Genomic DNA, 99,428 nt, shown 5'->3' with positions numbered 1-99,428 from the left:
CTGAATTTTTTAATATCTTTCGATATTGAATTGACTGTGCCGAAGCAACTTATAAATAAGTTACTTCTGTTGGTCACTCAGTTTTCAATTGAGACTCTAATTTGTTTGCCTCGCTACCTAAGTAGCTTAGCTGTTAGAACTCAATCTGTACGAGTGCCCACACAGATGATTGCTTTATATTGTTAAAGAACGTTGCGATTATAAAGTTGAACTTTATCTCGCTAGGGCTGCGCATATTACGCTTTCCTATTTTTTTGTCAACACTTAAATTTAAACTTTCTAAAAAGATTCAATCTAAGTTTTACTTAACACCCTGAGTTGTTCGTGCTTCGCTATGCGTTGCTGTTTCCCGTCTCAGTGGGGTCGCATTATAGGGAGATCCGAAAACAGATCAACCCTTTTTTGAAGAAAACTTGAAATAATGTGCTGTTCGCTGAGTATTTGAGCTAAACGCTCAAAAACACAACTAAACCTCCTGTATTGAGGGGTTTAAAGAGGTATTTAAAGTCAAAGTTATGGTAACTAGTGATCAGTAGAGACATATTTGGATCATCAATGCTGAAAAAGCCAACCAATAAGTTAAGAGTCGTGTTACTAAAATCATTTGAAATAGTCAAAAGCTGAGATTTAAATTCATTGGGCTATATTTTTATTTGAGAAGTGAGTTTACTAAGGCCCCAATGGTTAGCTTTACTATGAGGTTCTTAGTACCGGTATATAGATAAGAGAGCGACCCCATATATCTTCTGAGCAGCTCTAATCACTAAAAACTTCGTTAGGGATTGCTTAATGGTAGTTAAATTCGAAGTGCTATTATTAATAATTGTAAATTACTATATAAAGTGAAAATACTCTTTAACTAAAACCGGATAGGCTATTTTGGATGAATGGTAAGTAAAGGTAACTAGGCTAAGTTATTAAAACAGCAGTCGAAACAACCTATCGATTCAGAATCTATGAGTCGATGCACATAATAGAAGGTAATTACTGGTTCATATAGTTTGACAAATTTTAGGCAAGAAAAAGCCGAGCATAAGCTCGGCTTTTAGGTTTCTTTAAGACTTACTCTGCAGACTGTGCGTCTTCTTGAACTGCTTCGCTAGTCGCTGGGCGACCAACTAGTTCAATATAAGCCATTGGTGCATTATCACCAGTACGGAAGCCACACTTAAGAATACGAGTGTAACCACCTGGACGATCCGCGTTACGTGGACCGATTTCACTGAATAATTTACCAACAACTTCATTATCACGCGTGCGAGCAAACGCTAAACGGCGATTTGCTACACTGTCAGTCTTAGCCAGTGTGATTAAAGGTTCAATTACACGACGTAACTCTTTCGCTTTTGGCAAAGTAGTTTTGATGATTTCATGTTTCACCAAAGAACCTGCCATATTGCTAAACATCGCTTTACGATGGCTACTGTTACGGTTTAATTGACGACCACTCTTACGATGGCGCATGACCCTATCCTTCTAACTAAACTAATATAGTGATTTAGATTATTCAGCTAAGCTTGCAGGTGGCCAATTTTCTAGGCGCATACCTAGAGAAAGTCCACGTGAAGCTAGCACGTCTTTAATTTCAGTTAGAGACTTCTTACCTAGATTAGGCGTTTTAAGAAGCTCAACTTCAGTGCGCTGAACTAAATCACCGATATATTGAATTTGCTCGGCTTTCAAACAATTTGCTGAGCGTACTGTTAATTCAAGATCATCAACTGGACGAAGTAGAATAGGATCGAATTCTGGCTTCTCTTCTTTCTCTTCTGGCTCAGTTACATCACGTAAATCTACGAATGCATCTAATTGCTCAGCTAAGATAGTAGACGCACGGCGGATCGCTTCTTCTGGATCTAAAGTGCCGTTTGTTTCCATATCAATGATTAACTTGTCTAAATCTGTACGTTGCTCAACTCGAGCTGATTCAACCGAGTACGCAATACGTTCAACTGGGCTAAATGATGCATCAAGCAACAATCTACCAATTGGACGCTCATCGTCATCAGAGGATAAACGACTAGATGCCGGCACATAACCACGACCACGTTCAACACGAATACGCATGCTGATCTCGCTGTTATTTGTAGTTAAATTACAAATAACGTGATCTGGATTAGCAATTGTTACATCGCCATCGTGCTGAATATCAGCCGCAGTAACAGGGCCTACACCAGATTTAGTCAGGGTCAGAAAAACTTCATCTTTGCCTTCTAACGTTACTGCTAAACCTTTAAGGTTTAATAGTATTTCAATGATGTCTTCTTGAACGCCTTCTTTCGCGCTGTACTCATGTAATACACCGTCGATTTCAACTTCAGTTACTGCACATCCAGGCATAGATGAAAGTAATATACGGCGTAAAGCATTACCCAGAGTATGGCCAAAGCCACGCTCTAATGGTTCTAAAACTATTTTAGAACGCGTTGGGTTGATAGCGTCGATGTCGACTAACCTTGGTTTTAGAAATTCTGTAACAGAACCCTGCATTTTATCCTCTCTTAACTCTTAACTTTACTTAGAGTAAAGTTCGACGATTAGTTGTTCATTAATGTCCGCAGACAGGTCTGAACGCTCAGGTAGACGCTTAAAGCTGCCTTCCAATTTCTTACCGTCAACTTCAACCCAAGTCGGCTTTTCACGTTGCTCAGCCAACTCTAGAGCAGCGATGATACGTGCTTGCGTCTTAGACTTCTCACGGATTACAACAGTATCTTCTGGAGTAATTACGTATGAAGGAATGTTCACAACACGACCATTAACTAAAATCGCTTTATGGCTTACTAACTGGCGTGCTTCTGCACGTGTGCTAGCAAAACCCATGCGATATACAACATTGTCTAAACGTTGCTCTAAAAGCTGTAACAAGTTTTCACCTGTGTTGCCTTTAAGGCGAGCAGCTTCTTTGTAGTAGTTACGGAATTGCTTTTCTAATACACCGTAGATACGACGTACTTTTTGCTTTTCACGTAATTGTAAACCGTAATCAGATAAGCGACCTTTACGAGCGCCGTGCTGACCAGGTGCAGTCTCAAGTTTACACTTAGAGTCGATAGCTCTTACGCCGCTCTTAAGGAACAGGTCAGTACCTTCACGACGACTCAGCTTGAGCTTAGGGCCCAAATATCTTGCCATGTTATTTCTCCTAACCTATTGTTAAACGCGACGTTTCTTCGGTGGACGACAACCATTATGTGGTATTGGCGTCACGTCAGTAATGTTGGTAATACGGTAACCAGCAGCATTCAAAGCACGTACAGCAGACTCACGACCTGGACCTGGACCTTTAATGAAAACTTCTAGATTTTTTAAACCGTATTCTTGAGCAGCAGTACCTGCACGCTCTGCAGCAACCTGAGCAGCAAATGGTGTAGATTTACGTGAACCACGGAAACCTGAACCACCGGCAGTAGCCCATGATAGTGCATTACCTTGACGGTCGGTAATCGTTACAATAGTGTTGTTGAAAGACGCATGAACATGAGCCATACCATCAGCAACTTGTTTTTTAACCTTTTTACGACGAATTGGTGTCTTAGCCATAATACTATCCCCTTATCGCTTAATAGGCTTACGAGGACCCTTACGGGTGCGCGCGTTAGTCTTAGTTCTTTGACCACGTAATGGTAAAGAGCGACGGTGACGTAGGCCACGATAACAACCAAGGTCCATTAGGCGCTTGATATTTAAAGTAACTTCACGACGAAGATCACCTTCAACAGTGTACTTGCCAACTGCATCACGCAGTACGTCAAGAATTTCGTCTGAAAGTTCACCGATTTTTGTGGTTTCGGCGATACCAGTCGCTTCTAAGATAGCCTTAGAGCGAGTCTTACCTATGCCATAAATAGCTGTTAAACCAATAACTGCATGTTTATGATCAGGGACGTTAATGCCAGCAATACGGGCCACTAACACATCTCCTATATTCGAATTTGGTAATCAAAAGTTTGAAAAGCCCGTAAGGATACTCAAACGAAGACCAAATCACTACTAAAAACACAGGCCGAGAAAACTCAGCCTGCACGACTGTTTACTTAGCCTTGCCTTTGCTTATGCTTAGGCTCACTGCAAATTACGCGTACTACACCAGCACGTTTAATAACTTTACAGTTACGGCATATTTTCTTAACGGAAGCACGTACTTTCATTGCTCAACTCCGTAAACTGACCTTATCGACCGTAGCCTTTAAGGTTCGCTTTTTTCAGCACAGAATCATACTGATGAGACATCAGGTGAGTCTGTACTTGTGCCATAAAGTCCATGATTACTACAACGATAATCAAAACTGATGTACCGCCGAAGTAGAATGGCGTTTGCCACGCCATCGTCATGAATTCAGGCACCAGACAGATAAAGGTTATATACAAAGCACCTGCCAATGTCAGGCGTGTCATCACTTTATCAATGTATTTAGATGTCTGCTCACCTGGACGAATACCTGGGATAAATGCGCCAGATTTCTTAAGGTTATCTGCTGTTTCACGTGGGTTAAAAACCAACGCTGTGTAGAAAAAGCAGAAGAAGATAATGGCCGCAGCTAAAACAAGCGAGTACAACGGTTGACCTGGAGTCAACGTAGTAGCAACAGCTTGTAATACATCAGCGACTGGACCTTCACCTTGGCCGAACCAGCTAGCAATTGTACCAGGGAACAGAATTATACTGCTAGCGAAGATTGGTGGAATAACACCCGCCATATTTACTTTTAGTGGTAAATGCGTGCTTTGGGCAGCAAATACTTGACGACCTTGTTGGCGTTTAGCGTAGTTAACAACAATACGACGTTGTCCACGTTCGAAAAACACTACAAGATAAGTAACAGCGAATACGATTACCGCAACCATCAACAGTACAAAAACATTCAAATCACCTTGGCGCGCCATTTCGACTGTCGAACCAATAGCAGACGGCAAGTTAGCTACAATACCAACAAATATTAGAACAGAGATACCGTTACCGATACCGCGCTCTGTTATTTGTTCACCCAACCACATAAGGAACATAGTACCAGTAACTAAACTCACCACAGCGGTGAAATAGAAACCCATACCAGGGTTAACAACTAACCCCTCCATCATGCCCGGTAAGCTAGTAGCAATACCGATTGATTGAATAGTAGCTAGCACAAGCGTGCCATAGCGTGTGTACTGGCTAATTTTTTTACGCCCTTGCTCACCTTCTTTCTTAAGCTCTATAAACGGAGGATACATATGCGTTAATAGTTGCGTAATAATCGAAGCCGAGATATACGGCATAATACCCAGTGCTAACACTGAAGCTCGCTCAAGTGCACCACCACTGAACATGTTGAACATTTCAACAATGGTGCCCTTTTGTTGCTCGAAGAAATCGGCAAGTACAGCGGCGTCAATCCCAGGGATCGGCACAAATGAACCTAGACGGTAAATTATGATAGCACCCAATACGAAGAGTAATCGGCGCTTCAATTCCGAAAGTCCACCTTGTGCACTTTTTGTATCTTGACCTGGTTTAGCCATTAGTACTTCCTTAGTCTTCTACCTTGCCTCCGGCAGCTTCAATAGCTTCGCGAGCACCTTTAGAGGCTTTAAGGCCTTTAACGGTAACAGCGCGTGAAACTTCGCCAGATTTAACAACTTTAACGAAAAGAACGTTCTTTTTAACTAGACCAGCTGCTTGTAACGCGCTTAGGTCTACCACATCGCCTTCAACTTTAGCGATTTCAAAAAGGTTTATTTCTGCAGATACTAAAGATTTGCGAGAAGTAAAACCAAATTTAGGTAGACGACGTTGCATAGGCATTTGACCGCCTTCAAAACCAACGCGTACTTTGCCGCCAGAACGTGATTTTTGACCTTTGTGACCACGACCACCAGTCTTACCTAGACCAGAACCGATACCACGACCAACACGTTTTGGAGCAGTTTTTGAACCTGCAGCAGGTGAAAGTGTATTCAAATGCATCGAATTAACCCTCTACCTTAACCATGTAAGAAACCTTGTTTATCATACCACGTACACATGCTGTGTCTTCTAACTCAACAGTGTGGTTGATACGACGTAAACCAAGACCGCGTAATGTAGCTTTATGTTTCGGTAAACGACCGATAGAGCTTTTTACTTGTGTTACTTTTACAGTTTGATTTGCCATGGTTACCCCAGTATTTCGTCTACGCGAAGGCCACGTTTTGCAGCGATTGACTGTGGAGAATTCATATTCTCAAGAGCCGAAATCGTTGCACGTACTACGTTGATTGGGTTAGTAGAACCGTAACATTTAGAAAGTACGTTCTGAACACCAGTCACTTCTAGTACTGCACGCATAGCACCACCTGCGATGATACCAGTACCTTCAGAGGCTGGTTTCATGAACACTAGTGAGCCAGCATGACGTCCCTTAACAGGATGCTGTAATGTATTGCCATTTAGGTCTACATTGATCATGTTGCGACGTGCTTTTTCCATTGCTTTTTGAATAGCAGCTGGAACTTCACGTGCTTTACCATAACCAAAACCTACTTTACCTGCGCCGTCACCAACTACAGTTAGTGCAGTAAAGCTAAAGATACGACCACCTTTAACTACTTTAGACACACGGTTCACCGCGATTAGCTTTTCAGCTAGATCAGGCTGTTGTTGCTTTGCTTCTACGTTAGCCATAGTCTACTCCTAGAATTGCAAACCGGCTTCACGCGCAGCATCAGCTAGCGCCTTCACACGGCCGTGATATTTAAAGCCACTGCGATCAAAAGCAATCTTTTCGATGCCTTTGTCAGCCGCACGTTCAGCAACCGCTTTGCCAACTGCTTGCGCAGCTTCAACGTTACCGGTGCCTTTAACTGTTTCGCTAATAGCCTTTTCAACAGTAGAAGCAGCAGCCAGTACATTACCCTCAGCATTTACAACTTGAGCGTATATGTGACGTGGCGTGCGGTGGATAACAAGACGCGTTGTGCCTTGTTCAATATAATTTCTACGAGTGCGTTTAGCACGACGTAGACGAGCTGTTTTTTTATCCATCGTCTTACCTTACTTCTTCTTAGCCTCTTTACGGCGTACATTCTCATCTGAATAACGAACACCCTTACCTTTATAAGGCTCAGGTTTACGGTATGCACGAATGTTAGCAGCTGTTTGACCAACTAACTGCTTGTCTACGCCCTTAACTAGAACTTCTGTTTGGCTTGGAGTTTCAATCGTAATTCCTTCAGGAACTGCGAAATTAACTGGGTGTGAGAAGCCAAGAGTTAAATCTAATGTTTTACCCTTCGCTGCAGCACGGTAACCCACGCCTACTAACTGAAGTTTCTTCTCGTAACCTTCATGCGTACCAACAACCATGTTGTTGATTAGAGCGCGAGCAGTACCTGCTTGAGCCCATGCATTAGCTACGCCATCACGAGGTAAAGTAGTAATAACGTTGTCATTTACTTGTACTTCAACAGCGTTGTTGATTGTACGAGTAAGTTCACCGTTTTTGCCTTTAACTGTGATTTCCTGGCCTTTTAATGTAACTTCTACACCGGCAGGAACAGTAATTGGTGCCTTTGCTATGCGAGACATAGTTCCCCTCCGATTAAGCTACAAAACCAATGATTTCACCACCAACACCAGCACTACGTGCTGCGCGGTCTGTCATTAGGCCTTTAGAAGTTGATACGATAGCGATACCAAGACCACCCATTACCTTAGGTAATTGGTCACGTTTCTTATAGATACGTAAACCAGGGCGACTTACACGCTGGATATTTTCAATTACAGCTTTGCCTTCGAAGTACTTCAACTCGATAGAAAGCTCAGGTTTAGTTTCGCCGTTAACAGCGAAATCTACGATATAACCTTCGTCTTTTAGTACTTTAGCTAATGCTACTTTCAGCTTTGAAGTTGGCATCGTTACAGATACTTTCTTCGCTGATTGACCGTTACGAATTCGTGTGAACAAATCCGCGATAGGATCTTGCAAGCTCATAGTCTTACTCCCATGATTCTATTACCAGCTAGCCTTTTTAAGGCCAGGAATTTCACCGCGCATAGCTGCTTCGCGAACTTTAATACGGCTCATGCCGAATTTGCGAAGGAAACCATGTGGGCGGCCCGTAATGTTACAACGATTACGTTGACGTGCAGGGCTAGAATCACGTGGTAAAGCTTGTAGCTTAAGTACCGCGTCCCAACGATCATCTTCAGATGTGTTAACATCACTGATGATAGCTTTTAGTGCAGCGCGCTTTTCAGCGTACTGAGCAACTAGTTTTGTGCGCTTTGCTTCGCGCGCTTTCATAGAATTCTTTGCCATAACCCTACCCTTATTTCTTAAATGGGAAGTTAAACGCTTCTAACAACGCACGGCCTTCCTCATCAGATTTCGCAGAAGTAGTGATAGTAATATCCATACCGCGTACACGGTCTACTTTATCGTAATCGATTTCTGGGAAGATGATTTGTTCACGTACGCCCATGCTGTAGTTGCCACGTCCATCAAAAGACTTTGCACTTACGCCACGGAAGTCACGAATACGTGGGATAGCGATTGATACCAAACGCTCAAAAAAGTCCCACATACGCTCGCCGCGTAGGGTTACTTTACAACCAATCGGGTAGCCTTCACGCACTTTAAAGCCAGCAACAGATTTGCGTGCTTTAGTGATTAAAGGTTTCTGACCAGAGATTGCTGCTAGATCCGCTACTGCGTTATCTAAAATCTTCTTGTCAGCTAGGGCTTCGCCCACGCCCATATTCAATGTGATCTTTTCGATCTGAGGGACTTGCATGACAGAGCTGAAACCAAACTTCTCTTGAAGTTCAGCAACTACTTTGTCTTTATATACTTCATGCAGTTTCGCCATCATTCTACTCCAACTATTAGATAGTTTTACCAGTAGATTTAAAGATACGTAATTTCTTACCATCTTCAATCTTGAAACCTACACGATCAGCTTTACTCGTTTCCGAGTTGAAGATCGCAACGTTTGATGCATCCATAGATGCTTCTTTCTCAACAATGCCGCCAGCTTGGTTCAATTGTGGAACCGGCTTTTGGTGTTTCTTGATCAAGTTTATGCCTTCGACAAAGATTCGACCAGATTCAGTAACAACTGAAAGCACTTTTCCGCGCTTACCTTTGTCTTTACCTGCTAGTACGATTACTTCGTCATCACGACGTATTTTTGCTGCCATGATTGGCTCCTTACAGTACTTCTGGGGCTAGTGAAACGATTTTCATGAACTTATCATTACGAAGTTCGCGAGTCACAGGGCCGAAAATACGTGTACCAATTGGCTGTAAGTTATCATTTAAGATAACAGCAGCGTTGCTGTCAAAACGGATCAGTGAACCATCTGGACGGCGAACACCTTTTCTGGTACGCACAACTACCGCGTTTTTAACATCACCTTTCTTCACTTTACCGCGAGGAATAGCTTCTTTTACAGAAACTTTAATGATGTCGCCAATCGCTGCGTAGCGACGGTGAGAACCACCAAGGACTTTTATACACTGCACTTTGCGAGCGCCGCTGTTATCAGCAACTTCCAGCTGAGTTTGCATTTGGATCATGTTAATGACCTCCGGTGTAGTAATTACAACGTGTCTTAAATTTGTTTAAAATCAAGACATTTCGATTAAATCCCACTCAAAAACAAACGAGTTGTCTCTTAAGGGCGGGCAATTGTACCAGCATTGAGGGGGTAGCGATAGGTTATTTTTTAATTAATTTGGAGTGATGGGAAATTAAAGCTGAGTAATTACGGCTATGTAGCTATTTTACAGGTGGTTACAAAACAAACAAGGCACCTGTAATGTGCCTTGTTTGTTTAAAGTGTAATAAATTAACCAAATAAACCTTTTAATTTATCTTTAATTTTATCTTTTGCTTTGTCTTTGGCTTTTTCTTTTGCCTCATCGACCTTCTGCTTAGCTTCATCTTTGAGCGCATCACCAACATCTAGCTTTATACCTACATCGTGGAAAGGCCCTTTTATACGTAGTGGTATTTTAAAGCCAGTGCTGTCATCGGTAGTTCCCTGACCTTCGATAGATCCAACTATACCTGTAACCAAACGATAGTTGACCGTTGTTTGCGGTAAATCAACGTCGCCTTCACCTGATATTCTAATAAGTGGGCTGATAAGTGATAGGTCGGTATTTTTGCCAACGCCATTAGTAAAGTTAAAACTTCCAGTTAATGCTGAAAAATCTGTTTGCTCAGATTCTTCAAATCCGGTATCAAGCCCTTCAGATGCAGCACCAAAGTTACCTGAAATGAGTTCCTTACCTTTACGAACCATCTCAGCTATATTTGCACCTTTTACAGCTCCATCAGCAAACTCAAATCCAAGCTTTCCATTAAGCGCACCAATAAACGACTTTTGACTTTGGCCAGTTGTGTTTAGGTTCCAATTTAAAGACCCCTTACCCATTAGCTTGTCAAAACCTGCCGCATCCGTTAATAAAGGCTGTGCATCTATTCCAGCTAAGTCAAAGTTAGTTGATATTTTATAAGGTACTTGCTGTGCGTTTACATTGATAACGCCTTTACCTGACCCTTCATAAGCAGAAAAGCTATCTAGGCTTAGTTTTGCAACGCTATTTTTTAAAGTAACAGTAAATTGATTTGCGCCTAATTTAATATCATTTGCTTTTAATCCACTTGAACGAATCACTACATTTGCATCTAGTGAATTTAATGCACTTAAATCAATTTTAGTGTCATCCCATACTATTGGCTCTGCAGGTTTATCTTCTTGCTCTTCTGGCTCTTCTTGTTTTGCCACTGCTTCAGGTAGATACGGGTTTAAGTCAAGCATACCTAAATCAATATCAGCATTTACTGCTAAACGCTTACCTAGGTTAAGCTCGCTCTTACCTTTTATTTCTAATGCGTCTAACGTCGCAACTAAATCTTCTAGATTAAATTTCTCACCTAGTAGGTGCATTTTACCGTTTACACTAAATCCGTTAAATGCATTGTCTTTAGCGTCTAGCTCTACACCTTGCCATTTCGCAATACTTTTAACAGACTCACCGCTTAGTGCTAACTGACCCTTAATATCTTGGCCTTGCTTAGCTATGCTCCCTTCGAACGTTAAATCAACTAAACGAGAATCTAAGGTTTGTTTAACATTAAAAGTAGCACCTTCAATTGCTTTAGCAGGAGTATCTAATTTTATATCAAGATCAAAACGCTCTTGCATATAAGTAATACCCCCTTTTACTTCTAATGTTTTACGAAGTGAAGGAAGTAAAATAGCGAGTTCTAAATCGCTAATTTGTTGTTTGGCACCTGTTTGACCATCTAGATAAGTAAATGTGCCGCCATAAATAGCAACCTCACCTAACTCAATATCAAAGTTATCTGGAAGCTTTATCGCTTCACCTGATTGGCTCTGCTCTTTTGGTTGCTCTGCAACTGCGTCAAACAACTGCCAATTGGCTTTACCATTTTTGTCGGTTTCTAATAGGATATTTGGTTCGTTTATCACAAACTTATCTAATTTAAACTCACCACCAAATAATGAAAACCAAGGTATGTGTACAGCAAGCTGTTTCATACTCGCCATATCGGCGCGCGAACCTGATTCCATATTTGCAAAATGCACGTCGTTAAGTTCTAACTTTAATGCAGGGAATACGCTAAGTGTTTTATCACCTTTAATAGTAAGAGTGCGCCCAGTTGTTTGTTCTACCTGCTGCGACACTTTATTAAAAATAGTATCTGTAGGGATTAAAAACGGTGCGGCAACAATTAGTGCTATACATAGTAAAAGTATTACACCTACAATTTTAAGTAAGGTTTTCATGATCGTCCTTTAAAACGTGCAAATAATGTTCTTATCATAGCGAGTGTTAGCCTTAAAATCATTGTCGTTCTGATAAAAAAGCTTTTTATTAGATATTACATTCCCATCCTGAATCGCCCCTGAAACATTTTGATACCTTTAGGTTACAAATAAATATTGACCCAATGAAACCTTAAGGTTACATTGATACCTACAGGTTACATATTGTAAAAATTTTAAAAGGAAATGAGCTATGTCTAATTACGATATTAAAAGTGAAGAAAAATTTATGGGCCAAAATGCATGGTTTTCATTATTCATGGGGGTCACTTTATTAATCATTAGTGTTTACCCAATGCTTAATCAAACATCAGCCCCACTATTGTTTTTAGGAACTGCTGCTTTTTTAGGTTCATTCTTTATGTTTGTGATCAGAGGCGGGTTTACATGGAGAATGAAATACCACCTTACATATAAAGATGAGTATTTAAATACCATCGACACTATTGCCTATAAACATGTCATGCTTGGCTTACTTTTTAGTATGGGTGGCGTGTACTTACTCTCCGATACTCTTGCTTTAGAAGTATCTCACAGCATGATGGCTACATTTTACCTTGCTGTAATGAGTTTAATATACGGCGTATCAATTCTTTGGCAAAGCAAAGATTAGGAGCAAAAGTGCAAAATAAAATTGCAAAATACCGCAAAGAAGCAGGCCTTTCTCAACAAGACTTGGCTGATCTAATTGCGGTTTCACGTAAGACTATTAGTACAGTAGAAACGGCACGATTTACCCCTTCGGTAATAATTGCTCTAAAAATAGCAAAGCATTTTAATACCTCAGTTGAAAGTCTCTTTGTACTAGATAAAAATGATTGATACATGTTAAAGCGTTAGTCTCATTCTATTAGCAAAAACACCGATTTAGCTACTTCAATTACAACGTATGGAGGACAGCGCTGTTGTTATTAACGTAATTGCGCTAAAATAGACCAGCAAAAAAATATATATCTAAACCGGAGATTCTACAAGGCATGAAAAAACTGCTAATTTCACCGTCAAAAATGACGCTAGGCGAACAAGAAAATCAAATCTATCAGAACATTCTGAAGCAATCTTCAGAATTAAGCCTTAACCTTATGGCCGTGAAAGTAGAAAACCACCCTGATGATTTTTTACCTTGGTGTTACGAATTGCTAAGTGCAAGCAGAGATCGTATGAACTACGATTTACTAGAGCCGCAGCAATTACCAGTACTTAAAAAGCTACACGATCAGCTTATTTCAGCTATCAGCTTTTTACAGGTTAAAACTTTACGTATTGCTCCGTGGCCTGTAGTAAGTGTATTTGTAGAACAACACAAAGACGTTATTGCTCTTGATGAACAGCTTCGCTTAGTAGACTACATTAAAAGCATTCGTGAACAATCTCTTAAAGATATGATTCCTGAAGACTTACTTGCGTTTAGCGGTAAGCACATGGCATCACTTGATCCAAGCACATACAACTTTGACGTTGAATGGTTTGCATCAACAAAAAGTGCGAAGAGCTTTCATCAAATGCTTGGCGATTTACCAGGTGCCTTTGACGATGCACTAGTAAATATTCCACTTGAAGGTGACATTACTCAATACGAATATCAACAATTTGTTGCTGCTTATTCAAAAATATTCACCGACAATAATGAAAAACCAACACTTGCGCCTGCAACACGACTGCTTGCAATGCGTCGCCCTGATATATTTACTCCGATCACAAACAATCGATTAGATGCATTATGCGGTGCCCTTGGTGTTTCTAAACTAAAAAATAGTGATTTTGAGCGTTACTGGCAAGATATTGTAAAAGGTATTCAAGCTATGTCATGGTACAAAATGGCTAAACCTAGTAATGAGTTAGAAGAACAATTAGTTGCTATTAAAGCACTAATCCCATGTTTCTTTCACTATGCTGATGCAAAAACACCAGATAACTCTAACTACATCAAACTGTTAAGTAAGCCTAAACGAACTACAACTACGACAGGTAAAACTCAGCGTAGAGGTAAAGAGTCTGCAGAAATTTTAGTAGACCGCGCACTTGCTGCTGACGATATTCCTGAGCACATTCGCAGTAAGCGCGATTCAATTGTGAGTGAAGTTCAAAAAGGTCGTAGTGTAAACGAAACAATTAGCCTTATGCGCACTATATTTGGCTAAAAACTTCTAATTTAGCCGTACTTTTATGGTGCGGCTAGGTTAATTTATGCACCAGCAGTGTGCGCAACATCTTCCTACATACCATATCTCTTCTCAATCTATAAAATACAAGCTCATGTTTTTAATGTATAAAAATAATTTTTAATAAAAAATAATGAAGCTGGCACATACAGTGCAATTATCCCGTTAGTTAAACAATAAAAAGCCGTCAGCCTAAAGGTTCCGAATACATAATAAAAACCTTGGCGAGCAAAAATCATATAACGGGAAATGGACATGCTAAAACTAAAAAAAACCATCGCTATAAGTGCTATAGCATTAATGGGCGCAACATCTTTAACATCAACAGCCGTACATGCTGAAGTAACAGCTAATGCAGCGGCAACATCAAACTACTTATGGCGTGGTCAAGAGCAAACTGGGGGCGATGCAGCTATTTCAGGCGGTATTGATTACGCCAATGAATCGGGCTTTTATGCAGGTACTTGGGCTTCAAATGCATCGTGGGCAGATGAAATGACATATGAGCTTGATTTATATGCAGGCTTTGGTGGCGACATTAACGAAAGCGTTAGCTATGATGTTGGCTATATTTATTACGCTTACCCAGATGCAGCTTCTGAAGCTGACGCAGATTTCTCTGAAATTTACGGTAGCATCAGTGTTGAAGGCTTTACATTTGGTGCTTCAGTACTTGCAACATCAGCTGCAAGTGGTGATGGTACAGACTTTGGTGATTCACTTTACCTGACAGCTGACTACGGTTTTGCTGTTGGCAGTAACGGCACTGAAATGGCACTTCACTTAGGCCACTACTCTGGTGACTTTATTGGCGATGATAATATCTTAGATTACGGTGTATCAATTTCGAAAGATGGGTTCACTTTTGGTTTATCTGATACAGATATGGATGACTCAGATATTAAAGCTTACGTTGCTTATTCTGTAGACTTTAATTTATAAGAAAGAATGTGTTACTTGCTGCGACACGAAGGGCCTTTTGGCCCTTTTCTAGTTTTATAGCTGTTTTGCTTTAAATGGTACCTTATTACATTGTACTTCTACTGTTTTAGGGTACCAAGCTGGGCCAATTTGATTCACAACCACCTCAGCTAAACCATTAGTAAACGATTTATACGTATGAACGCTTTGCCACTCCCCTTGTGGGCAATGTGTTGTTAAATCTAACGGCTCTGATCCCTCGTACAACGCAAGTGCAAAATTATGATGCCACTGTGAGCTTTTTAGCGTTTTATTGCTTACTTTGCTCTGCATACCGTTATCAAAGTAAATATTTGTACACCCCGTTAAAATAATCAGTGTGCAACCGGCTGCAAATAGCTTGATGCTCATAATGCCTCCTCTAGTACTTGCTCTTGGCACCACACTTTAATGGTATGAGGCGAGTATATTCCAAGCGTAATTAAACTCAGCGCTCCATCACTAAACGTTTGCTGTGACTGCATTTGAATAACCGGTGTATTTGAACATATTTGTTTTACGTCTACCCGCTGCTCACCCACTAATCCCCATAAATAAAATGGGCGGCTATCTTCGTAATTAGCTTGGCTCGTTATTTTTGCTGTTGCCTGTGGCTGAATGGTTACCGCAGAACAAGCACTGAGGCTTAATGCTATCGCCCCTATAATTAATGGTTTCATACTCTTCCTTATAAACTAAATACCAGTAAGGTAACTTTATAAGAGAACATAAAATATTAGCGTAAAAAGCTGTGGGGAATATGTAGAAACGCTATGAAGTTTTATACAGTTTATTACACATAAAGGCCGCATAAATGCGGCCTTTAAAGTAGTCAGTTTAATTGGTTAGTAAATAAATAGACTTTAAAACTTAGCTAAGTTGTTTTTACTGTCTTTGTCGACCAGCTTAATGTAAGGATCAACCCCTGCAAATAATGGTTTTTCTTTTACTTTTAGCTCAATAGTATTGGTACCAGATACTATTTGATGCTTTTGCGAGTAAATAACAAAGTCTTCAGCGAGTAAGTTTTCAGGGTCGTCGCTAAATAATGCAATATCAATTAGCTCATCGAGCGGCTGCTCAGTTTCTTCACCTTGTCCATCGGCATGCTGCTTAGTTGCTTCAACGCTCAGTGTTACTGTATAAAAACCTTCGCCATCAACATCATCAGTAACCGACACTTCTTTCATTTCAAGCTCATAAAGCGTTATATATTTAAACTGATCATCAATAAAACGTTGTTCAGCTTGTGTTGCATCTCGCTTTAAATAACTAAGTAAATCAAGTGTGGTTGGGTATGGCGTTGATTGATATTTAAACTCATTCAAAAACGCTTTAAGTGCTGCATTTAAGCGTACTTCACCTAAACGATCATAAATCGCCATCATCGCAACTGAGCCTTTATTGTAATGAAGGTATTGTTGAGCCTGCGTTTTATATAGTGGCATTTCTTCAAAGGCTTCGCCAGTACGGCCCATTAAGTATTTATCTAACTCGTACTTTAAGAATTTACGAAGCTTCTCGGCGCCAAAGCGTTTTTTTAGCACCATAAGCGCACTGTATTGGGAGAGCGATTCAGAAATAACGGCGCTGCCTTCTACATTAGCCCCAGATACTTGATGCCCCCACCATTGGTGTGCAACTTCATGTGCGGTTACATAGTAAGGTAGGTCAACTTTACTCTCATCTCTTAAGTCTGTAATAAAGCCAATACTTTCTGAGTAAGGTACCGTATTGGCAAAACTTTGCGCAAACGAGCGATACTTAGGAAACTCAATAATACGAAGCTGTCTATGCTGATACGGGCCAAAGGCTTGCGTGTAGTAATCTATTGAGTCTTGAACTGACTCAATCATGCGGTCAACATTCCATGCATGATCTTTGTGGTAGTACACCTCAATATTTACCCCGTTATGCTCAACCTTTTTACTTTCAAGCTCTGCCGAAAGCACAGAGTAAAAGTTTATAATTGGAGCATCCATTTCATAAACAAAGGTGCGGCGTCCATCTTTTACACTCTCATCTTTTAAGTAACCTGGAGTAATCGCAAATTGTGACTCATCGGTGGTTACGGTTGCCTTGTAGTTTATAAATCCATTAGCAGGCCCAAACTCATTTTGCGTATAATAGCGGCTGTCTTCTAGTTTATGTGCGCGCTCAAGTTCAGGTAAATCGTGCTTGCGGCGCTCATACTTATCGGCAATTTGAAAATACTTTTGATAACCAAAATTTGGTAATAATTCTCCATTATTTACAAATGTACCGTTGTGCACGAGTTGAGTATCAGATCTCCTATCAACAAAACCGTCGTGTTCACGAGAAACTGAGAGCTCGCCTTCTCGTACTTCATTGGGCATTAGCGGTTGTTCAAACTCAAACCATACCATGCCAAAATCGGTTAAACGCTCTACTATTTTTCCGCCCGCCATTTTTACATCCCAGCTTTTAGATTGGCTAGGCTCGTTGATTAACACACGGGTTATTGGCTCGTTTGCGGTATTGGTAAACTTAATTTTAGCCACGGCATTTAAAGCACGCTTTTTAGGATAAATATCAATGTGTAAGTCAACATCAGTTATTATAGGCAGTGGCAAGTCTTTGTATTGTGAAAACTCTTGCTCATACCTTACTTGTAGCGCTTCGTTATCATCACTTGTTACAAACTCGTTGATTACACGGGTGTTGTAATAAATGTTATAACCCGCGCCCACAAATACCAATAAACTTATAACGGCTGCAATCTGGCCTTTTAAAGACATGTTGTAACGCACTAAAGATAAACGAGTACGCAATGATTGCGACGGGCCGCGATGCCATAAAGCAAACCCTACAATAGCTAAAAACACACTCAATGCCCCCCAATATAGGGTATACCAATGCGCGCCTTGTAAAAAATGTCCATAACCATTTATATCAGAATACGGTACGCTACTGCTTTGAGAAAAATGATACATATGATGCTCAAACCCGTAAGCACCCATTACCATTTGAGCAATGTAATACAGAATAAATAAACCCATACCTATGTATTTATTAGGGCTAATTATTTGTAAAAAGAACGCCAATATAGCCATCATAATTAAAGGCAGTAATGTAAGGTAACCCAACCTAAATAAGTACTGACTAAGCTCTAGGTTAAATTGCCCCTTAAATAGCTGCACTGCAATGGTAAACATCATGCCTACTAAATAAAGGCCACAAACTGCAGTGATTAACGCAATAATTTTAGATACCCAAAACACACTGTTATGCACCGGGAAACTGTCAACAATATCACCCATACCACTTTGGCGTTCTCGCCAAACCAGCTCTGCGCTGTAATAAGCAATAATGATAAACATAAACAAAGCGGAGGAGTTTTGAATAATGCCCACCATGTTTTGTGTGAGCGGCCAATCCGTTGTGCCATATGCGCCAATAGGTGCAAAAAGTGGTGCGAGTAACATAGTAATACTGACACCTGCTAAAATCATAAAAGGGGCACTTAATATAACTTGCTTAAGTTCAAATAAGCTGCGCATTACTAATTGCGATTTCGTATTTACCCCTTTTGACTTGTAATTTTTAGCGCTGCTAATAAGTGCTGCTTGTTTATTTTTTACAAACGTTGAGACAGCAAATTGCTTTTTCTGTTTTTTAGTGACTACGCGATTACCTAACTTTCCGAGGCCAAAAAACATCGCTAAACTTATTGCTACCCATAAAATACGGTTAATTAAAAAATCGCCCGAAAGCGTTAACACTTCAGTATTTTTATCACTTACAGTCCAGTAACGGGTTAAGTCAATTAATGAACCAGTGCCAAATGGGTCTGCGTAAACAACAATATTTCTAAACGCTAAATCATCAAAATAGATACTCGCCAATTGGTAGCTTATATAAATCACCACGGCCGTTACATATACCGCCATCATGGTTTTAAAATAGACCGCCACACTATTAAAAATAGCACTGAGCACCAATAAGCTTGGCACTGCTAAATATAAAAAAGGCGCTGCGTAATATATAAACCTATTAGGGCCTACTAGCTCGCTATCGAGCCAGCCAACCAACAAACCAAATTGAGATCCTAAACACACGCCTAATGGCACAGTTAAAAAAACAACTAGCACAACCAAGTAAGCACCAAAAAAACGTCCTGATTGATAAGCAAGCGGGTTAACGGGCTTACTAAACACCAGCTCATCCATTTTGGTCTCGCTGTTGCGAATCGCTGAGCTTGCAACAAAGTTAACCACTAAAAACATAGCAATCGTACAAAAGGTAACCGTTAAAACCATAATGGTATAAGGCGAGTTCATATGAACATTAGCCCCACCTAACGGAAACTTACTACTGGAGCTTATAAAAAACGCCATAAAAAAGAATATTAATGAGGTCACATAAAACGAAGGCTGACGCATAAAATAGCGCAGCTCAAACGCTAGCATATTAAAAAACATAGCGCCCCCTTATGCTACTTGGCTGTTACGATGATTAAGCAACGTAGAAAAATACACATCTTCTAGGTTTGCACTGCTGAGCTCAAAACCTTCAGGGGCTTCATTGGCTAATACATGTAATATGGTTTGCCCAGCAAATAAGCGTTTTGAAATAACAGGCAGCTGCGGTTCAAGCTCTAGCGCTTCTTCTTGGCTCATGGCTTTGCGCCAAATTTGGCCTTGGAGTTTATCGGTAAGGGCAATTGGATTGCCCTCTAATAGTATTTTACCGCCTGCCAGCACCGCCATGTTTGGGCAAAGCTCTGCAACATCTTCAACGATATGGGTCGATAATATAACGACTTTTTGCTCGCCTAAGCTTACTAATAAGTTATGGAAACGATTACGTTCCTCTGGGTCTAGCCCCGCTGTTGGCTCATCAACGATTAGTAAATCAGGGTCACCCAGTAATGCCTGTGCAATACCAAAACGCTGGCGCATACCGCCCGAAAAGCCACTGACCGCTTTTGAGCGATGTTGATATAAATTAGTATGTGCAAGTAATCCTTCAACCGACTCTTTACGCTCTGCTTTATTATGAATTCCCTTTAAAACAGCCATATGGTCCAGTAAGTCGTAAGCACTAACACGCGGGTACACACCAAAATCTTGCGGTAGATAACCCAAACGTTGGCGCAGAGCCTGTGGGTCTTTAAAAACATCAATACCATCAAAAGTGATTGAACCCGAATCAGCCGACTGCAGTGTTGCAATGGTACGCATTAGCGATGATTTACCTGCGCCATTTGGCCCTAGCAGCCCAAACATTCCTTTTCCTATAGATAAATCAACACCTTGTAGTGCATGTACGCCATTATCGTAGGTTTTAGATAACCCTGTTATTGATAGCATTTTTACTTCCTTGAATATGAGTAATTATTTTTATAATGTTTTATACCACAAGGAAAATAGGAACATAAGTTACTTGCTGGTTAAATTTATAACAATAAATAAACATAATTTAAACTCATAACACTTGCCTGCACTGTATTCACTCGGTATAAAAACCACATATACTTTTTATAAGAAACGAAAAGCCATGCAAGATCACCAAAGCCAGCCGTTAAATGACTTTATAGAATATCCACATGAAGAAATGCTAAATCGTGCTAACGAGTTTTTACAAACCAGCCAACGCCGCCATAGCATTCGCAGCTTTAGCGATCGCCCAGTACCAAAAAATATTATTGAAGCATGTATAAAAGCAGCTGGCACAGCACCAAGTGGAGCGAATCATCAGCCTTGGCATTTTGTGGCTATAAACAGTAGCGATGTAAAAAAACAAATAAGAGAAGCCGCAGAAAAATTAGAGCGTTCTTTTTACGAAGGCAGAGCAGGTGAAGAATGGTTAGATGCGCTAAAACCGTTAGGTACCGACGCCAATAAACCTTATTTAGAGCATGCACCTTGGCTTATAGCTGTATTTAGTCAAAAAAAGGGCGGCGTAAGCACCGATGATAAAAATACGAATTATTATGTGCATGAGTCTGTTGGCTTAGCTACCGGCTTTTTAATTCAAGCTTTGCACCGCAGTGGTTTGGCAACCCTTACTCATACTCCAAAGCCAATGAGTTTTTTGACCGACATATGTAATCGCGATAAAGATAACGAACGCCCATACATGCTACTTATTACAGGCTACCCAAGTGATGATGCAACAATACCTGCTCATGCACTGGATAAAAAATCACTCGATGAAATAGCTACGTTTATTTAGTATTTTCTGCTCGGCAAAACCACTCATATAGCAAAGCAATGAACGACTCAACTTTTGGGTCGGTCAACGAGTAATAAATAGTGTGCCCTTCTCTGCGAGTAGCAACCATATCTGCCTTGCGTAAACTTGCTAAATGCTGAGATAACGCTGACTGTGCTAAAGGTACATTTTTATTTAGCTCACCTACACTTTGCTCACCTTGTAATAAACTACATAAAATCATTAAGCGATTTTTGTTAGCCATTAATTTTAAAAACTGTTCGGCTTGCTCTGCGTTGACAGCTAGTTGTTCAATATTCATTTTTATTATTTCTCTTTTTGATACCTTTTTAAGTATAGACTTTTACATTAGTAGGTTCTAATATAATTAACATTAGACTTTACTAATATTAAGGTAATCACAAAATTAACGATGCCATTTTATTAATCGGCGGAAGTGCTGTAGCAGTATCCGCACTATTAAGTTACTTTATATAAAGTAACTTTCAGTTTTTAACGTTATTTATAAGTATTAACTCAATTCACCTACTTATACCAAGTAGCACTCATTAATGTCTTTTTTAAGAAAAAGAGGATTTACAAACTAATGCTTACATCAATCCCTGACTTACTAAAAATTATCACACCTAACCAACGCCGTATTGACGCAGCGCAGGCGAAACTCGAACTTGAACAAAATAAGGGTTTACTTATTGATGTACGAGAACCTGCTGAGCATGCCAATGTAGCTGCGGTAGGGGCAATAAATATTCCACGCGGATTACTCGAAATGAAGCTAATGGAAATAGAAAAAGACGCTGCACGCCCTATTTACTTACATTGTGCCAGCGGTGCCCGCGCCACCTTAGGTGCAGAAGCGCTAACCCGCGTAGGCTACGAAAACGTTACCGTTATTACGTGTAATGCAACGCAAGTAAGTGAAGTTTTTTAATTTCTTCACAAAAAAGTAACCTAAATTGCCTACACTTTGCTTTTTACATTTTACAGGTACAAAGCAATGGCATTTACACGGAGAAGTTTTTTAAAAGCATCGGCAGCAGGATTTGGCGCTGCCGTATTATCACTTGGTTTAACAGGTTGTCGTTTTGACGATGATGACGACACACCCGTTAGCTTTGACCACGGCGTTGCCAGCGGCGACCCGCTAAGCGATAGCTTAATTATTTGGACCCGTGTAACCCCACTCGATGTAACAACTAAATCGTTAAAAGTACAATGGCAAGCCGCCACCGACCAAAGCTTTACAAATATTGTTCACGATGGTGAAACACATATCAGTGATACCACCGACTTTACTCTTAAAGTTGATTTACAAGGGCTTGATGCCAACACCGTTTATTACTATCGCTTTAATGCACACGGAAAAACCTCCCCTATCGGACAAGGTAAAACGCTTCCTGTCGGTGCGGTTGATCAGGTGAAATTAGCTGTTGTATCGTGCGCAAATTATCCTGCCGGGTATTTTCATGTGTATGGCGAAATTGCTAAGCAAAGCGATTTAGATGCGGTACTGCACTTAGGTGATTACATATACGAATACAGCAATACGGGTTATGCAACCGAAGACGCCGCACAGTTGGAGCGACTGCTACCCTTAGATAACAGCAGCGAAATTATCGCACTGACCGATTATAGAAAACGCTATGCAAATTATCGCCTCGATGCCGACTTACAAGCAGCCCATAGCCACTGTGCATTTATAACAGTGTGGGACGACCACGAAATCACCAACGACACATGGCGCGAAGGCGCAGAAAATCATAACGAAGGTGAAGGCGAATTTAGCCAACGTAAACTCAATGCACTACAAGCCTACTTTGAGTGGATGCCAATTCGTAATGTAGCCGACAAAGAACGTATTTACCGACGCTTTGAGTTTGGTAATTTAGTCTCTTTATACATGCTAGATACTCGTGTATTAGCCCGTGATGAGCAGCTTAACTATAGTGATTTTGACCTTACCTCCCCTGCCGGGCAAAGCGCATTTGCTGCAGCAATAGGCGCGACTGACCGTGCATTATTAGGCAGCGAACAACTTACATGGCTTAGCGATGCAATCACGACCTCAAGCACACAGTGGCAAGTGTTAGGGCAACAAGTGCTAATGACAAAAATGCACTTACCAGTAGAGGTCATGTTACTACTTGCTAGCTTACAAAGTGCTCAGGCAAATGGTGGCGATCCAAGTGAATTGCTCGCACAGGCTAATGTATTATTTGCAGAGCTGGCGCAAATTAAAGGCCGTGTATTAGCGGGCGACCCAAGTGTAACCGAGGCAGAGCTTGCCCGTGTTCAAACCACCATACCGTATAACCTTGATGCGTGGGATGGCTATGCCTACGAGCGAGAAGTATTATTAGGTACCGCTATTGCAGCACAAAAAAACTTAGTAGTTTTAGCCGGAGATACTCATAACGGCTGGGCGGGACAGCTTAAAACTGATGCCAGTAACCCTATTGCAGCCTCACAAAATGCTGGGGTGGAATTTGCAACGGCATCGGTTTCATCACCAGGGCTTGAAGAATATTTAGCGCTAAACACACAAGATGCACAAACCGTAGCGCAAATAGAGCAAGTAATTGCCTTATTAGTTGATGACCTTGCTTATAATAATTTAGTAGAGCGCGGCTATTTAACCGTTACATTTACACCTGCAAAAGCCAGTGCTAAGTGGAATTATATAAGCACAATTAAAGCGCGCGAATATCAGGTTGTTGAAAGCCGTACCAAAGAGCTAAGTATGCTGGCAGGTCAGGCTCAATTACAAAACGCTTAACGCTTCGCCTCTAAAGCTGCCAAACGCGTATCTATGCGCTCTACTACCTCAACTAAGCGAGCAAGTAATGCTTGGTTGAGGTGATCTTCAGCAAGCTCCTGTGTTTTAGGGGCTTGCGCAGCTAAGTTATCTTTTTGCTCAAGTATGGCTTCTCTAAACTCACTGGCATTTTCAACACCAAGTAATGACACCAATGCACCATTTCCTGACTGCCCTGCAGTTTCAAAGCTTAACCGATATAAGCCAAAAAAGCGCATAAGCGGCCCTTGGTTCAGCCCAACATCGGTTATTTTTTCAAGCGGTATAGATTTTTCTTCTTTAAATAAAATGCCGCGTTTAACAACCAGCTTTTGCGTGAGTAATTGCGCCGACATAGCGGCCAAAATTTTACCTGCCACCAGCCATACAACAAATAACACCAAAGGTATAAGTGGAATGGTCACTAGTGCAACGGCACTAAAAAAGCATGCCATGGTCATCCAGTATTGCTTCACTTTGGGATCAAAGCTGGCACTTTTTAAAATAGAGTTGCTCATTGGTTTATCCTTAATCTACTTAAACACGGCGCTTTACTGCTAGTAAAATACACTGCTTGTTTAAGTTACGTGATCAATTACTTCAATGCAATTTAACGAGGTTGTTAAGCAATGATAACGCTTAGTTAATACGCCCATTATTTTAATTTATAGGGTTGTTTAACCTAATTGTGTGCTTTATATTCTGGCAACAGCTTTATAGACGTCTAAACATCCAAAGTGAAATTATCTCATACAAAGGGAACATAATGACAACTCATACTCTAACTTTACTCGATGGCGGCATGAGCAGAGAGCTCACTCGTATTGGTGCGCCATTTCAGCAACCTGAGTGGTCAGCATTGGCAGTAATAGAAGCCCCTGACAAAGTAACGCAGGCTCATAGTAACTTTATACAAAGTGGTGCCACTGTTATTACCACAAATAGCTATGCATTAGTGCCTTTTCATATTGGCGAAGAACGCTTTAATCAATCTGCTAAATCACTGGCTGAAACCGCCGGACTAGCGGCTAAAAAAGCGGTCGAGCAACACAATAAAGGCACAAAAATAGCGGCAAGTTTACCTCCTATGTTTGGCTCATATCGCCCAGATTTATACCAAGCAGAGCAACTAACACGCATTGCTACGCCTTTAATAGAAGGCCTAGCACCTTATGCCGACCTGTGGTTAATAGAAACCCAAAGCCTCATTCAAGAAGCGCTCGATATTAAAGCACTAATCAGTAAAGTAAGTGATAGTCAAAAACCTGTGTGGGTTGCCTTTACCCTTGACGATGAAAACCCCAACGAGCAAGCCACGTTACGCTCGGGCGAGTCGGTGAAAGATGCGGTCACTGCAATGCTAAAAGAAAATGTAAAAGGCATTTTATTTAATTGCTGCCAGCCCGAGGTAATAGAGCAAGCTTTAGTTTTAACCCAAAAGGAATTAAAAATACAAAGAGCAGAGCATGTTCAAGTGGGTGCTTACGCAAATGCATTTGCGCCACAAACTAAAGAAGCCACAGCTAACGAAGGGTTAGATGAGGTTCGCAAAGACTTAACCCCGCTCTCTTACTTGCAATGGGCTAAGCAATGGCAACAACAAGGTGCCAGCATAATTGGTGGCTGCTGCGGTATAGGCCCTGAACACATTGCAACATTAAATCAGCACTTTGCCTCTTTATAACGCTAATTATTAGCTTACATGTAAGTAGTAAAATGAAAGAAAATAAAATTGGATTAGTCGCACTTACCGCGCTGGTATTTAGTGCAATGGTAGGGGCTGGGATATTTAGTCTGCCACAAAATATGGCCGAAGTGGCTGGTGTAAATGCTGTTTTAGTAGGTTGGCTTAACACCGGTGTGGGTATTTTATTGCTTGCAGGGTGTTTTTTACAATTATCACGCGCTAAGCCAGAGCTCGACGGCGGCATTTATATTTATGCTAGAGAAGGCTTTGGCGAACTAGCAGGCTTTTTATCTGCATGGGGCTATTGGCTTTGCGCCACCATTGGGGTGGTGGGTTATTTAGTCGTGGCTTTTGCTGCTTTAGGCGCATTTGTAGATACGCCAACATTCACCCTATTTGGCCAGGGTAATACCCTTATGGCGTTTATTTGCGAATCTATTATTTTATGGGCTGTGCATTTAATTATTGTTAAAGGCATTAAACAGGCCTCTTTCATTAACCTGCTTGGCACTATCGCTAAAGTGATCCCGCTGTTGCTATTTATCGGCTTTGCTTATGCTTATTTTGACCCTAACGTATTTAAGGCAAATCAAAGCCATGTGAGTGTGCAAACAGACTTTATTGATCAAGTAAAAAATACCATGCTTATTACTTTATGGGTATTTACTGGTATTGAAGGGGCTGCCGTGCTCTCTGCACGTGCCAAAAACCGTAAAGATATTGGCCTAGCCACGGTGATAGGCGTTGTTGCAGCGCTTATTTTATATATTGCTATTACCATGCTGTCATTTGGGATAATGAACCAAAGCACTATTGCCCAACTTAGTAACCCTTCAATGGCGGGCATTATGGCCATGATGAGTGGCACTACAGGCAAAGTTATTATAAGTGCGGGGCTTATTGTGTCGGTACTGGCTTCTTACTTAAGTTGGATTATTTACGCCGCCGAAGTGCCTAACAGCGCGGCTAAATACGGCGCATTTCCTAACGTTTTTAAAAAGCAAAATCATAACGGAACGTCTATAGCGTCATTAACTTTAACCAGCCTTACAGTGCAACTTTGCTTAGTGCTTATTTTATTTACTGGCGAGAGTTATAACACCTTAGTGCTTGTATCAACGTCTATGATATTGGTGCCGTACTTTTTAGTTGCCGCCTATATGGTAAAAGTCGCCTTTGCACAAAAGCTCTCGGTACCCATTAAGCTAATGGGGTTAGGCGCAAGTGTGTATGGTTTATGGCTTGTTTATGCTGCGGGGCTAAACACATTAGCGCTTTCACTTATTTTATATATTCCAGGCACGTTATTATTTATGTATAGCCGTAAACAATTTAAATTAAATCAACACGCTTAAAGTATCCATACTCAGGTTTTATCTTTATTAAAAGCCTGAGTATTAACCCACTTACATTCAGATAAACTTTCATACACTCTCTTACAAACGCCAATCAAAAATATAGCTACACTAAAGCCTAATAGCGTTGCGGCACACTTTACTTATCGCAAACAATTTTCACTTTTTACTTAACACCAAGGCTCCTATGAACACTTATATACAAAACTCACTACGGTTATTAGTTGGCACACTTGCACTTGGCAGCATTACTGCTCAAGCTGAGTCGCAGTTTTCTTTAGGGGGCGGTGTCATTTCTACCAGCTCACCTTATGCAGGTACCAACAGTGAAACGCTATTTTTACCTATCATTACTTACGAAGGCGAAAGGCTTAGTTTTAAAGGTTTTTCGCTTGATTATAAATTAGTGGAGCAGCAAGGTTTTAACTGGTCATTAGTTTTAGAGCCAGGAGATAACTTTGATACCTCAGATTCAGACCTTGCAGCCATAAAAGCCTTAGACGATAGAAAGCTATCACTCTACGCTGGCACGCAGGTTAGTTACACTGCAAGCTTTGGTAAAATAAGCGCCAGTGCTACCCATGATGTAATAGGCCACGGCGATGGCGCTAAATTTAAAACCAATTACAGTTACCCTATTAAGTTATCTAAACAACTAATGCTCGTTCCTTCTGTAGGTGTTGAGCTAAATAGCAGTGATGTATCTAACTATTATTATGGTGTAGCACTGGGCGAATCTACCACCTATGCGCCTTACGAACTTGGTTCTACGGTTAACTACAATGCGGGTTTATTTTTAATGTATTACATTAATAAAAACTGGAACGTAAATGCCATGGTTAACTATAAGCAGCTCGATTCTGATATTGAAGACTCACCCATTATTGATACCGATAACACCACGACTGTTATGATGTCGGTTAACTATCGTTTTTAATCCCCCCTTTTGTTAGGTATTAATTAGGCATTAAAAAAGCCGAGCATACAGGGCTATGCTCGGCTTAGGTCTGGGAAAATATAACCGCTACTGTTTGTTGATAAGTATGCTCACATTCTCTCTATCTGGGCCTATTACCTTGAAGGAGTAAGTACCTTGTTCGGTAATATTTAGTGCTATATTGGCACCTACCGCCTCAAGTAGTGTTAGTTCATCAATTGCCACTACCGGCGTATCGCCTGCTCCACCGTAATCAACGGTACTCCAATCTTCAGACGCTACTTTAAATTCGTAGTCACCTGCTTCTAAATCTATTGATGTAGAGTAAATTGCATCACCCTCGTACATAAGCGGGTTATCAGTACTCCAGTCATTTAAGCTGCCGCGAATAAATACCGTTGTTTGTGCAAACATTTCAGCGTTGAGCACTTTTAGCGATACGTTATTTAAATCACTGGCGTCAAATATAAACTGGTATTCACCTTCTTCTGCAATGTCGATGGTCATATTCGCGCCCGCAACCGACAACTGCTCAGCGGTGCCAACCATTACACTGGCATCACCCTCAGCCGATCCATAATCAACCGTGCTCCAATCTTCTGACGCTACTTTAAATTCATAACTTGCAGCACTCAGTGTTTTAGTAAAGGTGTAAATGCCTTTACCTTTATAACTTAGCTCATCGGTTACTCCCCAGTCATTAAGCGTACCGCGCACATAAATAGCAGTGCCTATAAATGGCTCTTCGTTGTATAAAGTAAGCGTTGGATTTTCAGGGTTTGAAGCATCAAGTGAAAATACATAGGTTGCATCAATAGCAGCGCTGAATGTCATGTTTGCACCTGAGCGCGTTAATGCCTCACTTTGGTTTTCAACTACATCTTTATCAGCGTCAGTAAGCGCGCCAAAATCAACTGTAGACCAATCTTCAGAGGCAATTTTAAATTCGTAATCGCCAGCGCTCAGTGCAATTGCTATACGGTATTCACCCTCGCCAATATATTCAAATGCATCGCGTGTGCCCCAGTCGTTTAAAGTCCCGCGCACAAACACAGCGGTGCTGCCATAAGGTACTACATCAGGTGCACCCACTGTCGCATTTGCACTTAAACCAGCACCTTGGCTCTCACCTTGGTTTTTAGTAAATACAGCTAATGTGTAAGGCGGTACAGTAAATGTGCCTTCGTTATCGCCAGCAGCAAAATTAGCATCGGTCATGCTTGCATCAACACTGTTTTTTAATACATCGTGTAATTCAAAATCCGCTGCGGTGGCAATAGTATGGCTAAGGGTTTGCTCGGTTGCGTTAATCACGACAACAAGCGCGTCAAATGCAGGGTCTAAGTCTGTTAGCCCTTCGCCATCATCAATGCTCATTACAATTAAGCCATGTTGCTGCGCTTTACCTACGTTATGAAAACCCACTCGCTCAATAACATCTTGCTCTGTGGTTAATCTAAAGAGTGGGCTGCTACTACGTATTTGTAAAAATTCATTAAATACATCATGTGCAAAGGTAATATCTTGTGGCTGTGCAGCCGCTTGGGTATTAGCAGAAATAGGCATAATTTCTTGCCATTTCACTTCGTTGTCTTGCGCGGGTGGCAAGCCAATATTCCAGTTATTGGTATCTTGGGTAAAATCAACAAAGTTAAACCAGTCGCCCGAATCGTAGCTGTTACGATCCATCGATTTTGAACGTAGCAAGTCGGCGCCCATTTGCATAAATGGAATACCTTGGCTCATAAGAGGGAGTGCTAACGCCATATTATGAGCACGAACGCGCTGCTCAATACTCATGTTAGCGCTGTGTTTATATTGCAGCTGATCCCATAGTGTTTCGTTATCATGTTTTGATACGTAATGAATGCTATCGGCAGGGTCTAGTGCATACGCCGTTGGCTGAGTATTCCAAGTAAAGCTATTACCCTTTACTGAGTTACCTTTAAAGTCTTTTAAAATGTAGTTTTGTAAATTACCCGCAAGCGACAAACGTAAAGTATCTTGCTCTGCTAAATTGCCATCTGTTGAGCTATTACTAAATAATGCGCCGCCGCGAACGGCTTCACGAATACGGTCGTTAAATGTACCTACTTCGCTACCGGCCATATCGGCTTGTTTGGCTTGTACAAATAATCGGTTATTTGCCACCTCACCAAAGTCCCAGCCTTCGCCATAAAAGTAGTTATCTTCATCAACGGCTTGCACTGCATCGCGTGCTGCAAGAATTGACGATTTTGGCATATGCCCCATTACATCAAATCTAAAGCTGTCGTAGCCAAATTCGCGTGCCAAAATAACTAATGAATCGCTAACAAACTTATCCATCATTACATGCTCTGTGGCTGTATTTTCACAACACGTTGAGCGCTCTATTTCACCACTTACTTCGTTATAACGGTGATAGTAACCCGGTACTAGTTTGTCAAATACCGACTTATCCCAAATACCCGACGATGTTGTATGGTTATAAACCACATCAAGCACTACGCGCAGACCAATAGATTGCAGTGATTGCACCATAGCGCGGGTTTCTTTAACGCGGGCAATGCCCTCTGGGCTTGAGGCGTACGAGCCTTCAGGCGCTATAAAGTAATGCGGATCGTAACCCCAGTTAAAGCTATCTAAGCTGCGCATAGCATTGGCAAGTGCTTGTGCGTCATCTGAGCCTGGTAAATAACCGCTCATTAAATCAATAATGGTGCTGCTTTTATCTTGGGTTTTACACGCATCGGCTTCATCGTTGATTTGCTCACATAAATCACCTAGCGTATCGCTAATATCTACATGCTTACTGATGTCTTCATCTATGGTGCCAATATCAGTAATAGGTAATAAATGAAAATGCGTTAAGCCATTTTGAGCCAAAGTTTGTAAGTGCTGCATAGGAGCACTATTTAGCTCAGTAAACGCAAGGTACTTACCACGGTTAGCCTCTGTTACGCTTTTATCGCGTGCGCTAAAGTCACGTACATGGCCCTCGTAAATAATCGCATCTTCTGGGTTTTCTACAGTAGGAATTAGGCGTGTATCCCACCCTTCTGGTTTAGTGTCTTCATCGGCTAAATTAATCAACTGGCTGTATAAACCATTGGTAGATACGTTTAGTGAGTAAGGGTCTGTGCTCCAAAGTGACTCTATTTGCTGAGTCAGTGGGTGGTAAACATCAAAATTAAAGCGGTAGTAGTGGCGGTCGTATTGCATATCTACACTTGCTTGCCAAATACCTGTCTGTGTATTTAATGTCATTGGCGTAGAGTGCACTTGTGTTTTTGCATCATCAAACACGTTTAGCATCATGTTATTAGCGGTGGGTGCCCACACAGTTACATCAATCGCGTTATTGCCATAATTTACACCCAGCACAGCTTCATTAGCATCGCCTTCGCCTTGCGTATAAAGGGCATCGAGTGCTTTAGCGGTTTGCACATAGCTTGCTTCTAGAAGCTTACCTTCACTATCGTAACCTGCAATAACAAGCTGCGATTTAATAAGCGTTTTGGCAGTGCTTGTATCCCAACTTCCTTCGTATGCGTTCCAGGTGGTTAAATGCGGTACTTTTGACGCTTGCTCATCAGTGATATTGCTTGATTGCAGCGTAACAGTATCGCCGTTTAAACCAGTATCAATATCCACTTCAAGCTCAGCCGTAGCTGATGAATGTAACTTAATCAGGCTTGTAAGCTCGTTACTTGGTTTATACAAAATAGTATTTAAATCAATCCAATGCGCTGAAGCACCTGTTATAGCAACTGCGCGTTCGCCTAAACTTAATATAGGGTATTCAAACACCGAAGGCTCGCCATGAATGGTAAAGTTCATACGCTGAAAGGTTTCATCGTCTTGCATCAGCGGCATGGTTAAATCCACATCACCAAACGCCTTACCTGATCCTTCTGTACCAATATGAATAATAAAATTGGCACATTCGTTATAACCCTCTTTAAGGTTAATTATCCAGTACGCACCGTAGTTTGGATCAATACCATCGTATTCATGGCCGTTAGCCCAATCACTGGTATCAAATGGTGGTGCATAAGCATCACACACATCGTTATTCCACGAATGTAATCGGTAGCCTTCGTAGTTATCATCGGCTAAGCGGTTATAAAATAAAACCGCCTCTCCCTCCCCTGCAAATACAACAGGGTCTGGCAGGGTTGGGTCGGCGCCAACCACGCAACTTTCGTTATTTTCATCAGGTACTGTAGGTGCAGGGCACGATATAGGTTCGGGATCGACACATTGTGACCCCGCTTCATTAGGGACTTGTGGCACATTACAGGTAAGTAATGGTTCACCAGATTCAACATCACCTGTTCCACCACACGCTGCTAATAGCATTAACGCTAACGTTATTAGCAAATATTTAGACATAGTTATAATTTTCATTTTTAAACGCTCCGTTTGCTAATTAATGACTGTATGTAAAACCAAGGTAGAACTGACGACCAAAGTACTGAGTCGTCCCTGTTCGTTGCTCTGAGCCAAAGTAACTTTGGGTTGGTTCATCGGTTAAGTTATTAACTTGCAAAAGCATTGTTAGCGAGTCGCTAAAGCGATAAGAGGTTTGAAAGTCGACTACAGTTTCGGCATCAAAATTAACCACTTGCTCGTTAATGGCAACCTGCTCTGATACAAATTCATCGCGGTAACGCACATTAAGGCGGGTTTCAAAATCCTCTAAAGCATAAAACACCGTGGCATTAAACACGTTATTAGACAGCCCAGGTAAAGATTGCGCTAATGTATCGCCCCCTAAACTGGTAATCGATTCAATTTCACTTTCGGTGTATGAGTAACTTGCATTAGCACCTAAGCCATTAAATGGCGCAGGCAAAAAGCTAAACACTTGCGTATACGCAAGCTCTAACCCTCTAATGTAGCCACCTTCACCGTTATTAACCGCCGTGGTGTAAATACCGTTAGTTGTGGCAACTTGCTCGCCACTAACTGGGTCTTCTATAGAGTCAGGTACGTTAAAGCCATTACCTTTAAAGTCGAAGTTTTCGATTGATAAGGTTTCAACAAACGAGTCTATATTTTTATAAAATAACGCCGCAGCGATAGTGCCGTTGCCTTCTTCAAAATAATATTCGTAAGATAAGTCGTATTGGTCGGCATAAAAGGGTTTTAAAAATGGGTTATTAGTACTTGAGCCATTAATAACACCATCATCGCTTACGTTTGCACTGGCATCGCCCGCTAAGCGGTTAATTGGCGCACGCGACATTACTTTAGCCGCAGCAAAGCGTACAAGTGAATTATCGTTAAGTTGCAGGTTTAAATTTAATGATGGTAAGTAGTCGGTGTATTTAGTGCCTAATACATTAGGTGCGTATAAATTATTTACAATGCCGTTCTCATCAACAATATTTTGCGCACCTAAGCGCGCATCGCCTGCTACGTTCTCTAGTACCGTTGCAGATTGATCGGTTTCAACGCGGCGCACACCCACATTACCCGATAGGTCGAGCCCGGCAATTTGCGTGTTAATGTTTACCATAACGTACGCAGCTAGCACATCTTCAAATACCGAGCCGCTTTGTAACACTGACCACGAATAGTTAGTTGTGTAACCTTGCGCGTCGTCTACGCCATCGGCGTTGCCCCATGTTTGAACTGGCTCTGGCGTGCCATCTGGAAACCACGCGTTAAGTGCTTTGTCTAAATCAATGGCTAAATATGACGGGAAATAACTAAACTCGCCCTGCCAGTCAACCACAGAGGCCATATCGTCGGTTAAACTCAAAGGCGGTTGCGTTGCTGAAAACGCCCCGTCGTTACCGTACTCAAATACCGAACGCTTTCGGCTGTATTCTCTATCTGAGTAGCGCGCACCAAACTCTACTGAGCTAAATATGTCGCTTTCTAGCTCGTATTTAAAATCTAGTCTAAATGCCGTTACTTCATCTTCTGTTTGATCTGGGTAAATACCATATTTGCTGACCATTACACGGTCTATATCGCTAAAGGCGGCCGCCTGATTAAACCCAACGTCAGGTAAATTTAAGCCGTTTAATTGATAGTTAATTGCTACGTTGTTATCAAATACTGGCGTTTCTGCATTGGCATCTTCTGCTACTAAGCTCCACAGTAAGCCATTTCTAAAATTACTTTTTGCGCGAGAAAGCGACACATCGGCATTTACGCTTAATCTATCGGTTACCTGCCAATCGGCATTAACGCCAAAACTATCTACTTCGTCAAAGTCTTGGTTGTCGTCGTTAACTATTTCAACGCGGGTATAGCTTTGCGAAGTACGATTAACCGCTGCGCCTATTACGGCATTACCGTCGAGCTGAGCGTTTGCATATGCAGCTGTTGGCCCGCCTAATTTAACCCTCAGGCCACGGGCAAACGACTCTTTATCAAAGCGCGATAAAAACGCATCACCTTTTAATTTAAAGTTATCTGCCGGTGCCCACTCTATGGCTGCTAAATAGCCATTACGGGTTTCTTCGCCACCTAAATGCTGTAGCTCAAAGCCTTCGCTAATGTATTCGTTTTCTGGGTTAGCTAAAGGGCCATTGGTGTCGTTAGCTGCGCCATCTACATCTTTTGTGTCGTTGTAAGCAAGGCCAATAAACTGCGTTGCTACACTTGGCTGAAACAAGCGCGCATAGCCCAGCGCCACGCCCAATGTGTCGTCTAGGTATTTGCCTTGATACGAAAAACTAATTCGGTCGCCAAATTCAGTGGCATCCGATACCTCTGAGGCGCGGTCGTTATACATACCGCGCACATTAGCTACAAATTTATGTGTTTGGTCGTTATTGAGTGGGCTGGCGGTTTCAAGCTCTACCGTACCGGCCACGCCACCTTCAATAAGCGATGCCTTTGGCGATTTGTATACCGCCGCAGAGCTAATTAATTCTGACGGATATTGGTCAAACTCAATACTGCGGCTGCCACTTGTAGATACTTGCTCGCGGCCATTAAGTGTTGAAAATACAAACCCGCCCGACAGCCCGCGTATATTAATTTGCGCCGCTTGGCCGCCCGTTCTTACTGCTGAAATGCCTGGTAATCGTGTAAGCGCATCGGCCATTGAAATATCAGGCAATGCCCCTAAATCATCGGCAGAAATTTGTTCTGACACCGTATCGCTAAAACGCTTTTGATTTAAAGATTGGATTAAACTGCGACTAAAGCCTCGCACTTCAATAATTTCTAAATCTTCAGCTTGTGTGCTGGGTGATTGATTTGTTGAGCCTTCGTTTGCAGCCAATGCACTATTTGCGGCAAATAAAGCCAGCATAAGTGCACTTAGTTTAAACTTGTCCATGTGTGTGAACCTTTGAGTTATTGTTGTCAGGTGTTGCTGTGTTGTTCAAAACACAACCAACAAATTGTAACTAAAAGGTAAAATTAATGTGATGAATACGTATGCAGGGCATGAGAGTTAGGCTGCAGGTGTATGCGCGTACATACACCTACATTTGGAACGCTATTTAAAGGCTAAGCACCACTTTTATCGCAAGAGCGATAAATACGACTCCCAGTATTTTATCAAGCCACGGGTTTTGCTTGGTAAATCCAAAGCGGTTTTTTGAAACCTCAGTCAGTAACGCCACCAGCAAGTACCAACCGGTATCAATTACAAACACGGTTAAACACATAATTATGCCCACACTTAAAGTAAGTAGCTGAGGGTCAATAAACTGTGAGAACAAGGCTAAAAAGAAAATAGCGAGCTTGGGGTTCAAAAAAGCAATGGCAAAACCATCTTTTAATGCTTTAGCTGCACTTACCTCACTTTTTTGTACTTCAAGTTCGTTATTGCTGGGTTTTGCTAGCAATATTTTTATACCTAAATACGCCAAATAGGCCGCACCTAAGTAAACGAGTATTTGATAAACAGTTGGAAACTGCATCATTAAAGCGCCTAACCCTAATAACGATGCACCAGCATACAAGCCAACGCCAGTACCATGACTGAGCGCGGCAAGCATACCGTTTTTCATACTGCCGTTAAGTGAGTGCTTTAAAACCACCGCTAAACTTGGTCCTGGCGACATTGCGCCCATCATGCAAATAGCCGCTAGGCTTAACCATACTGTAAATGTCATTTAAAGCTCGTCAGTTTCAATAAGTAATGTATAACCGTGCACTTGCCCATAAAAACCTGCCAAGGGCACTGCGTTTATTACTTTCCAGCCATCTTGGTTTAATTCCTGTATGCGGTCATTCAGTGCGACTATATCTACCCCACCCAAAAAACGGGTCTTTCTAAATTCGATTACTTTTTGCATTTTAATCCTTGAGTATCTTATAACGTGTATTCAAAATCGTAGTGGTGAATCCCTTGCTCAATACGTATTTTCATACTGCCCGTTAACCCTTCTAGCTCATGAGTACCTGAGTCGGGAATTACATTTAAAATTAGGCTGTCTTGGCCTTTATCCATAGTGCCAAAATGCTGCAGTACAAAACTGCCTTTTTTACCTTCAAGCTCGCCTATTACTTGCTCTATGGCAACATAACCGGCACTGCCTTGTGTGGGTGTCATGGCGCTTAGCATTTCGCCTTGGCTGGTGGCATTTAAGCTACCTTTAAATGTTTTATCTATCGACATACGCCCTAAATTAACGCCGTTTTGGCCGCTTGCGTAACCTTCAATTGGGGCTAGATTTACATTAAATTCTCCACTTACGGTTGCAGTAGTCATAACGTTTCCTTATTGGCTAATATTTAATAGTATTGATTTTTATTATCTTAGTGCCATATCTATACCTTAACCTTTAAAAAGAATCCACTATGTCAAAAACAAGCCCTAAGAACGAAAAAGCCGCTTTTAGTAGTTTATTACCTATTTTTGCTTTTATTAAACCGTATAAATGGATGGTAGTAGCGGCGCTTGCTGCCCTGTTAGTAACAGCAGGTGTTAACTTATCCTTAGGGCAAGGGGTTAAGTTTGTCATAGATCATGGCTTTATAGCTGGCTCCCAAGCGCAGCTACAACAAGCTGTATTGGTGCTTATTGGTTTAATTAGTTTATTGGCCGTGGGCACCTTTAGCCGCTTTTATTTAATGTCGTGGATTGGCGAGCGAGTCAGTAACGATATTCGCAAAGCCGTGTTTAATCGCATTGTTACTTTGCACCCAAGCTACTTTGAAGAAAACCGCAGTGGCGAGCTTATGTCACGTTTAACAACCGACACAACATTACTGCAATCAATTATTGGTTCATCATTTTCTATGGCGCTGCGCAGTGTACTTATGCTGGTTGGTGGACTTGCTATGCTGTTGTTTACTAATTTAAAACTTACTTTAGTGGTTGTTGCTTGTGTGCCGTTGGTACTTGTTCCTATGATGGTATTTGGTAAAAAGGTGCGCAAACTTGCAAGCTCCAGCCAAGATGCCATAGCCGATATAAGCACCTACGCCGGCGAGATCATTCAAAATATTAAAGTTGTGCAAAGCTATAGCCACGAAGAACAAGAGCAGCACGCTTTTGCACTTGAAACCGAAAAAGCCTTTAATGTGGCTAAAAGCCGCATTAAGCAACGTTCGTTTTTAATTGCAGCGGTAATATTTTTAACTTTTAGCGCTATTAGCGCAATGCTGTGGGTCGGCGGCAGTGACGTATTAGCAGGTACCATGACTGGCGGTGAGCTAGGAGCCTTTGTGTTTTACGCTATTATGGTGGCAATGTCGGTGGCAACCGTTGCTGAAGTATATGGCGAACTACAACGCGCAGCAGGCGCAGCTGCAAGATTACTTGAGTTACTTGCTGTTAAAAGTGAGATAGAAAACCCACTAAATCCACAAGATAGTAACTTACTAAAAAATAGTAACAGCCCTGCTATTACGCTTGAGAATATAAGCTTTAACTACCCTTCTCGCCCAGACGTAAGCGCACTTAATAAAATAAGTTTAAATATACTTCAAGGCCAAACTGTGGCTATTGTTGGCCCTTCTGGCGCAGGTAAAACAACCTTATTTGAATTACTACAGCGCTTTTACGATCCGGCTAGCGGAGCCATTAAATTTAAAGATATAAACATTAAAGAATTATCGCTTAATACCCTCAGAGGTAAAATGGGTATGGTCGCGCAAAACCCTATCTTGTTTAGCTCCGATGTAATGCATAACATTCGCTACGGCAACCCAAAAGCAAGTGACGAGCAAGTATATGCCGCTGCCAAACATGCTCATGCAGATGAATTTATTAAACAATTACCGCAAGGTTATAACAGTTTTTTAGGTGAGCAAGGTGTGCGGTTATCGGGTGGGCAAAAGCAACGTATTGTGCTTGCGCGTGCCATACTAAAAGACCCTGAAATACTCCTTCTTGATGAAGCCACCAGCGCACTCGATGCTCAAAGTGAGCACCATGTACAAGCAGCGCTTGAGCATTTAATGCAAAACCGCACCACGCTTATTATTGCCCATAGACTAGCAACGGTTAAACATGCCGATGTGATTGTGGTAATGGAAAATGGAGAGATTATAGCAACGGGTACCCACCAAGAATTAGTAGCAAGTAACCCGTTGTATCAAAAACTGTGTGAATTACAGTTTAATAAAGACTAATTATTCTTCAGTGTTTGGTACTATTTGAATTTCTACACGGCGGTTTTGAGCACGGCCATTTGCACTATCGTTAGTCGCAATTGGACGTGTTTCGCCATAACCCATAGTACTTACACGCTCAGCCATAATCTGCTGGTTCACTAAGTAGTTTTTAACGCTTTGAGCACGTTCACGCGATAGGTTCATGTTGTAGCTGTCTTTACCTGTGCTATCTGTGTGGCCTTCAATACTTAGGTACGTTTTTTCGTATTTGTTCATCACTTTAGCAATAGCATCTAAGGTATCGTTAAAGCCAGACGAAATATAAGATTGGTCGGTCGCAAACGTAATATTAGATGGCATAACTAAACGCAAGTTATCTCCTTCACGTACAACTTCAACACCAGAGCCTGCAAGTTCATCACGAAATGCTTCTTCTTGCTTATCCATGTAGTTACCCACTGCAGCGCCAGCTAGTGCGCCGATAGCAGCGCCTATAAAAATACGCTTATCTTTATGGTTACTTGTTGCTTTACCTAATACGCCACCCGCTGCTGCGCCAATAGCCGCACCTTTGCCGGTGTTATTCATTTCACAACCAGAAAGTAATACAGCTACTACGGTTACGCTTAAAAGTGATTTAGTTAAAGTCATGGTGATACCCTATTCATTAAGAATTTAGCAAGAGTATGCAAATACATGTATGAACAAACTATGAAGAGAGTGTTAAAAGCAGCGCATCTTGCTTGATTGTTAAACAGACCTCAAACTAATGTGCCGTTTTAATAAAAATGTCATACTACACTGTGACAATTTAATGAATTTTACAAAGGATATTGGCGCAATGTTAATTGCTATTTTTAGACAATTTTTTTTACTAGGGTGCATGAGTTTTGGTGGCCCCGCTGCGCATTTAGGCTATTTTAAGCGCCACTTTGTAGACTCGTTAAATTGGCTAACTAACACGCGTTACGCACAACTTATTAGTTTAAGCCAAGCATTACCAGGGCCAGGCTCTAGCCAAGTTAGTTTTGCTATTGGTGTTGAGCGTGCAGGAGTACTGGGTGGTATAGCTGCTTTTGTAGGCTTCACCTTGCCTTCGTTTTTAATAATGGTGCTGCTTGCGGTTAGTGCCCATCAGTTTGACGCTGTTTACTTTGCAATTATTGCAGGCTTAAAGTTATTTGCCGTTGTTATAGTCGCTGATGCAACACTTAGTATGGCTAAAAGCTTTTGTACAAGTGCTGCGCTTAAGTTACTTGCGATAATGAGTACACTTACCTTGGTGTTATTTCCAATGATGGGAACTCAAATAGCGATTTTAATCACTGCTGCAACAGTAGGTGCTATATGGCCTTTATTAGAACTTGGCACAGTAGCAGACAATGTTAGCAGTAAAAACAGTAATATTAATTGGATTGCACTGGGGTTATTTGCGCTCTTACTTGGGGTTAGCTTTATTCCACTAGGGCATGAGTTTGCTTTGTTTACCCCTTTTTACCAAGCGGGTGCAATGGTGTTTGGCGGCGGACACGTAGTACTGCCGGTACTTCAAGCTGGCGTACCAGCATTGAGTGATGATCAGTTTTTAAGTGCTTACGCGAGTGCACAGGCAGTGCCAGGGCCAATGTTTACTATTGCTACTTACTTAGGCGCACAACTTACTACTGAGCAACCTTTAGTGGGTGCCCTTATAGCTACACTGCTTATATTTATGCCTGGTTTTTTACTTATACTCGCATTCCAAAAGAGCTGGATTAATTTGGCAAGTAAGCCACGTTTTGCAAGTTCAATAGCGGCGCTTAATGCAGCGGTAGTCGGTTTTTTAGCGGCCGCATTGTATTCACCAATTTGGACATCGGCTGTGCATAACCTTTGGCAGGTTGCGTTAGTAATAATTACATTTGCATGGCTGCGATTTAAAAAGCCACCTATTTGGTGGCTCTTAGCTTTATTTATTGCTGTGGGTCTTTTGCAGCACTATTTGCCATCACTCTAAATGTTGGCTTATCTGTTTGTTGCTCGTTAGGAGGGCTTAATTGCCCACTAACACTTTGATATGCCCTAAGCCCAAACACTGGCAATACTGCAAGTAAATGGTCCATTATTTCGGCTTGTAGATGCTCGTACGAAATCCAGCGTTTGTCTTCACTAAAGCAATAAAACTCAATCGGTAACCCGTGGTTCATTGGTTGTAGTTCTCGTACCATTAACGTAAGCGACGTATTAATTTTACTGTGCTGCTTTAAATAGCCCTCAGCATAACGACGAAACAGCCCTAAATTAGAAACTTGAGCGGGTAATGTCGTCACTCGGATATAGTCATGAAGCGGAATAGCCGCATCTATTTGCTTTCTAAATTCATCACTTACTAAACAAATACTGTGCATATCTATATTAAGTGAACGTTTAATACGTCTACCGCCCGACTCTTGCATACCACGCCAGTTTTTAAACGAACCCGCAACTAGCATATAAGTTGGAATAGTTGTAATGGTGTTATCCCAGTTACGTACCTTTACAGTGTTTAAACCCAAATCAATTACTTCACCATCGGCGCCGTAGTTTTCTACTTGAATCCAATCACCATAGGTTACTAGGCGATTTGCTGCGATTTGAATACTAGCTACAAAGCCTAAAATAGTGTCTTTAAATACTAATAACGTAACAGCAGCAATAGCACCAAAGCCAGAGAGAATATAAGTGGGTGACTTCTCAAGGAAAATACTTACAATTAAAATAGCACACACAATAAAGGTGATTAGCTTAACAACCTGAATTAAGCCCTGAATAGGGACTTCGCGTGCAAACTCCAATTGGTTATAAATAGAACCCGCAATGCTTACAATACTGCTAAAAATAAAACCTACATGAATAATTAGTATGGCTTGGCCAACCGTTTTCAAAATTTCAGCGGTCAGCTCATTAACCGGATAAACACTGTCAAAGGTCGCCAAAAATAATACGCAGCAAAGCATACCTGCAATACGTCTATTAAGCTTATTAAGCATAGGCGACAACGAACCAATACGTTGAGGCGAAAGCTTAGTTACCACTTTTTGAATGCCTGGTAACATTAACCTACGAGTAAATAAGTAAACAATTAATAAAGAAAAAATCCCTATTGAAACTGCGGTAATAGAACTAAGAAAATCCGCATCGGGTACTTTTTCAAACCAAGGAGCGATTAACTCCTGTAGGTGGGTGTTGGTCATAGTGTTTCAATTTCCTTACTGATTTGTGGTTCAGGTAAATCTTGTTGAGCATAAATATCGGCAAGCTGCTGATCTTTCGCAACCCATAGCTCATTCACATAATGTTGAAAATTAGCTTTAAATACGTCATCGGTTTGATAGCTGCCCTGCATATTGTCATTAATGGGCGTTACGTCTATTGAAACATAAATAGAATCTAGCTCGCCTTTGAGTAAGTTCCGACAAACGTGATCTGTTTTACCGCTATACACTAAACTTGTATTTAGCATGGCATCAAATTGGTTGGCTAGCACTTCAAGCGCAAAAGCAATGCCACCCGCTTTGGGTTTTAATAAGTGCTTAAAAGGACTTTGCTGCAGATTATGCTTAGCTGGCGTAAAGCGTGTGCCTTCAACAAAATTAACGATGGTAGTAGGATAGTGACGAAAATTGCGACAGCTGTGCTTTGTGCGCTCTACATCCAACCCTTTCAATTTTGGGTTTTTAGCAAGCTGTGCTTTGCTTACCCGTTTCATAAACGGCATACCCATAGCCCACGCACCAGTGCCAATAAAAGGCACGTATTTTAATTCATCTTTTAAAAAAAACTTAGGGGCTGGTAATGCATGTAATGAGCTAAGCACGGTTATATCTAACCAACTCGTGTGATTACATATAAGTAAATACCAACTTTTTGAATTTAAATCGCCACTTATATCAACCACAATATTAGGACAACCTAGCCACAAGCCAAACCGATTGCCATTACACCACCCTCGATAAGCGCTGTGCAATAAAGAGTTAACAACAGACAAAGGCAGTAATAACTTAATAAGCCCTAGTACAAATACTAGTGAGCCAAAAAGCATTACATTAGAAAACAATACGCAGCCCACAATTAAGCCGTTAAGCCAATTTGGTAACCACTTTTTTAGCATAACTGTAAGCTCATATTTTTGCCTTTTATTTGGGGTGTTTTTCGAGCGATTGTAATGTTTGCTCTTTATTTTCCCATAAACGATTTAGCTCGCTTTGAAAGCGTACTCTAAATTCAGAATCGCCGGTGTAGTCACCAATAAGCTCTTCGCTTACAGGCCTTACATCCACGTGTACGTTGATATTTTTTACCTTACCACCTGCAAAATCCATGAATGTAGGAATCCCATCAGGGTAATGAATTGTAACGTTAACCACTTTAGTAATTTGCTCGCCCATCGCTTGCATTACAAAAGCAATACCGCCCGCTTTTGGTTTTAATAAATGTGGAAACGGGCTATTTTGGCGCGCGTGCTTTTGTGTAGTAAAACGAGTGCCTTCTACAAAGTTAACCACACTTACTGGCATCTCTTTAAATTTTTCGCAGGCTTTACGCGTGGTTTCTAAGTCTTTGCCACGCAGCTTTGGGTTCTTTTTTAATTGGCTTTTACTCGTGCGAGTCATAAACGGAAAATCAAGCGCCCACCAACACAAACCTAGAATAGGCACGTAAATAAGCTCTTTTTTCAAAAAGAAGTTTAAAAATGGAATTTTACGGTTAAACACGCGCTGCAATACTAAAATATCGACCCAGCTTTGGTGATTTGCAATTACTAGGTACCAATCCTTTAACTTAAGGTCTTCAAGGCCAGTTACATTAAGTTTAGTTGGCGTAAATAACTTTTGATTTAAGCTATTAAAGGTCACCCAAATAGTTGCAAATTGCTTTGCAGCCCAGCTCATAATCTTTTGTAGAGGCTTAATAGGTATAAGCTTTATAAGCCCACAAATAAAAATAGGCACAAACCAAAAAAGTGTGTTTATTGTGTAAAAAATAATACTAAATACACCGCGAATAACTGACATTACTTCCATTCCTTTAAACATTGCGCAGCCACTAATACTGCGCTTTCAGTTGCTTACAAATTAATCTTCAAAATAGGTATAGCCTTCAAGGCCTGCATTAAGCTCAGCTAAGTAACCTTCTTTACACTGCGCTGATACATCAAGCTTATTAACTTGGTACGCAAAGTTGTCAGCTAAAATGGCGCTATCATAGTCAACAAACTTTAATACATCCTTAACGCTATCACCTTTTATAGCATTGGTTAACACATAACCTTCATCGTTAAGCTCTACATGCACAGAATCAGTGTCACCAAATAGGTTATGTAAATCGCCTAAAATTTCTTGATATGCACCCACCATAAACATCGCAATATGGTATTGCTCGCCGTGTTTATATTCTGGTATTGGTAGGCTGGTTTCGATACCAGCGCCTTCAACGTATTCACGGATTTGCCCGTCAGAGTCACAGGTAATATCTTGAATAATCGCGCGCTGAGTCAATGGTTGAGTTAAGTTTTCGATTGGCATAACCGGAAACAACTGCTGAATACCCCATACATCAGGCAATGACTGAAATAATGAAAAGTTAACAAAGAGTTTATCGGCAAGCTTTTCGTTTAAATCGTCGAGGACTTCACGGTGCGCGCGCGCATTATTACTAAGCGATGCACGTACACGATGTAAAATAGTAAAGTAAAGCTGCTCTATTTTCGCCCACTCTAGCATGCTTACTAAGCCATGCACGTACTGATCGTGCGCTTCGCTAAATAAGTGCATAGCGTCGTGATAAATCTCAAGTGCCATACGCGGGTTTAAACGCTGTAAACACTGCCACATTTCATCAAGCACTAACGCGCTATTTTCAAGCGGTGGCTCTGGATTTAAATGATTGGGCGCTTTTTCTACGTCAATTACATCGGTAATTAATACCGCATGGTGAGCGGTTAAAGCGCGCCCCGATTCGGTGATAATGGCCGGATGCGTAAGGTTATGCTGATCGCACACTTCTGCAAATGCATTCACTACGTTACGCGCATACTCTTCTACGGTGTAATTCATTGAACACGCGCTGCGCGAGCCTGAGCCCTCGTAATCAACGCCTAATCCGCCTCCTACATCAACGGTATTTAACGGTACGTTTAATTGTGTAAGCTCAGCAAAGTGGCGTGCACATTCACGCAAAGCACGGTGAATATCACGAATGTTGGCAATTTGAGAACCAATATGAAAATGCACCATTTGCATTAAGTGCAGCTTATTATGCTTTTTCAGCACTTCAACAGCACTTAGTACTTGGCCTGCCGTTAAACCAAACTTGCCTTTTTCGCCGCCCGTGTTTTGCCACTTGCCTTTGCCTACTGAATTTAGGCGAATACGAATACCAATAGCAGGTTCAATGCCTAGGTTGTCTATTTCTTCAAGTAGTGTGGTTAGTTCTGAAAGTTTCTCTACCACAATTTTTACGCTGTGGCCCATTGCTTGACCAATACATGCTAAGCGTAAAAACTCACTGTCTTTATAGCCGTTACACACAATTGTAATTGGCTCTTTTGCTACGCCCAAAATAGCCATAAGTTCTGGCTTTGAGCCTGCTTCTAGGCCAACAAGCCCGCTTGGATGCGCTAATAGCTTACTTACTACAGAACGTTGCTGATTTACTTTTATTGGGTAAACACAGGTGTATTTTCCGTTATATTCACGATTTGCTCGCGCTTGCGTAAACGCGTTAGTAAGTGTGTCTACACGATTTTTTAAAATATCAGTAAAGCGTACTAAAACCGGCAACGTTAAACCTTGTTGCTTAAACTGCTCAGTTAATTGCGTTAAAGAAATGGCCGGTTTTGTTTGGTCGCCATCTGGGTAAGCCACCAGTTCGCCTTGTGCGTTAATATCAAAATAACCATCACTCCAATGAGCAACGTTATAAGTGGCGCGTGCTGTTTCTAAACCCCAGGTCATGGCAACTCTTCTTTAGTCAATTAGGTATAAAGGCGCATTTTAATACGTCACTATCCACTAGGCTAACAAAAATTGAACTTTCACTCACTCCTAACTAACTTTATTCGTCAAATCAGTTAAAATGTCATTGAGCAAAACGCCAAGCACTGGCAGAATTGCCCCTTTTTCATACTCAACCTAAAAAAGTGTAATAGTAACTATGGCAAATTTAGAGCAAAGTAAGTGGTTTACTGAAATTAGCGACCGCGATGGCAGCGCATTTTCATTACGTATTAATAAAAAGTTAGATGAAAAACAGTCTCCTTTTCAAAAGGTAGAAATGTTTGAAACCACAGACTTTGGTAATTTAATGATCATCGACGGGTGTACTATGGTAACAACCCGCGAAAACTTCTTTTATCATGAGATGATCAGCCACCCTGCACTTTTAGCGCACCCAAACCCTAAAAACGTCGTTATTATTGGCGGCGGCGACTGCGGTACTTTACGCGAAGTATTAAAACACCCAGGCGTAGAAACTGTAACGCAAATAGATATAGACGAAGTAGTAACGCAAATGTCGTTAAAATACTTCCCAGAGCTTTGTGAATCTAACAACGACGCCCGTGCAACGGTTATGTTTGACGACGGTATTAAATACATGCGCGAAGCCGCTGGCGAATCTATCGACGTGGTTATTGTTGATGGCACCGATCCGGTGGGTCCAGGTGAAGGTTTATTTAATCATGCGTTTTACACAAGCTGTTTAGATGCACTGCGCCCAGGTGGTATTTTAGTGCAACAAAGCGAATCACCTCTTATGCATATGCCATTATTAGTTGAAATGCGCGAAGCAATGCTAAGCGTAGGCTTTAACGATTTACAAACACTGCCATTCCCGCAACCAATTTACCCAAGCGGTTTATGGTCGGTAACACTTGCACGTAAATCACAAGCATTTGACGGTTTTAGAGAAGACGGCGCAGCACAAATAGCTGAGCAAAGTGAATACTACAACAGCGGTATTCATCATGGTGCACTCGCTACACCTAACTACATGAAACGCGCTTTTGATAAAAAATAATACTAATTCACTTTAGGCTTTGTTGACTTCTCAAGGTTAAAATTGCATTAAAAAAGGGACTTTTAAAGTCCCTTTTTATATTTATAATGACTATTCAAACTGAACTCGAGCTAACAAACAACATAAGTACAGTTATATTTTAAAACCTTAAAGAGCTATCTAACCAAATAATCAGCTTATTTAAACTTTAAATCGATGTACTAAGTGATTTAGCTCATCAGTCAATTGTTCCATTTTTTTAGATACATCCTCAGTAGTTCGAGCAAGCGCCCCCCCTTCTAAAGTTTGATCGTTTAATGATGATAGGTTTTGACTTATTTCATCTGCAACCGTTGTCTGCTCTTCAGTCGCTTGCGCTGTTTGCATCGCCATATCATTTACTTTAGTAGACGAGCTTTGCATTGCATTAAGCACATCATTAGTTTGACTAAACGAACCAACCGCATCATCTGCAAATTGCTTACCTTCATCTATCGCTTTAATTGATTGTTCTACGCTCGTTGCAAATTGCTCTATCATTTTTTGAATATCGTTTGTGCTTACTTGCGTGCGTGTAGCCAATGTTCTTACTTCATCTGCTACCACAGCAAAACCTCTGCCATATTCACCAGCTCGCGCGGCTTCAATAGCAGCATTAAGCGCCAGCAGATTTGTTTGCTCTGCAATTGCACGAATAACCTCAAGTACTTTGGCAATGTTATCAGAACTTTGTTGTAGCTCTGTAGAGCGCGCCATAGCTTGCTCCATATTTTGCGACAAAGAAATAATACGAGAACTAGAGTGCGCAACCGCTGTTAGTCCTTGCTGAGCTAAATTTAACGATTTATCAGCTTCTGTTGATGATTGCTGAGCAACACCTGCAACTTCTCTACTTGCTACACTCATCTCATGCACTGCACTTACTATTGACTCAGAGGCTTGGCTGAGCGTTTGATTTACAGCATTGTTTTTATTTGCAACCTGACTTAACTCACCTCCTAATTCACTTAGTTCTTTTGATTGCTCTAAAATATCGCGAATTAATTGCTGTAAGTTGTCGAGAAAACGATTGAACTGCGTTGCAAGTTCAGAAAATTCATCTTTAGACGTTATAGCGATCCTGCCAGTTAAATCGCCATCACCAGAGGCTATATCGTTAATACGAGAAGTTACATAGTTAATTTGCTGTGTTAATTGCTTAGGAATAAGGTAACTAAACCAACACGCCACTAATAAAATTAATATGACAAAAATAAGCATAGTTAACTTAGTTGAAGCAATTGTGTCTGATAGTTTTTGAACTTCTTCAACCGATGTTTGCTCTGCTAATTCACCAGCTTGATCAAGCGTAGCTCTTAATTCGTCAAATGCTTTTTCTGATTGAGACTGTTTTTTTAGATTTGTTTTATCATTCATATAGGCCAGTGAAGCGTTTAACCAAGTATTATAAGCACCATCAAAACCGCGAAGCTCATTTATAGCTTTTGGATAGTCCGATAACAAAGCTAAGTACTGCTCTAACCTTTGCGTTACTTGCTCAGCATTTTCTTTATGCTCTTGCAAATAAGCTTCTTTATTGTCGTTATGTGCGACTAAATTTAACTCAGCAACCTTTGCTTGATACAAATCCCTGTCGGCACTCAAAGCAAGAGACACAGCCTTAATAAATTTATCCGATTGCACATCTAATGCATTTTTTTGTAAGTTAATTAAGTATGAATACCCAATAATTAACGACAAGATAGCAATACCTAAAATAACAATAGGAAAAGAGACTTTGACGCGGATACTATTCAAATTCATTACTTACTCCAAAAAAAACCATATTTAATACCTACCTTTTTGATAATAAATCTAGTTTATAAAACCTAAAATCGCCATTGAGCGTTTAGCATTATTTGCTGCTGCGAGATTCGTTCATTAAATCCAATTGGCTCTCTATTTTTTGCAACACTTTTAAGTGCAGAACCTTCAACCCCTATTTGTAGTTTATTAGTGAGCTGGTAGCGCCATGTTGCGGTTAAACCTTCCCCATTGCTTGCATTAGGATCAAACGCAGTAGTGTCGTTATCTGTCACTTTAAAGTAATCGTAGCGTACAGAAACTCGATGCTTGCCTTCTTTATGGCTTAACATTAAATAATGGCTGTAAAAGGCATTATCTATTAAAGCATTAGCGCCCATTTCGGTTTTACCATTGAGCACCTGTGCTATAAAGCGGGTTTTATTATTAAACTTATAAAGCCAAGCGGCGCTTGTAAAGCGAGTATCCCAAGCATACTGCCCTGTACTAATATTAAGTGTGGTTGGGTCACCGTTATTGTTGTAATAATAAATTCGAAATTGTGATTTTTTTAAGTAATCCCAGTGTACGCCAGCGTAATAGCCAAAACGTCCGTCTACTTCTTCAAACGGTAAAACCTGATTAGCTTGCCAGCGTAATTCATACGCATTTAATGCCGCTACAGGCGCAAATTTAACACTTTCGCTAAATGTAGTTTGCCTATCGTGTAATGCAAAACCACGCCAAGCAAGTAAAGTACCGGCAGGGTCATTGCCTTTAAATGTAGCACCTACAAAACTAAAGCTATGAGCGCTGTTAAAACGTTTTGCTGGGCGCTTAATAGTTATCTCTGCGCCAACAGTGCGTACTTCCTCGCCAATCCAGCTATTAATAGCTGAGTTTGTATAGTTATAAGGAGAAGTCCACCCTATATCAGGGTTTTCAAGCGACATAAGTGGATAAAAGCCCCCTACACGCACATGCCATTTATAGTTGCTGTTAGATAGCGGCTGATACTTTACATAAGCCTGTGTAAAACCAAGGCCAACGTCAGGATCTTGATTCGCATTTAACACCCCATGAGCCGACCAACTAGATGCTAAATCAACATTAAAATTTAAAATACCTTGGGATAAAATCAGTTCGTCGCTTTTAGTATCCTGCCGATATAGCCCAAGGCCGCCCTCTTGGAAGCTACGTATATCGTCACCCTGCACGGCTCTAATTTGTAACAAGCCTTTTACTTGTGCATACAATGCATTACTAAAACATAAAGCACCGGCTAAAAATATCAGCCTCGTTAAACGATTAATAGTCATCAAATTCATCCGTAGCAAAGTCAATTTGCTCCGCAATTTCCTGCTTTACTTTATAAGTGATCGGGTTAGTAGCCACAGTAATAGTTTGAGATTCAACCTTACTAATATCACTAAACCCAGAATGCCAAACACTTAACGTGTATTCGCCTACATTGGCATTTAAATCAACATGACCATTTTCATCAGTGATTGCAAAAATAGTACTATCGACCACCACAATATAACCTAACATCCAATCATGAATATTACAGCCAAGCTCAACAACCCCTGTTTGATCAAAAGTAATGGGCGCTTTTGAGTGCTCCTTATATAGCTTTAATTCAAATGTTTTAGCTTTAGAAAATGAATAAACATGATGCATGATTGAGTCCGCATTCGGAAACTCTACCTTTGCATTTTGTGGGACAACTAAAATACGCGGCTTAAATTCTCGATTTTGCTGGGTCATCACATAAGGTGCTTCTGGAGGAATAACGCTAGAGGAATCTCCTGCAGTTAGCCACACAACAGCATTAGGTAATGGGTCATTATTAGCATTTTTAATTGTAATATTTGCTGCAAAAACTCCAGTACTAACACTTAGTAAAAATACACAAAGTAAGCTTTTTATCATTTTCTTGTCGCTATTATCAATTTGTTTACATTATAGACCGATTAAACCACTAAATTCTTTCTATTTTTTAAAACATTGAATACGTATGTAGGCAGTCGTATTAATCATCAACAGTCATTATCCTTAAATGTCACCACCGACTCATCTAAGGACACACCATGAGAATCCCTGCACTTGTGCTTTTAGCCTTTGCTAGTAATAGCTACGGACAAACTGTAGAGCTAAAATCGCCAGACACACAAATAACAGTAAGCATCTCTGACGAAAACAACACGCCAAGCTACGCAATAAAATTTAAAAACAAAGCGGTTATAAACAAATCTTTACTGGGGTTTGAATTTAAAACACAAGCGGCCTTTAGCGACGGTTTTAAAATTAAAAGCATTGAACAACAAAGTGTTAATACACAGTGGCAACAACCTTGGGGCGAACGCCAAAACGTTGTTGACGAATATAACGAAGTAGCCGTTACCTTTACAAAAAACGAGCCAAATAAAGGTACCTACACTATTCGATTTAAAGCATTTGATAGTGGTGTAGGTTTTAGATACGAAGTGCCACAACAAACCGGCTTCGAACATACAGAAATAACCAAAGAGCTGACTGAGTTTGCAATAAACAATAGCCATGATGCAACAGCATGGTGGATACCTGCTCGTGGCTGGAACCGCTACGAATATGTTTACAACACTACTCCACTTAACGAAGCTCCACTAGCTCACACACCATTTACGTTTAAAACAAGTGACGGTACTCATATTAGTATTCATGAAGCCGCTCTTGTTGATTACGCGGGTATGGTGCTTAATCAGCGCCGTCCAGGCACATTTACAGCAGACTTAACCCCTTGGTCAGATGGTGTTGCCGTTAAAAAACAAGGTGCTTTTAAAACACCATGGCGCACCATTCAAATAGCCGACAGCGCTGTTGGCCTAGTTAATTCAGATATAATACTAAATTTAAACGAGCCTAATAAACTCGGTGACGTGTCGTGGGTTAAACCTGGCAAATACGTCGGTATTTGGTGGGGTATGCATATAAACACGCAAACTTGGGGTAGCGGTAAAAAACACGGCGCCACTACGCAAACCACAAAATACTATATGGATTTTGCAGCGCAGTATGGTTTTGATGGCGTACTCGTTGAAGGCTGGAATATTGGCTGGGATGGCGATTGGTACTTTAATGGCGATGTATTTAACTTTACCAAACCGTACGACGATTTTGATATAGCAGCGCTGACTCAATACGGCAAAGAAAAAGGCGTACAGCTCATTGGCCATCACGAAACATCAGGCAATGTAAGCAACTACCGAGACCAAATGGAAGATGCCTTTACACTTTACGAAAAATCAAACGTCAGCCAAGTAAAAACAGGTTATGTAGCCGATGGCGGAAATATAAAACGTATAGACAAAAACGGTATTGCGCGCCATGAATGGCATGACGGCCAATTTATGGTTAACGAATACCTTCATAACGTAAAGCTTGCGGCTAAACATAAAATTAGCATCAATACGCACGAGCCAATTAAAGATACAGGCCTGCGCCGTACTTACCCCAACTGGATCGCGCGCGAAGGTGCACGCGGGCAAGAATATAATGCATGGGGTTCGCCTCCTAACCCCCCAGAACACGTACCAATGCTTGCCTTTACCCGCATGCTCTCTGGCCCTATGGACTTTACGCCAGGTATTTTTGATATGAGCTTTAATGGTTTAGGAGGCGATACAAACCGCCCACAAACTACACTTGCCAAACAACTTGCACTTTATGTTGTGTTGTATAGCCCAATTCAAATGGCTGCCGACTTACCTAAAAACTATTTGGCTAAGCCCGACGCATTTCAATTTATTCAAGACGTACCAACAGATTGGCAGCAAAGTATTGCCCTTGATGGTGAAGTAGGCGACTTTATTGTATTTGCCCGTAAAGAACGTAAAAGCACTAAATACTCAGGAAACGATTGGTACCTAGGTGCTGTTACTGACGAGAAAGCTAGAACTATTGAGGTGAAACTCGACTTTTTAGAGCAAGGCAAAAAATTTGAAGCACAAATTTATAAAGATGGTAAAAACGCAGAGTGGAAAAACAATCCGTACGATATAGCTATCGAAAAACGTATTGTAACTGCAAACGATAAACTTACGCTTAAACTGGCCACCAGTGGCGGTACTGCTATTCGCTTTAAAGCACTTTAGTACAATAAAACCCCTGCATTTATTGTGCAGGGGTTGATACCTTGATTGGCAAATATACTTGTGCACTTAAACCGCCTTCTGGGCGGTTTTCTAGCTTTACTTTACCGTCGTGCATATCAACAATGCGTTTAATAATAGCAAGGCCTAAACCACTGCCTTCACTTCCGCGAGCTGCATCGCCTTGTTTAAAGGGCTCAAACACAGACTCTAGTTCGTTTTCAGGAATGCCGGGGCCATTATCGTTTACAGCGATAACTACATATTTTTTGTTTGAATTAAAGTAACTAAGTACTTCAATATCGCCCTCAGAATAACGCAGCGCATTACCAATCATGTTGGTAATTACACGTTTAATAGCCACAGAGCTTAAGGGTATATTGCCTATATTTGGATTACTTTTAAACGTAATAGTACGTTGATGCTGAAGCTCAGAATTAACAACCTCGGCAACTAAAGCATTTATATCTTCGCAACTTAGCTCTTCACGTTTATGGTGGCGTAAATACTCAATAAACTGATCGATAATCCCGTTCATATCTTCTATATCGTAAATAATACCTTCACGAAGATAGTCGTCTTCATCAACCATCATTTCGGTGGCTAAACGGATACGCGTAAGCGGCGTACGTAAATCATGCGATACACCAGCCATTAGTAAACGGCGGTCGTTTTCAAGTGCGGCAATTCCGCGCGACATTTGATTAAACGCGCGCGTTACTTCTATTACTTCTGTTGAGCCTTCTTCTTCTAATTTGGTAGAAAAATCGCCTTTACCTACTTTTACTGCAGCTTGTTGCAGTGCTTTTAATGGCCTATTAAGGTGCCTTGCAAACAACCACCCCCCCAGCACACTTAAAAAGCCAATACTTGATAAGTAAAAAGTTAAAAACTCTAAGTTATTCTCTTTAAAACCTTTAAGCGGTACTTTTACCCAATAACCTGGCGCTTGCGGTGCTTCAACCCAATAAATCAATGGATCAGTTTGGCTAATACGTACACGAGAATAACCACCAAGTTGCTCAGTCATGCTACGCGATAGCATAGAATATTCGCGGCTTTGCCCAAGTCCTTGACGCATTGCTTCGCGCTGCGTCATTACTTCAATGCCGGTAATTTCAAAAAACTTCGCAGATACTTCGTCGTTTATTTCAACGCCATCTTCCCAGTCAATAAATACCGTTTTAATTTGTTTAGCAAGCATCAAGTTAACTTGCTCAATAGTTGGTTTTACAACATAAAAACTAACCGTAACATAAGACACTATTTGATTTATTAGCAACAAAGCCGCCACTAAAAAAACAGTTTGCCCAAAAGCACTGCGCGGAAACATGCCCATAAATATTACTTTTCACCGTCGGGAACAAACACATACCCCAAACCCCAAACGGTTTGAATATATCGAGGATTAGCAGCATCTACTTCAATCATGCGGCGAAGTCGCGACACTTGCACATCAATACTTCGCTCAAGCGCACTGTAATCACGTCCACGCGCCAAGTTCATTAGCTTATCGCGGCTAAGTGGCTCACGCGGATGCAAAACAAGCGCTTTAAGCACTGCAAACTCACCACTGGTAAGCGATATTGTTTTATCCCCTTCACTCATTTCGCGCGTTGCTAAATTAAGGGTGAATTTACCAAAAGCGATTAAGTTTTCTTCAGCAGCAGGAGCACCTGGCACTTCTTTTGCGCGGCGGCGTAAAATTGCTTTTATGCGAGCAAGTAGCTCACGTGGATTAAATGGTTTTGGAATGTAATCGTCAGCGCCAAGTTCAAGACCAATAATACGGTCTACTTCGTCGCCCTTTGCAGTAAGCATAACAATAGGAATTTCATTTTCTTTTTGGCGTAGGCGTCGGCAAATAGATAAGCCATCCTCGCCTGGGAGCATTAAATCGAGAACCATTAAGTGAAAGTTTTCGCGCTCTAGGAGTCTATCCATTTGCTCCGAGTTTCCTGCGGTTCTAACAATAAAGCCTTGCTCTACTAAGTAACGTTCAAGCAAACTGCGTAAGCGCATATCGTCATCAACAACTAATACTTTTGTGGTCTCGTGTCCCATAATCTCTTTCTTATTTTTATATCCAATTACTAGTTAATATAAATGAAAAACTTAATAATCAAAAACTAATTACTTGCTTAGATTGTTACTGAACATTTCAAAACTTCCTTACTCGTACTTTATTACATTTTACGCTCGACAAATTTTGGCAAATTTAATAACGTGCACACCATTAGAGTTAATAAAGAATTGGCCATGAAAACAAATTTAGTTACCCGCGAAGGTTACTTGCAATTACAACAAGAACACGATCAACTATGGAACGTAAAACGCCCAGAAGTAACAAAAATAGTAAGCTGGGCAGCCAGCCTCGGAGATCGCTCTGAGAACGCAGACTATCAATATAACAAGCGATTGCTGCGCCAAATTGACCGCCGAGTACGCTACTTACGCAAACGCATACCAGATTTAAAAATTATTGACTACTCTCCGGTGCAAGATGGAAAAGTATTTTTTGGTGCATGGGTTGAAATTGAAAACGAAGAAGGTGAAGTTAAAAAGTTCAGAATTGTAGGTCCTGATGAAATTTACGACCGTAAAGATTACATATCAATAGACTCACCTATGGCGCGTGCGTTGATTAAAAAACAAGTAGATGACGAATTTGAAGTGACCACTCCTCAGGGAAAAAAGCAGTGGTATGTAAACAGTATCGATTACCAAAAAAAGAAATAAAAAGTTTTGATTCAGATCATGTTAACTTTTGATTGTGTAAATTAAAGCAATAAGCTATAACTGAATTATTCAAGTTGATTTGTTTAATTTGAAAGCAGTTAATTAAGGTCGTGATTATGTCAAACATGGTACAGCGCATATTTAGTAATGCCGTATTGTTTGCACTTTTAATGAGTGTAAGTTTGACGCTGCATGCCAGCAACACTGACGTAAACCTTGATAACGCTAAACTATCTAATCACTTTATTACTTGTGATATTCCTGACCAAGCAAACCTCGATTTTGACGTGGACTCTCACGTTAACACTATTACCTTTAGGTCGCCTCAACCACTTCCTAATGTCGTAGATTCTTTTTATAAGAGCACTAATCTAAACAGACCTTTTAGCACTGCATACCAACGCGGACCACCTAGCTATTTAATTTAATTCATTATTTTACAACTTAATTAAATTTTATAACTACTAAGGTGACTACTATGTCTAACTTTAAAGAATTACGTACCCAAAATATTTCTCATGGCGTTATTGCTAGCACATTTGCAGATGATCAACCATTAATCGATTTATCTTCTCCAGCGCTAAAAATGGTGAATAACTTTACTCAAAAAACACCTATTCGTGCAGAGCATGGAACAACGATTACAGAGGCACTTAAACAAGTAAGTGCACAACAATCTGACTTTGTTTTAGTAACAGACGAACACCAAAAATTAATTGGCCTAGTTTCTAGCGCCGATTTACAAAGCTCTAAAATTACTATTATTGCAGAGCGCTTAAATATGCAACGAAGCGAAGTAAGCTTACGTGACATTATGACACCAGTTAGCCGCCTTACAGGTGTAAGTATGCAAAGCTTAAGCTACGCATGCATTGGTGATGCGCTGCAAACGATGGAGCATCAGGGCACAATGTTTTTATTAGTTACAACAGCGAGTAACGAAATTTGTGGTTTAATTTCAGCTCGCCAAATAGCTAAAACATTACATATTCCTGTACATATCTCACCTATTGCTCACTCTTTCAGTGAGGTATTAGAAAACATTGAGCACCCTCACTAGGGCGCTCTTTTAGTTGAATTGATTTGCTCCCGACCCAACCATCTTAAAGCAAGTAAAATAGCTTGCTTTAAGAGCTTTTCATTACTACCTCCTGTGATATTATTCAAGCAATTAACAGCGCCAGTAACACGCTTCTGGTCTTATTTTATTGTATAAAAAGGTTTTTGCATGAGCGATATCTCTGCACGTTTAGCCGGTGAGTTAAACGCACAGCAGCAACAGGTTGTTGCTGCAACAAAGTTACTTGATGAAGGCGCAACTGTTCCTTTTATTGCCCGCTACAGAAAAGAAGTTACAGGCGGCCTAGACGACACCCAATTACGCCTTTTAGAGCAGCGTTTATCGTATTTACGTGAACTAGAAGAGCGCCGTAGTTTTATTTTATCGACAATCGAATCGCAAAATAAATTAACGCCAGAGCTAAGTGCCGATATAACCAATGCACAAAGTAAAACAGAACTTGAAGATTTATACCTACCATATAAAGCTAAGCGCCGCACTAAAGGCCAAATAGCAATTGAAGCTGGTTTAAAGCCTCTTGCAGATGCACTATTTAAAGATGCTAACCTTGACCCAGAGCAACAAGCGGAACAGTTTGTAAGTGCTGAAAAAGGTTTTGCAGATACAAAAGCGGTACTTGAAGGCGCTAAATTCATCTTAATGGAACGCTTTGCTGAAGACGCAAAATTACTTGCTAAATTTAGAAGCCACATTAGTCAAAATGGCGCAATTGAAAGTACTGTGATTAAAGGCCAAGAGCAAGCCGGTGCAAAATACCGTGATTACTTTGAGCATCAAGAACTTCTTAAAAAAGTACCTTCTCACCGTGCGCTTGCAATGCTTAGAGCTCGAAATGAAGGTGTACTTCAGTTAAATATAAACCCAGAGCCTAGTGCAGAAAATTCAGCACAATTATGTGCAAACATGATTGCTGAGCATTACCGTTTAGATATTAAATATAAAGCGGCAAGTCCTTGGTTATTAAACGTTGTTCAATGGGCGTGGAAAGTTAAGCTAGGGTTACACCTAGAGAATGAGTTTTTTGCAGCAATGCGCGAAAAAGCTGAAGCCGGTGCAATAGATGTATTTGCTAAAAACTTAAAAGATTTATTAATGGCTGCACCTGCAGGCCCTCGTACTACTTTAGGTCTTGATCCAGGCCTTCGTACTGGCTGTAAGATTGCCGTTGTTGATAGCACAGGTAAATTACTAGCTACACAAACTATTTTCCCTCATGCACCACAAAATCATTGGGATAAATCAGTGCGTACGTTAGAGCAACTTTGCCGTCAGCATAAAGTTGAGCTAATTGCGATTGGTAATGGTACTGCCTCACGCGAATCAGATAAGTTGGTTGCAGAGCTTATCAAAGCAAACAGCGAACTTAAACTTAGTAAAATTATGGTTAGCGAAGCAGGTGCATCGGTTTACTCAGCTTCTGAATTTGCAGCTAATGAATTTCCAGATTTAGATGTTTCTATACGAGGGGCTGTCTCTATTGCACGCCGCCTTCAAGATCCTCTTGCTGAACTTGTTAAAATTGAGCCAAAATCAATTGGTGTTGGCCAATACCAACATGATGTATCGCAAAGCCAATTAGGCCAGAGCCTTATTTCAGTAGTTGAAGACTGTGTAAACTCAGTAGGCGTAGATTTAAACATGGCCTCGGTACCCTTACTTACACGCGTATCTGGTTTAAACAAAACATTAGCGCAAAATATCGTTAATTATCGCGATGCTAACGGCACATTTACTAAACGTAGTGAGCTTAAAAAGGTTGAGCGTTTAGGGCCAAAAGCATTTGAACAAGCGGCTGGTTTTTTACGTATTAACAATGGTAGCGATCCACTAGATAACTCATCAGTTCACCCTGAAGCTTATCCTGTTGTTAAACGCATTTGTGAACGTAATAGCGTAGATGTCAGTAACCTAATTGGTAACAGCGACTTTTTAACTAAACTTGCTGCTAACGATTACACTGACGAAAAGTTTGGCTTACCAACCGTTACCGACATTATTACTGAGCTTGATAAACCTGGTCGAGATCCTAGACCTGAATTTAAAACAGCTGAGTTTAAAGCCGGTGTTGAAAAAATTAGTGACCTAAAACCAGGTATGATTTTAGAAGGCGTGGTTTCAAACGTTGCTAATTTTGGTGCGTTTGTTGATGTAGGTGTTCACCAAGATGGTTTAGTGCATATTTCAGCAATCACGAATAAATTTATATCAGATCCGCGTGAAGTTGTTAAAGCTGGTGATATTGTAAAGGTTAAAGTTGTTGAAGTAGACGCTGCACGTAAACGCATAAGCTTTACTATGCGCTTAGATGACGATATTGACACAAGTAATAAGTCAGCAGCTCCAGCTACGCAAAAGCCACAAGCACGTGCTAATAATTCGCAACCTCGCGCTGCAAAGCCTAAACGTGACAACGGTAATGCGTTAATGGGCAATGCATTTGCCGATGCGTTCGCTAATGCTAAAGTAAAAAAATAATACTTGTACAACTAACCACAAAAAAACCGCGTAAGCGGTTTTTTTGTGGTTATGTTTTGCTAAATTATTAACTTAACGCTGAAAAACTACTTTGGCTCGCTGGCGATGTAGCCATTTGATAAAAGTTAGCAATACGCCCCGCCCGTGCTTCAACATCGGCATCACGTGTTTGCTCGTCACTTTTAGCTGTTTTTGTATCGCTGCTTTCATCGCTAGAGAATGACGCTTCAAGTTTACTTTTTGCGTCTTCGTCGTCTTCTTTTTCAGGTTGTGCAAGCTCAGCTTGAGCCGCTGCTAGCTTTTGCGTAGCATCTGCAGCAATAGAGCGATCAGCTCCTGAAGGCTCTGCAGGCGCTAATGCGGCAGCGCGTACCGTTTGCATTTTGTCTATAGTCGCTTGCGGGTCACCCGGAATTTCTGATACATCTATTTGTACTTCTCCGCCAATTGCGTAGTTAGTACCATCTGGGCCACGTTGGTATTCATAGCTTGGCGAGCCAGCATATTGCCCGCCTACAGAAGCGTGTGCTTGTTCGTGTATTCGTACTTCAGTATCCCGTGCTTTTAGCTCTGTAATTTGTTGTTGTTCTTGTTCTAATTGCAGCTCTTCTTGCTCAGATTCTTTTTTCTCGATTGCTTCACTTTCTTGCTCAGTGCCCTCAGGATTTTCTGAGTTTCCATCGCGCTGCTGAACTGACTTTTCGTCTGCTATTTTTCCCGTTGCGTTATACGTCGCACCATCGCTACTGCCTGGCAATTTTGCTTTTTCAGCATCACTTTGCGCTTTGGTTTCTGTATTACTTGCGCTACTAGATGCGGGAGCCGGAATAACTTCGCGTAGTTGGTTGTCACGCCGTGCGGTTTCCGTATAAACATTTGCGGTGTTTATATTGATAGACGGAAATGGCGTGACAATATTCATAATACTAAACTTTAATATCGATTAACGTGCCAAGTACATCATCGGCCGTTTGAATTGATTGCGTGTTTGCCTTGGCATTAAATTCTTCAACTTTTAAGTTAACAAGCGCTTCATCAACACGAGCTGGTTGTGCTACTGGTGCAGTAATCGCCTCTTCAGGGCGTGCTGCCGTAAGCTGACGTTGCTGCGCTAATTGCGCGTCATCTTGTTGTTCTATACTGGCACGGTTAATCTCAGCACTGGCTTTTTCAATACCTTGGCTAGCTCGGTTAAACCCTTCTATACCACTATTAAATACTGATCCGATTGGCATATTAAAACCTCCACCAAATAAACATTGTTTAATTATCGCTCAGGTTCTGCTCAAAATAAAGCTTTAAACAGCGCTATTCTTAGCTCTATTTTAAAGCATTGATTTAACGACAGATAAAAACTCACTTTTATGAGAAATAAATGGTGCATGGGATGCTTTATCTAGTACTTCATATTCAAACTCAGTATTTAGTGCTGACATTTTGCTAATAGCTTTATAAGGTACTAAAGCATCAAGCCGGCCAAATACTCCTCTAATAGGGACTGGGCAATGAGTAAATAAGTCACGTAAATCGTCGTTTTGTAAAATATCTAAACCAGCACTCAGGGCATCGCTTTGGGGTGCGCTGTACTGATTTAGCAATTGTTTAAGCTGCTTTATATCATCACGCGCCGACTCGCTACCCATTGCTTGAATAGCTAAAAAGCGCTCTATTGTTTTTTCTCGATGATTAACTAACTGCTCTTTAAACTGCGCCAATACATTCGCTTTTATTCCAGGCCAATTATCTGCCTCTGCAAAAAAGGGAGTCGACGCTATTAAAATAACTTTAGATACCTTTTCAGGCCAATGTTTAGCAATATAAAGTGCAAATAATCCACCTAACGACCATCCCATTAAAATGCTCTTCGGCTTTAATTGCTTACTCAAAATTTCTGCTGCATCATGCAAAGTATAAGGGCTTGGGCACACATCGCTATTACCAAACCCAGGTAGGTCATGGCTACGTACATTTCCTGAATATAAAAACTCAAGTTCTGGCTGTACTAACTGCCATACGCCCTGATGCATTCCCCAACCATGTAATAACACTAACTCATTTTGCATATTTGCCTAACCTTTACCAAACTTAGGCTCATCATAACGTTTAGAAAGGCGATTGCAATGCAAGGAGCGAGTCTGTGAAACAAGCCGTTTTAAATTGGTTATTTCCCTCTTATTGCGTGCAGTGTCAAAACTCGATTGCGACCTCTTTAGGGCTATGTGATTATTGCCTTGAAGATTTACCATTGTTTGATTTTAGTAAGCATACGAGTTTATTGCATCGACCTGATATTATTGAGATGTTTCCTAATTGCGAGTTTGATAAATTATTTGCATGCGCTTTTTATCAGCCTCCCTTTGAGCATTGGCTTAAAAGGCTAAAATTTAATAATCAAATTCATTATAAAAAGGCATTGCAGCAAATTATACAAAAACAGTTAACGCAGTTTTTTGAGCAAAGCCCTAACTTGCCAGATACCTTTATTATTTTACCTCTTCATAAAAGCCGCTTTATTACTCGTGGATTTAATCAGGTAAGCCAAGTTTGGCAACCCTGTTTAGCTAATTACGCCCCACTAAGTAATGTTCTTATTCGCGATAAAAAAACACAAGCTCAGTCGGAGCTATCCAAAGCAAAGCGTATAAGAAACTTAAAAAATGCCTTTATTTGTACACAGGATATGGCCGGTAAAACAGTCGCTATTGTTGATGATGTGATGACGACAGGGGCAACATTAAACGCAGCTACTAGTGCACTAAAACAAGCAGGCGCTAAACAAGTGTGGGCTTTTACAACTTGCTTAACGCCTATTTAATTATTAAAAAGTATTAAACCAATCCGCAATAATACTTAATCATTTTGCGGGGCTAAACGTGTCGCTACCTGTGTTAAAAAATTCTCATTTACGACTGCATGGATGCAGAAGGTAGAGCAATCCAGGAGCAATTGCCGAGAACAACTAATTAGCGAATTTTTTGCCTAGCTATCAACACGTTTTTCCATCCTCAAAATAGATTACTTAATTAAGCTAATTGGTATTATTCGCCATTTGCACGAAACGTATGACCAAAAAATAACGCATTGCTTAGTAGTCGACTAGTCCCATACCAGTAACCCCTAAATACAGGATCGTCGGTCATGCCTATTACTGTACCTCGTCCATATGAGTGCGCAATTAAGCCAGCACCACCAGCAACTTGCTCAACATTAACAGCATCGGTAAAACCCACTAACAATGGCTTTTTAGTATAGGTAAGTACATTTACAAACGGTGCATCGGAAGCTTCTAGCAACCAAGTACTGTTTTTGAATACGGGCAATGTATTGCGTTTAAGTGAAAATGTAAGTGGGTGAGTTAAATCTACATTAGTATTAAAAATAGCTCCTGCAATGCGTTGACGTCCTGCTAAATGGTCCTTATCGCCATAACTTAAACCTGTCGTTTTAAATGCACTCGCTACATCTTGTCTTGATAGATAGCTTGCTTTGAGTAATTGCTGATCAGCTAAAAATTTAGCGCCGCCTTTGTGACCCCAAATAACGCCGCCTTTTCTTACCCAGCTTTTTATAGCCACTTTGTCGGTATCAGATAAGCTGTTGTAGTTACCATGAGCAAGTACTATATGGCTGTAATTACTGAGTTCAATAGAGTTTAAACGCTCCATTTCAACAATTGTTGGCGCAACACCTACAAAGCGATCGAGGTAATACCATACTTCCCCAGCTTCGTACTGGCTTACGCCTTTACCACCTACCAATAATACTTTTGGCTCGCTAACAACCGCCATTGTACGAGACCCTAAATCGGCTCCTTTGCTTGTAAGACCTGAGTTAATAGGCTTGATTGCAATTCCAAACTCGTTTTGTGCTTTATTTAATATTCCAACCCAATCATTATTCGTTTGTAAGCCTGCTGGCACAATAATACTACCAGCATCAAAGCTTACTTCACTTGAGTTTGATTTGGCTGTTAATGGGCTTAGCGCTACACGCGCTTTAATACCTTGCTTTAAAAGGCTGTTTAGCATTTTAGGTGCTAGGTAATCATCCCACGAAAAGCCAAACGCATAGCCTTGCTCAAGTGAAGCAAAAGAAGGTTTGACCGCTTTTTGCCACGGTGTACTTGCAACCTCTAAACCCCAACTGCTTTTTACTTTTGCAAAAGGTAAGTTAAACGCATGCGCTAAAGTCCAGCCAGATACGTCATAAAAGGTGTTATCAGCAAAGTTTTTTTGCTCGCTAAAAATAGCTTTTATTAGGCGGTACTGTGGCTGGGCTAAGGGCACAAAGTAACTATTGGTTGTATAGTTGTTGCCATTTGCCTTGAGTGATTTAGTAATCGAAAAAGCATCTATTTGATGCTGTTTCAACAACCCTAAAAAATCTTTAATACGAGTGTTGTCATCCGCACCCTCAATTACATAACCTTCAAAGCTTTCATCACTGGCTAAATCAGTAGCTTGATTATAAAACTTAGCTTGGTAATCAAGTAATGCTTGGCGGTTATCAACAGCGGCTTTAAAGGTAGATAAACTCGTTAATAGTTGATTTTTAATAGTAAAGGGAAAGCTCAAAGGTCCATTTATAGTGTCTTGGATATGCCCGCGAGAACTTGCTTGCTCAAATAAAATACCTACACCACCATTTACGTCGGGATAAGTTGAGCCTTTACCGTAATAGAAGTCGTCAAAGCTTTCTTCGGTAAAGTACAGTGCGTTATTTTCATCTAACGTTTTTGCGTGATAGTTAGCAATCGCTTTAGTTAACGTTACATTTTCATCCGGTGTTATTGGGTGTATACGACTAGGGATACCTGGCTGAAAAAAGTAACTGCTGTTTGGTCCCATTTCATGAAAATCTGTTAAGACATTTGGTTTCCACTGATGAAATTTAGCAATACGCGCGCGCGATTCAGGATGTTGTAGCAATAACCAGTCACGATTTAAATCAAACCAGTAATGATTGGTACGACTACTTGGCCAGTTTTCAACATGTTCACGGGTTTTAGGGTCACTTGATAAGTTCATGCCTCGGTTACTGTTTGCCCAGTTAGCAAAACGAGCAAGTCCGTCAGGATTAAGCGAAGGGTCGAGTAAAATAACCGTGTTGTCTAATAACTCATCTATTTCAGCACCTTGTGCAGCAGCTAAGTAATATGCCACCAGCAAAGATGAGTTACTACCTGATGACTCATTACCATGCACACTATACCCCATCCATACAACGGCAGGCTGCTTTGTAGAATTAGCATCTGATCCATCGTTACTTAAGCGTGCTAAGTGAGCTTGGCGTGTCTGCTCTATGCTTGATAACTTATCAGCTGCTGTAATTGTTAGCATGACAAGGGGGCGTTGTTCATGTGTGCGGCCAATCACTTCAAAATTTATACGGTCGCTTTTATCAGCAAGTATTTCCATATAACGTACGAGCTGATCGTGTCTCACGTGCCACTCTCCTACTTCGTAACCGAGTACTTGCTCAGGAGTAGGAATTGAAGGGTCAAATTTTACATCTTGTTCAAAATAATACGAAAGTGGCTTAGCTACACTTGAAAAGCTAAGCAACACCACCATTAATGTTAATACCAAACGCATATAAATCACTCAAAAAATGTTCGTTGTTTGCACGCTACCATTGCTTAAAATAGATGCCAACTTTTTACGCTCAACACTAGCCGCAACACGATGAGCGGAGTATGATACGCAGTATCCGAGTAATTTAGTCAAGTATAGATGGTTTTATGATTTCTATTTCCGAAACAGCGCAAGCGCATTTTGCTAAACTATTAGCAGATCAATCACAACAAACCAATATTCGTGTGTTTGTTGTAAACCCTGGTTCATCACAAGCGGAATGTGGTGTGTCTTATTGTCCAGAAGACGCTGTAGAAGCGAGCGATATTCGCCTAAACTTTAACGGTTTTGATGCCGTTGTAGATGCAGAAAGTGCTCCATTTTTAGAAGAAGCTGAAATCGATTTTGTTACCGACAAAATGGGTACTCAGTTAACGCTAAAAGCACCAAATGCAAAGGCGCGTAAAATAGGTGACGATGCATCGTTAAACGAACGTGTACAGCACATGCTAGAAACCGAAGTAAATCCACAACTTGCTAACCACGGTGGTCAAGTAAGCCTTGTTGAGATTACAGCTGCAGGTATAGCTATACTTCAGTTTGGTGGTGGTTGTAACGGTTGTTCTATGATCGATGTAACACTAAAAGAAGGCATTGAAAAAGAAATGATAGCTAAGTTTGAAGAAATCACCGGTGTTGCTGATATAACTGAGCACGAAGCGGGCGATCACTCTTACTATTAGGCCTTGTAAATGCTAAAGCAGCTTATCTATCGCTTAGGGAGCAATCCTAAGCTGAGCTTAAAGCGCTTTTTTCGCGGCTTAGCACTGTTTGTGCTAGCCGTGATATTCATATCTATTGGGTATTACACCCACTACAGCTTACAAATAATTGGCGTTATAATTTTACTCCCCGCATTATTTTTTGCCGGTTGGGGCTACTGCGGTATTTTTGCTAATCGTTTTTCACAAGTTTTAAAAGATATGGGCCCTAAACACCACGACCCCGATCTCTGGAAATAAACCATTTATTTAATCTAATAGCTGATTATTTATTTTTAAGTGGTGATATTTAATTATTAATGTAACCCCGCGCATTAACATAAAACAGCTCATAGCCAGCCATAACCCGTTATTTTGCAAGTCTATAAACACCCAAAACACACCAAAAAAGCCAACTCCAGCTGAAAGTATCATACTATTACGCATGTTCTTTGCTCGCGTAAGCCCTACAAAAACACCATCAAACAAAAAGCAGCTCATGGCCAAAATTGGTAATACTATTATCCATGGTAAATAATACGTTGCCTCTTGAATAACCTCTGGCACATTGGTTAAAAGCTTGATTATGGTGTTGCCAAATAATGCAAAAAACAGGCTATATAACACACCAAAAAGCATACCCCAAAATACACTTATTTTAACCCAAAGCTCTATGTTTTTAACACTTCCTTGGCCTTTAGCTTGCCCTACTTTTGCCTCAGACGCGTAAGCAACGCCATCAAGAGCAAAGCTCACCAACATTAAAAAGTTAAGCAAGACAGCATTAGCAGCTAATGTGGTTTCGCCTATACGCGCCGCGTAAAATGTCATAAAACTAAAGCATAATTGCAGTATTAAAGAGCGAATAAATATATCTCTATTCAAACTCAATAATTCAGCCATTTTGCTAATACTCAACCAATTCGGTACATTTAGATCAATGTCTTGTTTTTTAGCTAGTTTAGCCACTAAAAACAGTGCAAATACTAGTGCTGTATAGTCAGCAATAAGTGACGCCCATGCAGCGCCTGCAACTGCCCAATCTAAATAAACAACAAAATAAATATCGAGCACTATATTAACGATATTAGTGACGAGTAATAAATAAAATGGACCTCGACCATAATGCACACCAAGCATCCAACCCAGTAACACTAAATTACATAATGCTGCTGGAGCACTAAAAATACGAATGCTAAAATACTGATAAGCTTGGTTAAGTACGTCGCCATTGGCTGCGGAGAGGTAAGCAATAGCGTGCTTTATTAATGGGGATAACACAATTAATAGCGCGGCCACTGCGCTTGCAAGCAATAGGCTTCGTTTAAGTAAAGCGGCAAGTTGGGTTAAATCGTTTTTTCCGTATGCTTGTGCCACGAGTCCCGTGGTGCTCATTCTTAAAAAACCAGCAAGCCAAAATAAAATAGATATAACTGCAGAGCCAAGGGCAATTCCAGCTAAGTAATGAGCGCTTCCTAAGTGCCCAATTACAGCAGTATCAACAATTCCTAACAACGGCACTGTGATATTTGATAGTATCATCGGACCCGCTAACAACAGCAAGCTTTTATGGTGTGCCTTATTATGTATAAGAAATTGTTTCATTTAGTGTTATTTATCCTCATTAGTGTATCTGTACGGGCTCAAGCAGCCATTATTTTACAGTATCATCATGTTAGTGAAACCCTACCCGCTGTCACGAGCGTTAGCGCCAATACATTTACGGAGCACTTAAGCTATTTAAAAGAGCACAACTTTAACGTTATTCCTCTTAATGAGTTAATTAGCGCGCTTCAACAAGGTGAAACTTTACCTGATAAAACTCTCGCCATCACCTTTGATGATGGCTATACCAATAACTATGAACAAGCCGCACCTATTTTAGAAAAGTTTGGCTACCCGTACACTATCTTTGTAAATCCTAAATTAATAGACGAAGGTATGAGTTACGTAATGGGGTGGGATAAGCTCAAAGAATTATCTAAAAAAGGGGCATTAATAGCCAATCATAGCGGACAACATGATTACTTACACCTTAAGCTTGAAAACGAAACCGATGCACAATGGCAATCACGTATTAAGCAAGATATCCTTAACTCTCAAAAGCGCATAAAAGAAGAAATAGGCCACGACTATAAATACTTAGCATACCCGTATGGTGAGTTTAATAACGAGCTGCAAGCACTCGTGACAGAGCTTGGTTTTGTAGGTATTGGCCAGCACTCAGGCGCTGTAAATAAAGATTCTAATTTTAGCCGCTTGCCGCGTTTTCCTGCATCAGGCTTTTACAGCAAACTAGAAACCCTTATTACTAAGCTTAACTCACGCGCGTTTAATATCACCAATTTAACTTATCAAGATAGCGTTACACAGCAAAATCCACCCACGCTCACAATTGAATTTAAGATGGGTGATTTTCATAAGAGCCAATTTGCCTGTTATGTATCAAGCGTAGGCCAAGCAGATTTAAAATGGATAACTAAAAATACTGTCGAAATCACCTCACCAAAGGTGCTTAATAAAGGGCGTTCTCGTTTTAATTGCACGGCCCCTTCTATTTCAAGCCCTGGTGATTACTTTTGGTTTTCGCAGCCTTGGGTAATTGAAGCATCTAAACCTTAACGGCCCGATGTAAAAGCCGCTGGGTTATTTTATCCAGCGCAACTATCTCGTCAGCTGCATTTAGCTCAGCAGCTGCTTTAGGCATACCCCATACCACAGACGAATACTCATCTTGAGCCAAGGTATGTGCTCCGTTTTGTTTTAGTGCAAGTAACCCTTTTGCGCCATCACTCCCCATTCCTGTTAGTATGGCTGCAACTACGTTTTTAGCCCCAGTTTCGACTAATGAGTTAAACAACACATCTACCGCAGGTTTATGTCTGTTCACCGGCTCGCCATCATCAAGCTGGCAATACAAGCTAACACCTCGTTTTTTAATACTTAAATGAACCCCACCCGGTGCTATATAAGCCCAGCCTGCGCTAAGCTTATCGCCATGTTCAGCTTCTTTCACATTTATCGTGCATGTACGATTCATTCGCTCAGCAAATGAAGCGCTAAACACAGGAGGAATATGCTGAGTAATTACAATTGGCGGGCAATTTTGTGGCATTTTAATAAGCACTTCTTTTATAGCCTCAGTCCCCCCCGTTGATGCACCTATTGCTATTACTTTATTAAGTAAAAACTGAGAATGAGTATTAATAGGCTCATTTGTGACGACCGTTTTTTTATAGCTTCTTACTCTTGCTCCAGCAGCTATTCGCACCTTTTGTTGGACAAGTGATGCATATTGGCTCAATTGCTCTCTTACGTTATTAGTAGGCTTAGCTATAAAATCAACAGCCCCTAATTCGAGCGCTTCTAGTGTGATAGGAGAGCCTTTTTGTGTCAGTGTTGAAATCATCACTACTGGCATTGGTCTTAATCGCATTAAGTTTTTTAAAAAACTAATACCATCCATTTTTGGCATTTCTACGTCGAGCGTTAATACATCAGGACTGAGTTTTTTTATCATTTCGCGAGCTTCGTAGGGATCCTCAGCACTCCCCACTACTGTAATGTCTTTAGCTTGTTGTAATATTTCAGTGAGTAAACGCCTAATTAAAGGGGAGTCGTCAATTATTAATACTTTAATCATGCATACTCCTAAAACAGCTCTATATCGGTTACTACTTCTTGCTTTTTAAGGTTTTGTAAGTAACGGACTTCGCGTTTTTCAATCGTATTATTATGTAGGTTTTTAAGTTTTTTCATATGAACTTTACCAGTGTTCGGGTGAAAAAATATTTTTCGCGGCCACGGCCCCCCCATATCATGGGCAACTAGATTTAATGCCTCTTCTTTAATATACGCTGCTGCAAAACTAATATTACCCAGCCCTATATCAGTCATCGCACTAATAATTTTCCCCCCGCCAAAAAGTTTTACTTTTAGGTTACACCGAGACGCGCCATTTTTTAAAACTTCGTTTATAAGATACTCCATAGCCCAATTACCGTACCGACAACTTAAACTATGCGCATTTTTAAGTTCTACTCCCTTTTGAATTGGTAACATAAAGTGATTCATCCCGCCAATACCAAGTACTTCATCGTATACACAAGCCGCAATACACGAACCCAGAACTGTAGAGATCAGTTCATTATTTTTAGAAACATAAAACTCACCCGGAAGCACTTTAGCAACAACGCTACCTCGGCCCGAATCCCAATATCGTTTAATATGTTCAAAGTTAGGTAATACCGGCCTGAACTCAGCGTGCATTTTGTCCCTTTTGGTACATAGTTTTCCCTAAGTTTTTGAATTGCGAATGCTCTTTACCCATACTTTCTGAGTGACCTAAAAACAAATAACCTTGTTCATTTAATATATTGGCGTAACGCTTAAAAAGCTGATCTTTTGTTTCTTTATCAAAGTAAATAACAACATTACGACATAAAATAAGATCAAATGATCCTTTCATTGGCCAGTCTTGTAATAAGTTTAAACGCTTGAAAGAAATAGACTCTTTTAGTTTATCTCTAACTTTATAATTTTCACCGTCTTTGCTTTTTAAAAACCAACGCTTAAGTTGCACGTCATCTAAGCCATTAACATTCGCTGCGGTGTAAATACCTTTTTGTGCTTTTGCCAATACATTAGAATCTAAATCGGTTGCTAGTATTTTTACATCCCAATTGCTCGGAAATGCGTTATTTAAAGTCATCGCCAAACTGTAAGGCTCTTCCCCTGTGGAGCAACCTGCAGACCAGATTCTTACTCGCTTACTGTTTTTATTTGCCTTTAAAAGAGCAGGTACAAGCTCAGATTTTATAAATTCAAAGTGATGTATTTCACGAAAAAAAGACGTTAAGTTCGTTGTTATTGCATTAATAAAGGCATCAAATTCCTGATCTTTATGGCTATTTAAATACTCTAAGTAAGCTTTAAAATCAGTTAATTTACGCTCCCTAATACGTCTTGCTAAGCGTGAATAAACCATCTCTCGCTTATGATCCCCTAATACAATTCCACATGCGCTGTAAACTAAACTGGCAATTTCCTTAAAGTCGCGGTCGGTACACAAAAACTCTTTCATTGTCCGCTCCCAATTAAACCTAACGCTAACAAGTAGTGCCTCGCTGTAACTATTTATTAGACGAGGCATAAAAAGGCTAAATATTAAAACTCTTCCCACTCATCAGCTGAGTCTACAAAGTTATCGCCCCTTGGCTTATTACTCACAAAACGACTTTGCGGCTTATGAGATAGTTCAGGGGTTCGCATAGTTGATGACATCATTGTCATCTCTTGCTGATCTACTGAGAAAAAGTTAAGTAATCGGCGCATCTCATTAGCTTGCTCAGCCATAGACTCACCAGCAGCAGAGGCTTGCTCTACTAGAGCGGCATTTTGTTGCGTCATTTCGTCCATTTGAGAAATAGCTTTGTTAACTTGCTCAATACCCGCACTTTGTTCTTCAGATGCCTCCGTAATATCAGAAATCATTTGCGTCACTCTTTGCACCGACACAACAATCTCTTTAAGTGTAGCGCCCGACTCATTAACTAATTGAGAGCCATCAGCTACTTTGCCTACACTATCTCGTATTAACTCTTTAATTTCTTTCGCTGCGCCCGCAGAGCGCTGCGCTAAATTACGAACCTCACCTGCAACAACCGCAAAGCCTCGACCTTGCTCACCCGCTCTTGCTGCCTCTACAGCGGCATTAAGCGCTAATAAATTCGTTTGAAACGCGATTTCGTCTATTACACCGATAATATCTGCAATTTTTTTGCTCGACTCATTAATTGCCGACATGCTCGTAACTGCTCTATTAACAACTTCACCACCTTGAATCGCTTTTTCACAGGTTTCTTCTGCCAAGTCGTTTGCTACTTTTGCGTTATCAGCATTTTGACGAACGGTACTGGTCATTTCCTCCATACTTGAAGCTGTTTCTTCAAGTGACGAGGCTTGCTCTTCTGTACGTTGGCTTAAATCAGCATTACCTTGAGAAATTTCTTCTGCACCACTGGCTACTAACGTTGCCGATGAATTTATGCGATTAATCACTTCTGTTAATTTATCTGCCGTAGCATTTGCGTCGCGTTTAAGTTTATCAAATGAACCTTTGTATTCTTTTTCAATACGTTTTGATAAATCACCACTTGCCATCGCATCGAGCATATTGCCAGTGTCGGCAACGGCATCATCAACTATTTTAACTAAGCTATTTAATCCTTGAGCCAAACGTAAAAAGAACCCTTCCTTGCCTTCTTCCGCTACTCTTGTATCTAATTCGCCATTACCTGCAGCACCAATAAGCTCAGCGATTTCTTTTTCAAGCGCAACTTCATTGGTTCTATCTTCCCACTCAACAATGGTGCCTAAATGCTTTCCGTCTTGACTGATCCAAGGTGAAGCAATCAAGGTAAAAGTGACACCTGCTAACAATAGCTCGGCTTTATAGGGCTTATCTAGGTTTTTTAATAAATCACGTTGATGATTAGGGTGCTTATGAAAATCATCAACACAGGTGCCAATTAAATTATCAACAGAAAAGCTTGGCAATACGGTTTGTAATTCTTTTTCGCGGACTTTTAGCATTTGCTGAACACGGTCGTTCACAAATACTATTTTAAGGTTTTCATCAGCAATCATTACGTTTGCTTGGCAAACTTTAAGCGCATTTGCTAAATCGGCTGCTTTGCGAGATGCTTTTTCAAGCTCTTTTTGTTCAGTAATATCAGATGCATATTTAATCACTTTAAACGGCTTGCCGTTCATATCATAAATTGGATTATAAGATGCTTGGATCCAAACCTCCTGACCCTGCTTTCCTATTCTTAAATATTCCCCTGAATCAAATTCACCGCGACCTAGTTTGGCCCAAAATTCTTTATATTCGATACTATTTGCAAGTTCGGGATCAATAAAAAGCCTATGGTGCTGACCTTTAATCTCGCTAAGTTGATAGCCAAGCGCATTTAAAAAGTTAGCATTGGCATCAATAATAGTGCCATCTAAATTAAATTCGATAACCGCTTGAGATTTACTTATAGCACTAATTTGCCCTGAAGCTTCTGCTGCTATTAACTTTTGCTCAGTCACGTCGGTGGCAAACTTAACTACTTTTAATACCTGCTCTTGCTCATCAACAATTGGGTTATAAGTTGCTTGGATCCATACCTCAGTTCCACCTTTAGCATTACGCTTAAACTCATCTGAGATAAACTCGCCATTACGCAGGCGTTGCCAAAAGTTTTTATAATCGTTGCCCTGAGCTTCATCTGGGTCAACAAACATCGAGTGATGCTGGCCTTGAACCTCCTCAAGACGATAGCCCATCGCGTTTAGAAAATTCATATTTGCAGTAATTATTTTTCCGTTAGGTTCAAATTCAATTACCGCTAATGATTTATTCAATGCGTCTACAATTAAATCATTACTTGATTTTGACTGCTTTGGATTACTAAACCATCCCATGCTCATCACCACCTTTAAGTTTATTATTCATTTAGTTTCTATTTGCTAAATATTCATTGTTTTTTGCAGGTCAATTAGCGCTACCATTTTTTCACCAACATTCACCAACCCAGCTACATATTCACAATTACTCGATTCAGACAAACTAGGAACTGCTTTAGCATCTTGCTCCGCAATACTGTAAACATCAGAGACGGCATCAACAGCAACACCTATAATTTTACTACCTAGTTCAAATTCTATTTTGACAACGATAACCACCGTTAATGGTCCATAGTCGACACTTGGTAATCCAAAGCGCAACCGTAAATCAATAATTGGCACTATTGTTCCGCGTAAATTAATAACGCCTTTTACAAATTCTGGTGCATTGGGCAGTACTGTAATTTCTTCCCAACTGCGAATTTCTTGTACTGTTAAAATATCAACGCCATATTCTTCATCAGCCATAATAAAAGTTAAAAACTGTTTTACACCTTGCTGTTGCTGAAGATTTAATTGGTTACTTAACTGGCTTTGATCTGAGCTCATAACGCCTCCAAAGTGGCTTGCGTTTCAATAGTTAGTTCTTGGCTACCTGGCTTTTTTAAGCCTGAGAGCTTTATTAAGCCGCTAATGTCCACAATCAGCGATACACGCCCATCTCCTAAAATGGTAGCACCCGATACGCCATCCACTTTATGGTAGTTTGCCTCTAAACTTTTAATAACAACCTGCTGTTGAGACAGTAAATCATCAACTAATAAACCCACCTTTTGGTTATCTGTTTCTACAACAACAAGCAGCGTTTTATCGAGTGATTCAATAGCATTTTTATGATTAAAAATATCGTAGAGTCTTAATATAGGAATGTATTCGTCTCGAAGCCTCAATACATCAAGGCTTTTACCCACTCGACTCACTTTTGCAATATCAATTTGCAGTGACTCCACAATAGAAATGAGCGGAATAATATAAGTATGCTGAGCCACCTTAACTAATTGCCCATCTAAAATAGCGAGAGTAAGGGGTAATCTAATAGTAAACGTAGAACCAACACCGGGCGCTGAGGTTACTTCCACTGAGCCATTTAATGATTGGATATTTCGCTTAACAACATCCATCCCAACTCCACGACCAGATAAGTCACTTACCTCATCCATTGTCGAAAAGCCGGGCATAAAAATAAGCTCATTTATTTCATCGTCACTGAGATGGTTATCAGCTGAGATTAATTCGTTAGCGATGGCTTTTTCTTTTATTTTTTTTGTATTTAACCCTTGCCCATCATCCATTATTTCAATAACGATGTTTCCACCCTGATGAAATGCATTTAAGGTTACTGTGCCAACGGGATCTTTACCTGCCGCCAGTCTTTGCTCAACAGTCTCTAACCCATGATCAAGTGAGTTTCTTACTAAATGCACCATAGGGTCAGATATTTTTTCCATTACTGTTTTATCAAGCTCGGTTTGCTCTCCGATCAGCTTTAGCTCAACCTGCTTATTTAGCTTTTGTGCTATATCTCGTACTAATCGAGGAAAACGACTAAATACAAAATTAATTGGGAGCATACGAATACGCATCACATTTTCTTGTAAATCACGCGTATTATGTGCAAGTTGTGCTAAGCCTTCTTGTAGTAAAGTGATTGTGGCTGGTGTGATTTCTTGTTCGCTGAGTTGATTTAGCATGGCTTGTGTAATAACAAGTTCACCTACCATATTTATTAACGAATCAACTTTATCAATGCCAACACGTATAGAGGTAGATTCTGGTGTACTTGCAGGTTTTTTATCTTTATTAGCAACGGGTTGCTGTGGCTTACTTGGTAACTCAGCTACTTTTATTGAATCGAGTTCTTCAAGCTCAACAGCTTTAGGTATCTCATCTTGATTAGGTTGAATTGGCTCATCATTGCCAAATAAGCCTCCGCATAATTCAATTTTTATGTCGGCATCGTCTTCTACCCATTCAAATACTTCTTTTATGGCTTTTTCATCATGGCTAGTATCTAAAAAAAAGCGCCAATGTAAAAAGCATTCATCACTGCTCAAATCTGTAATTTCTGGAACTTCATCGTAAAATACTGTGGTTTCTAACTCACCTAGCTCTTCGAGCTCACTGATCATATACAGTGGCTCGTTTCCTGTTTTAAATAAATGATGATGAGGTTTAAAGTCTATTTGATAGGTGTTACTACTTGTTTGCTCGCCAAAGCTTTGAGGTTTATTTTCTTGTGTTTCGTTTTTCATTCCAAGTACATGTTCAAATTGTACTTTTAACAAATCTGCCTCAGTTAAATCTGGCTCTTGTTCACCTTGAAGTGCAGCAAGTAAAGCGCGTAAGCAATCCACAGCTTTGAGTAATAAATTAACATGCTCGGTACTAAGCTCTCGTTCACCTTGGCGAATTTGATCTAGTAATGTTTCAAGTACATGAGTAAAGTCAGCAACGGAGCTAAAACCAAATGTCCCACTGCCTCCTTTTATTGAGTGAGCAGCTCTAAAAATAGTGTTGATAGTTTCTAAATCTTCCTCACCTGGCACTAAGTTTAATAGCTCAGCCTCCATGGTATCTAGGCCTTCAAAACTCTCTTCAAAGAAAACTTCAAAAAATTGACTTAAATCTATACTCACACTGCGCTCCTTAGCGAATAACTTTTTTAATTACCGCTAGTAGCTGATCGGGATTAAATGGTTTAACAATCCAGCCTGTTGCCCCAGCAGCTTTACCTTCTACTTTTTTTTCTAAACCCGACTCAGTTGTAAGCATCAGTAATGGTGTAAATTTATAACTAGGCAAAGTACGCAGCTCTCGTATTAATGTAATTCCATCCATTATTGGCATGTTTACATCTGAGATCACGGCATCAAAGTCTTGCTGCTTGGCAATAGCGAGAGCTTCACTGCCATCTTTAGCTTCGGTTACATCAAACCCGGCCGTTTTTAATGTAAAGCTCACCATTTGACGCATCGATGCTGAGTCATCAACCGCTAAAATTCTTTTCATATATACCCCTAACTTTTACTTTCGGTTGTTAAGTATTGGCTTAAGCCAAGTTTATTGATTGTATGTGTTAAGGCCTCGCTACTGCCTACCCAAATGATTTTGTGCTGTATGGTAAGTAGGTGTTTTTGTAAGGCGCATAAAAGTTGAATTGAGGCAGTATCAGCAGAAATCACATCGTTAATATCAAGACAGATATCATCGTTGCTATTGAGTTCGTGCAGTAAATCTTGATGTAGTGTTTCAACTTGCGTAATAGCAAGTTCGCTTGGAAGTTTTAGCATTTAGTAGGTGCATTCCCTGTCAATTCAATTCATAACAAAAGCTTAGCCCTAGTTATTAAAATTGCCATAAAATGCTTAATTAAATTTAAATCGTCGTTAACAAACAAAAAAAGGAGCCTAAAGCTCCTTTCAAATTGGTAAAAAGTAAAAACTAGTTTTTGTAGTAATCGGCTATTTTTTTAAACTCTTTCGTTAAAGTCGTCGCATTAATTAATGGCACACTACCTTGTTTGAATTCTGGTTTAAAAATAGCTCTAACCGCTCCATTTTGATCAACCATAGCGACCGAAGCACTATGATCAACTGCATATTCTGATTCACTACTATCGCTAATCGCGTAAATTAAACCAAGCTCTCTAACAACAGGAAAAAGGTGTTTATGCTCCCCTGATACAGCTAAAAAGTCAGGATTAAAGTAATCTATATATTGCTTTCGTTTAGCTGGTGTATCGCGTTTTGGATCAACCGATAAAAACCAAATTTGCAGCGGATAATCTGCTTGTAAGTTTTTATAAACAGCATTTAACTTAGCAAGTGTTAATGGACAAATATCTGGGCAGCTTGTGTAGCCTAAAAATACTAAATTCCACTGTCCTAAAAATTGTTGCTTAGTCACTAATTCGCCGCGCTGATCGTTTAGCGTAAAATCAGACAATGGCTTTGCATTTTCGTAAACTAATGCATCTACATCTGGTGGACTATTTTCATTTAAACATGCTGATAAAAACAAAACTAAAACAACAATTAATCCAAGCCATAACTGCTTCATAAAGGGAGCCATTTATCTATAAATAAGATTACAAAGAGTACCATTAAATGAATAATCGAAAAACGAAATAAGTCCATTGCAGTCTCATCATTTCCAGCAATTTTTAATTTGACGGCTTTATATATAAACACGGCATTTAATACACATGCACCTATCAAATAGATTAATCCAGACATACCGATTAAATAAGGTAATACGCAAACAACAGCGAGTAAAACAGAGTAGGCAACGACGCACGTTTTACAAAAGTCGATTCCATGAGTTACTGGTAACATAGGAATTTTAGCGCGTTCATAATCACTTTTTCGTGCTATAGCCAGCGCCCAAAAGTGTGGCGGAGTCCAGGTAAATATTATCATTACAAGTAACCAAGGGGCTGCTGCCATTTGGTTTGTTTCTGACACCCAACCTAATAATGGAGGCATTGCGCCAGCCAACCCACCTATAACAATATTTTGCGGTGTAGCACGCTTTAAAAATGATGTATAAACAAATGCATAACCTACCAATGCAAATAACGTTAATATAGCGGTTAAGGTATTAGCCCACACCATTAGCATAATAAAACCCGCAACCCCAATAACAGCTGCAAAACTAAGCGCATGTGTTTTACTTAAACGCCCTTTAGCCACAGGACGATGACGAGTCCTTGCCATTTTTGAGTCTATCTCACTATCAACCACATGATTAATAACCGCTGCAGCAGCAGAAAGTAGCCCTATACCTAACAAGCTAATAAACTGTACAGCCATACCGCGCCCTACATCAGGAGCCAGCGCTAAACCAACCCAAGCTGTTAGTACCAGCATGGCTACCACTTTAAATTTACTAATTGCTAAGTAGTCTTGCAGCAAATTATGAGTACGCGAAATTAGCGATTGAGTATTAACGGGTAGCAGTATTTTTTTATCAATTATAAGTGCCATTATATTTCCCCTTTATGTGCGTGATTTTAGGTAATAACACAATCTAACCATGCTTAATAATAGTATGGCAGCCATCAAGTTATGCGCCAATGCAACTCCCAACGGAATATGCCAATGTACTAAAATAAGCCCTAAGCTAATTTGGCAAAGCAGAACAAGTAATACACTCACCACGCAATTTTTAATTTTTTTAGAGTACGCTTGGCTGTATATTTTCCACATAATTAGCGCCAGAACGATGCAAGTAACCAGTGCCCAAATGCGGTGTAATAAATGAATAGACATACGCGCTTGCTGCGATAACACACCAAACTCATAATTACTGTGCTCAAGTGGTAATTGAAATACGCTACTCAATGAAAACGGTTGTGCGTAATTACACAATGGCAAACCACTACAATGAGGAGCGGCGTAATTTGCAGCCAGCCAACCACCAAGTGCAATTTGGATAATTAATACACTGAGCGCTACTAAACTTAAACCAAAATAGCGTTTTGCGCCGCTATCGCCACCCATAATAGGTTTTGCGGTTAGCCGTAAATATAAAAGCGTTATAAGTGACAAAATACTAAAGCCCCCTAATAAGTGGCCCATTACAATAAGCGGCTGAAGGTTCATGGTTACTGTCCACATACCAAGGGCAGCCTGAAATACTACGAGTAGAAGTAAAGCCAAAGGCAATTTAACTGGCGTAGTTGGATATTGGCGTTTTAAAAAAGCCAACACAAATAAACCTAAAATAAGTAAGCCTAAAGCACCTGCAAAGTAGCGATGAATCATTTCTTTCCACGCTTTTGCGGTTTCGAACATCATATCGGGGTAGCTTTGAGTTGCTAAGGCTATGTCAGCCTCATGCTTAGGTACCGTTAAAAAGCCATAACAACCAGGCCAATCGGGGCACCCTAATCCTGCATCACTTAAGCGGGTGTACGCACCTAAAGCAACTACAATCAAAGCGAGTAATCCTGTTATTAATACTAAGTTTTTATAATTTTTATACATCAGATACTCCAACTTAAGCTCAACTTAATTAGCTAGAACGAGAATAGTTAAGTAATTTTTTTAGATCTTTTAATAGCCCTTTTTGTACTAAACGGTTTTCTTGTGGCTCGACCTTAAAGGGATATTCAAGTACCACTAACCCCATATGATCAATTAAATATAAACTTGCAGGATTTAAACTCTGTTGTTCGGTAATAATTTTCCACGGTAGATTTTTATTGTCGGGGCTTCCCATTACAGCCATATCAACCTTGCCTTGGTTTTTACCAAGTGCCACATATAAGTTATTAAATGCATTGAGCTGTTCGCTGCATGGGGTGTTACATTCGTTTGAATAATTAAGTGCGATAGTCCATTGTTTGGGATTATTTTGCGGCCAATTTTTAAGTTTTATTTCTTGGCTTAAAAACTCGCCATTATTAGTAATTGCAGTAGGCAACCAATCAAACTTTAATGCGCCATATGCCAAAATTAATGGGATAGCGCAGCAACCCACAAACAATAAAAGGGGATTATTTTTCATTATGTGTCCTTTTTTTACTCGCAAAAATAGCCACAACAGCACATGCAACAGCAATTAAAAACCATTGCAAAGCGTAGGCATTATGCTTTTGAGGGCTCATAACAACGGCCTCATAATGAGGTGTTGCAATCTCATCACCAGTACCTTGTCTGTAAGCCATAAAATTAATTAATGATTGCTGGCTTTGAGTGCTCAGCATATTCAAGTCGATAGATTGGATTCTTGTAGGTAAGTCGTTATTTGTAGTTTTATCTTCAAGCGTAAAGCTACTTAAGTTATTTTCTTTTATTTGCGCTTTAAGAATAAAAACACCTGTAGGCAGAGTAACCTTTGGCAGTGTATCTCTAGATATAGGCGCTTTTACCCATCCTAAATTAACTAAAATCACTTTTTCTTCGCTATCTGGCTTTAGTAAAGCAAGTAGGTCGTACCCTACTTGCCCGTTATAAATTTGATTATCTAAAAGCCAATATTGGTTTTGTACAAACCGCCCTTTTAACTCAACCAATACACCAGTTTTGTTCCAGCTATCAGGCAGGTTAAGTAATTGAGACCAGCTCATCACACCACGAGTCTGTTGCTTAGCAATGGCGGTTAGTTGTTGCTGCTTTTGCTCACCTCGCTCCAACTGCCAAAACCCTAATCGCACACATACAAGTACAACAACCACAACCATACAAAGTGTGATTAGTGAGCTAAGCTTTTGTTTGTACCATAAAACTAACTGCATAAAGGGTCAACTCAGTGATTATTAAAATTATTATCGTACTGTTGTTAATATTTATACTTTTTAACTTATTTAGAGCATTGTTTATTATGGTGTCAGGGAAAACAGGGGGACGACCAATGCCTCACTTTTTAGGTCGTCGCGTATTGTTTTCGGTCGTTGTTTTAGTTGTCGTTATTGCAGCGCTTAAACTTGGTTTTATTAAAGCAAATAATTCGCCAATAAACGCTACAGCACATATACAAATACAAACAAACACAGCCACACCACATCAACAAAGTGCCAATACCAAGCAGCTGCTTGAAAAGCAAAGTGCTTATCTTTAGTAAAGTGCCCTTTTAATATCCGTAAAAATATTACAAATAAAAGTACGGTTCCTAGCGTTACATGCATGCCATGAAAACCAGTCAATAAAAAGAACGTATTACCGTAAATACCCGCATCTAGCGTTAGGTTAAGATCATTATATGCATGCATGTACTCCTCAACTTGCAGTCCTAAAAAGCAAACACCCAATAAAATAGTAGCGCCTAAAAAAACCTTAAGTGGAGTGCGTTTATTGTTTTCCATCGCTACGTGGGCAAAATGTAAAGTAACTGAGGAAGTAAGCAGTATTAAGGTATTTATAAGTGGTAAGCCTTGCCAGCCCATAGCTTGAGTAGTTTCGCCAGCAGGTGTTGAAACTAGCGGCCAAACGGCTTCAAAAGTAGGCCATAAAACCTCGTTAGTCATTGCATTATTGCCTGCACCTCCAAGCCAAGGTACCGACAATACGCGTGCATAAAAAAGCGCACCAAAAAAGGCCATAAAAAACATAACTTCAGAAAAAATAAACCAGCTCATACCTTGTCTAAAAGAGCGATCCATTTGTGCTGAGTACAAACCTTGGTCCGATTCACTAATTACATTTTTAAACCAGCTAAACAACATATACACAAGTACAGCAATACCGGCATAAAGCAGATAAACCCCGCTACCACCTTCTTTACCTACACTCATAACTGTTAAGCCTGCCCCTACTGCAATAAAAAACAATGCAACAGCACCTACAATAGGCCACGGACTTTGCTCAGGTACGTAATAATGCTCATATTCTTGATTCATTTTATTTACTCCTAGTTTCACACTAGTTTAAAAAGCTAGTTATTACTTGCCACCAGCTGTTCACTAATATCAAATACGGTATAAGATAAAGTTAATTCTTCAATGTCGCTTGGCAATGCGGTATCAACATAAAAAAGTAATTTAAATTCAAGCTCTTCCCCTGCTTTTAGAGGTTGCTGATCAAAGCAAAAACAGGCTATTTTATGTAAATACTTTGCCGCTTTACCTGGTGAGACTGATGGTACAGCCTGCATTACTTTATCTAGATTGCTGTTATTTTTAGCACTAAACATTACTTCACGCATTGCACCGGGTTTTACCACTACACTGTATTCTTTTGATTTAACTTCAAACGGTGCACCACTTTGTGCGTGAGTAGTAAAGCTAACGCCAACTTCTCGGTTTTGTACTATTTGTGTACTTTGCTCTGCTTGCTCAAGCGAAGGCTTTCCATTAAGCCCTGTTACATCACAAAACACGTCATACAAAGGTACTAAAGCAAAGGCAAAGGCAAACATGCCTATGCAAATAAGTACCAAACGTTTGAGTAGCGGTGCGTGTGTCATTACTTAATAACCGGCGGCGTAGAAAAAGTATGATATGGCGCTGGAGAGTCAACTTCCCACTCAAGGCCTTCTGCCCCTTCCCATACTTTTGCAGGCACTTTATCACCTCCACGCGCGCATTTAATTACCACAGCTACAAACAACAATTGCGATAAACCAAAGGCAAACCCACCAATACTTATGATTGCGTTAAAGTCGGCAAATTGAAGAGCGTAATCGGGAATTCGACGCGGCATACCAGCAAGCCCTACAAAATGCATAGGAAAAAACAGTACGTTCACGCTCACCAGCGATAGCCAAAAATGCCATTTAGCCAATGTGATATTAAACATATTGCCCGTCCACTTGGGCAGCCAGTAATAAGCCCCCGCCATTATCGAAAATACAGCCCCTGTTACTAATACATAATGAAAGTGCGCCACTACAAAATAAGTATCGTGATATTGAAAATCAGCAGGTGTAATTGCCAGCATCAATCCCGAAAAACCACCCAAGGTAAACAGCACAATAAACGCAATACTAAAAAGCATTGGCACTTCAAAAGTTATTGAGCCTTTCCACATTGTGGCAACCCAATTAAATACTTTTACTCCTGTAGGTACCGATATAAGCATGGTCGCGTACATAAAAAACAACTCGCCAGCGACCGGCATCCCAGTGGTAAACATATGATGAGCCCATACAATAAAGCTCAATAGTGCTATGGAGGATGTGGCGTATACCATTGAGGCATAGCCAAAAAGTTTTTTACGAGAAAAGGTAGGTACTATTGTAGATATAATGCCAAAGGCAGGAAGAATCATAATGTATACTTCGGGGTGACCAAAAAACCAAAAAATGTGTTGGAACATCACCGGGTCGCCACCGCCTGCGGCATCAAAAAAGCTGGTCGCAAAATACTTATCGGTAAGTACCATAGTGACAGCCCCTGCAAGCACTGGCATTACGGCTATTAATAAAAAGGCAGTAATTAACCACGTCCATACAAATAAGGGCAACTTCATCCATGTCATGCCTGGGGCACGTAAGTTCACTATGGTTACAATCACATTGATTGCGCCCATTATTGAGCTAATTCCCATAATATGTACGGCAAATACAAACAATGCAGTATTATCATTACTGTATGTTGTGGACAGTGGTGCATAAAAAGTCCAACCAAATGCAGGCCCCCCACCAGGCATAAATAACGATGCCAATAGGATTAAAAACGCAAACGGTAAAATCCAAAAGCTCCAGTTATTCATTCTTGGCAATGCCATATCTGGCGCGCCAATCATGAGTGGTATCATCCAGTTAGCAAGGCCTGTAAAGGCGGGCATAACCGCACCAAACACCATAATTAAACCATGCACTGTGGTCATTTGATTAAAAAAGTGAGGGTCGACCAACTGTAAACCTGGTTGAAATAATTCAGCCCTGATCACCATGGCCATTGCGCCACCAATTAAGAACATGGTCAGCGAAAAAATTAAATATAAACTACCTATATCTTTATGATTAGTTGTGTAAAGCCAGCGTTTAAAACCTTTAGCTGGGTGATGAGCATGATGAGCTTCATTGGCGTTAGGTTGTTCTACTATGCTACTCATTAGTTCGCCTCCACTTTGGCATCAAGTGCTGTCTGTATTTGACTCGGTTGAATAACATCACCCGTATCATTACCCCACGCATTACGTTTATAAGTAATAACCGCAGCTAATTGCTTTATAGATAACTGCTTGGCAAAAGCTTGCATTGCCGTACCGGGTCGTCCATGGATAACTACATCAATGTGATCTTTTATATCGCCAAGCACTATCGGGCTGCCTTTAAGTGCAGGAAATACGCCCGGTAACCCCATGCCAGTAGGTTGATGACATGCAGCACAATTAGCCATATATACTTGTTCGCCTAAAGTCATTAATTCTTCTTTTGGGAGGGTTTTATCAAGTAATGCGGCATCTGCTAATGCTGCTTTTTGTTTAGCCTGCTTTGCATCTGCAAGCCATGTTTTAAAATCAGCCTCAGATTTAGCGACCACCACAACGGGCATAAAGCCATGGTCTTTACCACACAACTCAGCACATTGGCCTCGGTAAGTACCTTCTTCGTTTATGTTCGTCCATGTTTCGTTTATAAAGCCGGGGTTAGCATCTTTTTTAACTGCAAAATCAGGTACCCACCAAGAGTGAATAACATCGTCAGAAGTCATTAAAAATCGTACTTTTTGATTTATTGGCAGTACAAGAGGCTTATCAACCTCAAGTAAGTAGTTAGGATTTTTATCTGCAAGATTCGCGATTTCATCTTGCGGGGTAGATAAAATAGAGTAGAACTCTACATCTTCACCCATATATTCATAATGCCATTTCCATTGCGAACCCGTAATTTTAATAGTGAGATCAGCTTTGCTGGCATCTTCCATTGCAATTAGGGTTTTAGTGGCTGGTACTGCCATAGCAATTAAAATAACAAACGGAATTGCAGTCCAAAGTATTTCTACTTTAGTGCTTTCGTGAAATTGGGCAGGTACAGCCCCTTTAGATTTACGGTGATGAATAAGTGCCCAAAACATAATTGCGAACACTATCACCCCAATCACACAACATATTATAAATATGGTCATGTGCAGCTGATATACATTATTGCTTATATCGGTTACGCCTTTGCGCATATTGTATTGGCTGTTAGCCAAAACTGGGTGCGAAAAAACACATAATATAAGCCACAAGGTAGAGGTCAGTTTACCCATGTGACGGCTCCTTTGATGCTATTGCGAATGCAAAGCGAAGAGGCATACGGCTTAAACGCCAATTCGTTATTTTTATTTTTTTAGCCAATCTTATTTAATATTGATTGGTTTTGCTGCGCCAACAACGAGTTTGTGTATATTGTGTGTTCTCAAAACTAAAAAGCTGTGAGTTATTATTAGCTCAGCACATTAACAATTAGCTAAAAAACGAACAACAAGCAAGTTTTAGTATAAAAAACAATCAGGTGATATTGAATAATTAATAAAAAATCGGTAATCAACTGGGCAACAGAAAGTTCAAAATATGAGCAAAACAAAGGGGTTTAACGCATTCGGAGGGGGGAAATATAAGTGCAAAAAAGTTTACAGCTTAAATAGTCAGTGGGCTGTTTACGCCCTATTTTTAGTACAAATTTTAAAACAAAAATGCGTACTAGTTAGTACGCATTTATAAAACTGCTTGTTTAAAAGCTATTTTTAAAGTCACATCCAATCAGCGTTTCTTATAACGCCAACGGCTAAGCCTTCAATATTAAAAGACTCATTCTCAAGATCTACTTCAATAGAGTCAAAATCGTCGTTTTCAGCATGAAGTAATACTTTACGACCCGCTTTCTCAAGACGTTTTACAGTTACGTCTTCGTCTAGGCGAGCAACAACAACTTGTCCGTTTTCAGCGGTTTGAGTACGATGTACAGCAAGTAAATCACCATCCATAATACCAATATCTTTCATGCTCATACCGTTAACGCGTAGTAAAAAATCTGCAGCCGGTTTAAACATTAATGGATCGATTTTGCAGTGACTTTCAACGTGCTCTTGCGCCAAAATAGGTGAACCAGCAGCAACACGCCCTATAAGCGGTAAACCTAATTGTTCTGGCTCTTCTTCTTCAATTAATTGAATACCACGGCTTGCACCTGGTTTCATTTTAATTGCGCCTTTTTTAGCAAGTGCTTTTAAATGTTCTTCAGCAGCATTGGCACTTTTAAAACCTAATGTTTGCGCTATTTCAGCACGTGTAGGAGGCATACCAGTGTCTTTAATAAAAACTTTAATTAGTTCGAGTATTTGAGCTTGGCGGTTCGTTAATGGTCGCATACAACTGGTTTTCCATACAGTACATTTAACTGTGAGTATATACAGTTAAATAAAAATCGCAAATTTAAATTAAGCCTTAAAATAGCTAAAGTAATTTCACTTGTGTACATTTTAGGGATATAACTAAAGCTAAGTTTATAAATGATTAAAAATGCAAAGGAGACATTATGAGTATTTGGTACCAGCCCATCACCTTAGAGCTGTGCAAGCAGTTAGAGCAAGGCATTAATGGCCAAGGAACATTAATGAAAACTATGGGGATAGAAGTCACAGAAATTGGCGATGATTATTTGGTTGCCACAATGCCGGCAATTCCTGAGCATCATAACCCAATGGGCATGGTTCACGGCGGTGCTAACGTTGTACTTGCCGAAACAGTTGCCAGCTATGCCGCTAACTTTGTTGTCGATTTTACTAAATTCTACTGTGTAGGGCAGGAAATTAGCGCAAGTCATTTAAAAGCATCTCGCAACGGCACTTTAACAGCAACGGCTAGAGCGTTTCATATTGGCAAACGTAGTTCAGTATGGGAAATAAAAATTACAAATAGCCGCAATGAGCTGTGCTGCGTATCAAAAATGACCGCAGCAGTCGTAGAGCGAAGATAGTTACTTTTCGATTGGGTAAATGGTAATTTCCATACCCGCACCAATCGCAGATATACGCAATAATGTATCTGCATCTAAGGCTTGATTAAAGCACTTAGGAGAAGTCCCTGATTCAAAACCAATATCAAACGTTCTACGTGAACAGCTTAACCATTGCTTTAGCGCGTTACGCGAACACGATTCAATAAGCTCACATATATGGTTTATGGCTTTATCAGGTGTGCTCACCTCACCTGTAGCTTCAATACGCGCTAGTTGACGGTATTCGTCTTTGTCATAATGTAAAATCGTCGCGACTTTTTTCAAGTCCGCCACTAGCAAACTAATATCTTGCTTTGATTCAAGCTCAAGATCTACATTTAAAAATTGAATTTCCGACATCGTTTCGTATTTATCCTCTAATAATTTCATTGCAAACTTTAACGCAGTTTTACCGTTATACCAAATCAACTATGCCCTAATAACCACTTTATATGGATATTTCGCAGCTTTTAAGTATTTTTTAGCATTTAAAGCTAGCTGGATATCAAACATCCAGCTCAATTAAACAGATAAGTCATGTTAGGAATTTAAGTGTAATCTTTTTTATTTTTAAATGATTACAGTAAGCTATAGTTTAAACTGCGACAAAATGTCGCAGTAACTTATCCCATTAATGTAATAAACTAGCCTCTAAAAATAATAAGACTAAAACATGAATAAAAAAATATTTAAGCATGCTCGCAAGTTACATAAATGGTTAGGTTATTTATTAGCACTACAAATTTTAGCATGGTTACTAGGTGGTTTAATTATGAGTGCACTCCCTCTTGATAAAGTTCATGGGGAGCATCTTGCTACACGTACTCTTAATAACCCATTTACGCAGGCTGATTATGTTGCCTCCCTTGACGATATTGCCTCTCAGGTGGTTAATCCAACACAAATAATTTTTGAGAACTTCTTAACTACACCACTTATTACTGTCTTTAGTAATAACGAGCAGCAAAGCTTCAATGGCATAACAGGCCGACCATTTGAACCGCCAACTAAAATACAAACTACCGCAAATGCTAAAGCACACTTACTTATTGACGCTCAAGTAACAAGCGCTGTACTACTAAAGCAAGGTATGCGAGAAGTTGGATATAAAACCAATGTTTGGCAGGTACAATTTGACGACACATTTAACACAACACTGTACTTGTCAGAAAATAATGGCAAAGTTGTTACCGTTCGCAGCACGCTGTGGCGAATATTCGACTTTTTTTGGATGTTACATATTATGGATTACGATGAGCGAGAGGATTTTAATAATCCACTGCTTATTAGCTTTTCAGCAACCGGTGTACTTTTTTGTTTAAGTGGAATATTACTACTTATACAAAATATACGACTAAAACGATTTATCCGAATTAAAAATAAGAATAAATCAAAGTAGTCATATTGGTTTTTGAGAGCTAGCGCCCACTTATCAAAGAGTAAATAAGCCTAGGGCTTATTTTATTCCAAGTGCTTAAATCGACTCAAATGTCGCTTTAACATTTCGTTTTCGAAAATCAACTCATCACGCTCATCCAGCAATTGTAAAACTAAAGCTATTGCCGACCAATCTAACGAAAAGTCATGTTGGATACGGACCGCTTTTTTAACTAAGGTCACTGCAGATACCGTAAATTGCCACTGCGTAACATGATCCCCCTCAATTGGAACCGCAATATTATGCTCAACTAGCTCATATAAAATTGCTTCGCTAATATCACTGCTCAAACATAGCTCTTTGCTAGTAAGTAAATCGTCTTTTTGTGTCACGATAATTTGCATTATGGCTTGCTCCAGTTATTACGGGGATCAAAGTGAGCTTTTTTGGCTAATTCTTCCCACAGTTTTTTACTGGCATCATCAACAGATGTTGGATTAACAATTTTAAGCACAGCAAATAAGTCACCTTTAGCTTTTTTACTCATTAATCCCTTACCTTTAATACGCAAGCGTTGACCAGACTGACTGTTAGAAGGAATAGTTAATTGGATATTACCTGTCAACGTAGGTAAATTTAGCTTTGTACCAAGAGCCGCTTCCCATGGTGCAAGAGGGACAACTATATTTAGGTTATGACCCTCAACATCAAATAATGGGTGAGGCACTAAACTAATTTGTAAATACAAGTCGCCATTTTGCCCATTCGCTGACCCTAATCCGCCTTGCCCTTTTAGTCGAATTCGCTCGCCATTTACTGAGCCTGCAGGAATTTTCACTTTAAGTGATTTTTTAATTTCAGTGACACGGCCACTGCTGTCTCGCTGCGGTAACATAAAGTCAACAGGCTTAACGGTATCAACTAAAGTCTCTTCAAGAAAAATTGGGAACTCTATTTCCACATCTTGTCCTTTTTGCGCGCGAGCGGCGTTACTTCTGCTCTGCCCGGAACGATCGAATCCACCAGCTCCGCCAAACATTGAATTAATAAAGTCAGAAAACTCTTGGTCGGTTTGAGGATCGCTTTGCTGATAATTACTTTGCGAAGAGGCATTGTTACCACCATAATGGCCTTGCTGTTGACGAGAACGATTTTGTTGATGACGACGTAACTTGTCGTATTTTACACGTTCTTCTTTGTTATGAATGACTTCGTAAGCTTCTGCTATTTCTTTAAACTTATCTTCTGCTTGAGGCTCTTTGCTTACATCTGGGTGATATTTTCTGGCTAACTTTTTATAAGCAACTTTAACCGCTTTATCATCTGCATCAGGCGATATTCCAAGCACTGCATAATAATCAACAAATTTCATTTGCAATCCAAATCCTCATATTGAGTAAGCTTTAAGCATACTCCTTAACGGGTAACCTTGTGTGGTTAAAATACGATAAATAGTGAGAAATAAATGAATAGTGAAAATAACTTTGAGTAAAAAATTAATCAGGCACTTTTTAGTAATATAAGCGTTGGCCTTAAGTTAACTTTATCTTTTATCTTCAAGGCTTTAAACTGCCTATTCCTGTAGTTCACATTTGTGATGGATATGACTCGATTTATTCTGGCCTTATTGGCTTGTTGTGTGTGCGTTTCGGTATCAGCTGAACAATTTACCCGTTTTTCAACGGCTAAAAGACATTTAATTAAAACCCTACCTGACAACGCCAAAAGCATTTACTGCGGCTGTGATATTAAAAAAGAAGGCAAAAAACTCGTTCCTGATCCGTCTAACTGTGGTTACATTCCTCGAAATACCCTTACCCGCTCAGGCAAAGTAAATGTGCGAGCACTACGCATTGAGTGGGAACACATTGTTCCGGCGTGGGAATTTGGTCACCAGCTACAATGCTGGCAAGATGGCGGGCGTAAAAACTGCCGTAAAGTAAGTGCTAAATTTAGAAAAATGGAAGCTGATATAAATAACTTAGCGCCAGCTATTGGCGAAATTAATGCCGACCGCTCTAATTATCGTTTTGGTATGCTTAGCGAAAACGCCACACAATATGGTCGTTGCGAAGTAAAAGTAAACTTTAAGCAACGTGTAGTTGAACCGCCTGTTTATGCACGAAAACGTATAGCTGACACCTACGCTTACATGCAAAAAACATACGGTTTAAAAATCTCTGATAAACAGCAAAAGTTATTTAATGCATGGCAAAAGCAAGCATTCGCAGATACAAGTAGTGCGAGCAAGCTCTAAGCTTTAACACTCATTTACATAAATCAAAGTTATAAATATTGAATAAACGAGCGAGTGTTGTAATATTTTAAACAACTTATTTACAAAAAAGCCCTTAACTATGTTTAAAAATAATAAAACCTCGCTTGCCATTTTCACTGCATTTGCGGGCTTTGCTTTGACCGGTTGTGGCGGCGGCGGTAGCGGTATCGACTCAGCCCCTGTAGTTACAACACCTGTTAGTAGCAGTCCAACATGGACTGCGGGTGTATTTGAACCCTCTAACGATTTAAAAAACTTTTGCGAAACCCCGCGTACGGGTAACGATCCCTTTAATAACAACGAGCCTTACCCAGATCAAGCTGGTTCTGCCCTTTATGAAAAACTCTGGCTTCGCTCTTGGAGCGACGAAACCTACCTTTGGTATGATGAGATTGCCGATAACGATCCTGAAAGCTTTGCCACAGTAGCCGATTATTTTGCCCAATTAAAAACAGAGCAACTTACCGACTCAGGGGCAAAAAAAGATAACTTTCATTTTTCAGAACCTACTGAAGATTACTTTCAAGAAGCGCAATCGGGCGTTACTTCTGGTTACGGTATAAATTGGGCGTTTATTGGCGATACAGCCGACCGTATTTTACGCGTCGCTTATCTTGAAGATGATTCACCTGCAAGCCAAATAGGCTTTCAACGTGGTGATACTGTACTTTCAGTTGACGGTGTTAGCATTAATACCAATACACAGTCGGGTGTAGATACGCTTAACGAAGGCTTATTTAGTCCTACTAACGGCGACTCACATACTATTGTTGTACGCAGTAACGATGGCGCCGAAAAAACATTTAACGTAACCGCTGGCAATATTGAACAAACACCGGTTCAAAATGTTAAAACGATTACAACCGCAAATGGTTCAAGCGTGGGTTACATGCAATTTAATAGTCATATAAGCATTGCCCAAGAAGGGCTTATTGATGCAGTAAATAAGTTTAAAACCGATGGTATTGATGAGCTTGTAATCGACTTTAGATATAACGGTGGTGGTTTATTAGCACTGTCGGCACAATTGGCTTATATGGTTGCCGGTAATGCCAACGTTAACAACCGCTTTTATTATCAAACTCAACAAAACGATAAACAACCCGTTGATTCGCCTTTTCCATTTATTGATGAAGAAATAGATTACTCTACTTTTTTTAGCACAGGTGAAAACCTACCTGATTTAAACTTATCGAAGGTTTATGTATTAAGCACATCAGGCACCTGTTCGGCATCAGAAGCTTTTATTAATGGTTTAAAAGGTATAGACGCAGAAGTTATTTTAATTGGCGATACAACCTGCGGTAAGCCCTATGGCTTTACCCCAACTCATAACTGCGCAACAACCTATTACACTATTCAATTTAGTGGGGTAAATAGCAAAGGATTTGGCGAATACGCTGCGGGTTTTACACCAACCCCTACGCCACAATTTGATGCTGATGTTCAAGGTTGTGAAATTGAGGACGACTTTGATCATCAGTTAGGCGACAGTGACGAGGCCGTTTTAGCCACCGCATTGTTTCATGTTGAAAATGGCAATTGCCCAATTAGAACGGCTGCTGCAAAAGCAGAGCCAGCTAATTTTTCAAGCTCTCGTGAATCTCTCATTCCTTTAAATATGCCTGAGCAATTTACCCAGCGTAATATGGACTTAACTTGGCCAACACTGAGTGAGGAAAGGTAATGGATAAATTATTACTCCCATTAGCTACCTTATTCGCTTTAGGTGGATGCCAAAGTGTAAATAGTGATCCCGCTAAACCCGCTATATTAACGAGCGTTAATCCTAGCGTTATTGCAACACTACAACAGGCAATTCAACAAGCTAAGGGAGGCGCATTAGTAACACTTTCCGATTCCGTATTTACTAAACGTAGCGAACTGCTAATTGATCATGCAATGAGTAAAGGGTCTGATGGCAGAGTAATTATGGGCGCGCATAATATAAAATCTGAGAAGTTTATTTTGCAACTACGTAATAACCAATGCGAGCTTTACTATCCTAAAAAAGAGCTTACTACAGTACTTGAAGGTGTGACCTGTAAAGAGTTATAAAGCACTTTATTAGCGTTTATAAAAAGGCGCGCAGCACATCGCTGTACGCCTTTTTCTATTTTAAAGCGTTATTACAAGTCTTCATGCGGACCAAACACTTCATAATGAATCTGCTCGTTTTTAACACCTAGTTCAAGTAACTGCTTTTTTATAAATGCCATAAAACCGGCAGGACCACATAAGTAAAAGTCGCCATTACTCAATGGTAGCTGTGCTTGTACTGCATTTAGGTTCATTAACCCAGTAAAGTCAGCGCCCTCTCTCGCTTGGTTAAACCACGTTATTGTTTTCAAGTGGTTATTCTGCGCTGTTAGATCATATAAATATTTTGAAAACGAATGTTGCTGAGTATTTTCGCAAGCATGTAAATACATAATCTCTTGATTAGAATTGTCACTTAATAACGTTTCAAGCATAGCCAGCATTGGCGTTTGCCCAACACCTGCTGAAATGAGAACCACTGGACTTGTGTTATTGCGTAAAAAGAAGTCTCCTGCCGGCGGGTATAACTCAACAATAGTGCCTTGCTCTAATGAGTGTAAATAATTAGACACCATGCCAGGCTTTGGCTGTAGCTCTTTTTTAACACTAATACGGTAGTTTTTAGCGTTACTTTTTTGTGAAATAGAATACTGGCGAATTTCTTCATATTCAGCGCCCTCTGGCTTAACTTTAATACCTAAATACTGCCCTGGTTTATGTGTAATAACAGCTTCGCCATCAACTGGCGTAAGTGTAAAACTCGTTACTAGTTCTGATTCGGCCTGTTTGTTGGTTATTTCAAATTGCCGAGTTCCCGCCCAACCACCGTGTTTATTTTTACTGTGCTCATACAAAGCAGCTTCTTCGGTTATACAAATATCAGCAAGTACGCCGTAAGCTTCGCGCCAAGCGTATTCAACATCGGGAGTAAATTGCTCAGGAAGAAGCTCTTTAAGCGTACCAATTAAGTGTGCACCTACAATAGGGTAATGCTCAGGTAAAATATTCAAGCTTGTATGCTTATGATTAATACGTGTTAGCGCTTCTTTTAATACGGCTAAATTATCAATATTTTGTGCATACGCAGCCAATGCATTAAAAAGTGCAAATTGCTGACGACCTGTATCTTGGTTCGCCATATTAAAAATATTTTTAAGCTCAGGATTATGACTAAATAAACGCTTATAAAAATGATCGGTAACAACCGTACCCGCCTGCGCTAATAACGGAACTGTGCTTTTTACAATCTCAATGGTTTTATCAGATAACATATGTATTTCCTATGGATGAACTAACCACGACGCCCATCAACACGACGCCGCGTTAATATAGGTGTGCAGTGAATTAAAAATAATGAAAAAGCTACTAACCACAGCAAAGCACTTATTTGCCAAGCAAGGTGAGGCCTAATAATAAAAGGGAGTAATGAACGAGTAATAGCGGCCACAAGCAAAAATGCAAAAGCAACAGCCATGTAATGAGGAATAGCGAGTGTACGCCCTGTATGACCATGCGATACACGCGTCATCATTGCTAAAATCATCATACCTATTGTGCCAATAGTGATTAAGTGCAGCGCATCTTTAAATTGCATTGCACTGCTATAAAAGCTAAATGCAACCATCATTAACCCTACGCCTAACGCTAAGTAGGAAAAATGTAAAGACCATAACAACGGCACTCTCAATACCTTGCTATCCCACCAACAACCAGCCCTAAGCAGGTGGAGCGCAGCAACAGTTGCAACAACTAACGCAGGATTAATCGTGTTCAAAAACAACTTGTTGATGAAAAATAAAGTGATAGCCACAATAGATAAATACATAACAGCTTTATCTATTTTAGGAGTGCGAACTTGTGCGGCTAACCCCAGACCTTTAGCGGTAAAAAATGGTAAAACGCGGCCCGCAACAATGCCAACTAGTAAAGTAATAACCAGCACTGCGGTATCAACCACACCAAGTGCAAGCTGCATGTTTTGTTGTAAAACAAGTATTAAATACAATACATTGAGCCCACAAAGCACAGCTAAAATAGCTAAAAACGGATAGTTACTTTTGCTATTGGCTTTTAATAACATATTAGCCAACGCGGTTATGGCGCCTAGCCACCAAATAACTTGTAATGTAAGTGCAGCATATAAATTAAAATGAGCAATATCTGGCAGTACTACAAAAAATGCTAAGCGCGCTGCAAGCCATATAAACGTAAGCCACATAAGGGCTTTGCCACTTATGCTCGGCACGCCTGTCCACGTTTGTGCTGCGGTAAGTAAAAAGCCAACAGCTACAACTCCTGCAAAGCCAAACAGCATTTCGTGCGCGTGCCATAATGTCGCAGGTATCGATAAGTGCCAACTTGCATGGCCTGTTAAAATAAGTAGCCAATACCCCACTGACAAAAATGCCAATAAACCACCGCCTAAAAAGAAAGGCCTAAAAGCTAGCATCCATAACGGCCATTGAGATACTTGATGAATAGCAACGCGTGCTGGCATTGGCTCAGTTAAGTTTATAGGGCGCATTATTTTATTTCCTGCCCTACACCATACTGAGCAAAAAAGTATTCAGCGCACGCTAGTGCCTCATGCAGTGAACTAAACTGTGTTTGATTATTTAAATTATTCAGCATTAGTGTGTTCATGGCGATCTCTGTAACTAACTACGTTACTTAGCTATTACACATACTGTGCCAACAAGTTTAATTAATTAAATTCAACAAGTTAAATTAAATCACTTTACAGTGTGAGTCTTTATGACCTACTATAAATTAACTCATAAAAACACAAATAGGTCATTTTGACGTGAACCAGCAATTCAACCTTACACAAGTTGCTCTAGAGCTTGCTCAAAGTACACTACACGAGCATAGCTTTGATCAATTACTAGCAACGGTTGAGCGGGTTATTCCAAGTGATGCAAGTGCGTTATTAGTGCTTCAGGGCGAACAATTAAAACCACTGGCAATTAAAGGATTAATGCCCGACAGTTTAGGCAGACGATTTAAAATAGTAGAACACCCTCGCCTAGAAGCTATTTGCAAAAGCACACTCGCGCTTCAATTTGCGCACGACTGCCCACTACCCGATCCATACGACGGATTACTATTAGCTAAAACCGGCGACATACCGGTACATGCATGTTTAGGTTTACCTCTTTATGATAAAAACGCGCTACTTGGCGTACTTACGTTTGATAGCCTTAACGCCAATGCATTTAACAGCATAAGCGCTGATACACTCAATACCTTACAAACGCTGTGTAGCGCGCACTTTAAAACGGCCTTAGAACTTGCCCATTACAAACAGCATGCACAGCACTCAAGTGCATTAGTACAAGAACTAAATCGTGAAGCATTAACACGTGACGGCGGTGAAATTATTGGTCAAAGTCCACTAATGCAAACACTTAAAAACGAAATTAAACTCGTTGCAGCATCTAACTTTAGCGTGCTTATATTAGGTGAAACAGGGGTAGGGAAAGAGCTTGTTGCACGTAATATTCACTTAAATTCAGCTCGAAAAGATCAACCGCTTATTCACTTAAATTGTGCATCGCTTCCCGAAAACCTCGCTGAAAGTGAATTTTTTGGTCATGCGAAAGGGGCTTTTACAGGCGCACAAAATTCGCGCCAAGGTAAATTTCAATTAGCTGATGGCGGCACGTTATTTTTAGATGAAATTGGCGAACTACCCCTTGCCATGCAAAGTAAACTATTACGAGTGCTACAAAGTGGCGAAATACAAACGGTAGGAGAAGACACGCCAAAGTACGTAGATGTACGCGTCATTGCCGCAACCAACAGAAATTTAAAAGAAGAAGTAGCTCAAGGTCGCTTTAGAGCCGATTTATACCATCGCCTCAGTGTCTACCCTATTACTGTGCCACCACTTAGTAAACGCGAGCACGACATAACACTCTTAGCTGGTTATTTTATTGAGCAAACAGCCCGTAAATTAGGGATAAAACAATTAAAACTAAGCCCTGAAGCGCAAGTACTGCTTAATCAGTACAGCTGGCCAGGTAACGTGCGCGAGCTTGAACATGTCATTAGCCGCAGCGCCCTAAAAGAAAAACAAAGCCAATGGCAAAATCCGATAATAACCATTACAAGCGAGCACTGTGACTTAACACCGAGTGCGCCGCAAAACTCTCTAGTAGCAAGCCAAAGTACAACCAACACCTTAATCAACCAACCTTTAAAGCAAGCTGTAGAATCGTTGCAATACAACGTAATTACCGAGCAATTAAAGAAGCATAACTACAACTGGTCAGCAGCAGCAAGAGTACTTGAATTAGATAGAGCAAACTTAGTACGCTTGGCTAAACGCCTAGGGATAGAAGTAAAAAAAACACTATAATCATTTAAAATACAGCTAACACGCTGCTAAAACTATTGATTAGCAGCTAACTTACTAAAGTGTGTTTTTAACAACCCTGCAAAAGCTTGTACTTTAGCAGTACGATGCACTAAGTGATGCGTGACTAACCATACATCGGTAGGCCAGCTTAACTCACTGTGCAATATAGGCACTAAATCAGGATATTGCGCCGCTACGTCATGTTGTAATCCGCCAATGCCTAGCCCTTTAATGATTGCACGAGTCGCTTCTGCAGTTTCAGATACTCGCAGCTTTATTTGCGATGCAGGAATGTGCTCATCAGCCCATGCAAAATAAGGCACGCGGGCATTAAAACCTGCCACGCCCGATACAAAGTTATGTTGTTGTAAATCAATTAATAATTTAGGCATACCGTATTTATTAATGTAACGTTTATTAGCGTATAAACCCGATGAAAGCTGCGCCAAATGCTGAGCAATATAATCGCCTTCATCAGGTCTTGGGCCTGCACGCACTGCAATATGTGCTTGTCCGTGATCGAGCCTTAGCCTTTTTTGTTCTAAAATAACCTCAAGCTGCACTTGTGGATGTAGCGCCTGAAATTGCTCACATACATCACCAAGGACATCCATGAAGCCACTTACCGTCGTTAGCAACAAACTACCTCTAAGGGTGCTATCGGCCGCTACTATATCGTTATGTAACTGCTCTAAGGAGCTATGGATTGTTTGTGCTGTTGCAAATAACTTGGTGCCAATTTCAGTAACCTTGTAGCCACGAGCATGGCGATGAAAAAGCCGTGCATTTAAGTTTTTTTCAAGATTATTAATTCGCCTAAGCACTGTGCTGTGGTGCACATTAAGCTCCTCGGCCGCTGCTGTTAGCGTGCCTAACCGTGCTACTTCGAACGCAACTTTAACGTCTTGCCAATCTTCAAATTTTATCGCCATGCTGCCTACCTTTTACTTATGTGCATATACGCACACAAGTGTTGCGTTTATTAGGGTTTTCTACAAGTGAAATTTTGCTACATTAGTCATGTAACTTAAAACATTAAAAGGCCACTACCATGTCAGCACCAAAAATTATCGCCCTAGCTGGAAGCCTTCGCCAAGAAAGCTTTAACCAAAAAATTATTAATGAGGCAGCACGTTTTGCTCTACAAACAGGTGCTGAAGTAGAAGTAATAAAACTAAACGAATTAAACATCCCACTATTTAACGAAGATATTGAAGCGCAAGGTACACCAAGCGATGTACAGCTTTTAAAAGATAAGCTACGTACAGCCGACGGTATTTTACTAGCAAGCCCAGAGTACAACGGCTCTATTACCGCAGCACTAAAAAATGCGATTGATTGGGCATCGCGTACAGAGCAAGGTGCTGTTCCTGCTTTTCGTAATAAAGTGGTCGCTTTATTTGCAGCATCGCCTGGTGGGCTTGGCGGCTTACGAGGTTTAAATCATGTGCGTGATATATTAAGCGGCATTGGATCGTTAGTACTTGCCGATCAACTTGCAGTACCCGCTGTGCACACACTGTTTAATGAGAATGGGCAAATAAATGAACCTGTAACGGCTGAAAAAGTATCAGCCCTCGCTCATCAGTTAGTAAGCGTTGCAAGTAAGTTAAGATAACTTGCACGCCTAAATAACTAATTACTTTGTCGCTGCTATTTTGGCGGCGATAAAGTCGGTATGCGTTACATATAAAAGCCCTGCTACTTTACGTATAACGTAGTCTTCTTGGGGATCTATTTCTCCATCGGCATACGCTAAGCGCCATAATAACTCTATTATTTCTATTCGCTGCTCCGCGCTACAATGCTCATTAATCTGTTTTGAAAACTGAAAGTAATCTATCGAATCATCTAAGCTACTTGCCGCATTATTAGTAAGCTCATTAACCTCAGTGTCTGTTAAATTAAAGTACTTTTTTAAGGTTACAGTCAGGGTTCGTTGTTCATCATGTTCAAGCTTGGTATCTGCGCGCATAACTTCAATTAATAATGCAGCAACCGCTGTTTTTAAGTCGTGCTCTTGCATACTTGGCTGCTGTTCATCGAATACAGCAAAAAGTTGTTTTATTTGTTTGAACATCACACTTTCCCTTTTTGGGTGTTAGACTAATACGTAAAGAAATCGACCTTATTACTCTTATTAATGGGTATAAAGTTCGCAAATTAAAGGATACATTTTATGAAAGGAATAAACACACCACGCTTATTTATAGGCGCTACGCTGGTGGCCCTTTCGAGTGCAAATACTGCACTTGCTGAAAAAGCCGAAACCGAGAAGCTCTACGACTTTGATAACAAAGTACATTACTACCAAACACAAATTGGCGAAGACAACTATAAAATAGAAATCCAGTCAGACGATTACAAACACTTTACGAATCAAAGTGTATTTTTGTTACGTCATGCTGACCGTCTATGCCGCGGCAATACCTTTATGTTGAAAGTACTTGAAGGCGTGCAAGAGTACGAACGCTTTCCAACAAAACCACGCGCTTACCAACCAGATTTAAGTGTTTTACTCCAATGCGAAACTAAAGAAGATACAAGTAAAGGTAAGTAACCTTAGTCTTTATAACCCCAAGGTGCTGATGGTGGAATAATCGGTTTAGTTAAATCAAAATCCACCTTAAACTCACGTCCTTGACGAATTAATCGATAAGTAAATACTTCTGGGTAAATATACATTTGCCATGTATTACCTACAGACTGCGCAAGACCTTGTTTTACAAATAACTCTTTAGAGTATTGGTCTGCTGGAAACGACTGCATTTGCGCAAACCCTGCATCAAGCGTATGGCCACCATACATAGTTGATGCGTCGTCTGTTCCATCTCTATGACGATGATCGTGCTTTAAACTCAAGCCGCTACCCGTTTTAGTTATGATCCACGTACGTGATGCATCGTCTCCTACATGAAACGGTACTTGTAACTCAGTCTCACTACATTTACGTACATGCATAACCAGTTTTTTATCTGTAAATGAGCTTGGGCCTTTCGCGTTATCTACCGCTACTTCACCTTCAAAAGCTTTACCGCAATGCGCTGCGATACTATTAAAAAAGGCATCATGAGTAGGAATAGACACTAACGGTGCAGGGCGTGCAAAAGCTGTCGATGAAGCAACTATTAAAGTTGCTACAGTTAATAATTTCATTTGTTTCTCGTTATAGTTATTTTAAAACACCTGTAATAGTACAGTTTTCTTAAGTACTTTATTAGAAGTATCTATATAAAAATGAGAGCGGGACAACTAGATAAAATTTTAAGTAATGATTAACGACTAAAAACCTCTGCACTCATTAACAATCCTACTTTTATAAATATTAATTGCACACTTCTAGATGTGATTTTAACGTCGGGAGTCGCTACGCTCACCCGGCCTACGAGATGGGTGTTGCTGTGAGTGGATGATAATTGCGCACATTTCACTTTTCTGCAGACGTAAAAAAGCCCGACTATTTCTAGTCGGGCTCTCTACAATTTGAAGCCTGGTAATGTCCTACTTTCACATAGCAAATGCTACACTATCATCGGCGCTGTTTCGTTTCACTA

The 99,428-nt window shown here is 40.3% G+C and carries 101 protein-coding genes; 31 read left to right on the top strand and 70 right to left on the bottom strand.

Annotation, left to right across the window (positions count from 1 at the left end; genetic code table 11):
• Positions 1-1,062: 1,062 nt before the first annotated feature.
• From rplQ to H5088_RS14495, 18 genes are all read right to left on the bottom strand, one after another.
• On the bottom strand, positions 1,063-1,464 hold the full coding sequence (rplQ, locus tag H5088_RS14580; protein WP_002959450.1) for a 50S ribosomal protein L17: 402 nt from the start codon (positions 1,462-1,464) through the stop codon (positions 1,063-1,065).
• 39 nt (positions 1,465-1,503) lie between these two features.
• Complete coding sequence (locus H5088_RS14575; protein WP_002959452.1) at positions 1,504-2,490, bottom strand: DNA-directed RNA polymerase subunit alpha; 987 nt, start codon at positions 2,488-2,490, stop codon at positions 1,504-1,506.
• Positions 2,491-2,514: 24 nt separating this feature from the next.
• A complete protein-coding gene (gene rpsD, locus H5088_RS14570; protein ID WP_002959461.1) occupies positions 2,515-3,135 on the bottom strand; it encodes a 30S ribosomal protein S4 in 621 nt (206 codons plus the stop codon).
• A 21-nt stretch (positions 3,136-3,156) separates the two neighbouring features.
• Positions 3,157-3,543, bottom strand: a complete 387-nt coding sequence (rpsK, locus tag H5088_RS14565; protein ID WP_002959471.1) for a 30S ribosomal protein S11 — start codon at positions 3,541-3,543, stop codon at positions 3,157-3,159.
• A 12-nt stretch (positions 3,544-3,555) separates the two neighbouring features.
• On the bottom strand, positions 3,556-3,912 hold the full coding sequence (gene rpsM / locus H5088_RS14560; RefSeq protein ID WP_002959473.1) for a 30S ribosomal protein S13: 357 nt from the start codon (positions 3,910-3,912) through the stop codon (positions 3,556-3,558).
• 125 nt (positions 3,913-4,037) lie between these two features.
• Positions 4,038-4,151, bottom strand: coding sequence for a 50S ribosomal protein L36 (rpmJ, locus tag H5088_RS14555; RefSeq protein WP_002959476.1), 114 nt, complete (start codon positions 4,149-4,151; stop codon positions 4,038-4,040).
• A 22-nt stretch (positions 4,152-4,173) separates the two neighbouring features.
• Positions 4,174-5,502 (bottom strand): preprotein translocase subunit SecY, encoded by a 1,329-nt coding sequence (secY, locus tag H5088_RS14550; protein WP_002959478.1) that lies wholly within the window; start codon positions 5,500-5,502, stop codon positions 4,174-4,176.
• Positions 5,503-5,512: 10 nt separating this feature from the next.
• A complete protein-coding gene (gene rplO / locus H5088_RS14545) occupies positions 5,513-5,947 on the bottom strand; it encodes a 50S ribosomal protein L15 (protein WP_002959480.1) in 435 nt (144 codons plus the stop codon).
• 4 nt (positions 5,948-5,951) lie between these two features.
• On the bottom strand, positions 5,952-6,134 hold the full coding sequence (rpmD, locus tag H5088_RS14540) for a 50S ribosomal protein L30 (protein WP_002959482.1): 183 nt from the start codon (positions 6,132-6,134) through the stop codon (positions 5,952-5,954).
• A gap of 2 nt (positions 6,135-6,136) precedes the next feature.
• A complete protein-coding gene (gene rpsE / locus H5088_RS14535; protein ID WP_002959485.1) occupies positions 6,137-6,643 on the bottom strand; it encodes a 30S ribosomal protein S5 in 507 nt (168 codons plus the stop codon).
• 9 nt (positions 6,644-6,652) lie between these two features.
• Positions 6,653-7,003, bottom strand: a complete 351-nt coding sequence (gene rplR, locus H5088_RS14530; protein ID WP_002959486.1) for a 50S ribosomal protein L18 — start codon at positions 7,001-7,003, stop codon at positions 6,653-6,655.
• A gap of 9 nt (positions 7,004-7,012) precedes the next feature.
• Positions 7,013-7,546 (bottom strand): 50S ribosomal protein L6, encoded by a 534-nt coding sequence (rplF, locus tag H5088_RS14525; protein ID WP_002959488.1) that lies wholly within the window; start codon positions 7,544-7,546, stop codon positions 7,013-7,015.
• 13 nt (positions 7,547-7,559) lie between these two features.
• Positions 7,560-7,952, bottom strand: a complete 393-nt coding sequence (rpsH, locus tag H5088_RS14520) for a 30S ribosomal protein S8 (protein ID WP_002959491.1) — start codon at positions 7,950-7,952, stop codon at positions 7,560-7,562.
• A gap of 21 nt (positions 7,953-7,973) precedes the next feature.
• A complete protein-coding gene (gene rpsN / locus H5088_RS14515; protein ID WP_006794245.1) occupies positions 7,974-8,279 on the bottom strand; it encodes a 30S ribosomal protein S14 in 306 nt (101 codons plus the stop codon).
• 10 nt (positions 8,280-8,289) lie between these two features.
• Entirely contained in the window at positions 8,290-8,829 is a 540-nt protein-coding gene (gene rplE, locus H5088_RS14510; protein ID WP_010554915.1) for a 50S ribosomal protein L5, read from the bottom strand.
• 16 nt (positions 8,830-8,845) lie between these two features.
• Entirely contained in the window at positions 8,846-9,160 is a 315-nt protein-coding gene (gene rplX / locus H5088_RS14505) for a 50S ribosomal protein L24 (protein WP_002959496.1), read from the bottom strand.
• Positions 9,161-9,170: 10 nt separating this feature from the next.
• A complete protein-coding gene (rplN, locus tag H5088_RS14500) occupies positions 9,171-9,539 on the bottom strand; it encodes a 50S ribosomal protein L14 (protein WP_002959498.1) in 369 nt (122 codons plus the stop codon).
• Between the two features lie 272 nt (positions 9,540-9,811).
• Positions 9,812-11,782, bottom strand: a complete 1,971-nt coding sequence (locus tag H5088_RS14495; RefSeq protein WP_182753448.1) for an AsmA family protein — start codon at positions 11,780-11,782, stop codon at positions 9,812-9,814.
• Between the two features lie 232 nt (positions 11,783-12,014).
• On the opposite strand from H5088_RS14495, the gene H5088_RS14490 reads away from it, so the two are divergent.
• The 4 genes from H5088_RS14490 to H5088_RS14475 all read left to right on the top strand — a co-directional run bounded on the left by H5088_RS14490 (position 12,015) and on the right by H5088_RS14475 (position 14,925).
• Positions 12,015-12,434 (top strand): hypothetical protein, encoded by a 420-nt coding sequence (locus H5088_RS14490; RefSeq protein ID WP_182695845.1) that lies wholly within the window; start codon positions 12,015-12,017, stop codon positions 12,432-12,434.
• An 8-nt stretch (positions 12,435-12,442) separates the two neighbouring features.
• Positions 12,443-12,643, top strand: a complete 201-nt coding sequence (locus tag H5088_RS14485) for a helix-turn-helix transcriptional regulator (RefSeq protein ID WP_002959505.1) — start codon at positions 12,443-12,445, stop codon at positions 12,641-12,643.
• A 155-nt stretch (positions 12,644-12,798) separates the two neighbouring features.
• Complete coding sequence (locus tag H5088_RS14480; RefSeq protein WP_024606326.1) at positions 12,799-13,962, top strand: hypothetical protein; 1,164 nt, start codon at positions 12,799-12,801, stop codon at positions 13,960-13,962.
• 276 nt (positions 13,963-14,238) lie between these two features.
• The gene (locus H5088_RS14475) at positions 14,239-14,925 is read left to right on the top strand and encodes a TorF family putative porin (RefSeq protein WP_024591363.1); all 687 of its coding nucleotides are present in this window, start codon (positions 14,239-14,241) and stop codon (positions 14,923-14,925) included.
• Between the two features lie 54 nt (positions 14,926-14,979).
• On the opposite strand, the gene H5088_RS14470 is transcribed toward H5088_RS14475, so the two are convergent.
• The 4 genes from H5088_RS14470 to H5088_RS14455 form a co-directional block, all read right to left on the bottom strand.
• Entirely contained in the window at positions 14,980-15,315 is a 336-nt protein-coding gene (locus tag H5088_RS14470) for a Bor/Iss family lipoprotein (RefSeq protein WP_182753446.1), read from the bottom strand.
• On the bottom strand, positions 15,312-15,623 hold the full coding sequence (locus H5088_RS14465) for a Bor family protein (RefSeq protein WP_182753444.1): 312 nt from the start codon (positions 15,621-15,623) through the stop codon (positions 15,312-15,314). The genes H5088_RS14470 and H5088_RS14465 overlap by 4 nt, the downstream gene beginning before the upstream one ends.
• A 183-nt stretch (positions 15,624-15,806) precedes the next feature.
• Positions 15,807-19,385, bottom strand: a complete 3,579-nt coding sequence (locus H5088_RS14460) for a M1 family aminopeptidase (RefSeq protein WP_182753442.1) — start codon at positions 19,383-19,385, stop codon at positions 15,807-15,809.
• 9 nt (positions 19,386-19,394) lie between these two features.
• A complete protein-coding gene (locus tag H5088_RS14455) occupies positions 19,395-20,276 on the bottom strand; it encodes an ABC transporter ATP-binding protein (protein ID WP_002959519.1) in 882 nt (293 codons plus the stop codon).
• A 187-nt stretch (positions 20,277-20,463) separates the two neighbouring features.
• On the opposite strand from H5088_RS14455, the gene H5088_RS14450 reads away from it, so the two are divergent.
• Positions 20,464-21,141 carry a nitroreductase family protein gene (locus H5088_RS14450; RefSeq protein ID WP_024594835.1) on the top strand — a complete coding sequence of 226 codons (678 nt, stop codon included), beginning with the start codon at positions 20,464-20,466 and terminating at the stop codon, positions 21,139-21,141.
• On the opposite strand, the gene H5088_RS14445 is transcribed toward H5088_RS14450, so the two are convergent.
• Positions 21,134-21,442, bottom strand: a complete 309-nt coding sequence (locus tag H5088_RS14445; RefSeq protein ID WP_182753440.1) for a helix-turn-helix transcriptional regulator — start codon at positions 21,440-21,442, stop codon at positions 21,134-21,136. The genes H5088_RS14450 and H5088_RS14445 overlap by 8 nt on opposite strands.
• 285 nt (positions 21,443-21,727) lie before the next feature.
• Between H5088_RS14445 and H5088_RS14440 the strand changes: the two genes are divergently transcribed.
• Both H5088_RS14440 and H5088_RS14435 read left to right on the top strand, forming a co-directional pair.
• Positions 21,728-22,072, top strand: coding sequence for a rhodanese-like domain-containing protein (locus H5088_RS14440; RefSeq protein ID WP_182753438.1), 345 nt, complete (start codon positions 21,728-21,730; stop codon positions 22,070-22,072).
• Positions 22,073-22,138: 66 nt separating this feature from the next.
• Positions 22,139-23,917, top strand: coding sequence for an alkaline phosphatase (locus tag H5088_RS14435; protein ID WP_182753436.1), 1,779 nt, complete (start codon positions 22,139-22,141; stop codon positions 23,915-23,917).
• Here the strand turns inward: H5088_RS14435 and H5088_RS14430 are convergent.
• Positions 23,914-24,453, bottom strand: coding sequence for a PH domain-containing protein (locus H5088_RS14430; protein WP_182753434.1), 540 nt, complete (start codon positions 24,451-24,453; stop codon positions 23,914-23,916). The genes H5088_RS14435 and H5088_RS14430 overlap by 4 nt on opposite strands.
• A 248-nt stretch (positions 24,454-24,701) precedes the next feature.
• Here H5088_RS14430 and H5088_RS14425 point away from each other — a divergent pair, with 248 nt between their 5' ends.
• The 3 genes from H5088_RS14425 (at position 24,702) to H5088_RS14415 (ending at position 27,914) form a co-directional block, all read left to right on the top strand.
• Positions 24,702-25,619 carry a homocysteine S-methyltransferase family protein gene (locus H5088_RS14425; RefSeq protein ID WP_182753432.1) on the top strand — a complete coding sequence of 306 codons (918 nt, stop codon included), beginning with the start codon at positions 24,702-24,704 and terminating at the stop codon, positions 25,617-25,619.
• 32 nt (positions 25,620-25,651) lie between these two features.
• On the top strand, positions 25,652-26,977 hold the full coding sequence (locus tag H5088_RS14420) for a basic amino acid/polyamine antiporter (RefSeq protein ID WP_182753430.1): 1,326 nt from the start codon (positions 25,652-25,654) through the stop codon (positions 26,975-26,977).
• 187 nt (positions 26,978-27,164) lie between these two features.
• Entirely contained in the window at positions 27,165-27,914 is a 750-nt protein-coding gene (locus H5088_RS14415) for a MipA/OmpV family protein (protein ID WP_182753428.1), read from the top strand.
• Between the two features lie 87 nt (positions 27,915-28,001).
• On the opposite strand, the gene H5088_RS14410 is transcribed toward H5088_RS14415, so the two are convergent.
• The 5 genes from H5088_RS14410 to H5088_RS14390 form a co-directional block, all read right to left on the bottom strand.
• The gene (locus H5088_RS14410) at positions 28,002-32,306 is read right to left on the bottom strand and encodes an alpha-1,6-glucosidase domain-containing protein (RefSeq protein WP_182753426.1); all 4,305 of its coding nucleotides are present in this window, start codon (positions 32,304-32,306) and stop codon (positions 28,002-28,004) included.
• A 22-nt stretch (positions 32,307-32,328) separates the two neighbouring features.
• Entirely contained in the window at positions 32,329-35,202 is a 2,874-nt protein-coding gene (locus tag H5088_RS14405; protein WP_182753424.1) for a TonB-dependent receptor, read from the bottom strand.
• 166 nt (positions 35,203-35,368) lie between these two features.
• Positions 35,369-35,986 (bottom strand): LysE family translocator, encoded by a 618-nt coding sequence (locus H5088_RS14400; RefSeq protein ID WP_182753422.1) that lies wholly within the window; start codon positions 35,984-35,986, stop codon positions 35,369-35,371.
• Complete coding sequence (locus H5088_RS14395; RefSeq protein ID WP_024604488.1) at positions 35,987-36,169, bottom strand: hypothetical protein; 183 nt, start codon at positions 36,167-36,169, stop codon at positions 35,987-35,989. It lies immediately after the preceding gene.
• 17 nt (positions 36,170-36,186) lie between these two features.
• On the bottom strand, positions 36,187-36,585 hold the full coding sequence (locus H5088_RS14390; protein ID WP_055017962.1) for a DUF3224 domain-containing protein: 399 nt from the start codon (positions 36,583-36,585) through the stop codon (positions 36,187-36,189).
• Between the two features lie 89 nt (positions 36,586-36,674).
• On the opposite strand from H5088_RS14390, the gene H5088_RS14385 reads away from it, so the two are divergent.
• Positions 36,675-38,453, top strand: coding sequence for an ABC transporter transmembrane domain-containing protein (locus H5088_RS14385; protein ID WP_182753420.1), 1,779 nt, complete (start codon positions 36,675-36,677; stop codon positions 38,451-38,453).
• Here the strand turns inward: H5088_RS14385 and H5088_RS14380 are convergent, their stop codons facing one another.
• A complete protein-coding gene (locus H5088_RS14380; protein ID WP_002959537.1) occupies positions 38,454-39,086 on the bottom strand; it encodes an OmpA family protein in 633 nt (210 codons plus the stop codon). It lies immediately after the preceding gene.
• Positions 39,087-39,276: 190 nt separating this feature from the next.
• Here H5088_RS14380 and chrA point away from each other — a divergent pair, with 190 nt between their 5' ends.
• Positions 39,277-40,431: a chromate efflux transporter gene (gene chrA / locus H5088_RS14375; protein ID WP_182753450.1), complete on the top strand. Its 1,155-nt coding sequence runs from the start codon at positions 39,277-39,279 to the stop codon at positions 40,429-40,431.
• Here the strand turns inward: chrA and H5088_RS14370 are convergent.
• The 4 genes from H5088_RS14370 to speA are packed head-to-tail and all read right to left on the bottom strand — an operon-like array spanning position 40,388 to position 45,409.
• Entirely contained in the window at positions 40,388-41,647 is a 1,260-nt protein-coding gene (locus H5088_RS14370; protein ID WP_002959539.1) for a mechanosensitive ion channel family protein, read from the bottom strand. The two genes, chrA and H5088_RS14370, sit on opposite strands and share 44 nt — an antisense overlap.
• Entirely contained in the window at positions 41,644-42,564 is a 921-nt protein-coding gene (locus H5088_RS14365; RefSeq protein WP_002959541.1) for an acetyltransferase, read from the bottom strand. Before H5088_RS14365 ends, H5088_RS14370 begins: the two co-directional genes overlap by 4 nt.
• A 25-nt stretch (positions 42,565-42,589) precedes the next feature.
• A complete protein-coding gene (locus H5088_RS14360) occupies positions 42,590-43,468 on the bottom strand; it encodes an acyltransferase (protein ID WP_182682750.1) in 879 nt (292 codons plus the stop codon).
• 60 nt (positions 43,469-43,528) lie between these two features.
• Complete coding sequence (gene speA / locus H5088_RS14355) at positions 43,529-45,409, bottom strand: biosynthetic arginine decarboxylase (protein WP_002959544.1); 1,881 nt, start codon at positions 45,407-45,409, stop codon at positions 43,529-43,531.
• A 199-nt stretch (positions 45,410-45,608) separates the two neighbouring features.
• Here speA and speE point away from each other — a divergent pair, with 199 nt between their 5' ends.
• Complete coding sequence (gene speE, locus H5088_RS14350; RefSeq protein WP_182753418.1) at positions 45,609-46,472, top strand: polyamine aminopropyltransferase; 864 nt, start codon at positions 45,609-45,611, stop codon at positions 46,470-46,472.
• Between the two features lie 180 nt (positions 46,473-46,652).
• On the opposite strand, the gene H5088_RS14345 is transcribed toward speE, so the two are convergent.
• The 3 genes from H5088_RS14345 to H5088_RS14335 form a co-directional block, all read right to left on the bottom strand.
• Positions 46,653-48,254 (bottom strand): methyl-accepting chemotaxis protein, encoded by a 1,602-nt coding sequence (locus H5088_RS14345; RefSeq protein ID WP_182695861.1) that lies wholly within the window; start codon positions 48,252-48,254, stop codon positions 46,653-46,655.
• A 65-nt stretch (positions 48,255-48,319) separates the two neighbouring features.
• Complete coding sequence (locus H5088_RS14340) at positions 48,320-49,552, bottom strand: hypothetical protein (RefSeq protein WP_182753416.1); 1,233 nt, start codon at positions 49,550-49,552, stop codon at positions 48,320-48,322.
• Positions 49,542-50,165, bottom strand: coding sequence for a methylamine utilization protein (locus tag H5088_RS14335; RefSeq protein WP_182753414.1), 624 nt, complete (start codon positions 50,163-50,165; stop codon positions 49,542-49,544). The genes H5088_RS14340 and H5088_RS14335 overlap by 11 nt, the downstream gene beginning before the upstream one ends.
• Before the next feature lie 158 nt (positions 50,166-50,323).
• On the opposite strand from H5088_RS14335, the gene H5088_RS14330 reads away from it, so the two are divergent.
• Positions 50,324-52,366, top strand: coding sequence for a glycoside hydrolase family 97 protein (locus H5088_RS14330; RefSeq protein WP_182753412.1), 2,043 nt, complete (start codon positions 50,324-50,326; stop codon positions 52,364-52,366).
• 19 nt (positions 52,367-52,385) lie between these two features.
• Here H5088_RS14330 and envZ read toward each other — a convergent pair whose 3' ends face one another.
• Together envZ and ompR are read right to left on the bottom strand one after the other, a co-directional pair.
• On the bottom strand, positions 52,386-53,702 hold the full coding sequence (gene envZ, locus H5088_RS14325; protein WP_149603333.1) for a two-component system sensor histidine kinase EnvZ: 1,317 nt from the start codon (positions 53,700-53,702) through the stop codon (positions 52,386-52,388).
• A 5-nt stretch (positions 53,703-53,707) separates the two neighbouring features.
• Positions 53,708-54,427, bottom strand: coding sequence for a two-component system response regulator OmpR (ompR, locus tag H5088_RS14320; protein ID WP_182694450.1), 720 nt, complete (start codon positions 54,425-54,427; stop codon positions 53,708-53,710).
• A 195-nt stretch (positions 54,428-54,622) separates the two neighbouring features.
• Here ompR and greB point away from each other — a divergent pair, with 195 nt between their 5' ends.
• The 4 genes from greB to H5088_RS14300 all read left to right on the top strand — a co-directional run bounded on the left by greB (position 54,623) and on the right by H5088_RS14300 (position 58,658).
• Positions 54,623-55,102 carry a transcription elongation factor GreB gene (gene greB, locus H5088_RS14315; protein ID WP_002959554.1) on the top strand — a complete coding sequence of 160 codons (480 nt, stop codon included), beginning with the start codon at positions 54,623-54,625 and terminating at the stop codon, positions 55,100-55,102.
• A gap of 116 nt (positions 55,103-55,218) precedes the next feature.
• Positions 55,219-55,530, top strand: coding sequence for a hypothetical protein (locus H5088_RS14310; protein WP_138489777.1), 312 nt, complete (start codon positions 55,219-55,221; stop codon positions 55,528-55,530).
• A 50-nt stretch (positions 55,531-55,580) separates the two neighbouring features.
• Positions 55,581-56,162, top strand: coding sequence for a CBS domain-containing protein (locus tag H5088_RS14305; RefSeq protein WP_182694446.1), 582 nt, complete (start codon positions 55,581-55,583; stop codon positions 56,160-56,162).
• A 168-nt stretch (positions 56,163-56,330) separates the two neighbouring features.
• A complete protein-coding gene (locus tag H5088_RS14300; protein ID WP_182753410.1) occupies positions 56,331-58,658 on the top strand; it encodes a Tex family protein in 2,328 nt (775 codons plus the stop codon).
• Between the two features lie 67 nt (positions 58,659-58,725).
• Here the strand turns inward: H5088_RS14300 and H5088_RS14295 are convergent, their stop codons facing one another.
• From H5088_RS14295 to bioH, 3 genes are all read right to left on the bottom strand, one after another.
• The gene (locus H5088_RS14295) at positions 58,726-59,580 is read right to left on the bottom strand and encodes a putative metalloprotease CJM1_0395 family protein (protein ID WP_182753408.1); all 855 of its coding nucleotides are present in this window, start codon (positions 59,578-59,580) and stop codon (positions 58,726-58,728) included.
• 4 nt (positions 59,581-59,584) lie between these two features.
• The gene (locus H5088_RS14290) at positions 59,585-59,893 is read right to left on the bottom strand and encodes a hypothetical protein (RefSeq protein WP_002959563.1); all 309 of its coding nucleotides are present in this window, start codon (positions 59,891-59,893) and stop codon (positions 59,585-59,587) included.
• Between the two features lie 90 nt (positions 59,894-59,983).
• A complete protein-coding gene (gene bioH, locus H5088_RS14285) occupies positions 59,984-60,721 on the bottom strand; it encodes a pimeloyl-ACP methyl ester esterase BioH (RefSeq protein ID WP_182753406.1) in 738 nt (245 codons plus the stop codon).
• Positions 60,722-60,795: 74 nt separating this feature from the next.
• On the opposite strand from bioH, the gene H5088_RS14280 reads away from it, so the two are divergent.
• Positions 60,796-61,473: a ComF family protein gene (locus H5088_RS14280; protein WP_182694083.1), complete on the top strand. Its 678-nt coding sequence runs from the start codon at positions 60,796-60,798 to the stop codon at positions 61,471-61,473.
• A gap of 223 nt (positions 61,474-61,696) precedes the next feature.
• Here H5088_RS14280 and H5088_RS14275 read toward each other — a convergent pair whose 3' ends face one another.
• The gene (locus H5088_RS14275; RefSeq protein ID WP_182753404.1) at positions 61,697-64,252 is read right to left on the bottom strand and encodes a M14 family zinc carboxypeptidase; all 2,556 of its coding nucleotides are present in this window, start codon (positions 64,250-64,252) and stop codon (positions 61,697-61,699) included.
• A 146-nt stretch (positions 64,253-64,398) separates the two neighbouring features.
• Here H5088_RS14275 and nfuA point away from each other — a divergent pair, with 146 nt between their 5' ends.
• Both nfuA and H5088_RS14265 read left to right on the top strand, forming a co-directional pair.
• Positions 64,399-64,974, top strand: coding sequence for a Fe-S biogenesis protein NfuA (gene nfuA / locus H5088_RS14270; protein ID WP_002959571.1), 576 nt, complete (start codon positions 64,399-64,401; stop codon positions 64,972-64,974).
• Between the two features lie 9 nt (positions 64,975-64,983).
• Positions 64,984-65,253 carry a hypothetical protein gene (locus H5088_RS14265; RefSeq protein ID WP_002959572.1) on the top strand — a complete coding sequence of 90 codons (270 nt, stop codon included), beginning with the start codon at positions 64,984-64,986 and terminating at the stop codon, positions 65,251-65,253.
• A 9-nt stretch (positions 65,254-65,262) separates the two neighbouring features.
• On the opposite strand, the gene H5088_RS14260 is transcribed toward H5088_RS14265, so the two are convergent.
• Positions 65,263-66,534, bottom strand: coding sequence for an MATE family efflux transporter (locus H5088_RS14260; protein ID WP_259398118.1), 1,272 nt, complete (start codon positions 66,532-66,534; stop codon positions 65,263-65,265).
• A gap of 42 nt (positions 66,535-66,576) precedes the next feature.
• Between H5088_RS14260 and H5088_RS14255 the strand changes: the two genes are divergently transcribed.
• Positions 66,577-67,614, top strand: a complete 1,038-nt coding sequence (locus H5088_RS14255) for a polysaccharide deacetylase family protein (protein WP_182753400.1) — start codon at positions 66,577-66,579, stop codon at positions 67,612-67,614.
• Here H5088_RS14255 and H5088_RS14250 read toward each other — a convergent pair.
• From H5088_RS14250 to H5088_RS14190, 13 genes are all read right to left on the bottom strand, one after another.
• On the bottom strand, positions 67,604-68,635 hold the full coding sequence (locus tag H5088_RS14250) for a chemotaxis response regulator protein-glutamate methylesterase (RefSeq protein ID WP_182753398.1): 1,032 nt from the start codon (positions 68,633-68,635) through the stop codon (positions 67,604-67,606). The two genes, H5088_RS14255 and H5088_RS14250, sit on opposite strands and share 11 nt — an antisense overlap.
• Before the next feature lie 8 nt (positions 68,636-68,643).
• A complete protein-coding gene (cheD, locus tag H5088_RS14245) occupies positions 68,644-69,261 on the bottom strand; it encodes a chemoreceptor glutamine deamidase CheD (protein ID WP_039489124.1) in 618 nt (205 codons plus the stop codon).
• Positions 69,251-70,075, bottom strand: a complete 825-nt coding sequence (locus H5088_RS14240; RefSeq protein WP_033020851.1) for a protein-glutamate O-methyltransferase CheR — start codon at positions 70,073-70,075, stop codon at positions 69,251-69,253. The genes cheD and H5088_RS14240 overlap by 11 nt, the downstream gene beginning before the upstream one ends.
• 83 nt (positions 70,076-70,158) lie before the next feature.
• A complete protein-coding gene (locus tag H5088_RS14235; protein WP_182753396.1) occupies positions 70,159-72,465 on the bottom strand; it encodes a methyl-accepting chemotaxis protein in 2,307 nt (768 codons plus the stop codon).
• A 45-nt stretch (positions 72,466-72,510) separates the two neighbouring features.
• Positions 72,511-72,996, bottom strand: coding sequence for a chemotaxis protein CheW (locus H5088_RS14230; RefSeq protein WP_002959588.1), 486 nt, complete (start codon positions 72,994-72,996; stop codon positions 72,511-72,513).
• Complete coding sequence (locus H5088_RS14225; protein ID WP_182753394.1) at positions 72,993-75,083, bottom strand: chemotaxis protein CheA; 2,091 nt, start codon at positions 75,081-75,083, stop codon at positions 72,993-72,995. Before H5088_RS14225 ends, H5088_RS14230 begins: the two co-directional genes overlap by 4 nt.
• A gap of 10 nt (positions 75,084-75,093) precedes the next feature.
• The gene (locus H5088_RS14220; protein WP_002959593.1) at positions 75,094-75,456 is read right to left on the bottom strand and encodes a response regulator; all 363 of its coding nucleotides are present in this window, start codon (positions 75,454-75,456) and stop codon (positions 75,094-75,096) included.
• An 8-nt stretch (positions 75,457-75,464) separates the two neighbouring features.
• Positions 75,465-75,737 (bottom strand): STAS domain-containing protein, encoded by a 273-nt coding sequence (locus tag H5088_RS14215; RefSeq protein WP_002959595.1) that lies wholly within the window; start codon positions 75,735-75,737, stop codon positions 75,465-75,467.
• Between the two features lie 151 nt (positions 75,738-75,888).
• Positions 75,889-76,506, bottom strand: a complete 618-nt coding sequence (locus tag H5088_RS14210) for an SCO family protein (protein ID WP_182753392.1) — start codon at positions 76,504-76,506, stop codon at positions 75,889-75,891.
• Positions 76,503-77,432, bottom strand: coding sequence for a heme o synthase (gene cyoE / locus H5088_RS14205; protein ID WP_138489788.1), 930 nt, complete (start codon positions 77,430-77,432; stop codon positions 76,503-76,505). Before cyoE ends, H5088_RS14210 begins: the two co-directional genes overlap by 4 nt.
• Before the next feature lie 12 nt (positions 77,433-77,444).
• Positions 77,445-78,434 (bottom strand): heme A synthase, encoded by a 990-nt coding sequence (locus H5088_RS14200; protein ID WP_007584952.1) that lies wholly within the window; start codon positions 78,432-78,434, stop codon positions 77,445-77,447.
• A 28-nt stretch (positions 78,435-78,462) separates the two neighbouring features.
• Positions 78,463-78,957, bottom strand: coding sequence for a transmembrane cytochrome oxidase associated protein (locus tag H5088_RS14195; RefSeq protein WP_182753390.1), 495 nt, complete (start codon positions 78,955-78,957; stop codon positions 78,463-78,465).
• Positions 78,947-79,687: an SURF1 family protein gene (locus H5088_RS14190; protein WP_182753388.1), complete on the bottom strand. Its 741-nt coding sequence runs from the start codon at positions 79,685-79,687 to the stop codon at positions 78,947-78,949. Before H5088_RS14190 ends, H5088_RS14195 begins: the two co-directional genes overlap by 11 nt.
• Before the next feature lie 14 nt (positions 79,688-79,701).
• Here H5088_RS14190 and H5088_RS14185 point away from each other — a divergent pair, with 14 nt between their 5' ends.
• The gene (locus H5088_RS14185; protein WP_182753386.1) at positions 79,702-80,010 is read left to right on the top strand and encodes a DUF2909 family protein; all 309 of its coding nucleotides are present in this window, start codon (positions 79,702-79,704) and stop codon (positions 80,008-80,010) included.
• Here H5088_RS14185 and H5088_RS14180 read toward each other — a convergent pair.
• The 5 genes from H5088_RS14180 to lexA form a co-directional block, all read right to left on the bottom strand.
• Positions 79,913-80,788 (bottom strand): cytochrome c oxidase subunit 3, encoded by an 876-nt coding sequence (locus H5088_RS14180; RefSeq protein ID WP_002959610.1) that lies wholly within the window; start codon positions 80,786-80,788, stop codon positions 79,913-79,915. The genes H5088_RS14185 and H5088_RS14180 overlap by 98 nt on opposite strands.
• A 35-nt stretch (positions 80,789-80,823) precedes the next feature.
• Positions 80,824-81,354, bottom strand: a complete 531-nt coding sequence (locus H5088_RS14175; RefSeq protein WP_002959612.1) for a cytochrome c oxidase assembly protein — start codon at positions 81,352-81,354, stop codon at positions 80,824-80,826.
• The gene (gene ctaD / locus H5088_RS14170; RefSeq protein ID WP_002959615.1) at positions 81,354-82,946 is read right to left on the bottom strand and encodes a cytochrome c oxidase subunit I; all 1,593 of its coding nucleotides are present in this window, start codon (positions 82,944-82,946) and stop codon (positions 81,354-81,356) included. Before ctaD ends, H5088_RS14175 begins: the two co-directional genes overlap by 1 nt.
• Positions 82,946-84,088: a cytochrome c oxidase subunit II gene (gene coxB / locus H5088_RS14165; RefSeq protein ID WP_039489140.1), complete on the bottom strand. Its 1,143-nt coding sequence runs from the start codon at positions 84,086-84,088 to the stop codon at positions 82,946-82,948. Before coxB ends, ctaD begins: the two co-directional genes overlap by 1 nt.
• A gap of 483 nt (positions 84,089-84,571) precedes the next feature.
• Positions 84,572-85,189, bottom strand: coding sequence for a transcriptional repressor LexA (lexA, locus tag H5088_RS14160; RefSeq protein WP_024595093.1), 618 nt, complete (start codon positions 85,187-85,189; stop codon positions 84,572-84,574).
• Between the two features lie 167 nt (positions 85,190-85,356).
• Between lexA and H5088_RS14155 the strand changes: the two genes are divergently transcribed.
• On the top strand, positions 85,357-85,797 hold the full coding sequence (locus H5088_RS14155) for a PaaI family thioesterase (RefSeq protein WP_149603343.1): 441 nt from the start codon (positions 85,357-85,359) through the stop codon (positions 85,795-85,797).
• On the opposite strand, the gene H5088_RS14150 is transcribed toward H5088_RS14155, so the two are convergent.
• Entirely contained in the window at positions 85,798-86,178 is a 381-nt protein-coding gene (locus tag H5088_RS14150) for a hypothetical protein (protein ID WP_024595094.1), read from the bottom strand.
• A 313-nt stretch (positions 86,179-86,491) separates the two neighbouring features.
• Here H5088_RS14150 and H5088_RS14145 point away from each other — a divergent pair, with 313 nt between their 5' ends.
• The gene (locus tag H5088_RS14145) at positions 86,492-87,217 is read left to right on the top strand and encodes a hypothetical protein (RefSeq protein WP_182753384.1); all 726 of its coding nucleotides are present in this window, start codon (positions 86,492-86,494) and stop codon (positions 87,215-87,217) included.
• Positions 87,218-87,279: 62 nt separating this feature from the next.
• Here the strand turns inward: H5088_RS14145 and H5088_RS14140 are convergent, their stop codons facing one another.
• Together H5088_RS14140 and H5088_RS14135 are read right to left on the bottom strand one after the other, a co-directional pair.
• Complete coding sequence (locus tag H5088_RS14140) at positions 87,280-87,600, bottom strand: chaperone modulator CbpM (protein WP_182753382.1); 321 nt, start codon at positions 87,598-87,600, stop codon at positions 87,280-87,282.
• Positions 87,600-88,568: a DnaJ C-terminal domain-containing protein gene (locus tag H5088_RS14135; protein WP_182753379.1), complete on the bottom strand. Its 969-nt coding sequence runs from the start codon at positions 88,566-88,568 to the stop codon at positions 87,600-87,602. Before H5088_RS14135 ends, H5088_RS14140 begins: the two co-directional genes overlap by 1 nt.
• 231 nt (positions 88,569-88,799) lie before the next feature.
• Between H5088_RS14135 and H5088_RS14130 the strand changes: the two genes are divergently transcribed.
• The 3 genes from H5088_RS14130 (at position 88,800) to H5088_RS14120 (ending at position 91,532) form a co-directional block, all read left to right on the top strand.
• Positions 88,800-89,453, top strand: coding sequence for an endonuclease (locus H5088_RS14130; protein ID WP_149603346.1), 654 nt, complete (start codon positions 88,800-88,802; stop codon positions 89,451-89,453).
• Between the two features lie 100 nt (positions 89,454-89,553).
• Positions 89,554-91,161, top strand: a complete 1,608-nt coding sequence (locus H5088_RS14125) for a S41 family peptidase (protein WP_182692764.1) — start codon at positions 89,554-89,556, stop codon at positions 91,159-91,161.
• Positions 91,161-91,532 (top strand): hypothetical protein, encoded by a 372-nt coding sequence (locus tag H5088_RS14120; protein WP_182712894.1) that lies wholly within the window; start codon positions 91,161-91,163, stop codon positions 91,530-91,532. Before H5088_RS14125 ends, H5088_RS14120 begins: the two co-directional genes overlap by 1 nt.
• Before the next feature lie 71 nt (positions 91,533-91,603).
• Here the strand turns inward: H5088_RS14120 and hmpA are convergent, their stop codons facing one another.
• On the bottom strand, positions 91,604-92,785 hold the full coding sequence (hmpA, locus tag H5088_RS14115; protein WP_182753377.1) for an NO-inducible flavohemoprotein: 1,182 nt from the start codon (positions 92,783-92,785) through the stop codon (positions 91,604-91,606).
• Between the two features lie 20 nt (positions 92,786-92,805).
• The gene (locus H5088_RS14110; protein ID WP_182753375.1) at positions 92,806-94,038 is read right to left on the bottom strand and encodes an NnrS family protein; all 1,233 of its coding nucleotides are present in this window, start codon (positions 94,036-94,038) and stop codon (positions 92,806-92,808) included.
• Positions 94,039-94,317: 279 nt separating this feature from the next.
• Between H5088_RS14110 and norR the strand changes: the two genes are divergently transcribed.
• Positions 94,318-95,874 (top strand): nitric oxide reductase transcriptional regulator NorR, encoded by a 1,557-nt coding sequence (gene norR, locus H5088_RS14105; protein ID WP_182753373.1) that lies wholly within the window; start codon positions 94,318-94,320, stop codon positions 95,872-95,874.
• 32 nt (positions 95,875-95,906) lie between these two features.
• Here the strand turns inward: norR and H5088_RS14100 are convergent, their stop codons facing one another.
• A complete protein-coding gene (locus tag H5088_RS14100) occupies positions 95,907-96,806 on the bottom strand; it encodes a LysR family transcriptional regulator (RefSeq protein WP_138489798.1) in 900 nt (299 codons plus the stop codon).
• A 119-nt stretch (positions 96,807-96,925) separates the two neighbouring features.
• Between H5088_RS14100 and H5088_RS14095 the strand changes: the two genes are divergently transcribed.
• Positions 96,926-97,492 carry an NADPH-dependent FMN reductase gene (locus H5088_RS14095; RefSeq protein WP_008138682.1) on the top strand — a complete coding sequence of 189 codons (567 nt, stop codon included), beginning with the start codon at positions 96,926-96,928 and terminating at the stop codon, positions 97,490-97,492.
• 21 nt (positions 97,493-97,513) lie between these two features.
• Here H5088_RS14095 and H5088_RS14090 read toward each other — a convergent pair whose 3' ends face one another.
• Entirely contained in the window at positions 97,514-97,954 is a 441-nt protein-coding gene (locus H5088_RS14090; protein WP_154904115.1) for a TerB family tellurite resistance protein, read from the bottom strand.
• A gap of 99 nt (positions 97,955-98,053) precedes the next feature.
• Between H5088_RS14090 and H5088_RS14085 the strand changes: the two genes are divergently transcribed.
• Complete coding sequence (locus tag H5088_RS14085; protein WP_039489163.1) at positions 98,054-98,434, top strand: hypothetical protein; 381 nt, start codon at positions 98,054-98,056, stop codon at positions 98,432-98,434.
• A 2-nt stretch (positions 98,435-98,436) separates the two neighbouring features.
• On the opposite strand, the gene H5088_RS14080 is transcribed toward H5088_RS14085, so the two are convergent.
• Complete coding sequence (locus H5088_RS14080) at positions 98,437-99,030, bottom strand: hypothetical protein (RefSeq protein ID WP_182753371.1); 594 nt, start codon at positions 99,028-99,030, stop codon at positions 98,437-98,439.
• Positions 99,031-99,428: the final 398 nt, after the last annotated feature.

This window comes from Pseudoalteromonas sp. SR43-3, assembly GCF_014163875.1.
Classification (GTDB): Bacteria; Pseudomonadota; Gammaproteobacteria; order Enterobacterales; family Alteromonadaceae; genus Pseudoalteromonas; species Pseudoalteromonas distincta.
This window is presented reverse-complemented; position numbering and strand designations above follow the sequence as displayed.

Excerpts from the sequence above, each read along its gene's own strand:
- H5088_RS14095 (WP_008138682.1), top strand. The coding sequence starts at position 96,926 with ATGTCAGCACCAAAAATTATCGCCCTAGCTGGAAGCCTTCGCCAAGAA.
- rpmJ (WP_002959476.1), bottom strand. The coding sequence starts at position 4,151 with ATGAAAGTACGTGCTTCCGTTAAGAAAATATGCCGTAACTGTAAAGTT.
- H5088_RS14385 (WP_182753420.1), top strand. The coding sequence starts at position 36,675 with ATGTCAAAAACAAGCCCTAAGAACGAAAAAGCCGCTTTTAGTAGTTTA.
- H5088_RS14415 (WP_182753428.1), top strand. The coding sequence starts at position 27,165 with ATGAACACTTATATACAAAACTCACTACGGTTATTAGTTGGCACACTT.
- H5088_RS14250 (WP_182753398.1), bottom strand. The coding sequence starts at position 68,635 with ATGATTAAAGTATTAATAATTGACGACTCCCCTTTAATTAGGCGTTTA.
- H5088_RS14410 (WP_182753426.1), bottom strand. The coding sequence starts at position 32,306 with ATGAAAATTATAACTATGTCTAAATATTTGCTAATAACGTTAGCGTTA.
- H5088_RS14405 (WP_182753424.1), bottom strand. The coding sequence starts at position 35,202 with ATGGACAAGTTTAAACTAAGTGCACTTATGCTGGCTTTATTTGCCGCA.
- rplO (WP_002959480.1), bottom strand. The coding sequence starts at position 5,947 with ATGCATTTGAATACACTTTCACCTGCTGCAGGTTCAAAAACTGCTCCA.
- rpsK (WP_002959471.1), bottom strand. The coding sequence starts at position 3,543 with ATGGCTAAGACACCAATTCGTCGTAAAAAGGTTAAAAAACAAGTTGCT.
- H5088_RS14290 (WP_002959563.1), bottom strand. The coding sequence starts at position 59,893 with ATGCCAATCGGATCAGTATTTAATAGTGGTATAGAAGGGTTTAACCGA.
- H5088_RS14180 (WP_002959610.1), bottom strand. The coding sequence starts at position 80,788 with ATGAATCAAGAATATGAGCATTATTACGTACCTGAGCAAAGTCCGTGG.
- rplQ (WP_002959450.1), bottom strand. The coding sequence starts at position 1,464 with ATGCGCCATCGTAAGAGTGGTCGTCAATTAAACCGTAACAGTAGCCAT.
- H5088_RS14380 (WP_002959537.1), bottom strand. The coding sequence starts at position 39,086 with ATGACTTTAACTAAATCACTTTTAAGCGTAACCGTAGTAGCTGTATTA.
- H5088_RS14255 (WP_182753400.1), top strand. The coding sequence starts at position 66,577 with ATGTATAAGAAATTGTTTCATTTAGTGTTATTTATCCTCATTAGTGTA.
- H5088_RS14300 (WP_182753410.1), top strand. The coding sequence starts at position 56,331 with ATGAGCGATATCTCTGCACGTTTAGCCGGTGAGTTAAACGCACAGCAG.
- H5088_RS14490 (WP_182695845.1), top strand. The coding sequence starts at position 12,015 with ATGTCTAATTACGATATTAAAAGTGAAGAAAAATTTATGGGCCAAAAT.
- H5088_RS14335 (WP_182753414.1), bottom strand. The coding sequence starts at position 50,165 with ATGATAAAAAGCTTACTTTGTGTATTTTTACTAAGTGTTAGTACTGGA.
- H5088_RS14440 (WP_182753438.1), top strand. The coding sequence starts at position 21,728 with ATGCTTACATCAATCCCTGACTTACTAAAAATTATCACACCTAACCAA.
- H5088_RS14430 (WP_182753434.1), bottom strand. The coding sequence starts at position 24,453 with ATGAGCAACTCTATTTTAAAAAGTGCCAGCTTTGATCCCAAAGTGAAG.
- H5088_RS14495 (WP_182753448.1), bottom strand. The coding sequence starts at position 11,782 with ATGAAAACCTTACTTAAAATTGTAGGTGTAATACTTTTACTATGTATA.
- H5088_RS14470 (WP_182753446.1), bottom strand. The coding sequence starts at position 15,315 with ATGAGCATCAAGCTATTTGCAGCCGGTTGCACACTGATTATTTTAACG.
- H5088_RS14305 (WP_182694446.1), top strand. The coding sequence starts at position 55,581 with ATGTCTAACTTTAAAGAATTACGTACCCAAAATATTTCTCATGGCGTT.
- speA (WP_002959544.1), bottom strand. The coding sequence starts at position 45,409 with ATGACCTGGGGTTTAGAAACAGCACGCGCCACTTATAACGTTGCTCAT.
- H5088_RS14200 (WP_007584952.1), bottom strand. The coding sequence starts at position 78,434 with ATGTATAAAAATTATAAAAACTTAGTATTAATAACAGGATTACTCGCT.
- secY (WP_002959478.1), bottom strand. The coding sequence starts at position 5,502 with ATGGCTAAACCAGGTCAAGATACAAAAAGTGCACAAGGTGGACTTTCG.
- bioH (WP_182753406.1), bottom strand. The coding sequence starts at position 60,721 with ATGCAAAATGAGTTAGTGTTATTACATGGTTGGGGAATGCATCAGGGC.
- H5088_RS14085 (WP_039489163.1), top strand. The coding sequence starts at position 98,054 with ATGAAAGGAATAAACACACCACGCTTATTTATAGGCGCTACGCTGGTG.
- lexA (WP_024595093.1), bottom strand. The coding sequence starts at position 85,189 with ATGCGACCATTAACGAACCGCCAAGCTCAAATACTCGAACTAATTAAA.
- H5088_RS14080 (WP_182753371.1), bottom strand. The coding sequence starts at position 99,030 with ATGAAATTATTAACTGTAGCAACTTTAATAGTTGCTTCATCGACAGCT.
- H5088_RS14340 (WP_182753416.1), bottom strand. The coding sequence starts at position 49,552 with ATGACTATTAATCGTTTAACGAGGCTGATATTTTTAGCCGGTGCTTTA.
- cheD (WP_039489124.1), bottom strand. The coding sequence starts at position 69,261 with ATGCACGCTGAGTTCAGGCCGGTATTACCTAACTTTGAACATATTAAA.
- rpmD (WP_002959482.1), bottom strand. The coding sequence starts at position 6,134 with ATGGCAAATCAAACTGTAAAAGTAACACAAGTAAAAAGCTCTATCGGT.
- greB (WP_002959554.1), top strand. The coding sequence starts at position 54,623 with ATGAAAACAAATTTAGTTACCCGCGAAGGTTACTTGCAATTACAACAA.
- H5088_RS14220 (WP_002959593.1), bottom strand. The coding sequence starts at position 75,456 with ATGAAAAGAATTTTAGCGGTTGATGACTCAGCATCGATGCGTCAAATG.
- H5088_RS14425 (WP_182753432.1), top strand. The coding sequence starts at position 24,702 with ATGACAACTCATACTCTAACTTTACTCGATGGCGGCATGAGCAGAGAG.
- H5088_RS14575 (WP_002959452.1), bottom strand. The coding sequence starts at position 2,490 with ATGCAGGGTTCTGTTACAGAATTTCTAAAACCAAGGTTAGTCGACATC.
- H5088_RS14260 (WP_259398118.1), bottom strand. The coding sequence starts at position 66,534 with ATGATACTATCAAATATCACAGTGCCGTTGTTAGGAATTGTTGATACT.
- H5088_RS14125 (WP_182692764.1), top strand. The coding sequence starts at position 89,554 with ATGTTTAAAAATAATAAAACCTCGCTTGCCATTTTCACTGCATTTGCG.
- speE (WP_182753418.1), top strand. The coding sequence starts at position 45,609 with ATGGCAAATTTAGAGCAAAGTAAGTGGTTTACTGAAATTAGCGACCGC.
- H5088_RS14215 (WP_002959595.1), bottom strand. The coding sequence starts at position 75,737 with ATGCTAAAACTTCCAAGCGAACTTGCTATTACGCAAGTTGAAACACTA.
- H5088_RS14145 (WP_182753384.1), top strand. The coding sequence starts at position 86,492 with ATGAATAAAAAAATATTTAAGCATGCTCGCAAGTTACATAAATGGTTA.
- rplX (WP_002959496.1), bottom strand. The coding sequence starts at position 9,160 with ATGGCAGCAAAAATACGTCGTGATGACGAAGTAATCGTACTAGCAGGT.
- H5088_RS14090 (WP_154904115.1), bottom strand. The coding sequence starts at position 97,954 with ATGTTCAAACAAATAAAACAACTTTTTGCTGTATTCGATGAACAGCAG.
- H5088_RS14265 (WP_002959572.1), top strand. The coding sequence starts at position 64,984 with ATGCTAAAGCAGCTTATCTATCGCTTAGGGAGCAATCCTAAGCTGAGC.
- H5088_RS14420 (WP_182753430.1), top strand. The coding sequence starts at position 25,652 with ATGAAAGAAAATAAAATTGGATTAGTCGCACTTACCGCGCTGGTATTT.
- envZ (WP_149603333.1), bottom strand. The coding sequence starts at position 53,702 with ATGGGCATGTTTCCGCGCAGTGCTTTTGGGCAAACTGTTTTTTTAGTG.
- H5088_RS14210 (WP_182753392.1), bottom strand. The coding sequence starts at position 76,506 with ATGAAGCAGTTATGGCTTGGATTAATTGTTGTTTTAGTTTTGTTTTTA.
- H5088_RS14140 (WP_182753382.1), bottom strand. The coding sequence starts at position 87,600 with ATGCAAATTATCGTGACACAAAAAGACGATTTACTTACTAGCAAAGAG.
- rpsN (WP_006794245.1), bottom strand. The coding sequence starts at position 8,279 with ATGGCAAAGAATTCTATGAAAGCGCGCGAAGCAAAGCGCACAAAACTA.
- H5088_RS14475 (WP_024591363.1), top strand. The coding sequence starts at position 14,239 with ATGCTAAAACTAAAAAAAACCATCGCTATAAGTGCTATAGCATTAATG.
- rplF (WP_002959488.1), bottom strand. The coding sequence starts at position 7,546 with ATGTCTCGCATAGCAAAGGCACCAATTACTGTTCCTGCCGGTGTAGAA.
- H5088_RS14435 (WP_182753436.1), top strand. The coding sequence starts at position 22,139 with ATGGCATTTACACGGAGAAGTTTTTTAAAAGCATCGGCAGCAGGATTT.
- H5088_RS14480 (WP_024606326.1), top strand. The coding sequence starts at position 12,799 with ATGAAAAAACTGCTAATTTCACCGTCAAAAATGACGCTAGGCGAACAA.
- H5088_RS14455 (WP_002959519.1), bottom strand. The coding sequence starts at position 20,276 with ATGCTATCAATAACAGGGTTATCTAAAACCTACGATAATGGCGTACAT.
- H5088_RS14195 (WP_182753390.1), bottom strand. The coding sequence starts at position 78,957 with ATGAAAAATAATCCCCTTTTATTGTTTGTGGGTTGCTGCGCTATCCCA.
- H5088_RS14275 (WP_182753404.1), bottom strand. The coding sequence starts at position 64,252 with ATGCGTTTGGTATTAACATTAATGGTGGTGTTGCTTAGCTTTTCAAGT.
- H5088_RS14330 (WP_182753412.1), top strand. The coding sequence starts at position 50,324 with ATGAGAATCCCTGCACTTGTGCTTTTAGCCTTTGCTAGTAATAGCTAC.
- coxB (WP_039489140.1), bottom strand. The coding sequence starts at position 84,088 with ATGGGTAAACTGACCTCTACCTTGTGGCTTATATTATGTGTTTTTTCG.
- rpsH (WP_002959491.1), bottom strand. The coding sequence starts at position 7,952 with ATGAGCTTGCAAGATCCTATCGCGGATTTGTTCACACGAATTCGTAAC.
- rplR (WP_002959486.1), bottom strand. The coding sequence starts at position 7,003 with ATGGATAAAAAAACAGCTCGTCTACGTCGTGCTAAACGCACTCGTAGA.
- H5088_RS14110 (WP_182753375.1), bottom strand. The coding sequence starts at position 94,038 with ATGCGCCCTATAAACTTAACTGAGCCAATGCCAGCACGCGTTGCTATT.
- nfuA (WP_002959571.1), top strand. The coding sequence starts at position 64,399 with ATGATTTCTATTTCCGAAACAGCGCAAGCGCATTTTGCTAAACTATTA.
- H5088_RS14100 (WP_138489798.1), bottom strand. The coding sequence starts at position 96,806 with ATGGCGATAAAATTTGAAGATTGGCAAGACGTTAAAGTTGCGTTCGAA.
- rpsD (WP_002959461.1), bottom strand. The coding sequence starts at position 3,135 with ATGGCAAGATATTTGGGCCCTAAGCTCAAGCTGAGTCGTCGTGAAGGT.
- H5088_RS14190 (WP_182753388.1), bottom strand. The coding sequence starts at position 79,687 with ATGCAGTTAGTTTTATGGTACAAACAAAAGCTTAGCTCACTAATCACA.
- H5088_RS14390 (WP_055017962.1), bottom strand. The coding sequence starts at position 36,585 with ATGACTACTGCAACCGTAAGTGGAGAATTTAATGTAAATCTAGCCCCA.
- H5088_RS14150 (WP_024595094.1), bottom strand. The coding sequence starts at position 86,178 with ATGTCGGAAATTCAATTTTTAAATGTAGATCTTGAGCTTGAATCAAAG.
- H5088_RS14130 (WP_149603346.1), top strand. The coding sequence starts at position 88,800 with ATGACTCGATTTATTCTGGCCTTATTGGCTTGTTGTGTGTGCGTTTCG.
- H5088_RS14360 (WP_182682750.1), bottom strand. The coding sequence starts at position 43,468 with ATGTCAGTTATTCGCGGTGTATTTAGTATTATTTTTTACACAATAAAC.
- H5088_RS14235 (WP_182753396.1), bottom strand. The coding sequence starts at position 72,465 with ATGGGATGGTTTAGTAATCCAAAGCAGTCAAAATCAAGTAATGATTTA.
- chrA (WP_182753450.1), top strand. The coding sequence starts at position 39,277 with ATGTTAATTGCTATTTTTAGACAATTTTTTTTACTAGGGTGCATGAGT.
- H5088_RS14465 (WP_182753444.1), bottom strand. The coding sequence starts at position 15,623 with ATGAAACCATTAATTATAGGGGCGATAGCATTAAGCCTCAGTGCTTGT.
- H5088_RS14120 (WP_182712894.1), top strand. The coding sequence starts at position 91,161 with ATGGATAAATTATTACTCCCATTAGCTACCTTATTCGCTTTAGGTGGA.
- rplN (WP_002959498.1), bottom strand. The coding sequence starts at position 9,539 with ATGATCCAAATGCAAACTCAGCTGGAAGTTGCTGATAACAGCGGCGCT.
- H5088_RS14155 (WP_149603343.1), top strand. The coding sequence starts at position 85,357 with ATGAGTATTTGGTACCAGCCCATCACCTTAGAGCTGTGCAAGCAGTTA.
- H5088_RS14295 (WP_182753408.1), bottom strand. The coding sequence starts at position 59,580 with ATGAATATTGTCACGCCATTTCCGTCTATCAATATAAACACCGCAAAT.
- ctaD (WP_002959615.1), bottom strand. The coding sequence starts at position 82,946 with ATGAGTAGCATAGTAGAACAACCTAACGCCAATGAAGCTCATCATGCT.
- hmpA (WP_182753377.1), bottom strand. The coding sequence starts at position 92,785 with ATGTTATCTGATAAAACCATTGAGATTGTAAAAAGCACAGTTCCGTTA.
- H5088_RS14365 (WP_002959541.1), bottom strand. The coding sequence starts at position 42,564 with ATGCTAAAAAAGTGGTTACCAAATTGGCTTAACGGCTTAATTGTGGGC.
- H5088_RS14230 (WP_002959588.1), bottom strand. The coding sequence starts at position 72,996 with ATGAGCTCAGATCAAAGCCAGTTAAGTAACCAATTAAATCTTCAGCAA.
- H5088_RS14460 (WP_182753442.1), bottom strand. The coding sequence starts at position 19,385 with ATGTTTTTTAATATGCTAGCGTTTGAGCTGCGCTATTTTATGCGTCAG.
- cyoE (WP_138489788.1), bottom strand. The coding sequence starts at position 77,432 with ATGGCACTTATAATTGATAAAAAAATACTGCTACCCGTTAATACTCAA.
- rpsE (WP_002959485.1), bottom strand. The coding sequence starts at position 6,643 with ATGGCTAACGTAGAAGCAAAGCAACAACAGCCTGATCTAGCTGAAAAG.
- H5088_RS14450 (WP_024594835.1), top strand. The coding sequence starts at position 20,464 with ATGCAAGATCACCAAAGCCAGCCGTTAAATGACTTTATAGAATATCCA.
- rplE (WP_010554915.1), bottom strand. The coding sequence starts at position 8,829 with ATGGCGAAACTGCATGAAGTATATAAAGACAAAGTAGTTGCTGAACTT.
- H5088_RS14175 (WP_002959612.1), bottom strand. The coding sequence starts at position 81,354 with ATGACACACGCACCGCTACTCAAACGTTTGGTACTTATTTGCATAGGC.
- ompR (WP_182694450.1), bottom strand. The coding sequence starts at position 54,427 with ATGGGACACGAGACCACAAAAGTATTAGTTGTTGATGACGATATGCGC.
- H5088_RS14395 (WP_024604488.1), bottom strand. The coding sequence starts at position 36,169 with ATGCAAAAAGTAATCGAATTTAGAAAGACCCGTTTTTTGGGTGGGGTA.
- H5088_RS14240 (WP_033020851.1), bottom strand. The coding sequence starts at position 70,075 with ATGAAAGAGTTTTTGTGTACCGACCGCGACTTTAAGGAAATTGCCAGT.
- H5088_RS14400 (WP_182753422.1), bottom strand. The coding sequence starts at position 35,986 with ATGACATTTACAGTATGGTTAAGCCTAGCGGCTATTTGCATGATGGGC.
- H5088_RS14135 (WP_182753379.1), bottom strand. The coding sequence starts at position 88,568 with ATGAAATTTGTTGATTATTATGCAGTGCTTGGAATATCGCCTGATGCA.
- H5088_RS14445 (WP_182753440.1), bottom strand. The coding sequence starts at position 21,442 with ATGAATATTGAACAACTAGCTGTCAACGCAGAGCAAGCCGAACAGTTT.
- H5088_RS14370 (WP_002959539.1), bottom strand. The coding sequence starts at position 41,647 with ATGACCAACACCCACCTACAGGAGTTAATCGCTCCTTGGTTTGAAAAA.
- H5088_RS14310 (WP_138489777.1), top strand. The coding sequence starts at position 55,219 with ATGTCAAACATGGTACAGCGCATATTTAGTAATGCCGTATTGTTTGCA.
- H5088_RS14345 (WP_182695861.1), bottom strand. The coding sequence starts at position 48,254 with ATGAATTTGAATAGTATCCGCGTCAAAGTCTCTTTTCCTATTGTTATT.